Below are 81,981 nucleotides of genomic sequence, written 5' to 3'. Positions count from 1 at the left end.
TGGTAGTTCAGTTGGTTAGAATACCGGCCTGTCACGCCGGGGGTCGCGGGTTCGAGTCCCGTCCACTCCGCCAGATTCAAAAAGCCGCAATCAAGCAATTGATTGCGGCTTTTTCTTTGCCCGGGATCCCGAGAAAAGGCCTTGCGGCAAGGCCTTTGATTTACCCATTATTTCGGGGCCATGCGAATGGCGCCGTCCAGGCGGATGACTTCACCATTGAGCATGTCGTTTTCCAGGATCTGCTTGACCAGCTTGGCGTAGTCCTCGGGTTTGCCCAGGCGACTGGGGAAGGGCACGCTGGCGGCCAGTGCATCCTGAACTTCCTGCGGCATGGTGAACAGCATGGGGGTGCCGAAGATGCCGGGAGCAATCGTCATATTGCGAATACCGCTGCGAGCCAGGTCGCGAGCAATGGGTAGCGTCATGCCGACCACGCCGCCCTTGGAGGCTGAGTAGGCGGCCTGACCGATCTGGCCGTCATAAGCTGCGACGCTGGCGGTAGAAATCAGCACACCGCGCTCGCCGGTAGGTTCTGGCTCATTCTTGCTCATGGCATCCGCTGCCAGGCGAATCATGTTGAAGGTGCCGACCAGGTTGACCATGATGGTCTTGGTATAGACGGCCAGGCTGTGCGGGCCGCTTTTGCCTACGGTTTTCTCGGCCGGTGCAATACCGGCGCAGTTGATCAGGCCGGCGAGTTTGCCCAGGCTGGTGGCTTTGGCGACCACGGCCTGACCATCGGCCTCATTGCTGACATCGCAGCGCAGATAGACGCCGCCGATCTCACTGGCTACGGCCTCGCCGCGCTCTGCATTCATGTCGGCAATCACGACCTTGCCGCCGTTGGCGGCCAGCATGCGCGCCGTACCTTCGCCCAAGCCTGAAGCGCCACCGGTCACGATGAATACGCGATCCTGAATCTGCATGAACTGTCTCCTTGTTCGATGTCTGTTGACGTTGACGTAAACGTCAATTATGCACAGAGTGAAGGAACTGGCGACCTGAGGAAAGCGCGCATAAAAAAAAGCCCAATCGGGAAGATTGGGCTTTGAAGGGATCCATGAAACGGGGGTTTCAGGAGGATCCAAGGAGACAACTTGCGCAAGGTCAGCATCTGATTCAATGTATGCCGACCTGACATGCTGGCGATTATAGGGTAAACCCTAGTTTTTGCCAAGCATGTCAATAACCATGTTCTTAACGCTTGGCAGCGGTCGTGGCCTTGACAGCTTCGGTTGCTGTCTTGGTGGCTGCGTTGAAATTGGCTTCGGCCATGTCGGAGGCTTGCTTCACAGCCTTTTGCACGGATTCGAAAGCGTTGTTGGCGGCGGAGACTGCGCTCTTGACCATGGCAACAGCGGATTCGGAACCGGCAGGAGCATTCTTGGTCGTGTTGTCCAGCAGGGCATTGAAGTTCTTGCGAGCTTCGGTGGACTGGGCTTCCAGCGTCTTGTTGAATTCGCCGGCAGTGTTGCTGGCGATGTCGTACAGGTGGCGGCTGTAGGAAGCGGTTTTCTCGGCCAGCGGCTGGAACAGGCCTGCTTGCAGAGTCAGCAGTTCCTGGGCGTCCTTGACGCTGAGCACGGCCTGGGTGTGCTGGGCAGCTTCGGCCAGTGCGGCGCGCGAGGCGGTGACGTTCAGTTCCACCAGCTTTTCCACGCCTTCGAAAGCTTTGCTGGTCAGGCCGAACAGTGTCTCGAAGTGGGCTTTTTGTGCGCTCAGGATTTGGTCAGGGGTCAGGCTCATGGCAATTCTCCAAAATTACGGATCTAACAAAGGGATCGGACCGGAGGAAACGTCTGCCCTGACATGACCGCTATCTTTGCCAGCCGTATGTTGCAGTGCAGCATGGGTGCATTGTGAAAGAGAATTTGTGGCAATGCAAGCTTTAATTTGTTGCGCTGCAGCAAAAAAATTAATGACTCTTTGTTTTTGATAAGTATCTGATTTTTAAAAGACTTTTTTATGTCTGATAACTGACAAAAATTGAAGTGGCGTGTTTTCTTTGTGCGGTGCGTCATGCGTTGATGAGTGACAACCTGCAAGCCCTGTCGCGGTGGTGCTGGCGCCGCCGGGGCAGCTCTGCAAAATGACTGCATGACTGCATCGTTATCTCATGGCAAACCTTTGCGCGCCCAGCCGCAGGCGCGCGACTCCTATCCCGTGTTTCGTGAAATCAGCACCCGCTGGTCGGACAACGATGTTTACGGTCATGTGAACAACGTCATCTACTACAGCTGGTTTGATACCGCGGTCAATGCGTATCTGATAGAGCAGGGCGCGTTGGATATTCATGATGGGCAGACGATTGGCCTGGTGATAGAGACCCAGTGCAATTACTTTGCCTCGTTGGCTTTCCCCCAAGCCGTGGAAGCGGGTATTCGCGTGGCCCATCTGGGTAGCTCCAGCGTGCGCTATGAAGTGGGTCTGTTTGCCAGGGGTGCGAGCCAGTCGGCTGCTGCCGGGCATTTTGTGCATGTCTATGTCGACAGGCAGACGCGCCGGCCTGTGCCTTTGCCCGAGCCCTTGCGGGCGGCGCTACAGTCACTGCTGCGTGCAGAGCCTGCTGGTGAATAGCAAAAACGATAGCTTCTTGCGTATGTGTATCAAAGGTTTGATTCTGATCCGATTGATATATCTGGCGGCAAATCCGAAGCCCGCATCTGCAAGAAGCGCTTAGGGGCCGTGAGTACGGTGCAGGGTGTGGAATAGCCTACACTCGTCAGTCTCTGTTGAGGCTGGCGCAGCCTGTATTTGAGCCAGCCTTGTTCCATGACTGAACGGACCGTCAGGCCCACCGTCGTCCATGATCATCACCAGTCTGCTAGACACCGACCTGTACAAATTCACGATGATGCAGGTGGTGCTGCATCAGTTTCCGGGCGCGCAGGTGGAGTACCGCTTCAAATGCCGCAACCCTGGCGTGCAACTGGCTCCGTACGTCAATGAAATTCGTGAAGAAATCCGCTCTCTGTGCAAGCTGCGCTTTCAAGATGCCGAGCTGGCCTATCTGAGTTCGCTGCGCTTCATCAAGAGCGATTTTGTCGATTTCCTGAGCCTGTTCCAGCTCAACGACAAATACATCACGGTCACGCCCCTGGCCAGCGGCGAGATCGACATCACCATCCAGGGCCCTTGGCTGCACACCATCCTGTTCGAGATTCCGGTGCTGGCCATCGTCAACGAGGTGTATTTCCGCAATACCCAGCCCGTACCCAACTTTCTGGAAGGACGCAAGCGCCTGGACGAGAAGATCGAGCTGCTGCAGGCGCCTGGCCTTGAGTCGCTCAAGATTGCCGATTACGGCACCCGCAGGCGCTTTTCCAGGGCCTGGCATGAAGAGGTGCTGCGGGTGCTTTGCGCCAGGCTGGGTCATTCGGGGGCGGCGCGCGTTAACGGCCAGCGCAAGGGGCAACTGGCGGGCACCAGCAATGTGCTGTATGCGATGAAGCTGGGCCTGATCCCGTTGGGCACCTTGGCCCATGAATATCTGCAGGCCTGCCAGTCGCTGGGCCCGCGCCTGCGCGACAGCCAGATCTTCGGCTTCGAGTCCTGGGCGCGCGAGTACCGGGGCGATCTGGGGATTGCGCTGTCCGACGTCTATGGCATGTCGGCCTTTCTGCGTGATTTCGATCTGTACTTCTGCAAGCTTTTTGACGGTGCGCGCCATGACAGCGGCGACCCGTTTGACTGGGGCGAGCGCCTGATCGCGCATTACAAGGCCAACAAGATCGATCCGCTGAGCAAGGTGCTGATCTTCAGCGACGGGCTGACCATCCCCAAAACCATCGGGCTGTTCGAGCGCTTCAACGGTCGCTGCCAGCTGGCGTTCGGCATCGGCACCAATCTGACCAACGATTTGGGAAATCCCCCCGAGCATGTACCACTGCAGATCGTGATCAAGATGACGCGCTGCAACGGCCAGCCCGTGGCAAAGCTATCGGACACACCGGGCAAGAGCATGTGTGACGATGAAAAATACCTGGCCTATCTGCGCCAGGTGTTCAGCATTGCGCCGCCGGAGCCGGTTTCGCAGGCATAGAAATCAAAGAATCATTGGCGGGAGTTATGCCTGTTGCAGGGCAAAGAGCAGAGAGGATGGGCGTTTGAACAGCAAATCTTTTATGAAAGCCGCGGCGGCCGCGCTGCTGACGCTGGCAGCAGCCACCGCGCAGGCCGCAGACATTGACGGCGCAGCCATGTCCGTGGCCTGGGGTCTGCCGTTTGTGGGCATGCTGCTGTCCATTGCGCTGCTGCCGCTGCTGCTTCCGCAATTCTGGCATCACCATTTCGGCAAGGTCACTGCCGGCTGGGCGCTGGCCTTCCTGCTGCCTTTTGCGCTGGTCTACGGTCTGGGCGCGGCGGGCGTGAATCTGGTGCATGCCTTGCTGGCCGAGTATCTGCCATTCGTGATCCTGCTGACCGCGTTGTACACGGTGGCCGGAGGCATCTATGTGCGCGGCAATCTGCGTGGTTCGCCGGGGTTGAATACCGCCATCCTGGCCATTGGAGCAGTGCTGGCCAGCTTCATGGGCACGACCGGGGCTTCGATGCTGCTGATACGCCCCTTGCTGCGCGCCAACGACAACCGCCGTCATCAGGCTCATGTGGTGGTGTTTTTCATCTTCATCGTCTCCAATGCCGGGGGGGCGTTGACGCCGCTCGGAGATCCGCCGCTGTTCCTGGGCTTTTTGAAGGGGGTGGACTTCTTCTGGACGGTGAGCCATATCTGGGGCCCTATGCTGTTCCTCACGCTGGCGCTGCTGGCCATCTTCTATGTGATAGATCACAAGCTGATGGGGCAAAAGGGCGAGACCGATCTGCCCGATCCCACGCCCAGCATGGATGTGACCGGGGCTCAAAGCCGCCTGGGCTTTGAAGGCCGCGTGAACTTTGTGCTGCTGATGGTGGTGGTGGCTCTGGTGCTGGTCAGCGGCATCTGGCGCACTCCTGCGGGTATCGAGATCGCCGGGACCCATGTGGGCCTGCCCGGTTTGGTGCGTGATCTGGGTTTGCTTGCCGTGGTGCTGCTTTCGCTCAAACTCACACCCGCTCGTGTGCATCAGGCCAATGAGTTCGGCTGGGGTCCCATGCAGGAAGTGGCCAAGCTGTTTGCAGGTATTTTCCTGACCATCATTCCCGTCATCGCCATGCTCAAGGCAGGTGTCGATGGCCCGTTCGGTGCCGTGGTGCGCGCAGTCACCAATGCCGATGGCACGCCCAACCCGGCCATGTATTTCTGGGCCACGGGTCTGCTGTCTTCCTTCCTCGACAACGCTCCGACTTATCTGGTGTTCTTCAATACCGCCGGCGGCGACCCCGCGCACCTCATGACCGAGATGGCGCTGACGCTGACAGCCATTTCTGCCGGTGCCGTGTTCATGGGAGCGAACACATACATTGGCAATGCGCCCAATCTCATGGTCAAGGCGATTGCCGAAGATCGCGGCGTGAAGATGCCGGGCTTTTTCGGCTATATGCTCTGGTCGGTCTGCGTGCTGGTACCTCTGCTGGTTTTGATTACCTGGATTTGGTTTAGGTGATGGCTCTCCCCTTGAGGGGGACGACATCATTGCTGCGGGACGGTTCTTGCTTGATAGCTCGGGCTGTGCCGGGCGAGCTGATATGTTCTAAAAAGATGAATGAGGAGACAACGCGATGAGTCAAAAGCCCCGTATCTTGATTGCCCGCGCCATTTCACCCGAGGTGGTGCAGCGGTTGCAGCAGCATTTTGAAGTGCAGTCCAATCAGGAGGATGTGGTCTGGTCTCCGGCAGAGCTGGCACAGCAGTTGCAGGGCAAGGATGGCGTGCTGACCACGGGTTCGCAGCGCATCGATGCCGAGCTGCTGGCCGCCTGCCCGCAGCTCAAGATCGTGGCCAATATGGCTGTGGGCTACAACAATTTCGATGTGCCCGCGATGACGGCCGCGGGCGTGCAGGGCACGAATGCCCCCGATGTGCTGACCGAGACAACGGCTGATTTCGGCTTTGCCCTGCTGATGGCCACGGCGCGCCGCATTGCCGAGAGCGAGCACTATCTGCGTGCCGGGCTCTGGAAGGACTGGCATTACGACCTGTTTGCCGGTGCCGAGGTGCATGGCAGCACGCTGGGCATCCTGGGCATGGGCCGCATCGGTCAGGCCATTGCACGCCGTGCGGCTTACGGCTTTGGCATGGAGGTGCTCTATCACAACCGCTCGCGTCTGGATGCTGCGCTGGAAGCCGAGTGCAAGGCCAGTTATGTCGGCAAGCAGGAGCTGCTCGAACGTGCAGACCATCTGATGCTGGTGCTGCCGTTCACCCCCGAAAACCGCCACACCATAGGCGCGGCAGAAATTGCGCAGATGAAGCCCACGGCCACGCTGATCAATATTGCGCGCGGCGGCATCGTCGATGATGCGGCTCTGGCCCAGGCACTCAAGGATAAGCGCATTGCCGCAGCGGGGCTGGACGTGTTCGAGGGTGAGCCTGTCGTGCATCCCGATCTGCTGACCGTGCCCAATGTGGTGCTGACACCTCATATCGCCAGCGCCACCAAGGGTACGCGTACGGCCATGGCGGGGCTGGCGGCTGACAACCTGATCTCGTTCTTTGCCGGCAAGGGGCCGCTGACGCCCGTCAATCAGCTGGCCTGATGCCGCGATTAGGCCGTATCACGTCATATCAGTTTGAGGGCGAATACGTGCTCTGAGTGCGTTGCCGGCTTTGATAATTTCTGCCCGCTTGGCGTCTGTGCGCACGGCGGGCTTTTTTATATCAAGCGAGACAGCAATGCCTTTTATCCGCACCAGCGTCCACAAGGACACCACGTCCGCCCAGCGCCAGGCCATCGTCAACGGTATTCATCAGGCCCTGATCGACGGCATCGGCATGCCCGCCGATGAGCTGTTCAACATGGTTGAGGAATATGACGAGCAGAAGTTCTTCTTCAGCCGCACTTTCAACGGCTACAAGCGCTCGGACCGCGTGGTCGTGGTTGAGATCACCATGCGCCGTGGGCGCAGCGATGCCATGAAGCGCGCGCTGTATGCCAACATCGCCGCCAATCTGGAAAAAGATGCGGACGTCGCACCCAGCGATGTGTTCATCTTCACGCACGAAAACGACTATTCCGACTGGTCTGTGGGCGGCGGCAAGTTCGCCATGGCCATTGCCCAGCAAGTGGGCCCCGACGCCTGATTCTTGCGTCAACCGATTGCAGCCTCGCTGTCACCAAGGCTGCAACCGGAAGCAGCACTTTTGATCGCATTGAATTTTTCGTGGCTCTGAGGACTGATAATTTGCCTGCGCGCTAGTGCTTGCAAACTTCAGTCTGCAATGCCCATGGCGGAAATTCAATGAATAGGTCTGTAGCGATTTGCTGATAAGCGCTTGCAGCTATGAAAAAGAGTGCGAAAGGCGTGGCAAGACAGTGACTACGTGGTGGCTTGGGTTGGCGGCGCTGGCCGTATTGATGGTGGGCCTGCTTCTGGTGCTGCTGTGGTGGCTGCAGGGGCTGCGCCGTCAGACGGAGCTTGCTCTCGGCCCTGATGCGATGAGGTTGCAAGCCCAGCTGCTGCAGGGATTGCAGGCGCTGGATGTCAGGCTGCAGCAGCTGGATCGCAGCAGCCAGAGTACCCAGATGACGGTGGCCAAGAGCGATGGAGCCCTGGACCGTGTCACCCAGCATGTACAGACCCAGTTGGCCCAGGCCCAGCAAGATGCACTGGCCGCACGGCGCGAGCAGGCGGCGGCGCTGGCATCCTTTCGTGAAGACGTTTCCCAGCTTGCGCAGCGGCTGACGGGCGACAGCCAGCAAGCCCGTGCGGCACTGGCCCAAAGCAGTGCAGAGCAGGCAGTCCATGTCCAGCAGCGCTTCGAGGCCCTGGCCGAGACGACGCGCGGCACGCTGGACTCGCTCAAGGGCGACATCCAGCAGCAGCTCACGCATATGAGTACCAATATGGGGGCTGCGCTCAAGGATCAGCTGGGAAGCAATGGCGAGCAACTGCGTCATCAGTTTGCCGTGTTGCAGGATGCGGTGAGCCAGCAACTGGCTGCGCTGGCACAGGGCCAGCAGACCACGGCGGAGCAACTGCGCGCAACGCTCAACGAGCGACTGGCCACGATTCAGAGTGAAAACTCCCTCAAGCTCGACGAGATGCGCCGCACTGTCGACGAGAAGCTGCATGCCACGCTGGAGCAGCGTCTGGGCGAGTCCTTCAAGCTGGTCAGCGATCGGCTGGAGCAGGTGCACAAGGGGCTGGGCGAGATGCAGACTCTGGCGGGCAGCGTAGGCGATCTGAAGCGCGTGATGACCAATGTGAAGTCGCGCGGCACCTGGGGCGAGCTGCAGCTGGGCAGCATTATCGACAATGTGCTCACGCCCGAGCAGTACGCGAGAAACGTCAAGACCGTGCCTGGCAGTGATGAGCTGGTCGAGTTCGCCATCCGGCTGCCGGGCCGCAACGACGAGCAGCCCGTCTGGCTGCCCATCGACGCCAAATATCCAGTCGAGCATTATCAGCGCCTGCAGGATGCCCAGGACAGTGCCGACAGGGTGGCAATTGCCGCTGCAGGCAATGCCTTCGAGACATCGATTCGCGGCGAAGCCAAAAAGATTGCCAGCAAGTACATCGCACCGCCGCACACCACGGACTTTGCCGTCATGTATCTGCCCACCGAGGGCCTGTTCGCCGAAGTGCTGCGCCGTCCGGGCCTGGTCGAGGCGCTGCAGAACGAGCATCGCATCGTGATTACCGGTCCCGCGAATCTGGCCGCCATGCTCAGCAGCCTGCAGATGGGCTTCAAGACGCTGGCGATCGAGAAGCGCTCCTCCGAAGTCTGGGGCGTGCTCGGTCAGGTCAAGACCGAGTTCGGCAAGTTCGGCGAAGTGGTGGAGGCCACGCGCAAGTCCATCGATGCCGCTGCGCGCAAGTTCGATCAGGTGGGTGTGCGCACGCGCGCCATTCAGCGCCATTTGCGCAATGTGCAGGAGCTGCCGAATGAAGCCGGGCAGGAGCAGCCCCTGTTTCCGGCCACCTCGTCTGGAGGCGATCAGACCGCCAGCGAGGACGAAGAATGAATGCAGCCCTGCTGCGCCTGATCCTTGCGCAAGTCTGTATCCACGGCACCATGACCGGAATGCGCATGGCCACGCCGCTTTTGGCGCTCAAGGAGGGCTATAGCGCAGCCGCGGTCGGCATGCTGCTGGCGCTGTTTGCACTGACCCAGGTGTTTCTTTCGCTGCCCGCGGGCCGCTATGCGGACCGTCACGGGCTCAAGCGCCCGCTCATCATCAGTGTGGCGGCCGCCTGTTCCGGAGCGGGAGTGGCCGTGCTGTTCCCGATTTATCCGGTGCTATGCCTGAGCGCTTTGCTGACGGGCGGCGCCGCCGGCATGGCACTCATCGCCCTGCAGCGCCATGTGGGGCGCATGGCACACAACAAGGACGAGTTGCGCAAGGTCTTCAGCTGGCTGGCGATCGGGCCGGCCATCTCCAATTTTTTGGGGCCTTTCGCGGCCGGGTTGCTGATCGACTATGCCGGCGGCGAAGCGGCCAGCACCACGGGCTTCAGGGCGGCGTTTTTGCTGCTGACCCTGATGCCTCTGGCGGCCTGGTTCTGGGCAAGAACGGTGCAGGAGCTGCCCGCACTGCAGACTGAGAGTGCGAACCAGAAGGCAACGGCCTGGGACCTGGTGCAGAACCGGGGCTTCAGGCGCCTGTTGCTGTTGAACTGGGCGCTTTCCTCTTGCTGGGACGTGCACACCTTTGTCGTGCCCATTCTGGGCCATGAGCGCGGACTGCCTGCCTCGGTGATAGGCAGCATCCTGGGCGCCTTTGCGATTGCTGCAGCCGTGATCCGCATGCTGATGCCCATCATCACGCGCCATATGGCCGAATCGCAAGTGGTGCTGGGGGCCATGGTTGCCGCTTGCGCCCTGTTCATCGCCTACCCCTTCATGCCCGGTGCCTGGAGCATGGGCGCCTGTTCGGTCTTGCTGGGCGTGGTGCTGGGATCGGTGCAGCCCATGGTGATGAGCATGATCCATCAGATCACGCCACCCGAGCGCCATGGCGAGGCGCTGGGATTGCGCATGATGGCCATCAATGGCTCCAGCGTGCTGATGCCGGTGCTGTTCGGCTCGCTGGGCACCGTGGTCGGTGTCTCGGCTCTGTTCTGGGCCGTGGGGGTTCTGGTCGGAGTGTCCTCGCGCCTGCCCTGGCTGATCGGCAAGCAGGATATGCCGGGCGATGAGTGGGTCGGCCATTAACCGGGCCGCCTGCATGCATTGAAAAAGAGCGCCCTGGGCGCTCTTTTGTCTTCTGGAAGTGCTTTACAGCTCTTCGACCCTGCGTGCCGGGTAGCTGTCCCAGCTCTGGCAGCCGGGGCAATGCCAGAAATGGGTGCGGGCTTCAAAGCCGCAGGCCGCACAGCGGTAGCGGGTCAGAGGCTTGGTGGCGTGGTTCAGCGCCTTCTGCACGGTGGCATGGTACTGCTCTTCGGTCAGGGTCTCGCCTTCCAGCCATTGGGCGGCAGCTACCAGGGAAGATTCATGCTCCAGGTGTTGCACCAGGCGCTGGCGGCCGGGGGCTCCTGCATCTCCGCTTTTCTGATCGACTGCGACCAGTGCCTGCAGCAGATCCAGCGAGGGTGCCTGTTCATAGTGCTTGAGCAGCAGATCGCGAGCCTCGGCGAGCGCGCCCGTTGCCTCGGCCACTTCCACAAGCAGGCTGGCCGCCAGGGGCAGGGCTGCGGGGCTGTTCTGTGCCAGGGCCTGAAGACTTGACAAAGCCTGTGCGGACCGGCCCTGTCGATGCTGGAGCTGGGCCAGCTCCAGTCGGGGACGCGGAGCTTGCGGCGCAGTCTCCAGGGCCTGTTGCAGCTGCGCAAACGCCTTGTCGAGCTGGCCATGGGCGACCTGAGATTGCGCGTCTTCGCAAAGATAGTGGGCCAGCCGGGTGCTGAAGTCCCCTTGGCCCGCAGCCTGCATCTTGCGCACGATGGCCGCGGCCTGGGCCCAGTCGCGCGAGCGCTCGTAAATGGCCAGCAGCGCCAGGCGTGCCTCGCCTTCGTACTGCGTGCCTTCCAGGCGGTTCAGAGCCTCCTCGGCGCGGTCCAGCAGGCCGGCCTTGAGAAAGTCCTGTGCCAGTGCATGCTGGGCACGGTCCCGGTCGGGGCGGGTGAGGTCGGCGCGGCTGAGCAGATGCTCGTGGACGCGCACTGCTCGGTTGTATTCGCCGCGGCGGCGAAACAGATTGCCCAGTGCAAAGTGCAGTTCGGTGGTGTCGGGGTCGTTCTGCACGGCCTCGATAAAGGCATCGATGGCCTTGTCCTGCTGCTCGTTGAGTAGAAAGTTCAGGCCTTTGAAGTACGCCTTGGGAGCCTGGCGGTTGTCGGCACGCACCTGGCGCAAATCCCAGCGGGAGGCCAGCCAGCCCAGAACAAAGGCTGCAGGCAGGCCCAGCAAAATCCAAGTCAGATTAAATTCCATGCACGTCGCCCGGCGCAATGATCGAAGAAGAGTTCTGTTCCTTCACCGCAGGTGCTGCACTGGTGGCGCTGGCTGCGGCGTTCGGTGCCTGTTGAGTGGCCTGTGCCTCGCGCGCTGCGCTGCGATGCTTGAGCCAGCGTGGCACCATGCCCAGCACTCCGACAAAAAGGCCCAGTGCGAAAGCAGCCAGAACCACCAGCACCAGAGGTGCCGTCCATGCCGTGCCAAAGAAAAAATGCACGGTGGCGTCTTGCTGGTTGTTGAGTGCGAATGCGAACAGAGTGAAAAAAATGGCTGCCTTGAGCAGCCACAGCAGGTATTTCATGCTTCCCTTTATGCGCCTTGTGTGACGGGAAGATTTTAGGCCAGCCTATGCTCGGACTGGCAAACGGACGGCGTGGTCAGCCCTGATGTGGCTGACGGTGCCCATGGACTTCAGGCGATCTGCGGCTGCTGGGCAGCGGAGTCTTCGGCCTTGAGATTGTCCACGGCTTCGCGCAGGGCCTTGCCTGGCTTGAAATGAGGCACGCGCTTGGAAGGAACCTGAACGGACTCGCCGGAGCGGGGGTTGCGGCCTATGCGGGGCTGGCGGTGATTGATGGCAAAGCTGCCAAAGCCGCGAATTTCAATACGGTGACCGCGCACCAGGGCATCGCTGACGGCATCCAGAATGGTTTTGACGGCCTGCTCGGCATCACGTTGGTTGAGTTGGCCAAATTGGGCGGCAAGTTCTTCGACGAGATCGGATCGGGTCATCGGGTGACGGAGGCTCTAGGTTGAAACAACAACGGGCGCACAGGGCGCCCGTTGTCTTTGACGCTTGGCGGTCAGTCAGACGAGCTGGCTGACCGGCTGATGCAAGATTTACTTGTCAGCGTCCAGCTTGGCGCGCAGCAGAGCGCCCAGGCTGGTGGTACCAGCGTTTTCCTTGGAGGACTGAGCCGACAGGGAAGCCATGGCGACTTGCTGTTCAGCGTGATCCTTTTGCTTGATGGACAGCTGGATGTTGCGGCTCTTGCGATCCACGTTCACCACCACGGCCGTCACTTCGTCGCCTTCCTTCAGGACGGAACGAGCATCTTCCACGCGGTCTTGCGAGATTTCGGAAGCGCGCAGGTAGCCGATGATGTCTTCACCCAGGTCGATTTCAGCGCCCTTGGCGTCCACGGTCTTGACCTTGCCGGTCACAACCTGGCCCTTGTCGTTCACGGTCACGAAGGTCGTGAAGGGATCGCTGTCCAGTTGCTTGATGCCCAGGGAGATGCGCTCGCGCTCAACGTCCACGGCCAGCACGATGGCTTCGACTTCTTGACCCTTCTTGTAGTTGCGAACAGCGGCTTCGCCGGCTTCGTTCCAAGACAGGTCAGACAGGTGCACCAGGCCGTCGATACCGGCAGCCAGACCCACGAACACGCCGAAGTCGGTGATGGACTTGATGGGGCCCTTCACGCGGTCGCCGCGCTTGGTGTTCTGGGCGAATTCTTGCCAGGGGTTAGCCTTGCACTGCTTCATGCCCAGGGAAATGCGACGCTTGTCTTCGTCGATTTCCAGAACCATGACTTCCACTTCGTCGCCCAGGGACACGAGCTTGGTGGGAGCGATGTTCTTGTTGGTCCAGTCCATTTCGGAAACGTGCACCAGGCCTTCGATGCCGGGTTCCAGTTCCACGAATGCGCCGTAGTCAGCAATGTTGGTGACCTTGCCGAACAGACGGGTGGCGGAGGGGTAGCGGCGAGCCACGCCCATCCAGGGATCGTCGCCCATTTGCTTCAGACCCAGGGACACGCGGTTCTTTTCGGTGTCGAACTTCAGGATCTTGGCAGTGATTTCCTGGCCGGCAGTCACCACTTCGGAGGGGTGACGCACACGGCGCCATGCCATGTCGGTGATGTGCAGCAGGCCGTCGATGCCGCCCAGGTCCACGAACGCACCGTATTCGGTGATGTTCTTGACCACGCCCTGAACGATAGCGCCTTCCTTCAGGGTTTCCATCAGCTTGGCGCGCTCTTCGCCCATGGAGGCTTCCACCACAGCGCGGCGCGACAGCACCACGTTGTTGCGCTTGCGATCCAGCTTGATGACCTTGAATTCCAGGGTCTTGTTTTCGTAGGGAGTCAGGTCCTTGATGGGACGTGTGTCGATCAGCGAACCGGGCAGGAAAGCGCGGATGCCGTTGACCAGAACGGTCAGGCCGCCCTTGACCTTGCCGGAAGTGGTGCCGGTCACGAATTCGCCGGATTCCAGAGCCTTTTCCAGCGACAGCCAGGAAGCCAGACGCTTGGCGGTGTCACGGGACAGGATGGTGTCGCCGTAGCCGTTTTCGATGGAGCCGATGGCCACGGACACGAAGTCACCCACTTGGACTTCGACTTCGCCCTGGTCGTTCTTGAACTCGTCGAGGGGCACGTAGGCTTCCGACTTCAGGCCGGCGTTCACCACCACGAAGTTGTGCTCAACGCGCACGACTTCAGCGGTGATAACTTCGCCAGGACGCATTTCGGTGCGTGTCAACGACTCTTCAAAAAGGGCGGCAAAAGATTCAGACATGTAGTTCCTTGCCCGCAACCAGGTTTCCGTCGGCACCATTGCCAAGCGTTTTTAAGACTGATTGCGGAGGTTGTGGGTTTGAGGCCCACGGGGGTTAAAGGTTAACAACCTTGCTGCCGGTCCGCGGTCTGCGAGAACCTGGCATCAAGGGCCAACAAGCCAGATGCAGGGCTGGCCTTGAAACTTCAAGCTTGAAATTTCAAGGACGACCGAACGGCTGGTGTTCCTGCCACCACGACAGCACTTGGGCAACCACTTCTTCAATGGTCATCTCGGAGCTGTCGAGCTGCAAAGAATCCTCGGCGGGCTTGAGCGGAGCGGTGCTGCGATTCATATCGCGGGCGTCGCGCGCCTCAAGGTCTGCCAAAAGGGTGGACATATTAGCTGAAATTCCTTTGGAAATCAACTGTTTATATCGGCGCTCGGCGCGGCACTGCGCAGACGCCCACAAATAGACCTTCAGCGGGGCGTGAGGGAAGATGACCGTACCCATGTCGCGGCCATCGGCAACCAGCCCGGGCAGGGCCTGGAAGGACAGCTGCAGATCCACCAGCGCGGTGCGCACGGCAGGCAGGGCCGATACGCGCGAGGCATTCATGCCGGCTTCTTCGCTGCGAATGGCCAGGCTGATGTCCTCGTCGCCGAGCCAGACACGCTGCTGTGCATCGAAGCGCACGGGCATGTCCAGCGCCATCTCGGCAATGGTTTCCTCGTTCGACTCGTCAAGCGTCATGCCGGCACGCGATGCGGCCAGGCCGGTGATGCGGTACAGCGCGCCGGAATCCAGCAACTGGTAGCCCAGTGCCCTGGCGACTTCTGCAGCAATCGTGCCCTTGCCGGAGGCTGTGGGCCCGTCGATGCAGATCACGGGAATATGCTCGCGCTCGGCTTCGCTGACGGAGAACAGCGCCTCGAAATAGTCGGGAAAGGTCTTGGCCACGCATTTGGGGTCTTCTATGCGCACCGGCAGCTTGGCCGGGTTGAAGGCCGCCAGGGAGAAGCACATGGCGACACGGTGGTCGTCATAGGTGTGGATGCTGGCCGCTTTCCAGGCGGTCTTGCCGGCTGGAGGGGTGATGCGGATGTAGTCAGCCCCTTCTTCCACCGAGGCGCCGAGCTTGCGCAACTCGATCGCCATGGCGGCAATGCGGTCGGTTTCCTTGACGCGCCAGCTGGCGATATTGCGCAGCGTGGTCACGCCGTCGGCATACAGCGCCATGGTGCCCAGCGTCATGGCCGCGTCGGGAATATGGTTGCAATCGAGGTCGATGGCCTTCAGAGGCCAGCTGCCACGGCTGACCTGCAGCCAGTTGGGGCCGCTTTCGATCTTTGCGCCCATGGCCTGGGCGGCCTCGATGAAGCGGATATCGCCCTGGATCGAGTCCTGGCCCACACCCAGAATGCGGATGCTCTTGGGCTGCGGCGCATTGTCTGCATCCGCATCATCGGTGGTGCCGGTGGCAATCGCGCCCAGTGCGATGAAATAGCTGGCGGAGGAGGCATCGGCCTCCACATGGATGGCACCCGGCGACTGGTAGCGACAGCCTGCGGGGATCACGAAGCGCTGCCAGTTGTCGTTTTTCACGGCGATGCCGAAGCGCGCCAGCAGCTCCAGCGTGATGTGGATATAGGGCCTGGAGATCAGCTCGCCCACCACCTCGATGGTGATGTCGCGCTGTGCCCCGGGGACATTGGCCAGCAGGGGCAGGGCCATCAGCAGCGAGGTCAGGAACTGGCTGGAGACATCGCCGCGCACCTTGATGGATTCGCTGCCCAGCTGGCTGAAGTCGGGCTGGCCGATCTTCAGGGGCGGAAAGCCTTCATCCTTCAGATAGTCGATCTTGCAGCCCAGCTGGCGCAGCGCATCGACCAGGTCGCCGATGGGGCGTTCGTACATGCGGGGAACGCCCGTCATCTCGAAGTCGCCGCCCAGCACCGACAGCGCCGCAGTCAGCGGGCGCATGGCCGTGCCGGCATTGCCCAGGAATAGCGTGGCCGCAGTGCCGGCCGGCAACTGACCCCCGATGCCGGTGACGTCAATCGCCTGGCCGGGTGTGACGGCATCCGGGCTGATGCTGCAGCCCAGCTGCTTGAGTCCGGTCAGCATGACACGGGTGTCGTCCGAATCCAGCAGGTCGTGAATGGTGGTGGTGCCCTGGCTCAGCGCCGCCAGCAGCAGCACGCGATTGGAGATGCTTTTGGAGCCGGGCAGGCTGACGCTGCCGTTGGCGGAGTCCAGTGCGGGCAGGTCCAGAAATTCAGTGGTGAACATAAAACTCTCGTAACCCCCTGTGCAGCCTGGCTGCTTCGACACCAAGGCTGCGCGGCTGCCTCTGCCCGGTGTCTCTGGCGGTTGGGTGAATAGATCGACGCCGCTAGTTTAAGAGCCTCGCTTGCCGCCCATGGTCCATTCGGCGCGTGCGGCACTGGCCAGGGTCAGGCGATCCTGCAGTCCCTGGCCGTCGTTAGCCTGCATCAGCCCTTCGAGCTGCTCCAGCGCCTGGCGGAACTGGCGCGACTGGGCCAGCACCTGATCGCGGTTGGCCAGCAGCACATCGCGCCAGAGCTTGGGGTCGCCTGCGCCGATGCGCGTGAAATCGCGAAAGCCGGGCCCGGCCAGCGCCAGCATATCGTCGGCACCGGGCTGGTTCAGCACGCTTTGCATCATGGCAAATGCCAGCAAATGGGGCAGGTGGCTGACGGTGGCGAGTGCGCTGTCATGAGCCTCGGGCGACATGGCGGTGACCTTGCATCCCAGGGCCTGCCACAGCGCCTGGGCCTTGGCCAGATGCGCTGTCAGCGTGCGCTCCGTAGGGGTCAGCACGACCTGGGCGCCCTGGTAGAGCTTGACATCGGCGTGCTCCACGCCGGCCACTTCCTTGCCGGTGATGGGGTGGGCGGGCACAAAGCTGCCGATCTGGTCGCGCAGCGCCGAACGTGCGGCCTGCACCACATCGACCTTGGTGGAGCCCACGTCCATGATCATCATCTGGGGCGTGACCAGATGCTTGATGGACTTGAGCGTGGCCTCGGTGGCCGCCACGGGCACGGCCAGCAGCACCAGATCGGCGCCGGCCGCCGCCAGCAGGGCGGAGGGTGCCTCCACGTCGATCACGCCCATCTGGCGCGCACGTTCGGTGGTCGAGGGCGATTTGCTGTAGCCCACCACGCGCTTGACCAGGCCGGCTTTCTTGAGTGCCAGCGCGAAGGAGCCGCCCATCAATCCGCAGCCGATCAAGCCGAGCTGCTCGAACGGCTGCAATTCCTGAGTCGCCATCACTTGCTCACCGGGTAGGTGCCCAGCACCTTGTAGAACGCGCACAGGCCCTGCAGCTCTTGCAGGGCGGCGGCCACATTGGCCTGGGCCGGGTGGCCTTCGATGTCGATGTAGAAGTAGTACTCCCATTGGCCGGTGCGGGCCGGGCGCGACTCGAAGCGCGTCATCGAGACGCCATGCTTCTTCAGTGGCACCAGCAGGTCATGCACGGCGCCGGCGGTGTTGGGCACCGAGACCACCAGGCTGGTGCAGTCGCTGCCGCTGGGCGCGGCCGTGGCCAGCGTGTGCGGCAGGCAGATGACGGCAAAACGCGTGCGGTTGTAGGCATCGTCCTGGATCGCGTGGCTGACGATGTGCAGGCCGAACTGCTGGGCGGCGCGCTCACCGGCAATGCCGGCCCAGTTGGGATGCAGGGCCGCCAGGCGTGCGCCTTCGGCATTGCTCTCCACGGGGCGGCGTTCGGCATGCGGCAGGTGCTTGGACAGCCAGCCCTGACACTGAGCCAGAGCCTGGGGGTGGGCGGCCACGACCTCGATGCCGTCCAGCGTGTTGCTGGTGCGCATCAGATTGTGGCGGATCAGCATGCTGACTTCGCCCACCACATGGCAGGGCGTGTGCAGGAACATGTCCAGCGAGCGCGTGACCACGCCTTCGTTGGAGTTCTCCACGCCCACCACGCCGTACTGGGCACTGCCGGCGGCCGTGGCATGAAAGACTTCCTCGAAGCTGTTGCAGTACATCAGGTCGGCCGCGCCGCCGAAGTACTGGATCGCCGCTTCTTCGCAGAAGGTACCGGCCGGGCCGAGCACGGCCACGCGCTGGGGGGATTCCAGCGCCAGGCAGGCCGACATGATCTCGCGCCAGATGGCGGCCACATGCGCGCCCTTGAGCGGGCCGGGGTTGTTGGACTTGATCTTCTCGATCACCTGGGCCACGCGGTCCGGGCGGAAGAAGGCCGAGCCTTCCTTCTTCTTGAGCTCGCCCACCTGCTCGGCCACATGGGCGCGCTGGTTGACCAGCTCCAGCAACTGGCGGTCCAGGGAGTCGATCTGGTTGCGCAGCGACAACAGCTCGGGGCTGGCTTGGGGTTCTTGGCTCATGAATCTCTCAAATTTCGTAGCTGCTGACGCAAGTTGAACAAGGATTTCAGACCAAAACCTTGGTGAAGTACTTGCAGATAAAGCGCTGGCAGCTCATCTTTTTACAAGGCTAAGGGTGGGGCTCAGGCCTGACGTTGCTCGAAGTCACGCATGTAGTCGACCAGCGCCTGCACGCCTGCTATGGGCATGGCGTTGTAGATGCTGGCGCGCATGCCGCCCACGGACTTGTGGCCCTTGAGCTGCAGCAGGCCGGCTTGCTTGGCGCCGGCCAGGAAGGCGTCGTTGCGCGACTCATCATGAAGGAAGAACGGGATGTTCATGCGCGAGCGGCAGTTCGCGGCCACCTTGTTCACGTAGAACGAGGATTGGTCCACATAGTCATAGAACAGCTTGGCCTTGGCGATGTTGCGCGCTTCCATGGCGGCCACGCCGCTGAGGCCGCCTTCGGTCTGGCGCTTGAGCCACTGGAAGGTCAGGCCGGCCATGTAGATGCCCCAGGTGGGAGGCGTGTTGTACATGCTGCCGTTGTCGGCCACGGTTTTGTAATCAAACGCCGAGGGGCAGACGGGCAGGGCATGGCCCAGCAGGTCTTCGCGCACGATGACGATGGTCAGGCCGGCGGGGCCGATGTTCTTCTGCGCGCCGCCAAAGGCCAGACCCACGCGGCTCCAGTCGATGGAGCGCGAGGCCACATGCGAGGAAAAGTCGATGACCAGCGGTGCATCCGAGCCCAGGGCCTGGAGGTCGGGCAGCTCGTGGAACTCCACGCCGTGAATGGTCTCGTTGCTGCAGATATGCACATAGCTGGCGCCGCGGCTCAGATTCCAGCTGCTGGCGGCGGGAATGGTGGTGTAGTCGCTGTCCTTGGCGCTGGCGGCCACATTGGCATCGCTGGCGTACTTGGCGGCCTCCTTGGCCGACTTCTGGCTCCAGCTGCCGGTCACCACAAAGTCCACCACGCCGGCGCGCGACAGATTCATGGGCACGATGGCGTTTTCGGCAATGCCGCCGCCCTGCATGAACAGGATCTTGAAATGCGCGGGCACGGCCAGCAGCTCGCGCAGATCGGCTTCGGCGGCTTCGTAAATGCTGATGAATTCCTTGCCGCGGTGGCTCATTTCCATCACCCCCATGCCGGAGCCGTGCCAGTCCAGCATTTCGGCGGCTGCGGTTTGCAGCACTTCTTCAGGGATGGCGGCGGGGCCTGCGGAGAAGTTAAAAGGGCGGTTCATCAGATTTACGCTCAAAACATGTGAAAGCGCTTGTCTGGCTTGCGCTTTCAGCTATCAAAACATTGGGCCACGGGCATGGGGTCATGCCCGTGGCGTCCGGTCCGTATCGGGGCAGCCGGGGCTGGCCGATCAGGAGGCGTCGCCGGACTCGGCTGCGCCTTCGGCGCCGGCGCTGCCGGAGTCATCGGCTTCGCCGTCCTCGCCGGCATTGTCGTTCGCATCATTTTCGACGATGCGCTGCAGGCCGATGAGCTTGGCACCTTCGTCCAGGTTGATCAGCGTCACGCCCTGTGTGGCGCGGCCCAGCTCGCGGATTTCCGCCACCCGGGTACGCACCAGCACGCCGGTGTCGGTAATCAGCATGATCTCGTCCTCGGGCGCCACCAGGGTCGCAGCCACGACCTTGCCGTTGCGCTCGGACTGCTGGATTGCAATCATGCCCTTGGTGCCGCGGCCGTGGCGGGTGTATTCGCTGATGGCCGTGCGCTTGCCGTAGCCGTTTTCGGTGGCGGTCAGCACGCTTTGCGAACCCGCCACCACATTGCCCGTGCCGTCGTCGGCCTCGGCGACCAGCATGGCGATCACGTTCTGATGCTCTTCGATGTTCATGCCACGCACGCCGCGCGCATTGCGGCCCATGGGGCGCACATCGTTCTCGTCAAAGCGCACGGCCTTGCCGCCGTCGCTGAACAACATCACATCATGCTTGCCGTCGGTCAGCGCAGCGCCGATCAGATAGTCGCCCTCGTCTAGGCCCACGGCAATGATGCCGGCCTTGCGCGGGTTGCTGAACTCGGTCAGCGCCGTCTTCTTGACGGTGCCCATGCTGGTGGCCATGAAGACGAAGTGATCTTCGGGGAAGCTGCGGTTTTCGCCGGTTAGCGGCAGCACCACGTTGATCTTCTCGCCGTCCTGCAGCGGGAACATGTTGACGATGGGGCGACCGCGCGAGCCGCGCGAGCCCGATGGCACTTCCCAGACCTTGAGCCAGTACATGCGGCCGCGGTTGGAGAAGCACAGCAGATAGTCGTGCGTGTTGGCGATGAAGAGCTGGTCGATCCAGTCGTCTTCCTTGGTGGCCGTGGCCTGCTTGCCGCGGCCGCCGCGCTTTTGCGAGCGGTACTCGGACAGGGGCTGGCTCTTGATGTAGCCGGTGTGCGAGAGCGTCACCACCATGTCGGTGGGCGTGATCAGGTCTTCGGTGGACAGGTCTTGCGCGCTGTACTCCACGGTGGAGCGGCGCTCGCCCTTCTTGGACTGACCGAACTCGGCCTTCACGGCGTTGAGTTCTTCGCCAATGATGATGGAGACGCGCTCGGGCTTGGCCAGGATGTCCAGCAGGTCTTCGATGACCGACATGACGTCCTTGTACTCGGCCACGATCTTGTCCTGCTCAAGGCCCGTCAGGCGTTGCAGACGCATCTGCAGAATTTCCTGGGCCTGGGTTTCGGACAGGCGGTACAGGCCGTTTTGCTGCATGCCGAATTCGACTTCCAGGCCCTCGGGGCGATAGTCGTCGGCATTGACCACGCCGCCGTCGGTACGCGTGCGGGTGAGCATCTCGCGCACCAGCTTGCTGTCCCAGGATTTTTCCATCAGCGCGGCCTTGGCCACGGGAGGTGTGGGAGCGTTGCGGATGATGGCGATGAAGTCGTCGATATTGGCCAGTGCGACGGCCAGACCTTCCAGCACATGGCCGCGGTCGCGCGCCTTGCGCAGCTCGAACACGGTGCGGCGGGTCACCACTTCGCGGCGGTGCTCCAGGAAGACCTGGATCAGATCCTTCAGGTTGCAGAGCTTGGGCTGGCCGTTGACCAGGGCCACCATGTTCATGCCGAAGGTGTCTTGCAGCTGGGTCAGCTTGTAGAGGTTGTTGAGCACCACCTCGGGCACTTCGCCGCGCTTCAATTCGATCACCAGGCGCATGCCGGACTTGTCCGACTCGTCCTGGATATGGCTGATGCCCTCGATCTTCTTTTCGTGCACCAGCTCGGCCATGCGCTCCTGCAGCGTCTTCTTGTTGACCTGGTAGGGCAGCTCGTCAACGATGATGGACTGGCGCTGGCCCTTGTCGATGTCCTCGAAGTGGCACTTGGCACGCATCACCACGCGGCCACGGCCGGTGCGATAGCCTTCCTTGACACCGTTGATGCCGTAGATGATGCCGGCCGTGGGGAAGTCGGGCGCGGGAATGATCTCCATCAGCTCGTCGATGGAAGCTTCGGGGTTCTGCAGCAAATGCAGGCAGCCGTCCACTACCTCATTGAGGTTGTGCGGCGGGATATTCGTGGCCATACCCACGGCAATACCGGAGGAGCCGTTGACCAGCAGGTTAGGCAGGCGGCTTGGCAGCACCAGCGGTTCGCTTTCGGAGCCGTCATAGTTGGGGCCGAAGTCCACGGTTTCCTTGTCGATGTCGCCCAGCATTTCGTGGGCGATCTTCGAGAGGCGGATTTCCGTATATCGCATGGCGGCAGCGCTGTCGCCGTCCACCGAGCCGAAGTTGCCCTGGCCGTCCACCAGCATGTGGCGCAGCGAGAAGTCCTGGGCCATACGCACGATGGTGTCGTAGACCGCGATGTCGCCGTGCGGGTGGTACTTACCGATCACGTCACCGACGATACGCGCCGACTTCTTGTAGGGGCGGTTCCAGTCGTTATTGAGTTCGTGCATGGCGTACAGAACGCGGCGGTGCACGGGCTTGAGACCATCACGCGCATCAGGAAGCGCCCGGCCCACGATCACGCTCATGGCGTAATCGAGATAACTGCGACGCATCTCCTCTTCAAGGCTGATGGGCAGAGTTTCTTTAGCAAACTGGGTCATGTCTAGTGATACTTTGACGGCTGGAAAACGACCATTTTAGGTCGAATGACGTGTGGCAGCAGAGCAACATAACTCAGGAATTACGCAGCTGTCCTACTTGTTGGTGCCTAGTTGACAACACTCTTGCATGTTACGTATGGCACAATCATTTCAACGTTTTTGGTGATGGTCACTGATGACGTCCACAGATTCGCAGCCCTGCTGCGGCTTTTTCCCCAAGAGGAGAACCATGAAGAAACTGAACAAAGTGGCGATGTTGTTTGCCTCTGCTGCCCTCGTGACAGCCGCTGGCGCACAAGTGAAGGCTGCTGACGGTGGCAAGACTATCGACAACTGGCAAAACGGCACCAGCGAACTGGTGTGGAAGAACGGCACGAACGAACTGTGCTGGCGCGATGCCAACTGGACTCCTGCTACTGCCGCTGTTGATTGCGACGGTGCTCTGAAGGCCCAGGTTGCTGCTCCCGCTCCCGCCGTTGTGCCTCCCGCTCCTGTGGCTCCCCAGCCTGCAGTGGCATCTAAGGTTACCTACTCTGCTGACGCTTTCTTCGACTTCGACAAGTCCGTGCTGAAGCCCGCAGGCAAGGCTAAGCTGGATGACCTGACCGGCAAGATCAAGGACATCAACCTGGAAGTCATCATCGCCGTGGGTCACACTGACTCCATCGGTTCCGATGCTTACAACCAAAAGCTGTCGGTGCGTCGCGCTGAAGCTGTGAAGGCTTATCTGGTGTCCAAGGGCATCGAAAAGAGCCGCGTGTACACCGAAGGCAAGGGCAAGAAGCAACCCGTGGCAGACAACAAGACTGCTGCTGGCCGCGCTCAGAACCGTCGCGTGGAAATCGAAGTTGTGGGCACCAAGGCTGCTCAGTAATCTTTCGATTGCTACACAAAAAGCCCCGGCAACGGGGCTTTTTTTATGCCTGATCCATTGCGGTAATCGCGGACAATTGCATCATGAGCAACACTATCAATGCCGACCCGGCAGAACTGGAAAAATTCTCCAGCCTGGCCCATCGCTGGTGGGATCCCGAGAGTGAATTCAAGCCACTGCATCAGATCAATCCCCTGAGACTGGACTGGATCAACGCCCAGGCCCCATTGGCGAACCAGAGGGTGCTGGATGTGGGCTGTGGCGGTGGCATTCTTGCAGACTCCATGGCGCGCAAAGGGGCCAAGGTGGTGGGTATCGATCTGGCAACCAAGGCTTTGCGCGTCGCGCAGCTGCATGCTCTGGAGGCGGGAACGCCCAATATTCAATACCATGAGGTCAGCGTCGAGCAACTGGCGCAGGAGCAGCCGGCCAGTTTTGATGTGGTGACCTGCATGGAAATGCTGGAGCATGTGCCCGATCCTGCGTCCATCGTGCGGGCATGTGCCCAGCTGGTCAAGCCTGGTGGCTGGGTGTTTTTTTCCACCATCAATCGCAATGCCAAGGCTTTTGCGCTGGCGATCGTGGCTGCCGAATACATGCTCAAGATGATTCCCAAAGGGACTCATGAGTACGCCAAGTTGCTGCGCCCAAGCGAGTTGGCTCGCTTTGCGCGCGAAGCCGGCCTGGATGTGCAAGGCAGCAAAGGCATGGAGCACAACCCGATCTCGGGCCGCTATTGGCTCAGCAACGACACCTCGGTCAATTACATGCTGGCGACACGCCGCCCTCAGGAGTGACAGCCATGTGGAAGCACGTTAGAGCCGTTCTTTTCGATCTCGATGGCACTTTGATCGACAGCGCTCCTGATCTGGGAGCTGCAGCAGACAAGATGCGTGTGGATCGCGGCATGCCCTCGCTGCCGCTCCATGCCTACCGCCATATGGCCGGGGCTGGGGCTCGTGGAATGCTGGGTATTGCGTTCGGCATGACACCTGAGTCTGCAGGCTTTGCGGAAATGCGCGAGGAGTTCTTTCGCAATTACGAGCAATGCATGACCGAGCGCACCTATGCTTTTGACGGCGTGCCCGAGTTGATCCGGGCATTGGAAGCCGGCCCGTTGTTGTGGGGGGTGGTGACCAACAAGTCCATGCGTTTCACTGACCCTTTGACACGGCAAATGCCCTTGTTTGCTCAGGCTGCGGCCGTGGTGAGCGGGGACACGACGCCGCATTCCAAGCCTCACCCCGAGCCTCTGTTTGAAGCCGCACGACGCATGCAGATTGCTCCCGAACATTGCATCTATGTCGGAGATGACGAGCGCGATATCCAGGCGGGTGCAGCAGCGGGTATGAAAACCGTAGCTGCACGCTATGGCTACCTGGGTGCGACAGCAGATACGGTTCACTGGGGGGCTGATGCACATATCAATTCACCGCTTGAGCTGTTGAAGTTGCTGGGATGAGGCTAGAATAGGCACTAAGGGGCTGTCCTGGTTTCGACGTGGGTTCGGGACCGGTGCGGTGCATGTCGAGCTTGAGTGACGCTCGTAAATCTCCATTCAAAAAACTAACTGCAAACGACGAACGTTTCGCACTCGCCGCTTAATCCGGTGAGCCTTGCAACAGCACGCTAGTGGGCTGGGCAAGGGGGTAGCAATACCTCCCGGCTGCAAGGGAATTTACATTAGCTGGCTGGATACCGGGCTTCTTGGTATTTGGCGAGATTTTAGGAAGCTGGCTACCCAAGCAGCGTGTGCCTGCGGGGTTTGGGTGGCGAGATTTAAAACAGAGCACTAAACATGTAGATCTGTCCGGCGAAGGCTTACGGACGCGGGTTCAATTCCCGCCAGCTCCACCATTCAAGACACCGCCACACACTGGAAAGCCTAGTGTGTGGCGGTTTTTCTTTGCCTTCTGGTGTGCTGTGGTGTCCACCAAATCGCACCGATTTCGCACCGAAATCGCACCGATCATTTTTCTTTCACAATGCGAAATTCAGGCTTGGGCTTCTGGTAGTCGTCCCTGATGAATTTGCCGTAGGTGCGGAAAACCATCTCCACGTCCTCATGCCCTAACTGGCTGGCCACGTACCATGGATTTGCTCCGGCCGTCAGCAAGGCCGAGGCATAGGTGTGGCGGACCTGATAGGGATTCCGATACTCCACCTCGGCGCGTTTGCAGACCGGCTGCCAGAGCGTCTTGCGGATCTGGGCGTCGGTGCTCCATGGCTCGCCCGTGCGAGGGTTGAGCCAGATGCGCTCGCCCTTGAGCTCGGAAATAGGGCGCTGGGCGTACAGCGCCGCGAGCGCCTCGGCGGATAGCTCCACATCTCGGATGCCGGCGGCTGTCTTGGGCCCTTTGATCACGCCTGCGACCTGATTGAGCTCTATCCGGGCAACGGACCGCTCCCAATCGATGTGGCTCCACTGCAACGCTTGCAGCTCGCCTGGGCGCAGGCCCGTCTCAAACCAAAACTGGAGCATGGGCCTTTCGTCGGGGCGGCAGGCCTTGAGGATGGTCTCGCGCTCAGCCGCGCTGAACGGCGTCACCACATAGTCGCTGGCCTTTGCTGTTTGCCGAATGAGCTTGGATAGAGCGATGCGCTCGAAGGGATTGAAGTCGATCAGCTCATCATTGAGCGCATCCTCAAACAAGCTGCGCAGCGGGGTGAGCATGTTCCGTATGGCCTTGCTGGTGCAGTCCATTTCTGAAACCCAGTCACGCAGCAGACTGGGCAGTACTTCGCCCACCCGCAGCCCATGCCAACGGCGCATGCGCTCGCCTGTGATGGCCTTGGCGTAGCCGTTGTAGGTGGATGGGGACATTTGCCCGTTCTTGACCTGGCGGGCATAGGTGTCCAGTTGCTTTTGCAGCAGCGTTTCCATGAGTGGGTTGCTTTGTGACGGCGATGCGGCCTTTGGGCTGTCCGGGAAGTAATCGGCATAGGAGAAGCCGCCTTCGGCAATCTTGCGGCGGATTTCGTCGCGCAATGAGGCCGCGCGCTGAATGCTGCTCTTGTTGATTGCACAGGCTGGCAGCAGCTCGCGGCACTCCTGGCCCTCCCAGGTGAAGGCAACTTGCAGCCTGTCGCCTGAGACGAGATGGCGAATCTTTACGCCGGGCGGTGTTGCTTGGGTAGATGGTCTTTTATCCATTGATCGGCTGCTTTGATGTTGACGTAGAGGCGGCGGTGAACGACTGCGACCTGGGCTCCCTCGCGCCAGGTGCCAGCCTTCTTGCGTTGTTTGACTGTCTCTCGTGTCACCCCGGTGAGTTCCTCAAACTTGGAGGCCAGGACCCACTCGGGTGCGTTGACGGTCTCATCATTGGCGGCAGGGTTTGCAGCTTGTGTATCTGAATGTTTCATTGATCAAGGCTCAGTTCAGGGGGGTTGTGGAGGGGCTGGACGGCGGCTCGATATGAGCGCGAGGCCTGCGGTCGTGCGTGGGCATCAAAGGCCTGGAGGTAGGTTTCCCAGAGCTGCTGACCATGGGTACAGCGCGCCTGCTTGCCACCGGAAAGGCCGGCAGCGCAGCAGGTAGGGCAGTTGAAGTGGTGGGCGATGTAGGCCTTGTCTTCTGGCAGGTCCACGGTGCTGGCGCTGGTTGCCATGAGGTCTCCCAAAAGCAAAACCCCGCATCAGCGGGGCTCTGGGTGGTTGATCGGTTCGCGCCATCTGTCGCGCTTGTCGCCTCGGTCGCGGGCTCGGCGGCTCATGCTTTTCCCTTGTATGCGGCCAAGGCCTTCTGCAGCTCAGCGTGGTCGCCGTTGTCGCGGATGTTGGCGCGAATGTCCTTGGGGGTCATCCAGAGCCATTCGCCACCTGCTTCAACTCGCGCTGCTGGTGCTCCACGCAACCAGCGTTGGTCGTTGAACTCGATGAGTTTCCACGCGATAGGGTCGCGCCCACGGGCAGCGTCAATCAGTGGGTTGTCTGGGGTGCTCATGCTTGGCCTTTCTGCGCCTGGGTACTGCGTGAGCTACTGCAAGCTCTGCAGCATCATGGCGTGCATCGCGGTGCCCTATCTTGTATTGCAGTCGCTCGTTTATGCCGAGGTGCTCAAGTTTTGCCTTGTTCACCGGGATATTCATGATTGCTGCGTGCAGGTCTGTCTGCGCTCCCTCTGCGGGGTGCGCTGGTGCTGCAGCATTAGCTGCCTGGGCCAGCAGGGCGCGCACTTGCTGCTCTGTGTAGAGCGGGGTGGTGAATAGACCCGCTGCTGTCTTGCGTGCAGGGATGTATCGGCCGCCGTTCTTGTCTTCAGGATCACAATGCCGCTCAAGCTGGCCGCCGCTGACATGTAGCGCGGGCTCAGGCAGCACCACTGGCGCGGCTGTTGCAGGCGCTGCCGACAGAATCTCCTGAATGACTGCTGACCGGGTGGCGGTGCGCTGCAGCTCATACTGGGCTCGGTAGTTCCATCCCCACAGGTAGAAGCCATAGAAGTTGGAGGAGTCTCCTGCTGTCCAGCCATTAGTGCCAACCTCTTCGCGAACCTTGTTCCAGGCCCATTCACGGGCTCGATCTTCCGTCATGAAGGTGCAGGGGGCCGACCCCGCCACAGCGGCAGGCGCGGCTGCAGAGGTGGCGGCAAGCGCGTCAGCCACGCGCAGGTGCTCAATGTGAGCAGCTTTCTCATTGCTGAACCCATACCACTTGTTGCCGTGCTCGCTGTAGATGCGTTCCAGCCGTGCTGCTTCTGCGCGCAGCAGCTTTTCAGCGTCGCGCACTGCATCAGGTACTGCCACGGCTGCAGGCGCTTTGATCGGTTGTGCGCTCTCGGCGCTCTCCATGCTCTGCCTGGTGGGATGGCCGTGCTCGCCATCAATGAGCTGCCCATGAAGCCACGATTTACCGCGGGGCGCGATGTTGAGTTCCGTTGGAATGGGGGTGTGGCTGGAGGTCTTGTCTTGCATATAGGTGGCTCCCAGAATGAGAAAAGCCCGCGGCGGCGGGCTGGGGTGTTGGTCAATAGAGGCTGCGTATCGCTTCAGCAGCAGCCCAGGGGTCTATGGCGTTTCCGTAGGCATGCACTGCGCCCACTCTGGAGGAAAGCCCATCATCCACCGGGCGAGTTCTGCCGGCACTGGTGATGAAAACGTTTCCGGGAGGGGCTGACCGCGGGTCGCAAAACGGCGCGGGTGGTTCGGGTCGCCCGGGGCGCGGAAGTCCCTGGCCACAACGGTCGGCAACAATCCACACTCGCCGGCGTAGATGAGGCGCACCAACATCCGCAGACGATCGTTCGGGTCTGCGCACTCGGTAGCCAAGCTGTCCCAGACGGCAGGTGATCTCGGCAAGCCACGGGCTGATGCCTGGGACGTTCTCGAAGCAGATGCCCTGGGGTTGGCGCGCTTCGATGAGGTCGAGCCATGTGTGAGCCAGTCCGCTTCGTGCACCTGAGAGTCCAGCTCTTCCCCCATGAATGGCTGCGGCGACGCTGTTGTCCTGGCATGGAGGACTCCCGGTCCAGATGCCTGGCGCGCTGGCGATGCGCGCGATTCGCAGGGCGAGGGGCCATCCACCGAGACCGGCGAAGAAATGGCATTGCCCATATCCGGCAAGATCATCTGCTCGAACATCCTCGATGCTCCTTTCGTCAACGTCGCCTGGCGCTATGTGTCCGGCGGCAATAAGGTTGCGCAGCCACTGGGCCACGAACGGGTTTATTTCGTTGTAGTACGCCGGCTTCATGGCTCCAGAAAGCAAAAAGCCCGCTCATCAAGGCGGGCTGGTTGGTAGATGGTTGAATGAGGCTTTCAACCTCAGGAAACAACAATGCGTTTTTCGAGAAGCTCTCTAATTCGTACTGCTGCGTTGACCGTGGTTGCAGCGGGAGTTGCTGCGCTGTATGGCTGCGCTGTCTCGGTGCCTAAAGGCATACAGCCTGTGGCTGGCTTTGATGCCAAGCGCTACATGGGAACTTGGTACGAACTGGCCCGCATAGAGCACAGTTTTGAAAAAGGTTTGACCCAGGTCTCTGCGCAGTACAGCCTCAACGATGATGGCACAGTGGCCGTGGTCAATCGAGGCTATGACGCATCGAAGAAGGAATGGCGTCAAGCCAACGGCAAGGCGCGATTCTTGAGCGATCCCTGCGTCGCGGCGCTCAAGGTGTCTTTCTTCGGTCCGTTCTACGGCGGCTACAACGTGGTGAGTCTGGATGACCAGTACCAGACGTCTCTGGTGATTGGTAACAGCCTCGACTATTTCTGGTTGCTTTCCCGAAGCAAGAGCATCCCTGAGCAGCAATTTAGGCGATTGCTGGAGAAGGCTCAATCGCTGGGTGTGGACCTGAGCCAAGTCCAGGTTGTTCCTCAGTAGGGGGACAAGTTTCCGCTCCCGCGAATGAGAAAAGCTCGCGGCGGCGGGCTTGATGGTCGGAAAGGTTCGCCAGCGATCGCGTGGACTTACTTCGGTGGCTGGGGCAATCACGGTAGGATGGACCTCTTTTTGGGGAGGAGTGGTTATGGAGCGAACAATTCAGGGTCTGCAGGTGTTCTCATCGGCTTCGCTGACAGGAATCGATTCGATGTATGCGGCCAGAGTAGGGGTCTGCGCTCAGGGTGGAGAGACTCACTACTTTCAAGTCGGGGAAGCCGAGACGGAGTTGCACGCTGAGCAACTCGCTGCGGAATACATCTTGCTGATGAAGGAGCTACCAGCCGATTGGTTAGATCAGTGTCTTGCGTCTCCAAATCCCGAGTAAGGCGGCTATTGGTCTTAAAGGCCCGCTCAGTGGCGAGCCGGAAAGATAGGACGGCAGGGGCTGAAGTCATGAGGCAGCGGCGCGCTGCAGCTTCCGCAGCACTTGTCTGGATTGGTATTGCTCATCTCGCTGCACTTCATAAAAAAGCCCGCACGAGGGCGGGCAATGGCAATTGGGTAGAGGGACCTCTAGGTCTTGGTTCGGCCGCGATAGTCGAGGTCGGTGGCGGAGTAGTTCTCGCGCTTGCGCCAGTCCATTTGTACGGGGCCGGCATGGTCGGCGGGATAGGTGATGCGTTCTTTCTCCCGACTGAGCTCCCATCGCTTGGCCTCCACGGTATGGTGAACAGCCGACTTTGTAGTTTTACTCATTTCTAAGACCCTCAGTAAATTTCCGAACAGTTGATCCCACGGTACAGCGTTACTGTGTACAGGTCTATCGATTTCTTGCTCGAAAGAGCAGGGGGAGAGATCTGGCTCAAGCACCACTCCCTTGTCGGCGCTGCATGTTGTAAACCAAAGGTCTTTCACTTCACCTATACTGGTTCCACTCGCTGTTTAGGCCGTTCGCCCCAACAGTGCCTGTCTGACACCATTGCCGCCCCTTGGCCGCAGGTAGCCGCTCTTCTCGCAAAGCACGCGGTGGTCACTCCCCTCTAGGCGAACTCCCCCAGATCCTGAACATCCTTATGGATCTGCGTTGCCCCCTGCATTCAGAGCGGGCCTTCCCTATCTCATTTGACGGTCTGCGCAATCGTGCGTGCGGCCGTCCGTTTCATGCTGCACAAAAACATTACAGAGCAGATTGGCCGCTATGCGGTCACGCCTCTGACTCAGCCGAGCTCCAGCGGCCAATTTCTGGCTGCCGTTTCCATTCGCCGCGGTGCATATGACCGCGTCATTCGATTTGTTCCCCAGTTTTCTAACGAGTCGCTTGCCTCTAGCTATGCCCTGACTGAAGGGCGAAACATGGTGTTGAACCAAAGGCTGAATTGAGCGGCTGAATCCTTCACTCACAGGAGACACTTTGGCTAAAGAAGAACTAATCGAGATGTTGGGCCGAGTTGACGAAGTACTGCCAGATGCGCGATTTCGCGTGACTCTGGAAAACGGCCATCAGCTCATTGCTTACAGCGGCGGAAAGATGCGCAAGCATCGTATTCGTGTGCTGGCTGGTGACAAAGTGACCGTCGAAATGTCGCCCTACGACCTGAACAAAGGGCGTGTGACCTTTCGCCATCTTCCTCCTCGTACTGGTGCTGCTACTGGGGCCAAACCTGCCTTCAAGCGCCGCCGCTGACCCTTATCAATCTTGTAACCGCTCATCGCTGACATGCGTGAGCAATCTTTGAAAGAACACAATGCAATCCAATCTCTACGTTACCAATCTCGGCTATTCCATCGACAGCGAAGCCCTGCGCACACATTTCGGCAGCTGCGGTGATGTGGTCGCTGCAGACGTCATCATTGATCGTGACACCGGCCGTTCGCGCGGTTTCGGCTTCGTTGAAATGGGCACTCAAGAGCAGGCCCAGAAAGCGATCGAAACACTAAATGACCAGCCGCTTGGTGGTCGCGCACTGGGAGTGGCCTTGGCCCGTCCACGCAAATAATCTTCTTCGATCTGTAAGAAGGGCTCACGCCAAAAGCGTGAGCTTTTTTCTTTTCCGCTTGCTCCTTGGAGTGCTGGCTGGGGACTTGCGAGCTGCATCTAGTTTCTACGCGGCAGGCCTGTTCCACTGCTGATGAGCTTCTATAGATATGTCTGGATAGGAAACTCCCGATACATGAACCCGATCACGCCCAGCATTCTTGGCTTGGTAAAGGAGTCGATCAGCTTCCTTCATGGCTTGCTCAAACTGGAAAGACCTGGTGATCAATGAAATTCCGAAGCTCATGGTCAATTTGGGGCCAGTTGGAAGAACGGTATTTCTTGACCCGAGATCACGCTGGATTCGCTGCGCAATGAGTTCTGCATCTTCCAGCGTTATGTCGGCCAATAGCAGCACAAACTCTTCGCCACCGAACCGAGCAACCAGGTCGTGCTCTCGCACATTGTTTTGCAGAGTTGAGGCCACCAGCTGCAGCACCATATCGCCACGCTCGTGCCCCCAGGTATCGTTGATGCGTTTGAAATGGTCTATGTCGCAGGCCAGCACTGCCATGGGATAGCGTCTCATGTCGGCGAGACGCTTCTGGGCATGTTCATGAAAAGACCGGCGATTCAGAATCTGCGTTAACGCATCAATGTCTCGTTCCTTGCGCAGCTTGCCGACTGTTTCCTTCACGGCAATCGCGGCCATCACCACGGTGAAGAGCAGCGAGAAATTCAGAATGCTCAGTAGCGTCAGCATCCAATAGGGTGACCTTGGCAGGGCTCGCAGATCCGTGTATCCCAGCAGCCAGATCAAGGCGGGTCGAGTGAAGGTGTAGGCGGTGAAGAGGATGCTGAGCCAGAGCAGCGATTTATCGAGCCAGTCAAATGAGTTTTTCTTCGAGTGGACCTGCAGGATGGGGAGCAGTAAAACAAGGCTGGAACCCACGCTGAAAGAGCTCACCCGAGCCCAGGCATTTGGTTCGATCTGGCTGAATTGATGGAGCGCAGCCAAGGTGACTATGGCAATGAGCAATGCAACTTGTGGTTGGGTTGATACACGCCAGCGTTCTGCCCAGCTTCTGGCAAGACACCATGCACCCAGCAGATAACAGCTGCCGATCAGTAGTGCGTAGCGATTGAGCTCTTCGAGAGGGAGCAGGCTTTGCGCTCCAAGAGGTAGAGCTGTGAGCGAATAGGCGCAAGCTTGCCAAAGCAGAAAGCGCTGGGATCGTTGGACAAGCCAGGCAACGATCAGTATGGCTGCCAGAACCAGTATCGCCAGCGACGGCATCAGAACCCAAATGAGGTGGTTATTCGCGAACATCTGACCAGAGCCCCCTCGATCAAAGGTCGGAACGGTTTAGCGTTGCCTGTTCCTCGATTGAAAAGCGATAGCCTGTGGCTGCTATTGATACATCTTGATTTGGAACGACACAAGTCATTGCAATGCCCAATGCCTGATCTATGTCAGCCGGAATCGAATTTGGAGAAGTAGATGCGGTCGGTACTCATTTTCAAAAGTAAATAGAGCCCATTACTGTGCTGTCTTCGGAGGAATGTCAGGAAACGACTTTCTTTACCTCTTGCAGCTGTACTTCAAGCCAGCCAGTCTTGATGGCCATCGCCTGGCACTGCAGGGCAGCTTCTTGAAGGATGTAGGGCTTGCTGCGAATTGCAGTGCGCTTGGCAGTGCGAAGCCATGCTGTCTCATCGAAGGGCTCCGGCAGTTTCCCCCCGGCCTTTTGGGCCATCTGGCAAAGCCGCTCGTGCGCCTGCTTCGCCTCATCCAGCATTCCGGGCTTGATACCAGAGACGCGCCAACCCTTGTGCACGGACACAGGATCCGCCTTGGCAGCCAGACGGCGCTGGCGCTCGAGCTCCATTCCTTGAGCTCGCATGGCGGCCATGCGGGAATCGGTGATGGGGTCGCCGTTGTGATTCACGAAAGTCAGACTCATGGAGGCCTCCAAAGAAAAAGCCCACTCTTTGGCGGGCGTATGGTTATTAGAAAAAATCAATCCTAAGCCAGTAAACAGTTGGTTACATTCAGCGCTTTGCTTTGTTCACCTGAGTACGGACCGGGTATGGCACTTGATGATCGAACGCGCAGATTGCTTGAGGAGTGGGAGGTCAAGCACGGTCTGTCAGTCATCCAAAAGAGGCTTGATATGGGCTTGTTTGAGTTCGACCGTGAAAAGCAAAAGAATTGCTATTTATGGCTTAAGGCACGACAAGTCACTCTCTGGACATCTATTGCTGGCCGACTTGTTTTAGGAAGTGCCGCAGTGGCTGCGTTAGTCGTTGCTTTCACACCTGCGCTGAAGTGATGCGTGGCCGCTGGCGCTGGCAGCCTGTGTGGTGGACAGGTCACCCAGGCCGGTGCGGCCTTCGCCGTCAAGGGCTTCGATCAGGTCGGGAATCAAGCGCGAGAGCTCGCCGGTGGCAATGGCCACATCGGTATCGAAGCCGCCATCGTCCTGGCTGTTGCCATCCATGACCGCATCCAGCAGCGCGATGTTCTTGATCTGAAGGCCTTCGGTCAGCACAAAGCTCACACGGTCGTCCCAGGTCATCGCCAGTTTGGTGGGCAGCTTGCCGTGCTCGATGTGCTGGCGGACCTCATCAATATCCAGCGGGTGGCGAGCGTAGCGCACCACGGCCTTTGATTCGTCCGCGGCTTTCAGCTCCGTCTCGCGGTCGGCGGTGAAGCCGGCGGGCAGCTCCTGCGTCATCAGCCAATGCGCCATGGCGGCCTGTGAGCTGGTCTGGGTGTCCAGCAGGGCCAGCGCGAAGCCGGGCAGGCCTTCGACCAGCAGCGTGACCACCTCATCGGCGCGGCCCTGGGCGCTGGTATCGAGCACCAGGGTGCCCGCCTGCGGGTCGATCCAGACCCACATGCTGCCCTGCTTGGTGAAGGCCATGGGCAGCAGGTCCAGCTTGGCTTCATCCTTGAGGTCGCGCTTTTCCTTCTTGCCAGGCTTTCGGCCCTCGGTTTTTTCGATGTGCTCGGCCTTTTCGTTGACCTTGCGATTGAGCACGCTGGCCGGCAGCATCTTGGACTCGCTCATGAAGCGCATCACCCATTGGCCGGCCACGCTTTCCGCCAAAGGGCCATGCGGCTCGCCGCGCGGCGGAACCCAGCCCACGGAGCGCTCCTGGGTCGCGCCGCACTCCTCAAACACCGTCTTTTGCAGCGCATCTTCGAGCTGCTGCAGATCGCCCAGCCAGCTCTCGGCAATGCGGTAAATGATCATGCTCTTGAACATCGGGTCTCCAGAAATAGAAAAAGCCCGCGGTTGCGGGCTTTTGAGAGATTCAGATTTTTACTGCGCTCAGGCAGTAAATGGATAGGTTGTCGTTCCGCTATGCGGCGTCCAACTGGGGCAGTAGTTTCTGCAGGCTGCTTAATGCTGCGTCCCCTTGCGCGGTCAACATGCTTGCGAGAGGCTCGGCGTCATCATCGGTGACATATGCCATTGCCCATTGAGCGAAGAGGCGCTGTGTGATGTCTTGGGCTTGATGAAGAGGGGTGAAGTTGGTGTGTCTGGTGTCCAGGGCGATTTTGTTCGCAAGCGCAATCACATATTCCTGCGGACCTTCGATGTACTGAACGAAGCGTTGACCGTCAAATATTAGAACTCCAGTGATGTCGTGTGCCTGGTTAAAGGCACGGGAAAACTTGGCGATCTCAGCCACACAACCAATATCGACATCGGCAGCAATTTCGCTGTGATAAATAAAACTCCCGAGCAATATCAATGCTACCTCCCTCTATTACTGGGTTCAGTATAGGTGCAGCCTGTTACTTGCTGGTTAGCATTAAGCCCTATAGGTGACTCACGGCATTTCTTTGAGGCACTGCACCGTTTTGTCATCTAGCCATTCGGCATGCATTCCCGGGCAAGCGAACTCGTCGCGCAGGCTTTGGGTGATGGATTGGGGTTCATCGGCTTGGGCATCAGGCGCGGACAGCCATGCTACGAGAAGCAGAGCGCCGACGATGACCAGCACGGAATCAACAATCGTCTTCAGCATGAGGATCTCCTCTTCAAAAATCTTGTTCAGCTATCCGAGCTGAATGCTCAGAGGGGCCAGGCTTCTGGCGTGAGTGCGATCACCACAGCCGCGCCGACCAGGCAGAAGAGGCCGAAGCCGGTGAGCGCCCATTGCGCCGCGAGCAGCAGCTTTGTGGTGTGGGCAGGGGATGGAGTCGAATGCATGAAATCTCCTGAGGGCAAAGAAAAAGCCCGCGAGCGGTTGCTGCGGGCTTGAATAGAGCGCCGATGACTTTTTGGGTCATGCCTGGGAAAGGTTGGGGGGCCAGGCTCGGCAAAAACTGGTGAATTGCGTTGAATTCTGCATGACGCATAAAGGTCAAACAAGACGAGTTCGGCTTACACCAAAAGGGGTAGCAGCTCTGGCTTGTATGACCGAGCCAGCTATGGGTACTCATCAGCGCGATGAGTGGTTGCGCTTTGCATGGATCGGTCATCAGCAAAAGAAAATGCCCGCGAGCGATTGCTGCGGCTTCAAGGGTTGCATTGCCACTACCAGTCAATGCATAGGTGGATGTGAGCCTTTGCTCTAATTGACGCTACAGATCGAAACACATAGCCTGATTGCTCCACTTTTAGGAGACGGCATGGCGCATAACGATGTGGTCTATTGGTCTATGCAAGAGCTGCAGGAGTCTGTTCCGAGTAATGCTCAAGTTCTGGCATTTGGAGACTCTTGGTTCCACTATCCAATGTTGGGGGGATCGTTGATCAACAACATCGGGGATTTGGTCAAGCCAACAGGGCGGAAGATCCTGGTCACCGGCAAAAATGGTGTCGAAATTCGAAAGTTTGCGGAAGGGTACTGGCAGCAGCGTTTTCGAAGTGTGATTCGCTTTTACGGGCAAACATGCGACGCCATATTGCTGAGCGGCGGTGGTAATGACTTCGCTGGGTTTGATGATCTCCGACCCCTTCTCAAAGGCGATTGCTCGAGTGCAACCACGGCAGAGGAGTGTTTTAGGGACGGAGACGGGGAGGACACCATCATCAGGCTTCAGCAACAAGTACGTGCAGCCTATGCTCAGCTAATCACTGAAGCATCGCTCACCATCCCTGGTTCAGCGAAGTTTTTCGCACACAACTATGACTACGCGCCAGTTACAGGCAAGGGCTTTATGGGAGGCGAGGCCTGGATTCGCCCGGCACTAGAGGATGCCCGGGTGCCCAAGAAACTCCACAATGCCTGCGTCAAACTGATCATCGATGGTCACTCGAATACCTTGGCGCAGTTGCAGAGTTCATTGCCTGGCCGCTTCGTGTTTATTGATAGTCGAAACACTCTTGGTCCTAAAGACTGGGCCAACGAACTGCATCCCACTGGCAAAGGCTTTGACAAGGTCGTCAAAGCCGCTTGGGTGAGCCCGCTAAAACTGGCTGGCTTGATTTAAGTGACCGGTACCAAAAACGCACAGCTACCTGTAGATGGGTGGTTGTGCTCAGATAAAGAGCCGGTGACCTTTCGGGTCATGCCTGGGTAAGAAGGATTGGAGGGAAGAGGGCGGCTCCCAGGCCCGGCTGGAAATTAGAATGGGTCAACAGACTGGAGGTGCTATATGACCCAGGAGGAATCTGGCGCATTCGCTGCGCTGTCGATGATCTTGACGGCAGTAGTCAAGGCGCTTCCACCCGAGACAGCACATCAGGTGGCGAGAGAGCTGCGCGCTGCACAGCTAGATGCCAAGCATCAGGATGGACCTGATAGGACGGATCCCGAATTCAGGCTTGGCCGCGATCACTTGGTGAATGCGTATCGCGAGCTTCTCAACAACGTGGCTGAGGGCAACGTCTACCTTGTCGGTGGTGGAAAGAAATCAACTTGACTTGCCACCTGGCGTGTTCGCTGTCGCATCTAGCGGCACGAGACATTGCGCCAAGTGAATTTGCCGTCGCTGAAGAACTCAGTCCATACCGACATGATGGGCGCCTGGCGGTACGAGAACGTAATCTGGTTAGGGATCTTTGGCCCTAGTGCAGCTAACTGGCCGTTCTTGTCGAAGACTTTGACGATGTAAAGCGTGACGCCTCCGTCCTCGTCGGTGTTCAGGACTACGCGGTAGTCTTTGGTGAAGAGATCCCAGTCAAAATGTTTCGTCACATATGTATGCATGCGTACATAGGCGCGGTTTGCGTGCTTGGCAGCAGGATTAACTTTCTTCATGAGGACACTCCCTACATCTCAGAGACTGGCCGCAGAACCTGCGAGCTGACGTATCTTTGTGAGTCCGTCTTGTTGTAACTGGCAGATGTAAGCAGGTATGTAGGCGCTTACAGATTGAGCGATTGGATACCTTTGATTCAACTTGTGATATCTGTGGAGCCTCAAACGGTGCACCCTCCCTTCGCGGTTGTCATCTTTCTTTGATGAGGTTGCCAAGCTAAATGGTGCGTGACTGCGTGTCTCAAAAAGAAAAGCCCGCGAGCAGGTGCTGCGGGCTTGAATAAAGAGCCGGTGACCCTTTCGGGCCCTGCCTGGGGAAGAGGTCAGTAAGGGAGGGAGGAGGGATCCCAGGCCCGGCGTAACAGGTAGATGGGGCCGAATTCTGCATGACGCTTTTCGGGCGATCAATAGGAGCTCGTCTTACACGAAACTGGGTAGTTCCCGGTTTGCTCATGAGGCTGCGGCAGTGCGACTTTAGGCACTTGATTTGTGCGATGAGCTACCTTGAACTGCTTACGGCAAAAGAAAAAGCCCGCAAGCAGTTGCTGCGGGTGCGAATAAAAAGCCGGTGACCTATTTGGTCATGCCTGGGCAAGTTGAGGAAGTGAAAGGAGTCTGTAACCCCCAGGCCCGGCAAAACAGGTACGTGACGCAAATTTTGCCCAAAGAGAGTCACGGAATCAATATCTGCGTGGGTTCACAAACAGCTCGACGCCATCTGGTGTGACCACTGTCGCCACGACGCAAGCGTCGCGTTCCTGATTGCCGCCAGCCCAGGCCCATTCCTGAACTGCCGTACCTGCTCGAGCAGTCACGCCAGATAGCCCCCGCTACTTTCCCGGGGTGGTCATGATGGGCACCTAAGACCGGTGCGATTACCCTCTTGCAGTATTCCAGCCAAGCCCTTGCAGGCCTGGTTTGTAAGAGCCGGGGAGCCGACCCCCGGCACCATCAAGAAAAAGAGCGGATTAGCCAACTCCACCCAAGTTGCAGCTTTTCATTGCCACGCTCTTTCTTGATGGCCCCGCTATTGCCCCGCGGGAGAGGGCGCATGTATGACAAATGTTGGCTGAATGCTCACATCTCAAGATCTCCGGATACAAAAAAGCCACCTGTCGGTGGCCGATAGAAGAGCCCGCCAGATGCGGTCGGCGCTTAGTCTATGAATCCGAGGTCGCGCAGGGCTTCAGTCTCCTGGGTGTACTCAGCGTCCTCGATCAGGAGCGCTCCATCGGGCCCATATACATTGCGCTGGGGCGCGCCCATCACTTGCTCAATGCGTTCGACTCTGTAGCCGTGCCGCTCCCAGATTTCGGTTGTGTTTATGCGTGTCATAGGTTCACTGTACTCAAACGAAAGCGCTGCAAGCAAGGCTTTCGTTTGAACCCCGGATGCGCTCCGGGTGGCGGCGCATATCTCCCACTGTCACTGGCTTGCGCTTCGCTCTGGCAGCTTTATGCAGATCACTATCTGCGCCGGTTAGCACCATCCACCGCTTCGGGGCGGCAGAGTCGCGGCGCGTTCCGGAAAGTCATCGGGGCGCAGCGTGTCTCACGACGTGCATTGAATCTCTGGCTTTTTAAGGACCTGAGGTGCTGGCTCGATCACTTGGCACCCAGCGCAGCGGTTTGGCGGCGTTGGATCGAATGTTAGGACTAGCTAAGAATAAAATCAATAGGAGTGGCTAATTATTTTTTTTTAAGGACTAGCTACCTATGCTTCGTGGGCCAAATCGCATAGACGAAAAAAAGCCCGCTCTAGGCGGGCTATGTGTACCGAGGCGGTGGTTACTTCTCGGCAACCTGTCCGCAGCTCTTGGCGGATCTGGCCAGTTGCAGTTGAGAAAGCCTTTTTTGGGCAGCCTCCATCGCAGCACTCTTTTCCATGGTGTTGCCAATTCCAAAATCACCCAGGAAAGACAAGACCGAGCGGCCATCGAACTGGCTTTCCTTCTCCACATGATCAAGATAGCCATGAACTTTGGCTGTCTCCAGCTCAATCTCGCGGCAGGTCATTGTTTGCTGCTCGAATGTAGTCAGCTCGCCTTGGCGGCCATAGTTCTTTGTTGCACATCCAGACATGGTCGCAACAGCAGCGGCAATCAATAGAAATTTCTGCATACATCTCCCATAGTTACTAAGGGGAATCGTATCAGAGTGTTTCGCCGGAGGGCTTTGGAATTGGCCAGGTTGAATTTGCTACGCCCTCTGACGGGGCCAGGAATGCGGACACATCTCTACAGTCGCTTCCCGTTCCATGCCCACACTACGCGCCCGACAACATCCACTTGGTGATCACCATTGAGAGTCTGAACAGTTTTTGCGCTGGGGTTGTCGCTGGTCACCTGCAGCTTCCCATCAAATGTCGGTGTGACACGTTTGATGAAATTGCGATCGTTTGCGCGCAACACATATACACCCTCTCGAGAACTGGGGTCGCGCGCACCGATACCGGTATCAACTAACAGGACATCCCCGTCGGTGAACGTTGGTGCCATGCTGTCCCCGTAAGCGTGGATGAAGCGCAACTCTTGGGGGTTCTGCGGCCTGATTTGCTGATTAATCCAGTGCGGCGAGAGAGCCAAGTCACCCACGATGACATCTGACTCTAGCAATTCGGAGCCTGGGCCCATACTGCCGCAGTTCGACAAGAGAGGGACGATCACAGCATCGGGTGCGTGATACATGGGCACTGCGCCATAGGCCGATAGAGCACGAGCGTTGACGTCGGCATCGTGACCATGAATCTGATGTTGAGCATCTCCACGCGCGCCAACCATCAAGCCGTCGCCCGTCGCAAGCCACTGCTGATTAACTCCAAGCGCCGATGCAGCTTTCAGCAAATTCTCTCCACGCAGAAATTTTGACTTTCCATTGAGCCATCCATGCACGCTGGGTGGCTTCACATCGCACGCGCGTGCCAGGTCAGCCTGGGATAGCTTGGCGTGCTCCATGGCGATAGATAGTCGGTCTGCAAGTGTCATTAGGAAAGGCTAACAGGTTGAGTATTCGGAGTGGCTATTGACATGTTATTAGCGACTCCTAATAATTTAGACATGAACACATCCGCAACCAAGGTAATTGACGCGCTCGGCGGGACGTTTGCCGTCGCACGGATCTTTGACATCAAGCCCCCCAGCGTCAGCGACTGGAAGAAGGATGGAATTCCTCGCGCTCGGGTGATGTATCTGAAGGCTGCATATCGCAAAGCACTGGCCGGAATCGACTTGGCAGAGGCTACAGCCGCGCATCGCCCGCGACCATCCGGCCATGAGCTGGCGCAGCCATGCCGTCATGCTGAGTGAGACCAAGCCTCTATGTCAGAGCGGGGAGAGCTCCGGCGGCGCATGTGCGATGCACATATCCAACTGCGCACTCCATTTTGATTCTGTCAAAAAGGCTGCCGCACCTTCTGGCCGCTGGTGGCTTATGTGCGTGATGTTCACAGCAATAGGTGCTCCAAGCAGTTCCTCTAGAGCCTTTTTTATTGTCTCTTCGATCTCCGTAGCGGAGTGATCTTTGAAAGATGTAGCCATGAATGCTCCTGAATTTCTGAATAGCCCGCGCTCCAAGGCAATGGGGCTGCTGACTAGCTGTAGTGAGATTTTTGGCCATGCAGCCTTTACATCTGCCAAGCCGATGCAATTGTTCTTCATGGCAGTCGGCTGCGACGATGAAGCAGTTGTGGTGCAGGCACTTTTTGAGTGGCTGAAGACCGGTCGCAGGTTCCCCGCACCTGCCGACATCCGGGAATTAATAGCTGAGCTGGCGCAGCCATCCACTTCAACCAAGGAGGTGGAGTGATGTCACTTATCGAAGACTTGGGCATTGCACGCAGGGCAAATGAGCCCGTTGTCGGCGCCCCAAATCCTGTGGCGCTGGAGCACAACAGACCTGCCAATGGAGAAGCAGGGCTGGCAGACATAGTGGGGCGCCTCATCGATTCCTGGCTCTGCGGCCCCAGCGGGGTTGTTGGAGAGATTGCTGCGCAACGCAACTGCACCGCTAGCCAGCGTGACCAGCGTGTATTTGCCGCGCTCATCGATGGTTGCCTTCAGTTCCAGATTTTCCTTTTGCAACTTGGCCAGATCCGATTGGAGCTGCAAAAGAGCGGTGTTGTGAGCGAGGAGTCCCTCCTGCGCCTTGAGCAACTGCTTCAACAGGGCAGAGGTCTTTTCGTTGATGAGGGCGGCGTCGCGGGTTGCACTCAATCCCTTGGCGATGTCTCTTGCCGCGGAGATTGAAGCAGTAATGCCGCCGATTGCTGTCCAGTCCATTTTCTTGTCCGCCCTCTCTGGTGTTGGTTGTGTAGGAGCTTCCAGCATAGCCCAGGGTGCGGCGGGCACCTTTTCCTCTCTTCTGGCCTGTTTTCGTTTGCATGCAGGCAGTGTCTTTTGCAGCGGCTCAGCCCGCAACGTCCTTTTTCTGGAGATCCGGACATGAGCACACTTGATGCCCTGCGCCGTGGCGTAGACAACTATCCTGGCGGCCGCGAAGTGGTGGCCGTTCGTATTGGCAAGACTGGCGAAGTTCTGCGCAAAGAGCTGTCTGGCGCGGCCTCTCACAAGCTGGGGGCCGTTGATGCCCTGACCATTGCCCGCATTGCCTGCGAAGAGGGCCGCCCCCATTGCCATGACTATGCCTCTCTGGTGGCCCAGGAGTGCGGTGGCCGCTTTGAGCTGGTGACGGAGGCTGCAACAGAAGCCCCCAGCCCCGTTGCTAAGGTCTCAAGGCTGGTGCTGGAGACTTCCCATGTCACCAGTGCCGTGATTGAGGCCATGCAGGACGGCGTGATCTCGGATAACGAGCTGGCGCAGATCGAGCGCGAAATTGCCGAGGCCGAGGAAGTGCTGCGCAAGCTGCGCCAGGCCGCGCGCGCTGTGAACGCCGCAGGCAAGCCCGAAGCCGCGAGGTCTGAGCGATGAGCAAGCTCCCATGGTTCCGCACCTACACGCGGATGGTCGATGACGACAAGCTCAAGCTGCTGGCCTTTGAAGATCGCTGGCACTTCGTGGCCCTGTTATGCCTCAAGGGCGAGGGACTGCTGGACAAAGGCGATGCGCCTGCGCTGCTGATGCGCAAGGTGGCCGTGAAGCTGGGTCTGGATGTGCGCAGCCTGGAAGAGGTGGCCCGCCGCCTGGCTGAAGTTGGGCTGATTGAGCAGGCCACCCTGCAGCCTTCCAAGTGGGCCACTTTGCAGATGCGCAGCGACACCGACACCACTGCAGCAGAGCGCAAACGCCGCCAGCGCCAGCGCAAAAAAGATGCTGTTTCAGAGGGAGGAGAGGGTGGTCACGATGAGGTCACGGATGAGTCACGCGTGACGGGTACGGATGTCACGCGTACAGATACAGATATAGATACAGATAAAGAAGAGACAGTTAACTATTCAAAGGCTGTAGGTGCTGCTGACCGTGACACTTCGCCTCTGGCTCAGCCAGAAGCGGCCAAGGGAAGGGGTAAGACTGCGACAGGAACACGCCTGCCCGAAGACTGGAAGCTGCCCAAGAGCTGGGGTGACTGGGCCATTGCCGAACATACCGGCCTGACCGAGGAAGAGGTGCGCCGTCAGGCCGCGATGTTTGCCGACCACTGGCGTGCCAAGGCTGGCAAGGACGGGCGCAAGGCTGACTGGGGTGCGACCTGGCGCAACTGGATCCGCCGTGCCACCGAAATGCCTGCGGCTCGTCGTCCATCCATGGCTCCTGCGTCCGCAGCAGCCGGCAAATACGCCGGCGCCGGCAAGGCCATCTTTGAAGGGATTGAGCTATGAGATGCAGCCACGAAATCTCCAGCCTGGCATCTCGTGCCGTGCACAGCGCCGGACAGCAGCAAGGCCATCTGGCGCCGCGCCCCGAGGCATCGCAGCGCATCCGCAAGCTGTTTGTGGTGCTACAGGGCGCCTACGGCACAGCATTCCTGGCCAAGTTCAGCTCCGGCGAACTGAACGAACGCCGTGAGGACAAAGGGGTGCGGGCTGCGCAGCTGGTTTGGGATGCGGACTTGGCGAAGTTCACGGATGACGTGATCGAGGCAGCTTTCCAGAACATCAAGCGCGAATGCCCGGAGTTTCCGCCGAGCCTCCCCCAGTTTGAAAAGGTCTGCGAGGCCCTGACACCCCGCAAGACCTACTTTGAAGAGAGCGGCCTGCTGGCGCTGCCTGCGCCCAAGGTGGAGCGCCTGCTGGACGTACCGTTCGAGCTCAAGGGCGACGACAAGGACTGGGCTCGCAAGATCGTTGCGCGTATCAATCATGGTGATCAGACGGTAACACGCCACACGCGCATGGCCGCCATGGAGACCCTGGGCATGAACCAGCGGGGTGCGGCTGCATGAGCAAGGCAATGAAGTTGACAAGCTATGCGTTGAAGCTGGTTCCGAATGCGTCGGGCTCCAAGTACGGTAATAAGAAGATTGTGGCGGCGGACGGCACCAAGTTCGATAGCTTGGCTGAGCTGAATCGATGGTCCCACCTGCTGATGCTGCAGCGTGGCGGCTACATCAGTGAGCTGCGCCGCCAGGTGGTGTTTGAGATGGTTCCATCAGTCAAGTTTGCTGGCGCTGCGCGCGCTCGGCCTGCCATTCGCTACATCGCAGACTTCGTGTACCTGGAGAAGGGCACAGAGGTGATTGAGGATGTGAAGGGCGTGGAGACCCCTGAATTCAAGCTCAAGCGTCACCTGATGAAGGCTCTGCTGGGTCGGGAAGTGCGGGTGATCAAATGGCGATGAAGCGCATCTACCTCGCCGGGCCCATGAGTGGCCTGCCCGAGTTCAACTATCCAGCCTTTCATGCAGCAGCAGCTGTTCTGCGTGCCCAGGGCCACCACGTTGAGAACCCTGCTGAGAACCCTCAGCCGACCTGTGGAACCTGGCAGGGCTACATGCGTATGTCGCTGCGCCAGATCGCGGCCTGCGACTGCCTCTACATGCTGCCCGGCTGGCGCGGATCCCGTGGCGCCCGCATCGAGCATGGGCTGGCGCTGGATTTGGGCCTGGAGGTGCAGGACTTCGGGGAGGGCGCTGGATGCTGAATCGATTGAACGACAAGGAGCGGGCCCACCTGGCGGCGGTCAAGGAACTGCCCTGCAGTGTCTGCGACCAGGCCGGGCCCAGCGAGGCGCACCACATCGAGCAGCGCCAGCAATACACGGTCGTGGCCTTGTGCGAGAGCTGTCACCGTGGCCCGTTGATGGGGTGGCACGGCCAACGCCGGATGTGGGCAATCAAAAAGATGGGGGAGCTGGATGCGCTGAACGTGACTGTGCGGCGCTTGCTGGGGAGCTGAGTGGCTCGATCGTGGAAAAAGGCTTGGCTAATAGGAGAGGGCCGCTGGCTAGCTAAAACGCTGCAGGCCCGTGCCTGTCAGCGCCCCACGATGAAGAGGCAGCACAGCGATTCGCTGCACCATGGAATGAATCATAAACGCAATTGAGAATCGTTTACAAGTAACCGTGCGTAACGCAAGACTTATGAAAGAGAGGGGCTGATGCGTAGAGACCTGAATTTGAATGTGCCCCAGGATCTGCAGCAGGCCGAGGAGCTGCTGGAGAGGTACGGGCGATGGGCCCAGGATCGGCATAAGAAGCAGCGCTGTGCCAGCGCGGAGGGGAAGTATCGACCGCCGCCCCAGGCTCGCAGCGATGACGAACCTCTGATCCCTTTCATGCCGGACTGGAGCGCGCGACATGTCCAGCTGGCGCTGCAGTCCGTGCCCATGCAATTTCGTCGCGTGCTGTTCGCAATCTACGTACCACAAAAGGAGCATCCGATGGCAGCCCGTCGACGCATGAAGCTCAAACGGGATGTTTGGGACGGTAGCCGGATTGAAGGGTTGCGGCATTTCTGGAGCATCTACCGCTTGCGTTACTTGACAAAGGGTGCCACAATCGCGCCAATTCTCCGCGACACTGAGTCGTGTGCCCTGGTTGCCTCACGGTAGCCAGTGGCGTGACCAAAAACAAAGCCCGCTAGGTTTACCAGCGGGCTTTTTTCATCCTCCGATATGCTTGGTGGTTTTAGTGAGGTGTCAGATGGAGCACATTTGGAAGGAAGTGAACAAGTTTGTTCAAGAGGTGAATTGGGCCGGTTTGGAGTCTCAAGGGCAGATCGTCTTGGAGCTCAGCGAAGATGTCTACGGCGAGGAAGACCGCGTCGCTGATAGGCTTCTGGAAGCTTTGGGCAACTTCTATCCCGGAGCGGAGTTCACTACTGATTTACCCGCTTTCCGGTCACGACGATTGGTTGTGAATCGAGTTTCGTAGACTTCTTGTAAGTCGCCGCTGAGCCGCCTCCGGGCGGCTTTTTTGTTTTCGCTGCCACCGAACACGCCCGACGATCACGCACATTGCTTCAGGGGCGGATCACTTGGTGGCAGCACCTATCCCGAGGAGGGCGTAATGCTCTACACAGCAGAGAACGCCCGTGGCGCGAGGGTCTGCGACGTGGATTCGATGCAGGAGATCCGCAAGGTGTTGGAGGTGAACACCAGTCAAGGCTGGGTGAAGATCCACAGGCACCCTCTCGAGATGGATTCTCGCGGCAGGTTCATCAGCGACAAGATCAGGTTCCGCTCCATCTACGCCATACAGGGCAAGGAGCGGGCACCTTGCCTGTTCCACTGCTACGGGCGAGAGCCATGAGCCGGTACAAGCCACGAATCGCCGCCGCGCCATTGAAGGTGCAGATGGTCGAGGCTGTCCAGATTCACCAAGCACAGCGCATTGGAGCCCCGGCCCGGGCTCGAGGCCGTGCCCGCTAGGAGGCTCGGTTGCGTATCTGGTGGCGTGATGGTCACCAGAGGTGTGACCAAAAGAACCGAGGTGTGAAGCTACGCTCTGGGCTGTTGACTGAAGTAAGAATCAAGTGTCAGCACATAGGGCCTATGTATGTCTTCAAAAGGAAAGATATATAGACTTTCAGTGTATGGCGCACCCGAGGCGTCGGAGCAATGAAGCTTTAGCTGGATGTCAGTGATTGCTTCGTGGTCTGCGGGCAACCTGCAATTAATTGAAAATTTGCCATCAGTTGGAATGAAGTGCTCGGAGACAGAGCAAAGTGAGCGCTTTGAATTCGAATTCAGACGAACTTGAGAGCAGCGGTTGCCCATATTGATGGCGCTTATCTCTAGAAAAATGCCGTCAATAGTTTTACCTGAATCCATGTCTATGTATTTTGATAGCGTGCAGGTGCTCCTTTGTTGCACGAATTTGGGCATCTGCTTATTTCGCTCAACTTGCTCCATTCTTGCAGCCGCTTCGTGTTGGAACTGAAGTGTCTGGCGCGCAGCGGACGCTAGCTCTTCTTGTTGCTTTACGGAATTTTCAAGTTCAGTGGCTTGTCTTTGTAAGGCTTCACTGTTCTGTCTTAGCTCAATGCCTTGTTGAAAGTAGCCAAGCACAAGCCACAGAATCGCGAGCGGTCCGAAGGCACCAGCAAGGAAGTCTCCAACCTCATTCAGTGGCATTGTTTTCAGTTGACTCCAACGATCATTGAGCAAATGGCACAAAACCCAACTGTACGCTAGTGTTAGTGCTCCACCTAGCAGACCTAAGATCCGACCCATCCCATCCTCCTCTAAAAAAGGAGCAGTTTGCCATGGCAAATTTGCCGCGATAGGTCATTTCGTGAAGCGCTTGTCAAGTGCTCTTTCTGTGATGATTTCTTGTGCCTCTTGTCTAGTGATTACTCGGTAAGGCCACTTGAATGACGTGTAAAGAAAAGGCGCTCCCTCCTCGCGGCTAATTACTTTGGCCGTAATTGCAAACAGCGTTCCTATCGGTTGCGAGTCACGCATTTCGGAAGAGCACTCGACGTGTGCACCTGGATCGATTCCTTGGCCAGGCAGAGGCCTTGCACGGATTGACTTTGACGAACCAGCTCCAGACGCTGAATAAGACTGAACGATGTATTCCGAGTATTCACTCACGGGCCACTCCATTTAGATATTCAGCCAGTATGCCCAAGCTCCAGACATTGAATTCAGCAGTTCCAATGTTGGACACCAGGCGTGTCCAGACCATGCAGGCGGGCAGCTGGCGCACCAGTGACCAGACGGCTGCACAGCGCGGCTATGGCTACAAGTGGCAGCAGGCCCGGGCTCAGTTCCTGCGCGAGCATCCACTCTGCGTGATGCGCGAGGCTGCCGGCCAAGTCGAGGCTGCAACGGTGGTCGATCACATCACCCCGCATCGTGGTGATCAGTCGCTCTTCTGGCGCCGGAGCAACTGGCAGTCGTTGTGCGGTACTCATCATTCCCGCGACAAGCAGCGCGAGGAGCAAAGGCTTTGAACCATGGACCGTATGCAACATCCATCGAACAATGCCGTGCTTGGCGCGCCGGCAGGCTGGGATCAGAAGACCCTGCCATGCAACGCGCTGCCCATCACCTGTACCGACTGGGATGGCGTACCGGCAGTGGTTTCGTTCTGGAAGCCTACGCCTGCTGAGGTCGAGGCAATCAAGGCTGGTCAGCCAGTGGCCCTATGGGTGGCTGGCAGCACCATGCCGCCTGTGGCGCTGATGGTTGAGGCGAGGGGGTAGATAGTGGGCGCGAATGCTCTATCTATCCCGATATAGCTTTCTCTGCTGGATCTTCGCTTTACGTCGGTATGCCAATGTAAGACACATCAGAGTCAAACTCTTCAATGGACCGTCCTAGAAGATTTGTTCCCAGGTCCTCTTCGCTAACTGGCATCACGACTTTTTCGATAGCTGCCGTGTCTCTGTGTTCGTCGCGAAGGGAGACAAGTGCAAAACACGCGACGGTCGTTCCATCTTGAAAAACCCAATTTGTCGCGGTGGTGATGCTGTGAATATCTACGATCTGCACGATTAGGTACCTCGGAAAAATTTACGAACAGCGCATTCTCACTGATTGGAGTTGCAGAAAGGGGTGGGGGCATCAAATCCCTGGGGGCCTTCGGCCTCTAGACCGCCCTGTTTCGCATGCGCAGAAAATTTCCCCTTGTTTGAATTTTGTTAGGTCAAACAATCGGCAAATTAAAGTCCTGAATCTCAGCACCCCTGCGAGTTTCAGGGAGGCTTTGACTTCTTCGACTTGTTAAAGCCGTTTGAAATCAAATGTGAGTGAGGCATCGCGCCTGGCGATGGCCTTTAGCCCTTGCGCCTGGCGTACTCATTCACCTTTGGCAGCTCATACGGCTTAGGCTCCGGAGAGGGCTCCCAGTTGCTGCTGACCCAACCTAAAGAGTTCGAAGGAGCACGCTTCAGAGCTTGCGTCCAGCCACGCTCATACTCGTTGTACTCGGCTGTGCCGAAGTCAAACGGGCAGTTGAATTCCGTCCTGTTGGCATAGAACTCCCTCGCTCCCCTGTCACGGATGGCTCGCAGCCGTGTCTCCTGATCGTTGTCTGTGTTTTCTGTCATCACGACATGCTACGGGAGGTGCAGCAGACTAGGCAACGACCGCAAAAACCTAGTACCTATAAGACATACTCTTTAGAACTATTCATCCCAGGATCCTGACCCCGGATGACTGGGTTCAAGGTCATGGGGTCTGGCGTGGCGATATGGCCAACTGAGTCTGGATCAAGAGACAGTGGCACCGGCATCAAAGCTATCCAGTCTTGCATACCGCCTTCAGGCGGTTTTATCGTTTGTCGCCAGCGACAAAGGCCAAGTTTCTGCGAATCTACTTTATTCGCGTGAGGCGCTGCATAAGTCCGCAGCGATTAATTGCCAAGAAGACGGCGAAACTACTGTGGAATGCATCTAGGACATCTATGGATGTCTTATGCATAGTCCGGATCCGCAAGGAGGTGTTATGACTAAGGTCCAGAAGGGGCAGAAACTGCCTTCTAGTTTGATTCCAGGGCAGAGATTTTCTACATGTGCCGGTAGCGATGATGAGGACCAAGACGTTGTGACTGTGCTTGAGGTTACGCCATCGCATGTTTTGCTCGAATCATCTGGCGACTGGAACGGATGGCGTCCTCTGGATCTAGTTGTGACAGCTATAGCTGAGGCCAGCGCGCAGCAATCTCCTCGCACACGGCGCTGATCTCTTGCATGCGTCTCGCATTACTTTTGGGCGCAGAAAAGGTGGTTCCTCGAAATACGTCAATGCTTATGCAATGAGCGTGAGATGGCTTCCCTTCTGGGCCGTATTCCTCGAGCCATTTGTGCAAAAGCGTGGCGACGTACTCGGAGCCTGTTCTAGTGAGCGCATGGTCAGGGTTCTTGATGAAGTGGAGCTTGATTGCTCCTGTGTGGCGCATGCCGCGCTTCTCGAATTGGATCAAGAAGTCAGGCCTAACGCTTACCTCAACACCTGAGATCGACAACTTCGGAGGTTGTGTGTCACCACGCGAGTAGTCCTCATTGAGGTCACCTGGCAGGCCGGCTGCAATTTCTGCGAAGTGCTCCAAAGCATCAGCAGTGTTCCAGCGGTCGTCGATAGCCCATTCAGTACCTTCTCTGTCGGCTCGTAGTCTTTTGGCCGCCTCTATTAGAGTTTCCTGATTCCGTCCATTACGGAAGTACTGTGCGATCGGTGTCTGAGCATGACGGTAGAGGGGAACCGCTGGGCCGTTGGGATGTTTTTGGTCATAAACGATGCGGCGGCGGCGTACAGGGTTTGATGTGACCAGAAGTTCTGCAAGCTTGTTTGCGGATATGCGCGCCATATTTCCCTCCTGTGGATGATTGAGTTAGAGCTCCCATCGTATTCCTGGAGGGTTTCTTGTTTATTGCAGGTATTGTTTATTGGCCGGGTGCAAGCCATCTCGGCTGTAGATCAGCGTTCGCATTCGATGGGTATTTCAGTTTCGTCGCTGCCAAGCACGCCTGAAGATTTATCCCGTTTCTGATCCGGCGTATGGCTGGCGGGTCTTTGCCAGTGACAAAACAGAAAGGGCCTACTAGGTAGGCCCTTCACTCACTGAAACTTGCCGATAGAAGAGGGTGTAAATGAACTTCAGTCGTGATCTCTCTCTGGATGGAGCTTCTGGTGAGTGATTTCATTCTGATCTTCTGGTGTAGGAGGTTGCTAGGTGTTATCCCTTGGGTGTGTTGCGGAGATGTGCATCGCAAAGGCGATGCGGCATCAGGGAGAGGTTGGTAATGCCTCAGCGCCCTAACAAGCCTTGTCGCCAACGAGGCTGCAACACCCTGTCGCGCTCGTCCTCGGGGTTCTGCGAGGCCCATCAGTCCGAAGCCAGCGGCTGGAATCATCCGAGGCGTGAGTCATCCAAGGCGCGTGGCTATGACTATGCGTGGCAGAAGATTCGAGAGTGGGTGATGCAACGTGACGCGGGCCTGTGTCAGCCATGTCTCAAGCTCGGTGCGGTGTCGGTCGCGCAAGAGGTCGATCACATTGTCCCGAAGGCCCAGGCCAAGCGGTTGGGCTGGACCCGAGAACAGATGGACGCAAGAGAAAACCTGCAGGCGATCTGCAAGGCTTGTCACTCCGTCAAAACGGCGCGGGAGTCGCAGGGGCTGTTCACCTCTCTCTTGGTCTGATCGCCTCGCCAGCAAGCTGCAGCGTGCCGCTTGGGTGGTTCAGAGCGGGGAGGGGGAGGGTCGAAACCAGGGCGCCACCGCCCTCTAGACCGACCGGTTCGTCGAATTTTTACGCCCGCGAAATATGAAATTTAACTGGAGGCCCAATGGCAGGTGCTGCTGGGCGCTCTGGCCGTCGCCCCAAACCCACGGCAAAGAAGCTGTTGGCTGGTAACCCAGGCAAGCGAGCTCTCAATCAAGCTGAACCGGACTTCGAGCTGGTTCTGAACATCGATTGTCCAGATTGGATGGGCGATCACGGTCGAGTGCTCTGGGAGACTGTGGCGCCGCAGTTGTGCAAAGAGCGCATTTTGGCGGCGACAGATATTCAGAACCTTGAGGTGTACTGCTCCGCTTATGATCAGTTCCGGATGGCCCAGGCGGATATCGCCCAGAACGGAGTGACGGTCTCTGGAGCCATGGGCGGCGTGATCAAGAACCCCGCCGCGACGGCCCTCAAAGAGGCGACGGCCATGATGGCCAGCTATGGCGGAATGCTGGGGCTGGACCCGTCCAGTCGACAGCGAATGATGGGGACAGGCAAGAAGAAGCAGAGCGACAACCCGTTTGCAGGGGTCATCAATGGCTAAATATCCGGCGGTGGATGCGGCCAATAAGTTCGCCAAGGCCGTTGTTGCCGGCAAGATCCCGGCGTGTCGATATGTTCGGCAGGCCTGCCAGCGTCATCTGGATGATCTGCTGGCTAGCAAAAGCAAGACCTACCCCTACGAGTTCGATGCGAAGGAGGCACAGAAGAAGATCGCTCTGATTGAGCTACTGCCGCACACCAAGGGCGAATGGGGCTTCAAGCGCCAGTTGATCACCCTTGAGCCGTGGCAGAAGTTCGGTCTGGCTTGCACTTTCGGATGGAAGCGCAAGAAGGATAGTCTTCGCCGCTTTCGTGAAAGCTACTGGGAGGTCAATCGCAAGAACGGCAAGAGCGTTATCGCCGCCGGTGTGGGCCTGGCCATGTTTGCGGCTGACAACGAGTTTGGCGCCGAGGTTTACTCCGGGGCCACCACAGAAAAGCAGGCATGGGAGGTGTTTAGGCCGGCGCGTCTGATGGCAATGCGATCACCCATGCTGCTGGAGGCTGCGGGTATTGAGGTCAACGCCTCCAACCTGAACAAGCCAGGCGACGGCAGCCGCTTTGAGCCCATTATTGGCAACCCCGGTGACGGAGCCAGTCCATCGTGCTCCATCGTGGACGAGTACCACGAGCACGATAGTGATGCGCTCTACACCACCATGCTCACGGGCATGGGCGCGCGCAAGCAGCCTCTGATGTTCATCATCACCACGGCGGGCTACAACATCGAAGGCCCGTGCTATGACAAACGTCGCGAAGTGGTGGAGATGCTCGACGGCACCGTTCCCAACGACGAGTTGTTTGGCTGGATCTGGACCGTTGATCCAGAGGATGACTGGAAAGATCCAAAGGTACTGGCCAAGGCCAACCCCAATATCGGCGTGTCGGTCTATCAGGAGTACCTGGAGAGCCAGCAGCGAAGAGCCATCCAGCAGGCGCGCTTCACCAACACCTTCAAAACTAAGCATCTGGGGCTCTGGGTAACTGCCAAAGCCGGTTACTTCAACATGACCCAGTGGGAGGCGTGTGAGGACGAAACGCTGAATCTGGCTGATTTCGAGGGCCAGTCTGTGGTCCTGTCGTTTGACTTGGCGCGCAAGCTGGACATGAACAGCATGGCCCGCCTGTTCTGGCGCGACATTGACGGTAAACGCCATTACTACAGCATCGCTCCACGGTTCTGGGTGCCAGAGGATACGGTCAACAACAGTGACAACCGCCGCATGGCCGAGCGCTTGCAGAAGTGGGTCAACACAGGACACCTGCTGACCACCGATGGTGCCGAGATTGACTACCGCGAAATTCTGGAAGAAGCCAAGGATGCTGCAAGGCTCAATCCTGTCGAAGCTTCGCCCATGGATCCGCACGGCGCCACCAACTTGGCCCACCAACTCGACGACGAAGGCTTGCTGCCGATCACCATCATCCAAAACTACACCAACATGAGCGATCCGATGAAGGAGCTGGAGGCTGCCATCATGTCAGGGCGCTTTCATCATGATGGCAACCCGCTCATGACCTGGTGCATGGGTAATGTGATCGGCAAGCATCTGGTCGGCAACGACGACATCGTGCGCCCTATCAAGCAAGGCAACGACAACAAGATTGACGGAGCCGTAGCACTGATCATGGCGATTGGTCGCGCAATGCCTGGAAAGCAGGTCGAGCAAGAGGTCAGTATTTATGACATCGGAATAGGCATCTAGCCGATGCTGCTCAAGTCGATGATGGCGAAGTTGATGACAGGAGTTTTACCACATAGAGACTTGTGGTAGTTTTCAGGCAAGCTGGTGCCAACTGGCAGTAGCCCAAGCCCGCGCATTGCGGGCTTTTTCGTTTCCGCATCAGAAGAGCTGCTCAGCAGCCAACAGCAAACCGCCCACCGAGGCGGTTTTTTCGTTTCTAGACATGAAAGAGCATGTATGCAAGAAATCCAAGCACTGAACTTCCAGGACTTCATCAGCGCTGATGGTGACATCCTGATTACCGACTCGCTGCGCGTGGCCCAAGTTCACAAAAAGCGCCATGACAACGTGATGCAGTTGATCCGCAAGCGGGTTGCCGAAGCTGGATCATGGGGTCTCCTGAACTTCAAGGAAGCCCACTATATTGACGCGCAAAACAGCCAGCAGTACGAAATGTTCACTATGACCAAGGAGGGCTATCAGTTCTTGGTCGGAAGAATGACGGGAAAAAAAGCTGTAGAGCATCAGATCGCGTACATCGAGGCATTCAGAGCGATGGCGGAATACATCCGGAACCAGCGTGATGGGCTGCGCTATCGCTGCATGGAAAAGGAACTCGAGTGCTTGGACAGCGCTCGTCGCGGCAGCTTTCACGGACGTGGGCTGAACATGCGAAAGCAGGAGAAGCCTGTTCTTGAGGCTGAACTCGCTGCTTTGTTGGCGCAGGCCCAGCCATCACTCTTGTTTAACTGATCACCACACTGCTCTTTCGTGGTTGCCACCCTCGGGTGGCTTTTTTATTCCCGTCTCCAGGGCTTCCGCCATGAAAAACCTCCTCAACCTCATTACCCGCGAGCATGTGGGCTTGGCATTCATGGTGGTGGGCTTTGTCTGTTTGCTGGCCGGCATTGCCGCGCACTTCTCTTTGGCCGCCGCGGCCATGGTGGGCGGTTGCCTGCTGCTGGTTGCAGGCGTTGCCATTGATCGGATGAGCTGATGCTGTTCAACAAACGAGAAACAGCCGAGCAGACAGGCACCCGCGTTGGCTGGCTGTCATCCATGATTGGTGGCTCCAAGCAATCAGCAGCCGGCCAGCTGGTTACGCCGCAGACGGCCTTGGCCTTGCCGGTGTTGCAGAACTGCGTGTCGCTGCTGGCTGAGTCTGTTGCTCAACTACCGCTCGAAGTGTTCGAGCGCTTGGAGGACGGCTCCCGCAAGTCTGCCGATGCTCACCCGGCCTATGCGCTGCTCAAGTTTGCTCCCAACGATTGGCAGACGCCGTTCGAGTCGCGTGAGTATGCGCAAACGGCTTTGGGGCTGCGTGGCAACGCCTACAGCTTCATTGAGCGCGACGGCCGCGGCAACCCCACGGCGCTGATCCCGCTCAACCCGGGCGATGTTCAGGTGTTCAAGGGCCCGGACCTCAAGCCGTACTACTCGATTGATGGCAAGGAGCCGGTGCCTGCGCGCTTTGTGCACCACGTGCGCTGGGTATCGCTGGACAAGTACACGGGTCTGTCGCCCATCGCACTGCACGCCAACAGCATTGGCTATGCGCTGGCACTGGAGGAGTACGGCGGCAAGTCCTTTCTGCATGGCACGGCGCTGTCCGGAGTGCTGGAGCGCCCCAAGGAAGCCGCGGCCATCAAGGAGCAAAGCGCCATTGATGCGCTGACCAACAACTGGCAGGCCAAGTTCGGGGGCGCGCCCAATGCAGGCAAGGTGGCGCTGCTGCAAGAGGGCATGACCTTCAAAGCCCTGTCCATGAACAACGTGGATGCGGAGCTGATCGGGGCGCTGAAGCTGGCCGCAGTGGACATCACCCGCATCTACAAGATGCCGCCACCCATGGTCGGGATGATGGAGGCTGCCACGTACAACAACGTGGAAAACCTCCAGATCCAATTTGTGATCTATACCCTGATGCCATGGCTTCGCCGTCATGAGCAGGCGCTGCAGCGCGATTTGCTGCTGCCATCGGAGCGAAGCCGCTACTACATCGAGTTCAACATCGGCGGCCTGCTGCGCGGTAACCAGGAAGCGCGCTTCAAAGCCTACGCCGTGGCTCGCCAGTGGGGCTGGCTGTCGGTCAACGATATCCGCCGCCTGGAAAACCTGCCGCCAGTCACCGGCGGCGATGTCTACCTGCAGCCCCTGAATATGGTCGGGGCCGGCACGCAGATGCCCGAAAAACTCACTGATGCATCGGACGAGCAAGTCCGCGATATCCAGAAGGCCCTTACATGAAAAACTTCCCTCGTATCGCCAGCATGATCTTCAACACCCCGCAGATGGTGCGCGAAGACTGGCTGGACATGGCTGTGAACTGGGCTAACCAGGCGATGAATCTGAACATCGTCAACCTCAACCCCGGCGGTCAGATCATGGCCATGGAGGATGACGAGCCAGTCAACGCCATTTCGCCGGCAGAGCGCCGCCTCAACGCCGCCCGTGAGAGCGGTGTCTACGTCCTGCCCATTCATGGCGCTTTGGTTTCGCGATCCGCGCACATGGACATGTGCACCACCATGACCAGCTACGAAGGCATTCGCTCTCAGCTACAAGCCGCGCTGGCTGACGATGCGGTGGAACATATTGCGCTGGATGTGGACAGCCCCGGCGGCTCAGCCACCGGCATGACCGACCTGGCGGAAGAGATCTTTGCTGCCCGCTCCATCAAGCCCATCACGGCCATCGTCAACTTCTCCTGCTACTCAGCCGCCTACGGTCTGGCCAGCGCAGCCAACGAGATCGTGCTCAGCAACTCCTCGGGCGTGGGCTCCATCGGTGTCATCGCGCGCCATGTGGACATGAGCAAGCGCTATGAAGAGCAGGGGATCAAAGTCACCACCATCTTTGCCGGCGCCCGCAAGGCTGATCTGGCCAGCGATGCCCCGTTGAGTACCGAAGCCGCGCAGTGGCTGAGCGAACTGGTGCAGCAGAACTATGCCGAGTTCACAGAGCTGGTGGCTCGCAATCGTGGCCTGACAGTGGCAGCGGTGCGCGGTACCGAAGCGGGGGTGTACTTCGGTGCCAAGGGCATCGAAATGGGATTGGCTGACCGCATCGAACCACCGCAAGCGGCCATCAACCGCATTGCAGCCATCGTGGGCTCCAACCGCAAGCCTCAGCCTGTGCGAAGTTTTAGCGCGCGCGCCGTGGCCATGAACTGCCAGACGCAGTCCTAAATCCCGGAATCTGCCTCACAGGCGGCTGCACGTCGTAGTCGTTTCCTCATTTTTTACTGCCTTGGCAGTTTTGTTTGCGCCCGCCGTGGGCATCACTGAACCCGCCTTGAGCGGGTTTTTCTATTGAAAGAGACGTTATGTCCAAAATCCATGAAATCCGTAGCGAGCGCGCCAAGATCAACGACCGCGTGCAAGCCCTGGCCAAGCTGGAGGCCGAAAACGGCTCTCTGACTGCCGAGCAGCAGGCAGAGTTTGGCGAGTTGCAGGCGCAATTCGAGGCCATGTCCGGCCAGATCGCGCGCCTGGAGTCTGCCGAGCGCATGAATGCGGCGGCCGCTGTGCCTGTCTCTGCCGCCGCGGATGTGACTGCAACCAAGACCGTGCCTGCCCAGCCCAAGCAACCTGAGGCGCCTGGCACCGGCATGGCGAAGATGGTGGTGGCGCTGGCCGCTGCCCAAGGCAATCGCCAGGCCGCAGCGCAACTTGCCATTGAGCGCGGCTACGGCGAGCATATTGCCGCTTCGCTGAATACGCTGACGTCGTCTGCCGGTGGTGTGCTGGTGCCTACCAATCTGTCCAGCGAGGTGATCGAGCTGCTGCGCCCCAAGTCCACGGTGCGCAAGCTGGGCGCGCGTCCCTTGCCCCTGAATAACGGCAATATGACCATCCCCCGCCTCAAGGGTGGTGCTGTGGTTGGCTATATCGGCTCTGATTCCGATGTGCCGGCAACCCAGGGCGAGTTCGACGACCTGAAGCTGTCGGGCAAGAAGCTGGCAGCCCTGGTGCCTATCAGCAATGACCTGTTGGCCAACTCTTCGGCCAATCCGAATGTGGACGCCATCGTGGTGGGCGACCTGACTAGCGCGCTTGCGGCTCGCGAAGACAAGGCCTTTCTGCGCGATGACGGTACCTCCAACACGCCCAAGGGCCTGCGCCACTGGGCATTGGCTGCCAATGTGTTCGCGCCGACTTCGGCCACGCCGACGCTTGCAGAGGTGGACTCTGACCTGAACAAGGCACTGTTCCGCCTGGAGAACGCCAACGCCAACATGACCAGCGTCGGTTGGGTCATGAACCCTCGCACCTTCCGCTTCCTGGCCTCCATCCGCGATGGCAACGGCAACAAGGCCTACCCGGAGCTGGACAACGGCTTCCTCAAGGGCTATGCCGTTGCATTCACCACGCAGATTCCTGCCAACCTGACTGTAGGGGCAGATTCCAACGGCTCGGAGCTGTACTTGGCCGACTTCGGTGATTGCTTCATCGGTGAAGACGAAGGTCTGGTGATCGACTACTCCAAGGAGGCCACCTACAAGGATGGCCAAGGCAATGTGATCTCCGCCTTCCAGCGCGACCAGACCCTGATTCGTGTGATTGCCAAGCACGACTTTGGCCCCCGCCACGTCGAATCCATCGTGGTGCTCAAGGACGTGCAGTGGGGCTCCAGCTTCGGCTAAGCCCGCCTTGTTTTGACCTGCTCTGGCCGCTGGCCGGGGCGTTCAAGGAGTGAGTCATGGAAAAAGTAGTCGTACTGTTCACCAAGCCCTTCGGGGCTTACGCCAAGGGCGACCGCGCTGGCTTTGATGCGGCCGCGGCCAAGCATCTTAAGGATCTGGGTGTGGCCAAGTCTGATGCCGAGCCTGATGCAGACGAAGTTGAGCAAGAGCTGGATGGTGTCCAACCTACCCAAGTTGGCGCTGCTGAGGAGAAATTGCAGGAGCTGGCACCCGAGCAGCCTCCTGCGGAGGACGCGCAGCAAGCGCCCCAGGCCTCCGAGTCGCAGTCCAAGCCAGCAGGCAAAGCACCCAAGAGTGCCAAGGCATGATTGCCCAGTACCTTGGCGATGAGCCTTTGACACTAGCCGAGGTGAAGCTGCAATGCCGAGTGGATGGTGCGGAAGAGGATGCCTACCTTGAAGGCGTCCTTATCCCGGCCGCACGCGCGCTGGCCGAGGAGGTCAGTGGCTCAGCCATCCGCAAGGGGCGCTATATCGAGCAGGCCAGTGACGCCGGCCATTCGGTGCTTGCCCGCGGCGGCGTGATTGAGGTGGAGGGTGTCACTGTCAGCGGCGACGCTGTGCCTTTTGTCGTTGCGCAGAGTGGCCGGCGCACTTTGGTTCAGGCATCGGGGTTTGTCGGCAAGGCTGCGCAGATCACATACACAGCAGGTATCGACATCACGACGCACGCAGGCGTGCGCGCCTGGATGCTGCTGGTTGTCGCCTGGCTCTACGCCAATCGTGAGTTGATGGGGCAGCGCGAAGGGGCGAAAGCGCCTCCGCACATCAGCGCCGCTCTTTTGTCCAGCATCAACATGCAACCGGGGTTCTGACCATGGACGCAGGAAGTCTTCGAGACCGCATCCACATCCAGCGCCGCTTGCCTGGCGGCGGGCTTGGCCAGCTATCGAACAACTGGGAAGAGGTTGCAAAGGCCTGGGCAAACATTCGCTTTGCCTCGGGCAGCGAAACCGTGCGTGCAGGGCAGGTGGCCAGCAAAGCTCAAGTCAGTATCCGAATTCGATGGCGCACTGACATCAAGGCTGACATGCGTGTTGTCTGTGCAGGCGTGGAATACAGCATCAAGGCCGTTTTGCCAGAGCGGCAGCGCCGCGAGTATGTGGATCTGGTGTGTGAGGTGACCAATGGCTAGGGGGAGCAATGCACTCATTGCCTCTATCGATCTTTCGGGGGTTGAGTCGCTGTTTGATGATCTGGGAGACGCAGCTGAGGAAGCGGCCCGGCCGGCGGCACAGGCAGCCGCCCAGGTGTTCTACGACACAGCGAAGGCCAACGTCGCCAGGATCAAGAAGCTCTCGGGGAACCTGGACAAGGCTATCTATCAGGCCTTCTCACCTGAGAACAGCGGTCAGGGAATTGCCGAGTATCACATCAGCTGGAACGCAAAGACTGCGCCGCACGGCCATCTGCTGGAGAACGGCTTTTGGCAGCGCTACCAGGTGGTAATGACCCGAAAGGGCTGGGTGACGCTGGCACGGCCGGAGAGCGCCGGCAAGAAGAAGCCGCGGCGCCGGGCCAGCCAGGCGGAGAAGGATGCCTATTACCTTCCCCGCCCGGGTGGGCCGGTCTACATACCGGGCAAGGCCTTCATGCGCGGCTCGCTGCGCGCGGAGCCTGCAGCAGTGCTGGCCTCTGCTGATGTGCTTTGGCAAGCATTGGAAAGGGTGAAGTGATGGATGAAGCTCTGCATGCAGCCATTGCGGCCGTGATCCCAAATTGCTTTGGCACCGTGGCGCCGGCCAATGCGCAGACTCCTTACGTGATATGGCAGCGCGTTGGCGGCAACAGCAGTGATTACATGGACAACGAAGACGCCCAGGTCGAAACTGCTTTTGTACAGGTGCGCATCTTCAGCGCTGACATCCTTGAGCCGAAGCGGCTGATGCCGCAGCTCGTGAGTACGTTACGGTCGCATCCAGAGTTATTGATCCGTCCCAGCGGGGGCTTGCGCGATGACTACGACCATGACATGAACTTATTTAGTGGTGATCAGGATTTCGACGTGTCGTTCTGAGTGCCAAAAGTGCAATGCCGGAGTCGTTCTAGACGACGCGAGTGGTCGATCTCTCTACTTCCTGAGATCCCAGGATGTCGGGTATTTGGCTGATGTGCGCAAGTGGACCCTAGCGATATGTCTGGTCAGGTTCTTAAAACGCACCAAGTCGCCGCAGTGCGGGCATGGGTGCATATCTTCGCTGAATTGCTGGTGAGCTTTCGGTTGAACAGCTTTAGCTGCTGGGCTGAATGACTTCCAAGAGGATGTTTTGATCAACGGTTCGCCATAGCCTGGCGCCTCTGAATCTGTCCAGGCGAAGCCATCCCAGACGCACCAAGTTTGATCAACAGTGTTGAAATCTAGAACTGATAGCGCGAATTTACCTCGGCCAATTTTTTGGATTCTGACGATCTCCGCCATGACGATGTCATACGCTCTAAAGAAGAATGAGTGGTCGCGATCAGAGATGCGACCTGAAATTCGATAGATACCGCGGACGGGAGAAATTTCTGCTGTTGACGCATGGGTGAGAGGCTGCCATTGGTTCAAGTGCCAACTGGTATGTGAAGCAGCCTTAGCCTTGCTTGAAGCTGTGATGTTATCGGTGCAGGGGTGTTTCGGCCAGGGAGGTCCTAGATCGTCGAAGAAGACGCGTCCGCCGTATGGCGATTGATAAAAGTACACGGTATCGCCACAGACCGGGCATTTTGCTCCAGGCCTTGTGAAGCCACCGGACAAAGGTTGCGCGGTTCCTTGCTGGAAACCAAGCTGACGCGGCCTTGGCTCATTGTCAAAGCGCCGCTGCAAAGGATCGAAAGATCGATAGCCACCCCACCCGCCGCGGAAACCGCAGGTGCAACCCGGCTGATGATTGAATCCATTGCAGCTCATGGAGAAGATCGTGCTTAGCTCATACCTTTTGCTGCAAAAGACCGTGCAGGCTCAGACATGTGCATGAATTAATGTGACGAGGTTTTTTTTGAACGCGGCTTAGACTTCGTCACGAGCTCGTTTAGCTCCTGGGTGCTGCTCCGCAAATCCTTGATGCGATCAATAACCTCGGAAAACGCAGTTGGCTCATCGCTGTGAGGCACTACTTTTAGCTGGCCACTTTCGATGCGCTTGTTCATGGCATTTTTTACGCCCAGCAGACCATCAATCATGTTTGTGATCGTCTCTTGCATGATTTCGCCTTCCCTATCAAGGATCTCTTGAATGAGTTGGCTGGTGCTGGAGTCTTTGGCTATTAGTTCCTGCGGGCACATTTTCGCCATCTGAATGACGAGTAATTGCGCCGCCAAGAGGTCCGACTTTGTCTTGCTTGCTTGCAGGACCGCTAGTGCAGCATCGCCCTCCATCTCCAACATCTTCTGTTGAAGAGCGGAGGGGTCGTTCTGAGGGTCAAGACTAGCTGTTAGGCGCGCAACAACCTCGGCGGTCAGGGAGCGCTTGTTTTCGGCGGCTGCCGCATCCAGAGCATCTTTCAACTCTTGCGGTATGCGCATGTAAATGGTTGGATCTGTTCTCGCCATCTATGCACTGTGCCATGAAAAGTACTTGCAAAGTTCTATTCACCGTGCTTAGAATTGTGGTGTGCACAGATGGTGCATAGAAATTGCAGAAAGGTGATCATGAATACGAAGCACGTTGAATACGCGCCAAAACCTGTACAGGTACGACTCAAGCCCGAGCTACACGCGTGGCTGCATCAAGCAGCAGTAGATCAAGAGCGCTCCGCCAATTGGATAGTGAACAAAGTTGTTCAAGAGGCAAAGGAGAGAAGTGAGGCCCAGCATGAAAAGCAGGCCTGAAAAAGGAAACGCCCCGGAAGTTGCAGCAACCGAGGCGTCGAATGTACAAACCCAACCTCTGACAGAAGGATTCAACATGCTGGATTCTACAGAAATCAACGTCAATCGCGCAATCACTGTTCCGTTCCACGGGGCAGAGCTGTATGTTGTGGAGCACAACGGCCAGCCGTATACACCTATGAAACCCATTGTTCTGGCGATGGGTTTGGATTGGGGTAGCCAGTTTCGAAAGGTGGCTACTAACGAGTCGCGCTGGGGTATTGTCAACTTGACAATACCTTCCGCAGGTGGCGATCAAGCTATGACTTGCCTGCCGATTCGGAAGACGGCTGCATGGCTCACAACTATCGAGCCTGGCAAGGTTAAGAGCCCTGAAGTCCGTGCCCGCGTCATTCGGTACCAGAACGAGTGCGATGACGTGTTGTGGAGCTACTGGAATGAGGGCATTGCGATCAACCCGCGCCAAGCATTTGCAGTCAACCCCGGCGACTCACTGACCGCTGAAGAAGCTGAAACCCTGCGCTTGATGCTCAAGTCCGCAGTTGAGCGTCAGCCAAAAGCAAAGCAAGGCGCATTGATGATGCAAGGCTGGAGCAAACTCAAGGCTCACTTCAAGGTGGGATATCGGGAAATTCCGCGCCACGAATTCAGCGAAGCGGTTTCGATCATCGCGCGACATACGGCTGACTGGGAGGTGGTCGATGAGCGAGTTGACCAGCTACCGCGATTAAAACTGCGTGTCAGTCCGCCGGCCATCGGAATGTATCGCTACAACCCGGCCAATCCTCACCCCGCCAATGGTCGCACTATCGAAGTTGCCAAAAGCATCGCAACAGACATCAGGAACTGGAGTGACAACCTGCCCGCCGGCCCGGCTCGCTACGACTTGCACGATGCGGCTCAAACGCTACACGACCTGCTTGTAAGTGGGTGGACTGAAGTGGATGAGGCTCTTGGTCAGCTCCAGACTGCTGTGCACTATCTCAATCGATGGCAGGGCTCCGGTGGTCGAATTGGTAACGCCCGCTGAAGCGGGCGGCTGAACAAGGGCCAAGTCTGGGTTTGATAGCATCCCCTCCTATTTGAATAGGAGAGGGCATGGCTTTGATTGCGTGTTCAGAGTGCGGGAAAGAAATTAGCGATAAGGCGTTTAGTTGCCCGCATTGTGGTGCTCCGCTTCGGAGCAGTGCCCAATCACCAAGAGAATCGGTAGCATCGCAGCCTAAAAAGCGTGGCATTTGGAAGTGGATTATTGGAGTTCCCGTTGTCGGCTTCTTGGCCTTGCTTGCTTTTGGCGCGTATATCAGCGGCACACCTGATGGTCGTGAGCGTGGAAATGAGCGTGCAGCAATAGACTTGTGTTGGAGTGAGCAGTCCCGAAAGTCAAACACCAGCGGTGGTGCACGGTTTATTGCTGGGGCTTGCGAAAAGATGGAGCGTGATTTCCGGGAAAAGTGGGGCGTAAGCCCCTGAGATTCGATATACGACCGCCCTCGGGCGGTTTTCTTTTTGCCCGTAAGGGCTCCATACCCGCCACGGGAAACCTGGCGGGTTTTTCTTTGCCTGAAAGGGGCACAACCATGCGCAAAGTTCCTCTGCCCGACGGGGCAAAACTCTATCTGTACACCGCCGCTCTGACGGCCTTGGCTGCCGGTGAAATGTCCAATGCCGCGCACGCGGTGGTGGAGGTGGCCAACACCTTGACGGTCAACGCTGTGGTGGTCATTACCAGCGAAGACTATCCCGAGCTGGAAGGGCGCGTCGCCCGGGCCAAAGCCGTGACGGCCGATAGCGTCACACTGGACGGCGTCGACACCCTCGATCTCTCCAAATTTCCTCCGGGCGGCACGGTAGCGCTGATTCCACTGGTGGCTGACGAATGGCAGCGCTTGCCTTATTTGCCTACTTTTGGGCTGACCGGCGGCGATATCAAGACCGGCACCAGCTCTTACCTGGACGTCCCTGATGACCAGGAGTTCGGCCTGGGCCGCAACGCGCGCCGCCTGGAATACACCATCAGCTGGAAGCAAGATGGTGTGGCCCGCGCTGCACTGCAGGCCTCCGATGGCCTGGAGTCTGTGCACCGTTTGCAGTTCAAGGACGGCTCTGCTAGCTACTACGTGGGCGAGCTGGCCTACGACGATGTGCCCAGCACAGAAAAAGGCAACGAGCAGACCACTAAGTCCACGGTGCTGCTGCGTGGCGCACCGACCAACCTGCCTAAGGCTGCTTGATCATGAGCGAACAGATTGCACGCCAGATCGTGCTGGGCCAACGGCCCAAGGGCATTGTCCACTCTCTCAAGATCTCCATGCTGGATGGGACGGAGGGGCTGCTGCCCGTGACATTCCGCTACCGCGACCGCGTGGAGTTTGGCGCTTTTCTGGATGGCATCTTCGCGGTTGAACCTCCCGCTTTTGATGCCACTGTCGGCCAGCCATCCACGCAGCAGCAGCGCGGAGTGGTGCAGCTCAACGGGCAGTACATCCATGGCTGTCTGCAGGATTGGGGGCTGGATGTACCTTTCACCCTGGACAACTGCATCCAGTTGGCGACTGAGCTGCCTGCCGCAGTCCAGGCAGTGATGGATACCTATCGCCGGCTCTGCATCGAGGGCCGCCTGGGAAACTGATTGCGGCAGTGCGCGCCCGGTACACGCAGCTCCCGGATGCCCAGTACCTCAAGGACTGGGGGCTGCCTGTGAGCCAGTACGCCGACATGTTCCGCGTCGAGGTCTGGCCCGAAAACTGGACCGCCTGGAGTCTGTTCGAGGCCCTGCAGACGCAGTGGCGCGTCGGCGCAGGCGGGGTGGTGGGCCTTGACTACAGCGTGCTGGCCGACGAACTCCGCGCGCGCGAAATCCCCCATGAAGACCACGACCGGCTGCGTGCCGAGGTGCGGGTCATGGAGGCTGCCGCACTTCAAGAAATCTATGCCGAGGCTGAAAAATGAGCGATACCGACCGCCGTAAAGTCCAGATTGAGGCCTCGCTGGACGCCACGGGTGTGCGCGAGGGTGCCGTTGACGCTGTGGCGGCAGCCAAGGGCATGGCCGCAGGCGTGGAGGCTGCAGGCCAAAAGGCTGCACAGGGTCTCAAGCCCCTGGAGACACAGCCGCAGCAGGCTGCAGTCGCCATGTCTCGGGCCGAGAAAAACATGGTCGGCAGCATCCAGCGCGCCACGGTGGCCATGCAGTCGGGTGGCAAGGCCGGCTCGGAGTACTACGAGATTCTGGCCAAGCAGCGCGGTATCTCGGGTGACGTGCTCAAGCCCTATATCGACCAGTTGCGCCAGGCAGAGGCTGCGCAAAAGCGCCTGAGCCAGTCCGGCCAATATGTCATGAGTGAGCGCGCTCACTCTGCTGCGATGCGTGGTGTTCCTGCGCAGTTCCAAGACATCATCGTGTCGCTGCAGGGCGGGCAGAACGCCATGACGGTATTCCTGCAGCAGGGCTCTCAGCTGATGTCCATGTTTGGTGGGGCGGGTGAGGCCGCCAAGGCACTGGGCGGCTATGTGCTGGGGATGGTGAACCCGTTCACGCTTGCGGCAGCAGCAGCTGGCGTACTGGCTTACGGCCTGTACTCAGGCGCCAAAGAGGCCCATGCATTCCTGGTCGTTCTGCAAAAGACTGGTAACCAGGCCGGCACCAGCGTCCAGCAACTGGTGGACATGTCGGCCGCCATGGATAACGTGGCAGGTATTACCCAGGCCAAAGCGGCCGAGGCCCTGGTCACATTTGCAGCGAATGCTGGCGTTGGTGCTGAACGCCTGCAGCGCTACACCACGACAGCGATTGAATGGGAGCGTGCCACCGGGCAATCCGTGGAGGAGGTGGCCAAGGACTTCAAGAAGTTGGGTGAAGATCCCGTCAAGGCCGTGCTTGATCTGAACAAGCAAATGGACTTCCTGACGTCGGCAACCTTTGAGCAGATCAAGTCGTTGCAGGAAGTGGGGCGTGAGACGGATGCAGCCCGCGTGGCCCAGGACGCCTACGATTCGGCCATTGCCGGCGCTACCAGCACGATCACCGCCAATTTGGGCCTGGTGGAGAAGGGATGGATTGCCATTCGGAATGTGGGCGCCGAAGTGATCGACATGATCAAGTCGCTCGGCCGACAGGAGGGCATGCATGCTGTGGTGGAGCGACTGCAGAAGGAGGTCAATGACTACCAGGAGCGAGGCCCGACCAACTCTGTGACCGAGAGCACTGGCAGCTATGCCAAGGGCCTCAAGACTCGTCAGAATAGGCTCGACAAGGCGCGCGAGATGTTGGGTCTCTCCGAGTCGGCCAATACCTATGTACAAGGCTCTCGTGAACGTGAGCGGGCACTTATCAATCTGAGTGCAGAAGCCAGCAAGCACTATGACAAGCAGACGCAGAAGCGCCTTGAGCTGGCTGCCGCTGAGAAGAAATACGGAGAGGCAGCAAAGACCAGCGCAGATGCTCAGAAGCAGTATGACTTGCTCGTTGCCGGCATCAATAAGAAGTATGAGGAGAAGGAGCAGAAGGGAGGCAGCACGGCGCCTGCTTCCCGTCGCCTTGACCTCTCCGAGATCCAGAATGCTGCCCGCGAGGAAGTGCGCATCATCGATGGAAAGCAAAAGGATCTTGACCGTCTGCGCCAGTCCGGCCTGATTGATGACCAGAGCTACTACAGCCAGAGACGCTCCCTGATTGAGGAGTCCAGCAAGGTGGAGGAAGCCGCCCTGCAGGAGCAGATTGCCCGCCTGCAGCAAGAGAAGGCCAAAGGCATCGATGCCTTGGCCGTCAAAAAGCAAATTGAGGACGCCAAGTCCAAGCTGGTTGATAAGCAGCTGGAGAAGAGTGAGAAGCTCAAGGCCTTGTCTCATGAAGAGAAGTTGGCGTTGGATCGCCAGCGGATGGCCTTCGAGGCCTTGGCTGAGTCGCACCAGCGTGCTATGGAGCAGATGCGGATTCAGCAGCAGCGCACTGTCGACTCGGCCTGGATGGGCAGCAAGGGCCGACAGCGCGCGGAAAACCTGTGGGGGATCGAGGACAGCTACTTGGCAGAGGAGCGCAATCTGCGCGACCGACGCATGTTCACTGCCAATCTCTCGAAGGAGCAGCAGGATCAGATTGATCAGCGCCTGGCTTATCTGGAGGTTGAGAAGAATGAGCGCATTCGCATTGCGCAGGCCACTTACACGGAGCTGGATGCGATGCAGAGCCGATGGGAGTTGGGTGCGAGTTTTGCAATGCAGAACTACGCAGACCAAGCCGGCAATGTGGCGCAGCAGACTGCGGATGCTTTCACCAATGCCTTCAAGGGCATGGAGGATGCTCTGGTCAGCTTCGCAATGACCGGGAAGCTGGACTTCAAGAATCTGGCCAATTCGATCATTGCCGACCTTCTGCGGATTCAGATTCGCGCCCAGATGTCTGGGCTGTTTGGCAACCTGCTGGGTTCTGTGGGTGGCCTGCTGGGTGGCGGCTGGTCTGCTGCGGGGATCCAAGCCTCTGGAGCTGTGACCTCTGGGGTTTCCGGGTGGGGTAGCGTGGTTGGTTCTGCATTGCCCGGCCTCAGTCTTTCATCTGGCGGCTACACCGGAGACGGTGGCAAGTATGAGCCTGCCGGCGTGGTGCACCGCGGTGAGTACGTCATCAACGCAGAGAGCACCAGGCGCATTGGCCTGGGCTTGCTCAATCGCATGAATGGCTATGCCGAGGGTGGACTGGTGGGCGGTGCGCCTGCGGCTGCGCTCAGCGGGCCTTCTGGCCTGGGTGGCGTTCAGATGATCCTGCAGCCCAGGATCCACATCGATAGCCGGACGGATCGGGCTGAGGTGGAGGCATTGGTGTTCAAGGGAATGAAGACCGCCAGCGATCAGGCACAGCAGGAGCTGCTCTACAAAATGTCTCGGAACATGGTATGACCCAACGCATCATTGATTGGCCAAAGCAGCTGCGAATGCGGCCTAGCTCTCAGGAGTGGGAGCTTTTGCAACCCATGACGGGCTCGGTGAGTGCATTCAGCGGCGCGTCTTACGATAAATTGATTGGCCCACCTCGGTGGGCTTTTTCAATGGATCTGACGGACGCCCCGGCGTCGATGCTGCCCCAGATTGAAGCTGCATTGCGCCAGTTGCGGGGCGGTCTCAATCTGCTTCGCATCGGTGATATGCGCCGCACCGGGCGCGTCAGCGTGGTGCCGGGCGGTGGCGCCAAGGAGGTGCAGATGCTCCCATGGTCCAGCCAGTGGACGCGCTGGGGGCGCATCGGTCCTGCGCCGGTGGCCATTGCTGGCGAGGAGGTGGAGGTTCGGCAGACCACGGACTATTTTCAGAACGCCACAGCTGCTTTGCGGGCTGGTGTTCCGTATGTGGCGGTGGTGGAGGCTTCGGCCACGGTGTCGGCACATGTGGCTTTGTCGGTCGCTGGTGCGGGTGTGGCGGCTCCCCTAGGCGTTGTCTTTGATGCCCTGACCGGCGCGGTGGTCAGTCAGTACGGCCCGGTCAATGCCTGTGGGGCCACCGCAGCGGGCGGTCGCTGGCGGTGCTGGCTGACCTTTGGCGGCCAAGCCGGCGATGTGTTGGCCCAGGCCTATGCGCTGCTGCCGGCCCATGGCCTGATCCACCTCAAGATGCGCCGCCCCATCCTGGCCATGCAGGCGGGCGCGCTTCCGCCGGCCTATGTGCCTGCGGATTCCGTCAGCGTCTGGGATGAGTACGGCGTGCAGGTCGATGGCGCTGGACAAACTGGATCCACTCTGGCGACGCGCAATTGGCCGCCTGGGCTGACGCTGCGGTCCGGGCACTGGATCAGCTACGGCGACGGCATGCACATGCTGCTGGAGGCCGCCACGCCGGACGCGGACGGCAAGGCGCAGCTCTGGATTGAGCCGCCCATCCGCCGCAGCCCTGCAGATGGCGCACCGGTGGTGGTGCGCAATGTCACAGGCCTGTTCAAGCTCAAGGTCAGCCCCAAGGTTCGGCAGGAGGGGATGGCCGTCAAGGGGCAGACGCTCACCTTTGAGGAAGATCTGAATGCTTACACCTAACCAGCTGCTGCAGGCGCAGCGGCCGGCAACGGCTGTGGCGCTGCTGGCAGATATGCAGTTCACCACAGGCACCATGCGCCTGAGCACCTGGGAGGGAAGCCTGCAGGCCCTTGGATATGAATGGGCCTACCTTCCCGGGGTGATGGGCATCAGCGGGGTGCAGCAGGCCGAGAACATCGAGTATCCCGCTATCGATGTGTCTCTGGCATTGCCTGATTCTTGCATCCTGTCTCTGGCCGTGGGCAGCGAGAAGACTTATCGCGGCCGCTTGTTCAGGCTTTACATGGCCATCATGGACGATGAGTTCCGACTGGTGGACGACCCGCAGCTGCTGTATGTGGGGGTGATGGATCAGGTGCAGATGAGCACGGGTGATGGCGGCGAGGACAAGGGCGCGCTGACCATGCGATGCGAGCAGCCCGGCAAGGACAGCCGCAACGCGATGAGTCAGCGGCTGACGAATCAGCAGCAAAGCAAGAGATACCCCGGTGACACCGGGCTCAGTCGCATGGCTAAGTTGGCTGGAGGGCCGCAAACATGGCTGACCAAGAAGTTTCAGCAGGTATGAAGCGCTTGCCCGACTGGGAACTGCGCTTGTCCGATCTCGTGGGCCAGCGCCTGGCAGAGCCATTCACATGGGGTGCCAACGACTGCGTGCTGTTTGCTGCCGACGGCATTGCCGCCATGACAGGGATAGACCCGGTAGCCGATTTGCGCAGCCAGTGGGCCAGCCGTGGTGAGGCAGTGCGGGTCATCGCCCGACTGGGCGGCTTGCCTGATGCTGTCGCGGCCTTGGGCTTGGAGCCGGTCGCGCCGCTGTATGCGCAGCGTGGCGATCTGGTGCTGCACCGAAGAGATGGAACGGATGCCTTGGCCCTATGCCTTGGCAATCAACTGGCGGGCCCGAGCGATTCGGGCCTTTTGTTTTTTGGGCTGGAAAACGGGGTGCAGGCATGGCGCGTGGGCTGAAGAAAATCGCTGCAGCGCTGATGCTGGCAGGAATGTGGTCGTCTGCTCATGCCATGCCGCCGGCTATTGCGGCTGTGGCAGTGATCGGTGCCAATGTGGCTGTGACCGCCGGACTGATTGCCGCCTCGACCGCAATGTGGATTGGAGTGGGGGTCATGCTTGGGTCTGGCCTATACCAACGCCAGAAGGCAAAGCGCGAGGCGCGCCGGCAGCGTGACGCCTACAACGCCAGCCTGACCGATCGCAACACGACCGTGGCCGAGGCATCGCCTGAAGTGCGGCACATCTACGGCCGTGCCACGGTGGGCGGCTCGGTCGTTGCCATGTTCACCCGTGGGGACAAGGATCAGATCAAGGACTTGGTGATTGCCTGGGCCGGGCATGAATGCGATGCCGTCGAGGATGTGTTGATCGCTGGCGAGTCGCTGCAGCTAGATGGGAGTGGCAATGCCACCGCATCGAAGTGGGCGAGCACCAGCACCAGCACGGTAGGCGCCACTGGCGCATTCAGTCTATCTGGGGTGCTGAACCTGCCTGCGGACACCCAGCGACTGGTGTCGATCACTAAAGGCGGTGGCGATGAGGCGATGCAGCTTTGGGAATCGCAATACACCCAGACAGGCCTGGTGGTGCAGCTCAATCCCGACGCCATGGATGTGTGGGCTGGCCAGTCCGTGAGCATCCAGTACAGCCGCGAGACCACCACCAGCTATGTGCGCGTGCGTCATCACCTGGGCGCCGCAGACCAGATTGCGGATGGACAGCTCATTGCTGACTCATCCGGGCTGACTGGCGCCTGGACAGCAACGGATCGGTTGCGCGGCATCTGCTACAGCGTGATCACGCTGGACCTGAATAACCAGGAGCTGCAAAGCGGTCTGCCACAGCTCACGGCGCGCATCCGTGGCAAGAAGGTCTTGGACCCGCGCAGCAGCGCCACCGCCTGGAGCGATAACCCGGCCCTGTGCGTCTATGACTTTCTGCGCGCCGGCGACTATGGCAAGGGCGTGTTCCCCGAGCAGGTGGAGGGTGTGGTGGCCGCGGCCAACGCTTGTGACGAGTTGGTTGCGGTGCCTGGCGGCACGGGCACAGCAAAGCGCTACACCTGCAATGGTGCCTGGCAGTCCGGCACGGATCCGGACAACGTGCTCGAAGATCTGTGCGGCGCCATGGCTGGCTATGCCATCCCGGGCGGCACCTGGGGTGTCCATGCAGGCGTCTATGTGTCGCCTGTGCTGGTGCTGGGTGATGACCAGGCTGCGGGCTCCATCAACATGGTCCCCGCGCCCAGTCGGTCTGAGGCCTGGAACGGTGTCAAAGGCCAGTTCATTGACCCGGCCCAGTTCAATCAGGCGGTGGACTTCGAGCCGCTGCAGAACGCCCAGTACGTCGAGGATGACGGCGGCGAGGTCTGGGGGCAGATCCGGTTGCCGTTCACGGACCAGGGCTGGCGCGCCCGCACGCTGGGCAGCATCAGCATGGAAAAAAGCCGAGCCAAGAAGATTGTCTGGCGCGGCACGTTGGCCTGCTTGCGTGCACGGGTTGGCGACCGGGTGATTGTCAACAACGCACTGCTGGCTTTGAGCAATGCGACTTTCAGGGTGATCAAACGCTCCTATGACCATGGCTCCGCAGCTGTGGAACTCTCGCTTGAGCAGGATGAGCCGCGCTTCTACCCTGGCGTCAGCAACACGCAACCGCCGGCACCTGGCGTGCAGCCTGACCCCACCTACAAGGTGAACCCGCCCATGGGCCTGGTGCTCACCAACCCGGCGCCCGGGCGAATCGGGGTGCACGTCGATCCCAGCGTGGATCTGCGTGTGACCAATGGCGGGGCCTTGCTCATCCAGGTGCGCACGGCGGATAGCAGCGCCTGGGTCAGCATGCCTAGCGCTCCAGGCAATGCCACTGACCAAGTCATCACGGTGCTGCAAAAGGGTGTCTACGTCGTGCAGGTGGACTGGCGGGCCAGCACCGGTCAGCAGTCCGGGCAGTGGCTGGCCGGTGCCGTCACGGTGACGGAAACGTCATTTGCGACAGGGGACGATGTGAGCAACGCGGTCTCTGGCTATGCCAACAAGGAGAACCCGGTTTTTACCGGTGTAGTCGGCCTGCCGGCGTACGCCATTGACAACCTGCCGCCCGCCGGTGGTGACAACAAGCGCAAGGCCATCCTGGTGCCACTGGACCTAGAGGACAGGCCCGCTGTTTGCGTGAGCGATGGCTCAGACTGGATCAGCCAGATCACCGGATTGCCGGTGGATTACGTGGCACCTCCACCACCTCCACCACCTCCGCCAGCCCCGACGCCGGCACCGTAGACCATATCAAACCAACCCAGCCGCCCTTGAGGCGGCTTTTTCGTGTCCTGAAGGAGGTCGCATGGACAACGCGACGTTTTTTGCCGTGCTGAGGACCCAGGCGCAACTGGCCAAGCAAATTAATGAAGGGGCCCGCCAATGAGCGACGCAACAAATCAAGAAACGGTCGATATCGCCAATCAGATATTGGCAGAGCTGGCCCAAGCTGCGAAAGATGGCCAACTGATCCAGAACGATTACTACGCCACGGAGGCCGCCGGCCGGGCGGCTGTTGCAGACGGCGAAACCTTCAAAGTCTCTGGAACTGGTGATGCCGCAGCGCACTTATATCGCCGGGTAAGTGCTGCGGTCAGTACATGGCTGGCCACTTTCCCTGCTTCACTCGCAGTGGATCGTGCGGTGGCGCTCCCTGCGCGTAATGATGTTCTGCGCGGAACGGGCAACTACGAAACTCAGCCGGGTGACGACATCACGCCTATCGTCACTGATGCAGTCGGGAACGTCGGTATTGGTATCCGGCGCTCCGGCAAGCTGTTCGCAGATCTTGATCTCGGTGACGCGCAGATGTTTGCGCAGACACTGGCAGATGACTACTCGCTTGTGATCTGCGATGAGTTGGGGTACCTGTGCGCGGCGTGGGATACAGCAGGGGCGATGGTCTATCCCAAGCTGTCTGCAGTAGGCGCCGGCCAATGGGTTGCTGCTTTGACGCATCTCATCATCAGAGGGCAGTCACTGGCCCTGGGTTACAACAGCCAGGAAGTGATCACCACTGCAGATGCTTGGCGCAGCAGAAAACTTGCGGCAGACGTGCGCAGCTCGGCGTTCACAGGTCTGCAACCGCTTGTTGAGACTGTCAATGGAATGAATGCCGAGTCTCCCGCATCTGGCCTAGCCGGCCACATCAAGGATGCGTTGCTCGGAAGGTTCACGCGTTTTGATCCTTTGGATGTTGATCCTTCGGTGGCTGTGTCGATCCACGGCGTAGCGGGCGCCTCAATCACTGCACTCAACGCGGGGTCAGCTTCGTTCATTGCCGCCGGCAGTGCGATGACGGCTGCGAAAGGGTTCGCTGACCTCGAAGGCCTGGAATACGCCTTTGGCGGGATGATCTGGATTCAGGGTGAGGCTGATGAGCGCGACCGCATGCCGGCGGAGACATACAAGGCTCATTTGGTGCAGCTCTATGCTGATCACAAAGCCCAGGCTCAAGCCGCCTTGGGCAAGCCTGTGCGCTTTCCCTTCCTGACCTATCAGACCAACCATCGCTATCAGCACAACACGCCCATCGTGGCGTTGGCTCAGCGTGATGCAGCGCGTGAGCAGCGCGACATCTTCCTTGCCACGCCGATCTACATGCTGGCAGTCACTGATCACACCCACCTGAGTGCGCACAGCAACCGCTGGCTTGGAGAGCAGATGGGCAAGGTATGTCGTCGGGTCTACCTTGAGGGCGAAGAGTGGCGACCCCTGCAAACCCGCAGCGCCAAGGCCGCGGACTCCACCACGGTCATTGTCCGCTTCGACGTGCCGCGCCCGCCTTTGGCATGGGATACGGAGATCGTGACCGATCCTGGGAATAAGGGGTTCGAGGTTGCAGATGCATCCGGTGCTGTTCCGATCACCAGTGTGGAGATTACGGGCACGGATGAGGTGACGATAAAGCTGGGCAGAGCCTTGAGCGCATCACCTGTTGTTCGCACCGCATACACAAGCTACGGCAATGCCGGTCCTCTGACCGGGGCCCGCTGCTTGCTGAGGGACTCCGACAACGAAGTCTCAACATTTACCGACGCAAGCGGAAAACCGTACCAGCTCTACAACTGGTGCATTACGGATGAACGAACCATTGAGGTGTAAAGCATGAGCCAAATTATTCGCATCAAAGGCCAGGACTGGAGTGGCCAAGGTCGTCCACGCGTTGTGCCTGATTTTGAGTACGCGGTGCCGGATCTCACGGCGTTATATCGCTTTGATCGCCTTGAGTCTGGGGGCATCCCCGATGCCACTGGCAACGGGCATACGGCGACCGGCTTCGCAGGCACTATCGACGCTGAGGGCGGTATTTTCGCGGCGCAAAGTGCCGACACTGGAATCGTCGCAAGCCCGACGATGACGTTGTTTCTCGTTGCAAAGCTTGATGGATCGATCACTACGAACTATCACATGCTGCTTTCTGCATATCAGCCGTGCAGCCAGCTGTATTTGTCCAACACTGGTCAGCTGCGCGCGATTTGCGGATTGCGCAATACATCGACAGGGGCTGCTGCTGCGGATAACTCAACGGATATCCCGCTGGCATCGATCGCCGGCCGCTACGTGTTCATGTGCGCTACGTTTGATTCCACGCGCTACACGCTGGACGTGCCGCAGATCAATTACGCGTTCTCGAAAAACATCAGTGCAGGCTTCGAGCTGCACCCGAATACTGCAGGCATCACGACCAAGATAGGCGCACAGGGCAGCACCAACGCTAACAAGCTCACTGGGCGTATTGCGCTCGCTGGCGTGATCAACGGCCGTGCTGCCAATGCCGTTGAGCGGACTGCTCTCTATGCAGCAGCTCGTAATCAGATGCTTTCGCGCGGAATAGCTCTGAGCTGATGTGTAAACAACCCGCTTCGGCGGGTTTTTTTCATGCCTGGGAGGGTTATGAACGACAACGAAACCAAGGTGGCAGCGGTCAAGATCACGCTGCTGACAATGGCGGGGGCCGTGGCCGAGGTCACGCTTGAGCGCTGGCTGACCATAGCAATTCTGGTCTACACGCTGGCTCAGCTCTATTTTTTGGTGCGCGACAAATGGTGGCGGGATCCGGCGCGCATCAAGAGCCAGGAGGGGCAACAGCATGATGATCAGTAAAACTAGGGTCGCAGCAGCGGCCCTTTCTCTTTCTGCGGCCGCAGGGGCGGCATGGATCGCATCTGAGGGCGATGGCCCAAAGAGCGTCAGCCAGTCCGGCGAGGTTCTGCTACACCCTTATGTTCCAACGCAAGGCGATGTGCCCACCATCGGCCACGGATCAACGCGCTATGAAGATGGCCGGCGCGTGACCTTGGCTGATCCTCCGATCACGCGCAAGCGGGCGGTTGAGCTGGCGCTGGGTGAGCTCGATCGTACTTACGCGCAATGCGTGCGGGACAGCCTCGGCCAGACGCTGGTGAATCAAACCGAGTTCGACAATGCCGCGGACTTCGCTGGGCAGTACGGCTGCGGCGCCTGGCGCGGCTCCAGTATGCTGGCCAAGACCAAGGCGAGCGACTACCCGGGCGCCTGCCGCGCATACCTGGGCTACAAGTTCATGACCAGCGGCCGCCGCGAGGGCCCGGGCTGGGCGGCCTATCAGTGGGACAAGGCTGGTCAGGCCACGCGCTGGCGCTTTGACTGCAGCACGCCGGGCAACAGGATCTGCGCCGGCGTCTGGACTCGCCAGCGGGAACGCCACAACGCATGCATGGAGTCACAGTCATGAGCACGAAACTGCAAACAGCCCTGGCCAGCCTTGCGCTGGCCTTTTCTTTTGGGGCTGGCTTGGTCGTCAATGGCGTGTCCATGATGTTGCCCGGCTTGAAGATCCGCGGCGATGCGAATGCCGAGCTCAGCGAGTGGGGGCTGGCATGGCGCGGCTGACCATCTACACATCCCTGGCGGCCGCTGCTGCCGGCGCGGCACTGGCCTGGTATTTCCAGGCCGCACGCATTGGGGCAGAGCTGGCCGACGAGCGCCTGCAGGCCAGCCAATACCGCGAGCAAATCGCTGATGAACGCACGGCCGCAGGCCGGCGCGTGCTGGCCGTGGAACGCACGGTTAACGAAAAATACCAAGGAGCCCTGAATGACGTCATCCAGAAGCAGGCCGCTTTGCAGGCTGCTGCTGATCGCGCTCGCCGTGAGCGTGACGGCCTGCGCAAGCAACTGTCCGATGCCGAACAGCGACTTGCCGACGCTTCCCCCGCCGCCCTCATCGAGTACGCCTCAACCCTCAGCCGCGTATTCGGACAGTGCAGTCAGCGATACACGGCGCTGGCAATCCGAGCTGATGGCCACGCAACTGATGCAGCAACCTGCCGCGCAGCCTGGCCAGTGATTCCCCAATCCAAGGAAACCCAATGAGCAAAACAAGGAGTGCAGTAGAGCAGTTGCCATCTATTTGGGCTTGCAGGGGAAGACATCTTGCAACGCTCTTGAGACCAGTGAGTTGGCATTCATGTGCCTAAGCTGCGGCTGGGTGTAAAGCATCATAGGAATGATGTCCAAGATTTGGTCGCGTGTGATGCCGTCTGGTATGCAAATGACTTTGGATGACACCAGGGTCTCGGCAACTCCTAATGCATACCCGCGAGCAATATTGACCTGTTGGTGGTCTGACGCTGTATCCGCTTGAGATTTTTGTGTTTCAGAGAGCCATTGATGCAGCTCATTCCCAGTGATCTGCTGCGCATACAAATGTGGTCCACCGAGTAATGCGACCAGCAGAGCTGCGGCGCCCTGAATAGCTTTCATCCTCTCATTCCTCCTGTGAAGGGGAATGTAGCAGAGGCGCGACCAAGACCCAGCCCTTGTTCAGTAGCCTTCCACCAGAGGCATTTCCGTCCCATCGACCGCAATCATCACGCCCGTAGTGTTGGGAGCTATTTCAATGTGGATGCCTCATAGCTGGTTGGGTTTGCCAAAGGTGAAATGCCGTAGCTCCTAAAGCAGATGAACCTTAGATGAATGGCGAATTCATGCTGGCTTCACATGATCTTTCAAAGAATGAAAGCAAGCAAGATTCTTCTATGTCTTTTGCATTCATTCAGGAGTTATTTCATGAACGTGATCTTACGTCGAATGTGCGTGCAGCTTTCTTTGTTGGTGATCGCTTTCAGATCATCAGGATGGGCCATTGCACAGAGACTGGAGCCTACTGCGAGGGCTTCCGTGCAGGCTACTTCTCCTGCTTCCACTTCCTTGGCCATTGTGCTGAGTGTGCGAGAGATATATGACAAGTTACATGCGACCGGATACGATCAAATTCGCGGGATCCGATGGAGTGATAGCCGATACAAATCCAAGGTCTGGAATTCCAATGTGCAGGACATGGCGCTGTATGTGAACGCCTATACGGGTGAACTGGAGCGCCGCAAGGCTCGCCGTTGAGTTTGAGCTTGACCTATGGCAAGTAGCTAATCCTGAAGTTAGGTTAGCTTCATTGACATCAATCTAGAAACAGCTTGAACCGCAAAGCAGAACTTCTGGTCTGCCGTTATGGAGTCGATGTAGCCATTTATGTATGCATTAAGCCCATACCGGCTTATTTATCCAGTCGCTGCAGGATTCGAGCGAATTGGAGAGCTCTCATGCGCCGCTCTATTTTTCTTGTTCTCTTTTCTTTCTTTGTGATCTGGGCCGTCGAGGCTTTTTGGCTGTCGCCATCCCCTCCGGGAGATTTTTTGTGGGTGCTGCGCCAAGAAGGCATGCTTCTGACCGGTATTCTGGCTTTGGGGGCCATGACTGCGATCATGGTCTTGGCATTGCGCCCATGTTGGCTAGAGTCGCCTTTGGGCGGCATGGATAAGGCCTACCGATTGCACAAGTGGCTGGGCATCATTGCCATTCTTCTGAGTCTGGGGCACTGGCTCGCCAAGGAATCCAAGTCAATGGTCGCCACAGTGATTGGAACCTCGGGCAGATTGGCGAAGGTGCCGGTGCCAGAGTGGGTCAGCATCCTCAAGCCTTACGCCAAAACCTTAGGCGAATGGACCTTCTATGCATTGATACTGATGCTGGTTGTTACGCTTGCGCGTCGTGCAGTTCCCTACAAACGCTGGTACTGGTTTCATCGATTCATGCCTCTGGCATATCTGATACTGGTGTTTCATGGCATTGTGCTGACTCCTCCTGGCTATTGGAGCGGAGTGGGCGGCTGGCTGCTGGCGTTGACAATGGCCCTCGGCGTCGTTGCCGCCGTGATCCAACTGGTGCGTGACCTGCGATCGCGCTATCCCCATGCGGGCACCGTACTGTCGTGCACGCAGCTCGGCGATGTGCTGGAGGTGCAATGCCGTATGGATGATTCCTGGCCAGGCCATGCTGCGGGGCAATTCGCCTTTTTGCGCCTGGCAGGGGAGCAAGAGGCGCACCCGTTCACGCTGTCCGATGCGGACCAGCAAGATCATGTCGTGCGCTTTCACATCAAACAACTGGGCGATTGGACTCGCAGCCTGCCCGAGCGTCTGCAGCCCGGCATAGTTGTGGAGCTGGACGGTCCTTATGGCCGCTTTGTGCCACCGGATCACGACGATGGTGCCGTGCACGTATGGGTTGGCGCCGGCGTTGGCGCAACCCCCTTTCTATCGTGGCTAGGCCAACTACACCATGACGGCCATGCCCCACAGGCCTGGCTGCAATACGCCTGTCAGCATGTAGCCGATCCTCTTGCCCAAGCTCTGGAAGAGGCTGCGATGTTTCATCCCGATGTGCATCTGGATATTTTTGCCGATGGCCATCGCTGGACGCCCAAAGAGGTGCTTCAACGTTATCAGGCCGGCAAGCCATTGCAGGTGTGGTTCTGTGGCCCATCTTCCATGGGCAAGCAGTTGGAGCAAGAACTGAAGCAATCGTTGCCAGCTGCTAGCTGGCAATTGCACAGGGAACACTTCGAGTTTCGTTGACCAGCGGGACAAGAGCAGCGTTATCCCGATTGAGATGCACGACATTGATCAGTGGCTGGCCGGGACAGTATGGGAGGCGGGGCAGCTGCTTAAATTGGCGCCGGTGGAGATGTTTGAGCCGGATCCTGCCTAGCTGAAGATCACTGCTCGACGCCTGCTATCGGCCAGAAGCAGTCCTTGGAGGCATTCTTGCAGGTGACCGCTTTGGACTGATCTGAAATCCTTTTCTCCTAGCGAGAAAACCTCGCGCGCTCAACCACTCAACTTATCTCACTCTTGAGCCAGGAGTTATCGTGCCACGCCTCACCTCGGGGTGAGGCGTTTATCAATAAGCAATTTCAAAAATGCAAATCGTTCTTAATCTACTTGCGTGTTAGAGTGCCTCCTACATTGATCACGGCTATCAAGAGGTAATATTTATTGCATAGATTAACTGCTGTGCATGCACCTAACATCCGAGTTCAAGAGGACATATGTCTAGGGAGAGCGCGTCACATGTCACTAAACATGTCATCCCTATGGATGAGGTGTTGATTCGGACAGCGCTATCAAAATCGATGCTCTACAAGCTCTTGCGGCAGGACAAGTTTCCTCATCCAACTCCGATGAGCAATAGAAGCATTGGCTGGTTCGAGGCTGATATCGAAAACTGGTTACAGGCTAGAAAAGCAGCTCGCCAAGTCAATCTCGGACTCCCCCTCGTCTACATGGCGGGCAGGATGGGAGAGCCTGTAGAAAACAAGAAGTCAGGCGGGGACTTTTCTTGCTGGGGAATCTTCGATGTTTCCAAATCCAGTGCCCTCGGTGATTTAGGAACGGAAAGCTCGGAAGCTGACGTACTGATCGCGCCGCCGCAAGAAATGGTCTTTTATGGAACGCGCACAAGGTTCATGTACTCGGGCCCCTGGAAGGCCGGAGGCAGCGACCACGGGTACACGCATGGAGTGACTGCGTGCTCGCCTGATAGAGCAAAGAACGCCGCATACCGTGGAGCGCTCCGAGGCATTTCTCGGGCTGATGTAGTTGTGGCCTATCTTGAGGATCTAGAAGCCTACGAGACTTTGGTTGAGATTGGTTACGCCAGGGCGGCCGGTAAGAGGGTGATCGTGATTACGTCACCGGCACTTCATAGGCCACCGCTTAACGATGGTTGGAGTCGCAGGTTCTGGTTTGCTATCCGGGCTGCGGATCGGCACATTGAACTGCCAGACTACCCTGGCAGCACGTCAAATGAGCACTGGCAATTGGCTCATGCACAAGCAGCAATGCTGGTTGCGGAGTGGTATCCAAGCACCATGGTCTCTACCACCTAAAGCCTTTCACATACCCAGGCTGCGAAGGCTTTTGAACATTACCAAACAGGGGCTGCACAATTGAAAGCAGTCAGGTAAAAAGCGTCAGCAACCTTATGAATAAAAATATTCAATCAAAAAAATATTTGTAAGATAAATTCCATTTATCTCGAACTTGAAATTCAGACAAAAAATAGAGTTCAAATGATTCCTGTCAGCATCGCATATCTGACAGCTTGTGCTCTGGTTCTGACCTGCATTTTTCCGTAAATATTTTTTACATGTGTTGCCACAGTTAATGGGCTGATTTCCAGGTAGGAGGCAACCTCTTGAGTACTTTTTCCTTGAGATATCAATTTCAATATATCTATCTCTCTTTCAGTCAGCGACTCAAATTTTTTATGCGTGGAGATGTTTTCCCCCTGCATAGCTGCATTGAATATTTTGGGAATGATTTTCTTCGCCACCCGGGGAGATATCGCAGCTCCACCATTGGCTACTTCCAGCACAGCCTGCAAATAGCTTCCAAACCATGAATTCTTCACCAGGTATCCAACAGCGCCTCTCTTAAGAGCATCCATGGCTGCATCGTCGTTTTCACTTGCAGAAATTGCGATGCATAGCACGTCAGGCCTTTTTAGTTGGATCGACTCCAGCAGCTCAGCTCCTTGACCTTCGCCAGTAGAAAGGTCAATGAGGAGTACATCGAACTCTTGTGAAAAGACGTTCTTGCGAGCCTCTTTGTAGCTGGAAGCCTGCCCTACCAGAAGAGTGCGCGGGTCACGCATGAGCTCCTGCGCGATCACGTTCCTGATGTGTCTGTCTTCGTCGACCAGAAAGACTCGCACAGGTTGGCTCTGCTGGCCTTTCATGTCGGATGGCCACATGCCACCGAAAGCAATAGATGTGCCTTCAGTTCTGCCGACGTCAGACCGTGAACCCATAGATGCGTCGGTTAGATACATGTGATACCCCAGCAAGTAGATAGATTGGTTGGCAGTCACGCGAAAATAAAATCTGCCGTATTCAAAATCTACTAAAAGTAAGTAAAGAATAATTTAGTTTATATTTTTACAAATTAAAACTCTAGTAATTGGTATTTGTTTATGCAAATGCATGCGAATAGATGTAAACCCTTTGTTCTTGAAACAATAGATGGGAAAAATAGAAAGAAATATAGATTACTCTTTTTAACACTGTAAGAATTTTTCCATTTGCGCTATTAATTAAATAGCACTCCATGCACAAAATTCCGTAAATAGATCATTTTTCATTAAGAATTTTTTTTGTTAAGAAATTATTCTTAAATAGGGTATTACTATTTATCAGGCATTTTCTGAAACTGCCCCTACCGAACACCTGTTTTGGAAAGTAACCAAGCACTCCAGAACTTGTTGACGGTCAACAGGGGCCTTTTGCAGGTCTGCAAATGGTCTTTTGCTCACACACACTCTCTCTTTCACTTGTCTGAGAACTCGCTATTCAAAGGAACGATCATGAAAAAGTCTCTGATTGCCATGGCGGTTATTGCGTTGGCTGGTGTTGCATCTGCTGCTGTGAGCGGCTCAA

General features: G+C 58.5%; 98 protein-coding genes and 1 other RNA gene. 62 read left to right on the top strand and 37 right to left on the bottom strand.

What is annotated here, in order from left to right:
* Window positions 1-167 precede the first annotated feature (167 nt).
* On the bottom strand, window positions 168-926 hold the full coding sequence (locus JAO85_RS21200) for a 3-hydroxyacyl-CoA dehydrogenase (protein ID WP_003057163.1): 759 nt from the start codon (window positions 924-926) through the stop codon (window positions 168-170).
* 271 nt (window positions 927-1,197) lie between these two features.
* Window positions 1,198-1,746 carry a phasin family protein gene (locus tag JAO85_RS21195; RefSeq protein WP_003067688.1) on the bottom strand — a complete coding sequence of 183 codons (549 nt, stop codon included), beginning with the start codon at window positions 1,744-1,746 and terminating at the stop codon, window positions 1,198-1,200.
* A gap of 351 nt (window positions 1,747-2,097) precedes the next feature.
* Here JAO85_RS21195 and JAO85_RS21190 point away from each other — a divergent pair, with 351 nt between their 5' ends.
* The 7 genes from JAO85_RS21190 to JAO85_RS21160 all read left to right on the top strand — a co-directional run bounded on the left by JAO85_RS21190 (window position 2,098) and on the right by JAO85_RS21160 (window position 10,255).
* Window positions 2,098-2,577 carry a thioesterase family protein gene (locus JAO85_RS21190; protein ID WP_012837589.1) on the top strand — a complete coding sequence of 160 codons (480 nt, stop codon included), beginning with the start codon at window positions 2,098-2,100 and terminating at the stop codon, window positions 2,575-2,577.
* 229 nt (window positions 2,578-2,806) lie between these two features.
* A complete protein-coding gene (pncB, locus tag JAO85_RS21185; protein WP_034371341.1) occupies window positions 2,807-4,042 on the top strand; it encodes a nicotinate phosphoribosyltransferase in 1,236 nt (411 codons plus the stop codon).
* A gap of 82 nt (window positions 4,043-4,124) precedes the next feature.
* Window positions 4,125-5,543, top strand: coding sequence for a sodium:proton antiporter (locus tag JAO85_RS21180; RefSeq protein ID WP_012837591.1), 1,419 nt, complete (start codon window positions 4,125-4,127; stop codon window positions 5,541-5,543).
* Between the two features lie 115 nt (window positions 5,544-5,658).
* A complete protein-coding gene (locus JAO85_RS21175; protein WP_054075782.1) occupies window positions 5,659-6,636 on the top strand; it encodes a D-glycerate dehydrogenase in 978 nt (325 codons plus the stop codon).
* A gap of 136 nt (window positions 6,637-6,772) precedes the next feature.
* The gene (locus JAO85_RS21170; RefSeq protein WP_202788972.1) at window positions 6,773-7,180 is read left to right on the top strand and encodes a tautomerase family protein; all 408 of its coding nucleotides are present in this window, start codon (window positions 6,773-6,775) and stop codon (window positions 7,178-7,180) included.
* Between the two features lie 274 nt (window positions 7,181-7,454).
* The gene (gene rmuC / locus JAO85_RS21165; RefSeq protein ID WP_202788976.1) at window positions 7,455-9,065 is read left to right on the top strand and encodes a DNA recombination protein RmuC; all 1,611 of its coding nucleotides are present in this window, start codon (window positions 7,455-7,457) and stop codon (window positions 9,063-9,065) included.
* Complete coding sequence (locus tag JAO85_RS21160) at window positions 9,062-10,255, top strand: MFS transporter (RefSeq protein ID WP_046462756.1); 1,194 nt, start codon at window positions 9,062-9,064, stop codon at window positions 10,253-10,255. Before rmuC ends, JAO85_RS21160 begins: the two co-directional genes overlap by 4 nt.
* A gap of 63 nt (window positions 10,256-10,318) precedes the next feature.
* Here the strand turns inward: JAO85_RS21160 and lapB are convergent, their stop codons facing one another.
* The 9 genes from lapB to gyrA form a co-directional block, all read right to left on the bottom strand.
* Window positions 10,319-11,476 carry a lipopolysaccharide assembly protein LapB gene (gene lapB / locus JAO85_RS21155; RefSeq protein WP_012837596.1) on the bottom strand — a complete coding sequence of 386 codons (1,158 nt, stop codon included), beginning with the start codon at window positions 11,474-11,476 and terminating at the stop codon, window positions 10,319-10,321.
* Entirely contained in the window at window positions 11,466-11,801 is a 336-nt protein-coding gene (locus tag JAO85_RS21150; protein ID WP_003067671.1) for a lipopolysaccharide assembly LapA domain-containing protein, read from the bottom strand. The genes lapB and JAO85_RS21150 overlap by 11 nt, the downstream gene beginning before the upstream one ends.
* 110 nt (window positions 11,802-11,911) lie before the next feature.
* Window positions 11,912-12,232 (bottom strand): integration host factor subunit beta, encoded by a 321-nt coding sequence (locus tag JAO85_RS21145; RefSeq protein WP_003067668.1) that lies wholly within the window; start codon window positions 12,230-12,232, stop codon window positions 11,912-11,914.
* 108 nt (window positions 12,233-12,340) lie between these two features.
* The gene (rpsA, locus tag JAO85_RS21140) at window positions 12,341-14,023 is read right to left on the bottom strand and encodes a 30S ribosomal protein S1 (RefSeq protein ID WP_003057144.1); all 1,683 of its coding nucleotides are present in this window, start codon (window positions 14,021-14,023) and stop codon (window positions 12,341-12,343) included.
* Window positions 14,024-14,222: 199 nt separating this feature from the next.
* On the bottom strand, window positions 14,223-16,295 hold the full coding sequence (locus JAO85_RS21135; RefSeq protein ID WP_202788971.1) for a bifunctional 3-phosphoshikimate 1-carboxyvinyltransferase/cytidylate kinase: 2,073 nt from the start codon (window positions 16,293-16,295) through the stop codon (window positions 14,223-14,225).
* 108 nt (window positions 16,296-16,403) lie between these two features.
* Window positions 16,404-17,300, bottom strand: coding sequence for a prephenate dehydrogenase/arogenate dehydrogenase family protein (locus tag JAO85_RS21130; RefSeq protein ID WP_012837598.1), 897 nt, complete (start codon window positions 17,298-17,300; stop codon window positions 16,404-16,406).
* Window positions 17,300-18,400 (bottom strand): prephenate dehydratase, encoded by a 1,101-nt coding sequence (gene pheA / locus JAO85_RS21125; RefSeq protein ID WP_003067663.1) that lies wholly within the window; start codon window positions 18,398-18,400, stop codon window positions 17,300-17,302. The genes JAO85_RS21130 and pheA overlap by 1 nt, the downstream gene beginning before the upstream one ends.
* Before the next feature lie 122 nt (window positions 18,401-18,522).
* A complete protein-coding gene (serC, locus tag JAO85_RS21120) occupies window positions 18,523-19,632 on the bottom strand; it encodes a 3-phosphoserine/phosphohydroxythreonine transaminase (protein ID WP_003067662.1) in 1,110 nt (369 codons plus the stop codon).
* 129 nt (window positions 19,633-19,761) lie between these two features.
* Window positions 19,762-22,458, bottom strand: coding sequence for a DNA gyrase subunit A (gene gyrA / locus JAO85_RS21115; protein WP_202788970.1), 2,697 nt, complete (start codon window positions 22,456-22,458; stop codon window positions 19,762-19,764).
* Between the two features lie 229 nt (window positions 22,459-22,687).
* Between gyrA and ompA the strand changes: the two genes are divergently transcribed.
* The 4 genes from ompA (at window position 22,688) to ssrA (ending at window position 25,189) form a co-directional block, all read left to right on the top strand.
* The gene (ompA, locus tag JAO85_RS21110; protein ID WP_003077020.1) at window positions 22,688-23,332 is read left to right on the top strand and encodes an outer membrane protein OmpA; all 645 of its coding nucleotides are present in this window, start codon (window positions 22,688-22,690) and stop codon (window positions 23,330-23,332) included.
* A gap of 83 nt (window positions 23,333-23,415) precedes the next feature.
* Window positions 23,416-24,129, top strand: coding sequence for a bifunctional 2-polyprenyl-6-hydroxyphenol methylase/3-demethylubiquinol 3-O-methyltransferase UbiG (gene ubiG, locus JAO85_RS21105; protein WP_003067659.1), 714 nt, complete (start codon window positions 23,416-23,418; stop codon window positions 24,127-24,129).
* 5 nt (window positions 24,130-24,134) lie between these two features.
* Window positions 24,135-24,794 (top strand): HAD-IA family hydrolase, encoded by a 660-nt coding sequence (locus JAO85_RS21100; protein ID WP_003067658.1) that lies wholly within the window; start codon window positions 24,135-24,137, stop codon window positions 24,792-24,794.
* An 18-nt stretch (window positions 24,795-24,812) separates the two neighbouring features.
* Window positions 24,813-25,189: a transfer-messenger RNA gene (gene ssrA / locus JAO85_RS21095) on the top strand.
* A gap of 112 nt (window positions 25,190-25,301) precedes the next feature.
* On the opposite strand, the gene JAO85_RS21090 is transcribed toward ssrA, so the two are convergent.
* The 6 genes from JAO85_RS21090 to JAO85_RS25820 all read right to left on the bottom strand — a co-directional run bounded on the left by JAO85_RS21090 (window position 25,302) and on the right by JAO85_RS25820 (window position 28,759).
* The gene (locus JAO85_RS21090; RefSeq protein ID WP_202788969.1) at window positions 25,302-26,486 is read right to left on the bottom strand and encodes a site-specific integrase; all 1,185 of its coding nucleotides are present in this window, start codon (window positions 26,484-26,486) and stop codon (window positions 25,302-25,304) included.
* Entirely contained in the window at window positions 26,444-26,698 is a 255-nt protein-coding gene (locus JAO85_RS21085) for an excisionase (protein ID WP_081007826.1), read from the bottom strand. The genes JAO85_RS21090 and JAO85_RS21085 overlap by 43 nt, the downstream gene beginning before the upstream one ends.
* The gene (locus JAO85_RS21080; protein WP_054075791.1) at window positions 26,695-26,943 is read right to left on the bottom strand and encodes a hypothetical protein; all 249 of its coding nucleotides are present in this window, start codon (window positions 26,941-26,943) and stop codon (window positions 26,695-26,697) included. The genes JAO85_RS21085 and JAO85_RS21080 overlap by 4 nt, the downstream gene beginning before the upstream one ends.
* A gap of 101 nt (window positions 26,944-27,044) precedes the next feature.
* Window positions 27,045-27,278, bottom strand: coding sequence for a hypothetical protein (locus tag JAO85_RS21075; RefSeq protein ID WP_202788968.1), 234 nt, complete (start codon window positions 27,276-27,278; stop codon window positions 27,045-27,047).
* Window positions 27,250-28,248, bottom strand: a complete 999-nt coding sequence (locus tag JAO85_RS21070; protein WP_202788967.1) for a hypothetical protein — start codon at window positions 28,246-28,248, stop codon at window positions 27,250-27,252. Before JAO85_RS21070 ends, JAO85_RS21075 begins: the two co-directional genes overlap by 29 nt.
* Window positions 28,249-28,300: 52 nt before the next feature.
* A complete protein-coding gene (locus JAO85_RS25820; protein ID WP_370552217.1) occupies window positions 28,301-28,759 on the bottom strand; it encodes a DNA cytosine methyltransferase in 459 nt (152 codons plus the stop codon).
* Between JAO85_RS25820 and JAO85_RS25675 the strand changes: the two genes are divergently transcribed.
* Both JAO85_RS25675 and JAO85_RS21060 read left to right on the top strand, forming a co-directional pair.
* Window positions 28,754-29,074 carry a hypothetical protein gene (locus JAO85_RS25675; protein ID WP_229228271.1) on the top strand — a complete coding sequence of 107 codons (321 nt, stop codon included), beginning with the start codon at window positions 28,754-28,756 and terminating at the stop codon, window positions 29,072-29,074. The genes JAO85_RS25820 and JAO85_RS25675 overlap by 6 nt on opposite strands.
* Window positions 29,075-29,110: 36 nt before the next feature.
* Window positions 29,111-29,656, top strand: coding sequence for a lipocalin family protein (locus JAO85_RS21060; RefSeq protein ID WP_229228273.1), 546 nt, complete (start codon window positions 29,111-29,113; stop codon window positions 29,654-29,656).
* A 573-nt stretch (window positions 29,657-30,229) separates the two neighbouring features.
* Here the strand turns inward: JAO85_RS21060 and JAO85_RS21055 are convergent.
* Complete coding sequence (locus JAO85_RS21055) at window positions 30,230-30,412, bottom strand: hypothetical protein (RefSeq protein WP_087865197.1); 183 nt, start codon at window positions 30,410-30,412, stop codon at window positions 30,230-30,232.
* A gap of 655 nt (window positions 30,413-31,067) precedes the next feature.
* On the opposite strand from JAO85_RS21055, the gene infA reads away from it, so the two are divergent.
* A complete protein-coding gene (gene infA / locus JAO85_RS21050; RefSeq protein ID WP_034361186.1) occupies window positions 31,068-31,340 on the top strand; it encodes a translation initiation factor IF-1 in 273 nt (90 codons plus the stop codon).
* Window positions 31,341-31,401: 61 nt separating this feature from the next.
* Entirely contained in the window at window positions 31,402-31,653 is a 252-nt protein-coding gene (locus tag JAO85_RS21045) for an RNA-binding protein (protein WP_034383899.1), read from the top strand.
* A 105-nt stretch (window positions 31,654-31,758) separates the two neighbouring features.
* On the opposite strand, the gene JAO85_RS21040 is transcribed toward JAO85_RS21045, so the two are convergent.
* The 6 genes from JAO85_RS21040 to JAO85_RS21015 all read right to left on the bottom strand — a co-directional run bounded on the left by JAO85_RS21040 (window position 31,759) and on the right by JAO85_RS21015 (window position 35,857).
* Complete coding sequence (locus tag JAO85_RS21040) at window positions 31,759-32,961, bottom strand: diguanylate cyclase (protein WP_087865198.1); 1,203 nt, start codon at window positions 32,959-32,961, stop codon at window positions 31,759-31,761.
* 235 nt (window positions 32,962-33,196) lie between these two features.
* Window positions 33,197-33,595 carry a hypothetical protein gene (locus JAO85_RS21035; RefSeq protein WP_087865199.1) on the bottom strand — a complete coding sequence of 133 codons (399 nt, stop codon included), beginning with the start codon at window positions 33,593-33,595 and terminating at the stop codon, window positions 33,197-33,199.
* A gap of 336 nt (window positions 33,596-33,931) precedes the next feature.
* The gene (locus JAO85_RS21030) at window positions 33,932-34,903 is read right to left on the bottom strand and encodes a recombination-associated protein RdgC (protein ID WP_202788966.1); all 972 of its coding nucleotides are present in this window, start codon (window positions 34,901-34,903) and stop codon (window positions 33,932-33,934) included.
* 97 nt (window positions 34,904-35,000) lie between these two features.
* Complete coding sequence (locus JAO85_RS21025) at window positions 35,001-35,396, bottom strand: BLUF domain-containing protein (RefSeq protein ID WP_012837705.1); 396 nt, start codon at window positions 35,394-35,396, stop codon at window positions 35,001-35,003.
* A gap of 78 nt (window positions 35,397-35,474) precedes the next feature.
* Complete coding sequence (locus JAO85_RS21020; RefSeq protein WP_202788965.1) at window positions 35,475-35,672, bottom strand: hypothetical protein; 198 nt, start codon at window positions 35,670-35,672, stop codon at window positions 35,475-35,477.
* A 47-nt stretch (window positions 35,673-35,719) separates the two neighbouring features.
* The gene (locus tag JAO85_RS21015; RefSeq protein WP_202788964.1) at window positions 35,720-35,857 is read right to left on the bottom strand and encodes a hypothetical protein; all 138 of its coding nucleotides are present in this window, start codon (window positions 35,855-35,857) and stop codon (window positions 35,720-35,722) included.
* Between the two features lie 422 nt (window positions 35,858-36,279).
* Between JAO85_RS21015 and JAO85_RS21010 the strand changes: the two genes are divergently transcribed.
* The gene (locus JAO85_RS21010; protein ID WP_202788963.1) at window positions 36,280-37,083 is read left to right on the top strand and encodes an SGNH/GDSL hydrolase family protein; all 804 of its coding nucleotides are present in this window, start codon (window positions 36,280-36,282) and stop codon (window positions 37,081-37,083) included.
* A 165-nt stretch (window positions 37,084-37,248) separates the two neighbouring features.
* On the top strand, window positions 37,249-37,515 hold the full coding sequence (locus JAO85_RS21005) for a hypothetical protein (protein ID WP_202788962.1): 267 nt from the start codon (window positions 37,249-37,251) through the stop codon (window positions 37,513-37,515).
* A gap of 29 nt (window positions 37,516-37,544) precedes the next feature.
* On the opposite strand, the gene JAO85_RS21000 is transcribed toward JAO85_RS21005, so the two are convergent.
* From JAO85_RS21000 to JAO85_RS20985, 4 genes are all read right to left on the bottom strand, one after another.
* On the bottom strand, window positions 37,545-37,853 hold the full coding sequence (locus JAO85_RS21000) for a hypothetical protein (protein WP_063665131.1): 309 nt from the start codon (window positions 37,851-37,853) through the stop codon (window positions 37,545-37,547).
* A gap of 1,155 nt (window positions 37,854-39,008) precedes the next feature.
* On the bottom strand, window positions 39,009-39,188 hold the full coding sequence (locus tag JAO85_RS20995; protein ID WP_202788961.1) for a hypothetical protein: 180 nt from the start codon (window positions 39,186-39,188) through the stop codon (window positions 39,009-39,011).
* Between the two features lie 452 nt (window positions 39,189-39,640).
* The gene (locus tag JAO85_RS20990) at window positions 39,641-39,973 is read right to left on the bottom strand and encodes a hypothetical protein (RefSeq protein WP_059441633.1); all 333 of its coding nucleotides are present in this window, start codon (window positions 39,971-39,973) and stop codon (window positions 39,641-39,643) included.
* A gap of 116 nt (window positions 39,974-40,089) precedes the next feature.
* Window positions 40,090-40,836, bottom strand: coding sequence for a helix-turn-helix transcriptional regulator (locus JAO85_RS20985; protein WP_083994802.1), 747 nt, complete (start codon window positions 40,834-40,836; stop codon window positions 40,090-40,092).
* A gap of 72 nt (window positions 40,837-40,908) precedes the next feature.
* Between JAO85_RS20985 and JAO85_RS20980 the strand changes: the two genes are divergently transcribed.
* Window positions 40,909-41,157: a hypothetical protein gene (locus tag JAO85_RS20980; protein WP_059441632.1), complete on the top strand. Its 249-nt coding sequence runs from the start codon at window positions 40,909-40,911 to the stop codon at window positions 41,155-41,157.
* 15 nt (window positions 41,158-41,172) lie between these two features.
* On the opposite strand, the gene JAO85_RS20975 is transcribed toward JAO85_RS20980, so the two are convergent.
* Window positions 41,173-41,388, bottom strand: coding sequence for a hypothetical protein (locus JAO85_RS20975; protein ID WP_059441631.1), 216 nt, complete (start codon window positions 41,386-41,388; stop codon window positions 41,173-41,175).
* Here JAO85_RS20975 and JAO85_RS20970 point away from each other — a divergent pair.
* Complete coding sequence (locus JAO85_RS20970; RefSeq protein ID WP_059441630.1) at window positions 41,387-41,656, top strand: hypothetical protein; 270 nt, start codon at window positions 41,387-41,389, stop codon at window positions 41,654-41,656. The genes JAO85_RS20975 and JAO85_RS20970 overlap by 2 nt on opposite strands.
* A gap of 2 nt (window positions 41,657-41,658) precedes the next feature.
* On the opposite strand, the gene JAO85_RS20965 is transcribed toward JAO85_RS20970, so the two are convergent.
* Window positions 41,659-42,129, bottom strand: a complete 471-nt coding sequence (locus tag JAO85_RS20965; RefSeq protein ID WP_202788960.1) for a hypothetical protein — start codon at window positions 42,127-42,129, stop codon at window positions 41,659-41,661.
* 162 nt (window positions 42,130-42,291) lie between these two features.
* On the opposite strand from JAO85_RS20965, the gene JAO85_RS20960 reads away from it, so the two are divergent.
* The 8 genes from JAO85_RS20960 (at window position 42,292) to JAO85_RS20925 (ending at window position 46,493) form a co-directional block, all read left to right on the top strand.
* Window positions 42,292-42,777 carry a phage regulatory CII family protein gene (locus JAO85_RS20960; RefSeq protein ID WP_202788959.1) on the top strand — a complete coding sequence of 162 codons (486 nt, stop codon included), beginning with the start codon at window positions 42,292-42,294 and terminating at the stop codon, window positions 42,775-42,777.
* Window positions 42,774-43,625 (top strand): hypothetical protein, encoded by an 852-nt coding sequence (locus JAO85_RS20955; RefSeq protein WP_202788958.1) that lies wholly within the window; start codon window positions 42,774-42,776, stop codon window positions 43,623-43,625. Before JAO85_RS20960 ends, JAO85_RS20955 begins: the two co-directional genes overlap by 4 nt.
* Window positions 43,622-44,188 (top strand): hypothetical protein, encoded by a 567-nt coding sequence (locus JAO85_RS20950; RefSeq protein ID WP_237734942.1) that lies wholly within the window; start codon window positions 43,622-43,624, stop codon window positions 44,186-44,188. Before JAO85_RS20955 ends, JAO85_RS20950 begins: the two co-directional genes overlap by 4 nt.
* Before the next feature lie 8 nt (window positions 44,189-44,196).
* A complete protein-coding gene (locus JAO85_RS20945) occupies window positions 44,197-44,583 on the top strand; it encodes a DUF1064 domain-containing protein (protein ID WP_202788957.1) in 387 nt (128 codons plus the stop codon).
* Window positions 44,580-44,885 (top strand): DUF4406 domain-containing protein, encoded by a 306-nt coding sequence (locus tag JAO85_RS20940; RefSeq protein WP_237734941.1) that lies wholly within the window; start codon window positions 44,580-44,582, stop codon window positions 44,883-44,885. Before JAO85_RS20945 ends, JAO85_RS20940 begins: the two co-directional genes overlap by 4 nt.
* The gene (locus tag JAO85_RS20935) at window positions 44,879-45,139 is read left to right on the top strand and encodes a hypothetical protein (RefSeq protein WP_202788955.1); all 261 of its coding nucleotides are present in this window, start codon (window positions 44,879-44,881) and stop codon (window positions 45,137-45,139) included. Before JAO85_RS20940 ends, JAO85_RS20935 begins: the two co-directional genes overlap by 7 nt.
* 201 nt (window positions 45,140-45,340) lie before the next feature.
* Window positions 45,341-45,793 (top strand): hypothetical protein, encoded by a 453-nt coding sequence (locus JAO85_RS20930; protein WP_202788954.1) that lies wholly within the window; start codon window positions 45,341-45,343, stop codon window positions 45,791-45,793.
* Between the two features lie 457 nt (window positions 45,794-46,250).
* Window positions 46,251-46,493, top strand: coding sequence for a hypothetical protein (locus JAO85_RS20925; protein WP_202788953.1), 243 nt, complete (start codon window positions 46,251-46,253; stop codon window positions 46,491-46,493).
* A gap of 188 nt (window positions 46,494-46,681) precedes the next feature.
* Here the strand turns inward: JAO85_RS20925 and JAO85_RS20920 are convergent, their stop codons facing one another.
* A complete protein-coding gene (locus tag JAO85_RS20920; protein ID WP_202788952.1) occupies window positions 46,682-47,317 on the bottom strand; it encodes a hypothetical protein in 636 nt (211 codons plus the stop codon).
* A 527-nt stretch (window positions 47,318-47,844) separates the two neighbouring features.
* Between JAO85_RS20920 and JAO85_RS20915 the strand changes: the two genes are divergently transcribed.
* On the top strand, window positions 47,845-48,141 hold the full coding sequence (locus JAO85_RS20915) for an HNH endonuclease signature motif containing protein (protein ID WP_237734940.1): 297 nt from the start codon (window positions 47,845-47,847) through the stop codon (window positions 48,139-48,141).
* Window positions 48,142-48,144: 3 nt separating this feature from the next.
* Window positions 48,145-48,393 (top strand): hypothetical protein, encoded by a 249-nt coding sequence (locus tag JAO85_RS20910; RefSeq protein ID WP_237734939.1) that lies wholly within the window; start codon window positions 48,145-48,147, stop codon window positions 48,391-48,393.
* A gap of 573 nt (window positions 48,394-48,966) precedes the next feature.
* Here JAO85_RS20910 and JAO85_RS20905 read toward each other — a convergent pair.
* Together JAO85_RS20905 and JAO85_RS20900 are read right to left on the bottom strand one after the other, a co-directional pair.
* The gene (locus tag JAO85_RS20905) at window positions 48,967-49,239 is read right to left on the bottom strand and encodes a hypothetical protein (protein ID WP_202788950.1); all 273 of its coding nucleotides are present in this window, start codon (window positions 49,237-49,239) and stop codon (window positions 48,967-48,969) included.
* 587 nt (window positions 49,240-49,826) lie between these two features.
* On the bottom strand, window positions 49,827-50,498 hold the full coding sequence (locus tag JAO85_RS20900) for a hypothetical protein (protein ID WP_202788949.1): 672 nt from the start codon (window positions 50,496-50,498) through the stop codon (window positions 49,827-49,829).
* Between the two features lie 613 nt (window positions 50,499-51,111).
* On the opposite strand from JAO85_RS20900, the gene JAO85_RS25670 reads away from it, so the two are divergent.
* From JAO85_RS25670 to JAO85_RS20835, 13 genes are all read left to right on the top strand, one after another.
* Complete coding sequence (locus JAO85_RS25670) at window positions 51,112-51,333, top strand: HNH endonuclease signature motif containing protein (protein ID WP_237734938.1); 222 nt, start codon at window positions 51,112-51,114, stop codon at window positions 51,331-51,333.
* Between the two features lie 146 nt (window positions 51,334-51,479).
* Window positions 51,480-51,962, top strand: a complete 483-nt coding sequence (locus JAO85_RS20890; protein ID WP_054075003.1) for a phage terminase small subunit P27 family — start codon at window positions 51,480-51,482, stop codon at window positions 51,960-51,962.
* Window positions 51,955-53,667: a terminase large subunit gene (locus JAO85_RS20885; protein WP_202788947.1), complete on the top strand. Its 1,713-nt coding sequence runs from the start codon at window positions 51,955-51,957 to the stop codon at window positions 53,665-53,667. The genes JAO85_RS20890 and JAO85_RS20885 overlap by 8 nt, the downstream gene beginning before the upstream one ends.
* Before the next feature lie 216 nt (window positions 53,668-53,883).
* Entirely contained in the window at window positions 53,884-54,399 is a 516-nt protein-coding gene (locus tag JAO85_RS20880; protein WP_052263558.1) for a Rha family transcriptional regulator, read from the top strand.
* Window positions 54,400-54,469: 70 nt separating this feature from the next.
* The gene (locus JAO85_RS20875; protein ID WP_194271061.1) at window positions 54,470-54,643 is read left to right on the top strand and encodes a hypothetical protein; all 174 of its coding nucleotides are present in this window, start codon (window positions 54,470-54,472) and stop codon (window positions 54,641-54,643) included.
* On the top strand, window positions 54,643-55,893 hold the full coding sequence (locus tag JAO85_RS20870; protein ID WP_179625787.1) for a phage portal protein: 1,251 nt from the start codon (window positions 54,643-54,645) through the stop codon (window positions 55,891-55,893). The genes JAO85_RS20875 and JAO85_RS20870 overlap by 1 nt, the downstream gene beginning before the upstream one ends.
* On the top strand, window positions 55,890-56,834 hold the full coding sequence (locus JAO85_RS20865; protein ID WP_202788946.1) for a S49 family peptidase: 945 nt from the start codon (window positions 55,890-55,892) through the stop codon (window positions 56,832-56,834). Before JAO85_RS20870 ends, JAO85_RS20865 begins: the two co-directional genes overlap by 4 nt.
* A 137-nt stretch (window positions 56,835-56,971) precedes the next feature.
* On the top strand, window positions 56,972-58,291 hold the full coding sequence (locus JAO85_RS20860; RefSeq protein WP_202788945.1) for a phage major capsid protein: 1,320 nt from the start codon (window positions 56,972-56,974) through the stop codon (window positions 58,289-58,291).
* Window positions 58,292-58,347: 56 nt separating this feature from the next.
* The gene (locus JAO85_RS20855; protein ID WP_202788944.1) at window positions 58,348-58,659 is read left to right on the top strand and encodes a hypothetical protein; all 312 of its coding nucleotides are present in this window, start codon (window positions 58,348-58,350) and stop codon (window positions 58,657-58,659) included.
* Window positions 58,656-59,165: a head-tail connector protein gene (locus tag JAO85_RS20850; protein ID WP_202788943.1), complete on the top strand. Its 510-nt coding sequence runs from the start codon at window positions 58,656-58,658 to the stop codon at window positions 59,163-59,165. The genes JAO85_RS20855 and JAO85_RS20850 overlap by 4 nt, the downstream gene beginning before the upstream one ends.
* A 2-nt stretch (window positions 59,166-59,167) precedes the next feature.
* A complete protein-coding gene (locus JAO85_RS20845) occupies window positions 59,168-59,485 on the top strand; it encodes a phage head closure protein (protein WP_237734937.1) in 318 nt (105 codons plus the stop codon).
* The gene (locus JAO85_RS20840; protein WP_202788942.1) at window positions 59,478-60,026 is read left to right on the top strand and encodes an HK97 gp10 family phage protein; all 549 of its coding nucleotides are present in this window, start codon (window positions 59,478-59,480) and stop codon (window positions 60,024-60,026) included. The genes JAO85_RS20845 and JAO85_RS20840 overlap by 8 nt, the downstream gene beginning before the upstream one ends.
* A complete protein-coding gene (locus tag JAO85_RS20835; protein WP_202788941.1) occupies window positions 60,026-60,367 on the top strand; it encodes a DUF3168 domain-containing protein in 342 nt (113 codons plus the stop codon). The genes JAO85_RS20840 and JAO85_RS20835 overlap by 1 nt, the downstream gene beginning before the upstream one ends.
* Before the next feature lie 54 nt (window positions 60,368-60,421).
* On the opposite strand, the gene JAO85_RS20830 is transcribed toward JAO85_RS20835, so the two are convergent.
* Both JAO85_RS20830 and JAO85_RS25665 read right to left on the bottom strand, forming a co-directional pair.
* Entirely contained in the window at window positions 60,422-61,240 is an 819-nt protein-coding gene (locus JAO85_RS20830) for a hypothetical protein (RefSeq protein WP_202788940.1), read from the bottom strand.
* A 68-nt stretch (window positions 61,241-61,308) separates the two neighbouring features.
* Complete coding sequence (locus JAO85_RS25665) at window positions 61,309-61,881, bottom strand: Arc family DNA-binding protein (protein ID WP_237734936.1); 573 nt, start codon at window positions 61,879-61,881, stop codon at window positions 61,309-61,311.
* A 99-nt stretch (window positions 61,882-61,980) separates the two neighbouring features.
* On the opposite strand from JAO85_RS25665, the gene JAO85_RS20820 reads away from it, so the two are divergent.
* From JAO85_RS20820 to JAO85_RS20740, 17 genes are all read left to right on the top strand, one after another.
* A complete protein-coding gene (locus JAO85_RS20820) occupies window positions 61,981-62,160 on the top strand; it encodes a hypothetical protein (protein WP_202788939.1) in 180 nt (59 codons plus the stop codon).
* Window positions 62,144-63,190 (top strand): phage antirepressor N-terminal domain-containing protein, encoded by a 1,047-nt coding sequence (locus JAO85_RS20815; protein WP_202788938.1) that lies wholly within the window; start codon window positions 62,144-62,146, stop codon window positions 63,188-63,190. The genes JAO85_RS20820 and JAO85_RS20815 overlap by 17 nt, the downstream gene beginning before the upstream one ends.
* 68 nt (window positions 63,191-63,258) lie before the next feature.
* Window positions 63,259-63,633 (top strand): zinc-ribbon domain-containing protein, encoded by a 375-nt coding sequence (locus JAO85_RS20810; RefSeq protein ID WP_202788937.1) that lies wholly within the window; start codon window positions 63,259-63,261, stop codon window positions 63,631-63,633.
* A 107-nt stretch (window positions 63,634-63,740) separates the two neighbouring features.
* Window positions 63,741-64,394 (top strand): phage tail tube protein, encoded by a 654-nt coding sequence (locus JAO85_RS20805; RefSeq protein ID WP_202788936.1) that lies wholly within the window; start codon window positions 63,741-63,743, stop codon window positions 64,392-64,394.
* A 2-nt stretch (window positions 64,395-64,396) separates the two neighbouring features.
* A complete protein-coding gene (locus JAO85_RS20800) occupies window positions 64,397-64,792 on the top strand; it encodes a phage tail assembly chaperone (RefSeq protein WP_202788935.1) in 396 nt (131 codons plus the stop codon).
* Between the two features lie 8 nt (window positions 64,793-64,800).
* Window positions 64,801-65,112 carry a DUF1799 domain-containing protein gene (locus JAO85_RS20795; protein WP_202788934.1) on the top strand — a complete coding sequence of 104 codons (312 nt, stop codon included), beginning with the start codon at window positions 64,801-64,803 and terminating at the stop codon, window positions 65,110-65,112.
* The gene (locus JAO85_RS20790; protein WP_202788933.1) at window positions 65,109-68,054 is read left to right on the top strand and encodes a phage tail tape measure protein; all 2,946 of its coding nucleotides are present in this window, start codon (window positions 65,109-65,111) and stop codon (window positions 68,052-68,054) included. The genes JAO85_RS20795 and JAO85_RS20790 overlap by 4 nt, the downstream gene beginning before the upstream one ends.
* A 149-nt stretch (window positions 68,055-68,203) precedes the next feature.
* Window positions 68,204-69,178: a hypothetical protein gene (locus JAO85_RS20785; protein ID WP_202788932.1), complete on the top strand. Its 975-nt coding sequence runs from the start codon at window positions 68,204-68,206 to the stop codon at window positions 69,176-69,178.
* Window positions 69,165-69,746, top strand: a complete 582-nt coding sequence (locus JAO85_RS20780; protein ID WP_202788931.1) for a hypothetical protein — start codon at window positions 69,165-69,167, stop codon at window positions 69,744-69,746. Before JAO85_RS20785 ends, JAO85_RS20780 begins: the two co-directional genes overlap by 14 nt.
* Complete coding sequence (locus JAO85_RS20775; protein WP_202788930.1) at window positions 69,743-70,147, top strand: hypothetical protein; 405 nt, start codon at window positions 69,743-69,745, stop codon at window positions 70,145-70,147. The genes JAO85_RS20780 and JAO85_RS20775 overlap by 4 nt, the downstream gene beginning before the upstream one ends.
* The gene (locus JAO85_RS20770; RefSeq protein WP_202788929.1) at window positions 70,132-72,468 is read left to right on the top strand and encodes a hypothetical protein; all 2,337 of its coding nucleotides are present in this window, start codon (window positions 70,132-70,134) and stop codon (window positions 72,466-72,468) included. Before JAO85_RS20775 ends, JAO85_RS20770 begins: the two co-directional genes overlap by 16 nt.
* A 138-nt stretch (window positions 72,469-72,606) precedes the next feature.
* Entirely contained in the window at window positions 72,607-74,328 is a 1,722-nt protein-coding gene (locus tag JAO85_RS20765; RefSeq protein ID WP_202788928.1) for a sialate O-acetylesterase, read from the top strand.
* A gap of 3 nt (window positions 74,329-74,331) precedes the next feature.
* Window positions 74,332-75,072, top strand: a complete 741-nt coding sequence (locus JAO85_RS20760; protein ID WP_202788927.1) for a hypothetical protein — start codon at window positions 74,332-74,334, stop codon at window positions 75,070-75,072.
* A 48-nt stretch (window positions 75,073-75,120) separates the two neighbouring features.
* Window positions 75,121-75,330 carry a hypothetical protein gene (locus JAO85_RS20755; RefSeq protein WP_202788926.1) on the top strand — a complete coding sequence of 70 codons (210 nt, stop codon included), beginning with the start codon at window positions 75,121-75,123 and terminating at the stop codon, window positions 75,328-75,330.
* On the top strand, window positions 75,323-75,940 hold the full coding sequence (locus JAO85_RS20750) for a lysozyme (protein ID WP_370552216.1): 618 nt from the start codon (window positions 75,323-75,325) through the stop codon (window positions 75,938-75,940). Before JAO85_RS20755 ends, JAO85_RS20750 begins: the two co-directional genes overlap by 8 nt.
* A complete protein-coding gene (locus JAO85_RS20745; protein WP_202788924.1) occupies window positions 75,937-76,098 on the top strand; it encodes a hypothetical protein in 162 nt (53 codons plus the stop codon). The genes JAO85_RS20750 and JAO85_RS20745 overlap by 4 nt, the downstream gene beginning before the upstream one ends.
* Window positions 76,086-76,580 (top strand): hypothetical protein, encoded by a 495-nt coding sequence (locus tag JAO85_RS20740; RefSeq protein ID WP_202788923.1) that lies wholly within the window; start codon window positions 76,086-76,088, stop codon window positions 76,578-76,580. The genes JAO85_RS20745 and JAO85_RS20740 overlap by 13 nt, the downstream gene beginning before the upstream one ends.
* A gap of 33 nt (window positions 76,581-76,613) precedes the next feature.
* On the opposite strand, the gene JAO85_RS20735 is transcribed toward JAO85_RS20740, so the two are convergent.
* Entirely contained in the window at window positions 76,614-76,970 is a 357-nt protein-coding gene (locus JAO85_RS20735) for a Rap1a/Tai family immunity protein (protein WP_202788922.1), read from the bottom strand.
* A gap of 306 nt (window positions 76,971-77,276) precedes the next feature.
* Here JAO85_RS20735 and JAO85_RS20730 point away from each other — a divergent pair, with 306 nt between their 5' ends.
* From JAO85_RS20730 to JAO85_RS20720, 3 genes are all read left to right on the top strand, one after another.
* Window positions 77,277-77,606, top strand: a complete 330-nt coding sequence (locus JAO85_RS20730) for a PepSY domain-containing protein (protein WP_202788921.1) — start codon at window positions 77,277-77,279, stop codon at window positions 77,604-77,606.
* Between the two features lie 200 nt (window positions 77,607-77,806).
* Complete coding sequence (locus tag JAO85_RS20725; RefSeq protein ID WP_202788920.1) at window positions 77,807-79,120, top strand: ferric reductase-like transmembrane domain-containing protein; 1,314 nt, start codon at window positions 77,807-77,809, stop codon at window positions 79,118-79,120.
* 518 nt (window positions 79,121-79,638) lie between these two features.
* A complete protein-coding gene (locus JAO85_RS20720; protein ID WP_237734935.1) occupies window positions 79,639-80,433 on the top strand; it encodes an AlpA family phage regulatory protein in 795 nt (264 codons plus the stop codon).
* A 179-nt stretch (window positions 80,434-80,612) separates the two neighbouring features.
* Here the strand turns inward: JAO85_RS20720 and JAO85_RS20715 are convergent, their stop codons facing one another.
* Window positions 80,613-81,377: a LuxR C-terminal-related transcriptional regulator gene (locus tag JAO85_RS20715; protein ID WP_370552215.1), complete on the bottom strand. Its 765-nt coding sequence runs from the start codon at window positions 81,375-81,377 to the stop codon at window positions 80,613-80,615.
* Window positions 81,378-81,981 lie beyond the last annotated feature (604 nt).

The organism is Comamonas sp. NyZ500, assembly GCF_016772095.1.
Classification (GTDB): domain Bacteria; phylum Pseudomonadota; class Gammaproteobacteria; order Burkholderiales; family Burkholderiaceae_C; genus Comamonas; species Comamonas thiooxydans.
The sequence above is the reverse complement of the archived record's forward strand: the minus strand, read 5'-3'. Positions and strand labels throughout refer to the sequence as shown.

Coding starts and splice junctions, on each gene's coding strand:
- JAO85_RS21200 (WP_003057163.1), bottom strand. CDS start 926: ATGCAGATTCAGGATCGCGTATTCATCGTGACCGGTGGCGCTTCAGGC.
- JAO85_RS21195 (WP_003067688.1), bottom strand. CDS start 1,746: ATGAGCCTGACCCCTGACCAAATCCTGAGCGCACAAAAAGCCCACTTC.
- JAO85_RS21190 (WP_012837589.1), top strand. CDS start 2,098: ATGACTGCATCGTTATCTCATGGCAAACCTTTGCGCGCCCAGCCGCAG.
- pncB (WP_034371341.1), top strand. CDS start 2,807: ATGATCATCACCAGTCTGCTAGACACCGACCTGTACAAATTCACGATG.
- JAO85_RS21180 (WP_012837591.1), top strand. CDS start 4,125: ATGAAAGCCGCGGCGGCCGCGCTGCTGACGCTGGCAGCAGCCACCGCG.
- JAO85_RS21175 (WP_054075782.1), top strand. CDS start 5,659: ATGAGTCAAAAGCCCCGTATCTTGATTGCCCGCGCCATTTCACCCGAG.
- JAO85_RS21170 (WP_202788972.1), top strand. CDS start 6,773: ATGCCTTTTATCCGCACCAGCGTCCACAAGGACACCACGTCCGCCCAG.
- rmuC (WP_202788976.1), top strand. CDS start 7,455: ATGGTGGGCCTGCTTCTGGTGCTGCTGTGGTGGCTGCAGGGGCTGCGC.
- JAO85_RS21160 (WP_046462756.1), top strand. CDS start 9,062: ATGAATGCAGCCCTGCTGCGCCTGATCCTTGCGCAAGTCTGTATCCAC.
- lapB (WP_012837596.1), bottom strand. CDS start 11,476: ATGGAATTTAATCTGACTTGGATTTTGCTGGGCCTGCCTGCAGCCTTT.
- JAO85_RS21150 (WP_003067671.1), bottom strand. CDS start 11,801: ATGAAATACCTGCTGTGGCTGCTCAAGGCAGCCATTTTTTTCACTCTG.
- JAO85_RS21145 (WP_003067668.1), bottom strand. CDS start 12,232: ATGACCCGATCCGATCTCGTCGAAGAACTTGCCGCCCAATTTGGCCAA.
- rpsA (WP_003057144.1), bottom strand. CDS start 14,023: ATGTCTGAATCTTTTGCCGCCCTTTTTGAAGAGTCGTTGACACGCACC.
- JAO85_RS21135 (WP_202788971.1), bottom strand. CDS start 16,295: ATGTTCACCACTGAATTTCTGGACCTGCCCGCACTGGACTCCGCCAAC.
- JAO85_RS21130 (WP_012837598.1), bottom strand. CDS start 17,300: ATGGCGACTCAGGAATTGCAGCCGTTCGAGCAGCTCGGCTTGATCGGC.
- pheA (WP_003067663.1), bottom strand. CDS start 18,400: ATGAGCCAAGAACCCCAAGCCAGCCCCGAGCTGTTGTCGCTGCGCAAC.
- serC (WP_003067662.1), bottom strand. CDS start 19,632: ATGAACCGCCCTTTTAACTTCTCCGCAGGCCCCGCCGCCATCCCTGAA.
- gyrA (WP_202788970.1), bottom strand. CDS start 22,458: ATGACCCAGTTTGCTAAAGAAACTCTGCCCATCAGCCTTGAAGAGGAG.
- ompA (WP_003077020.1), top strand. CDS start 22,688: ATGAAGAAACTGAACAAAGTGGCGATGTTGTTTGCCTCTGCTGCCCTC.
- ubiG (WP_003067659.1), top strand. CDS start 23,416: ATGAGCAACACTATCAATGCCGACCCGGCAGAACTGGAAAAATTCTCC.
- JAO85_RS21100 (WP_003067658.1), top strand. CDS start 24,135: ATGTGGAAGCACGTTAGAGCCGTTCTTTTCGATCTCGATGGCACTTTG.
- JAO85_RS21090 (WP_202788969.1), bottom strand. CDS start 26,486: ATGGATAAAAGACCATCTACCCAAGCAACACCGCCCGGCGTAAAGATT.
- JAO85_RS21085 (WP_081007826.1), bottom strand. CDS start 26,698: ATGAAACATTCAGATACACAAGCTGCAAACCCTGCCGCCAATGATGAG.
- JAO85_RS21080 (WP_054075791.1), bottom strand. CDS start 26,943: ATGGCAACCAGCGCCAGCACCGTGGACCTGCCAGAAGACAAGGCCTAC.
- JAO85_RS21075 (WP_202788968.1), bottom strand. CDS start 27,278: ATGAGCACCCCAGACAACCCACTGATTGACGCTGCCCGTGGGCGCGAC.
- JAO85_RS21070 (WP_202788967.1), bottom strand. CDS start 28,248: ATGCAAGACAAGACCTCCAGCCACACCCCCATTCCAACGGAACTCAAC.
- JAO85_RS25675 (WP_229228271.1), top strand. CDS start 28,754: ATGAATGGCTGCGGCGACGCTGTTGTCCTGGCATGGAGGACTCCCGGT.
- JAO85_RS21060 (WP_229228273.1), top strand. CDS start 29,111: ATGCGTTTTTCGAGAAGCTCTCTAATTCGTACTGCTGCGTTGACCGTG.
- JAO85_RS21055 (WP_087865197.1), bottom strand. CDS start 30,412: ATGAGTAAAACTACAAAGTCGGCTGTTCACCATACCGTGGAGGCCAAG.
- JAO85_RS21045 (WP_034383899.1), top strand. CDS start 31,402: ATGCAATCCAATCTCTACGTTACCAATCTCGGCTATTCCATCGACAGC.
- JAO85_RS21040 (WP_087865198.1), bottom strand. CDS start 32,961: ATGTTCGCGAATAACCACCTCATTTGGGTTCTGATGCCGTCGCTGGCG.
- JAO85_RS21035 (WP_087865199.1), bottom strand. CDS start 33,595: ATGAGTCTGACTTTCGTGAATCACAACGGCGACCCCATCACCGATTCC.
- JAO85_RS21030 (WP_202788966.1), bottom strand. CDS start 34,903: ATGTTCAAGAGCATGATCATTTACCGCATTGCCGAGAGCTGGCTGGGC.
- JAO85_RS21020 (WP_202788965.1), bottom strand. CDS start 35,672: ATGCTGAAGACGATTGTTGATTCCGTGCTGGTCATCGTCGGCGCTCTG.
- JAO85_RS21015 (WP_202788964.1), bottom strand. CDS start 35,857: ATGCATTCGACTCCATCCCCTGCCCACACCACAAAGCTGCTGCTCGCG.
- JAO85_RS21010 (WP_202788963.1), top strand. CDS start 36,280: ATGGCGCATAACGATGTGGTCTATTGGTCTATGCAAGAGCTGCAGGAG.
- JAO85_RS21005 (WP_202788962.1), top strand. CDS start 37,249: ATGACCCAGGAGGAATCTGGCGCATTCGCTGCGCTGTCGATGATCTTG.
- JAO85_RS21000 (WP_063665131.1), bottom strand. CDS start 37,853: ATGAAGAAAGTTAATCCTGCTGCCAAGCACGCAAACCGCGCCTATGTA.
- JAO85_RS20995 (WP_202788961.1), bottom strand. CDS start 39,188: ATGACACGCATAAACACAACCGAAATCTGGGAGCGGCACGGCTACAGA.
- JAO85_RS20990 (WP_059441633.1), bottom strand. CDS start 39,973: ATGCAGAAATTTCTATTGATTGCCGCTGCTGTTGCGACCATGTCTGGA.
- JAO85_RS20985 (WP_083994802.1), bottom strand. CDS start 40,836: ATGACACTTGCAGACCGACTATCTATCGCCATGGAGCACGCCAAGCTA.
- JAO85_RS20980 (WP_059441632.1), top strand. CDS start 40,909: ATGAACACATCCGCAACCAAGGTAATTGACGCGCTCGGCGGGACGTTT.
- JAO85_RS20970 (WP_059441630.1), top strand. CDS start 41,387: ATGAATGCTCCTGAATTTCTGAATAGCCCGCGCTCCAAGGCAATGGGG.
- JAO85_RS20975 (WP_059441631.1), bottom strand. CDS start 41,388: ATGGCTACATCTTTCAAAGATCACTCCGCTACGGAGATCGAAGAGACA.
- JAO85_RS20965 (WP_202788960.1), bottom strand. CDS start 42,129: ATGGACTGGACAGCAATCGGCGGCATTACTGCTTCAATCTCCGCGGCA.
- JAO85_RS20960 (WP_202788959.1), top strand. CDS start 42,292: ATGAGCACACTTGATGCCCTGCGCCGTGGCGTAGACAACTATCCTGGC.
- JAO85_RS20955 (WP_202788958.1), top strand. CDS start 42,774: ATGAGCAAGCTCCCATGGTTCCGCACCTACACGCGGATGGTCGATGAC.
- JAO85_RS20950 (WP_237734942.1), top strand. CDS start 43,622: ATGAGATGCAGCCACGAAATCTCCAGCCTGGCATCTCGTGCCGTGCAC.
- JAO85_RS20945 (WP_202788957.1), top strand. CDS start 44,197: ATGAAGTTGACAAGCTATGCGTTGAAGCTGGTTCCGAATGCGTCGGGC.
- JAO85_RS20940 (WP_237734941.1), top strand. CDS start 44,580: ATGAAGCGCATCTACCTCGCCGGGCCCATGAGTGGCCTGCCCGAGTTC.
- JAO85_RS20935 (WP_202788955.1), top strand. CDS start 44,879: ATGCTGAATCGATTGAACGACAAGGAGCGGGCCCACCTGGCGGCGGTC.
- JAO85_RS20930 (WP_202788954.1), top strand. CDS start 45,341: ATGCGTAGAGACCTGAATTTGAATGTGCCCCAGGATCTGCAGCAGGCC.
- JAO85_RS20925 (WP_202788953.1), top strand. CDS start 46,251: ATGCTCTACACAGCAGAGAACGCCCGTGGCGCGAGGGTCTGCGACGTG.
- JAO85_RS20920 (WP_202788952.1), bottom strand. CDS start 47,317: ATGCCACTGAATGAGGTTGGAGACTTCCTTGCTGGTGCCTTCGGACCG.
- JAO85_RS20915 (WP_237734940.1), top strand. CDS start 47,845: ATGTTGGACACCAGGCGTGTCCAGACCATGCAGGCGGGCAGCTGGCGC.
- JAO85_RS20910 (WP_237734939.1), top strand. CDS start 48,145: ATGGACCGTATGCAACATCCATCGAACAATGCCGTGCTTGGCGCGCCG.
- JAO85_RS20905 (WP_202788950.1), bottom strand. CDS start 49,239: ATGACAGAAAACACAGACAACGATCAGGAGACACGGCTGCGAGCCATC.
- JAO85_RS20900 (WP_202788949.1), bottom strand. CDS start 50,498: ATGGCGCGCATATCCGCAAACAAGCTTGCAGAACTTCTGGTCACATCA.
- JAO85_RS25670 (WP_237734938.1), top strand. CDS start 51,112: ATGCAACGTGACGCGGGCCTGTGTCAGCCATGTCTCAAGCTCGGTGCG.
- JAO85_RS20890 (WP_054075003.1), top strand. CDS start 51,480: ATGGCAGGTGCTGCTGGGCGCTCTGGCCGTCGCCCCAAACCCACGGCA.
- JAO85_RS20885 (WP_202788947.1), top strand. CDS start 51,955: ATGGCTAAATATCCGGCGGTGGATGCGGCCAATAAGTTCGCCAAGGCC.
- JAO85_RS20880 (WP_052263558.1), top strand. CDS start 53,884: ATGCAAGAAATCCAAGCACTGAACTTCCAGGACTTCATCAGCGCTGAT.
- JAO85_RS20875 (WP_194271061.1), top strand. CDS start 54,470: ATGAAAAACCTCCTCAACCTCATTACCCGCGAGCATGTGGGCTTGGCA.
- JAO85_RS20870 (WP_179625787.1), top strand. CDS start 54,643: ATGCTGTTCAACAAACGAGAAACAGCCGAGCAGACAGGCACCCGCGTT.
- JAO85_RS20865 (WP_202788946.1), top strand. CDS start 55,890: ATGAAAAACTTCCCTCGTATCGCCAGCATGATCTTCAACACCCCGCAG.
- JAO85_RS20860 (WP_202788945.1), top strand. CDS start 56,972: ATGTCCAAAATCCATGAAATCCGTAGCGAGCGCGCCAAGATCAACGAC.
- JAO85_RS20855 (WP_202788944.1), top strand. CDS start 58,348: ATGGAAAAAGTAGTCGTACTGTTCACCAAGCCCTTCGGGGCTTACGCC.
- JAO85_RS20850 (WP_202788943.1), top strand. CDS start 58,656: ATGATTGCCCAGTACCTTGGCGATGAGCCTTTGACACTAGCCGAGGTG.
- JAO85_RS20845 (WP_237734937.1), top strand. CDS start 59,168: ATGGACGCAGGAAGTCTTCGAGACCGCATCCACATCCAGCGCCGCTTG.
- JAO85_RS20840 (WP_202788942.1), top strand. CDS start 59,478: ATGGCTAGGGGGAGCAATGCACTCATTGCCTCTATCGATCTTTCGGGG.
- JAO85_RS20835 (WP_202788941.1), top strand. CDS start 60,026: ATGGATGAAGCTCTGCATGCAGCCATTGCGGCCGTGATCCCAAATTGC.
- JAO85_RS20830 (WP_202788940.1), bottom strand. CDS start 61,240: ATGAGCTGCAATGGATTCAATCATCAGCCGGGTTGCACCTGCGGTTTC.
- JAO85_RS25665 (WP_237734936.1), bottom strand. CDS start 61,881: ATGGCGAGAACAGATCCAACCATTTACATGCGCATACCGCAAGAGTTG.
- JAO85_RS20820 (WP_202788939.1), top strand. CDS start 61,981: ATGAATACGAAGCACGTTGAATACGCGCCAAAACCTGTACAGGTACGA.
- JAO85_RS20815 (WP_202788938.1), top strand. CDS start 62,144: ATGAAAAGCAGGCCTGAAAAAGGAAACGCCCCGGAAGTTGCAGCAACC.
- JAO85_RS20810 (WP_202788937.1), top strand. CDS start 63,259: ATGGCTTTGATTGCGTGTTCAGAGTGCGGGAAAGAAATTAGCGATAAG.
- JAO85_RS20805 (WP_202788936.1), top strand. CDS start 63,741: ATGCGCAAAGTTCCTCTGCCCGACGGGGCAAAACTCTATCTGTACACC.
- JAO85_RS20800 (WP_202788935.1), top strand. CDS start 64,397: ATGAGCGAACAGATTGCACGCCAGATCGTGCTGGGCCAACGGCCCAAG.
- JAO85_RS20790 (WP_202788933.1), top strand. CDS start 65,109: ATGAGCGATACCGACCGCCGTAAAGTCCAGATTGAGGCCTCGCTGGAC.
- JAO85_RS20785 (WP_202788932.1), top strand. CDS start 68,204: ATGGATCTGACGGACGCCCCGGCGTCGATGCTGCCCCAGATTGAAGCT.
- JAO85_RS20780 (WP_202788931.1), top strand. CDS start 69,165: ATGCTTACACCTAACCAGCTGCTGCAGGCGCAGCGGCCGGCAACGGCT.
- JAO85_RS20775 (WP_202788930.1), top strand. CDS start 69,743: ATGAAGCGCTTGCCCGACTGGGAACTGCGCTTGTCCGATCTCGTGGGC.
- JAO85_RS20770 (WP_202788929.1), top strand. CDS start 70,132: ATGGCGCGTGGGCTGAAGAAAATCGCTGCAGCGCTGATGCTGGCAGGA.
- JAO85_RS20765 (WP_202788928.1), top strand. CDS start 72,607: ATGAGCGACGCAACAAATCAAGAAACGGTCGATATCGCCAATCAGATA.
- JAO85_RS20760 (WP_202788927.1), top strand. CDS start 74,332: ATGAGCCAAATTATTCGCATCAAAGGCCAGGACTGGAGTGGCCAAGGT.
- JAO85_RS20755 (WP_202788926.1), top strand. CDS start 75,121: ATGAACGACAACGAAACCAAGGTGGCAGCGGTCAAGATCACGCTGCTG.
- JAO85_RS20745 (WP_202788924.1), top strand. CDS start 75,937: ATGAGCACGAAACTGCAAACAGCCCTGGCCAGCCTTGCGCTGGCCTTT.
- JAO85_RS20740 (WP_202788923.1), top strand. CDS start 76,086: ATGGCGCGGCTGACCATCTACACATCCCTGGCGGCCGCTGCTGCCGGC.
- JAO85_RS20735 (WP_202788922.1), bottom strand. CDS start 76,970: ATGAAAGCTATTCAGGGCGCCGCAGCTCTGCTGGTCGCATTACTCGGT.
- JAO85_RS20730 (WP_202788921.1), top strand. CDS start 77,277: ATGAACGTGATCTTACGTCGAATGTGCGTGCAGCTTTCTTTGTTGGTG.
- JAO85_RS20725 (WP_202788920.1), top strand. CDS start 77,807: ATGCGCCGCTCTATTTTTCTTGTTCTCTTTTCTTTCTTTGTGATCTGG.
- JAO85_RS20720 (WP_237734935.1), top strand. CDS start 79,639: ATGGATGAGGTGTTGATTCGGACAGCGCTATCAAAATCGATGCTCTAC.
- JAO85_RS20715 (WP_370552215.1), bottom strand. CDS start 81,377: ATGTATCTAACCGACGCATCTATGGGTTCACGGTCTGACGTCGGCAGA.